Consider the following 86,512-nt stretch of genomic DNA (forward strand, 5'->3'; position numbering starts at 1 on the left):
AAAGCAGCGGTGTTTAAAAGGAACTGCCTTCTTGGTAACCAATAATCTAGATGAACTTAGTAACGTGCCAGGGCTTCAAATAGAAGATTGGAGTTAAGACGACCATTCATCCCCAACGGGTATCAATACCGATGATCAAAACAGCGTTAGCGTTAAGCACCCTATTACTTATCAGCGGGTGCGCTCAAAACAGCAATACCGCCGCATCAGGCGCGCCAGGCTCAGGTACATCAACCGAGCAAAGCGAGCCCCACCACCCGATGACCGATCAATGGGTCGGCCGATGGATTGGCGTTGAAGGATTATTCCTGGAAATCAGTAAGGACGAACCTGCAGGCCCGGGCCATTATCTCCTTCACATGCGCTACGGCCTGGATGCCGATCAAATCGGCACTTTCGAAGGACAGGCCACCGCCGAAGGCATTCGCTTCAACCGCGGGGACGGCCCACAGCTGCTTCGGGCAGGCGACGGCGAAGCCACCGGCATGAAGTGGCTATTGGAAAAGGAAGACTGCCTGGTAGTCGCAACAGGTGAAGGCTATTGCCGCGATTGATCTGCCTGGCGATCTTTCAAAGGGCGGCGGGATGAAACCGTCTATTCGCCCGCCAGTTCTGAAAAGTGGCCCGCTTTATCCAGGGTGTATTCGCCAAAATCCCGCGCCAGGTAAAGCGAGCCCGAATAGGCGCGCTGGGCCTCGTCTCTGATGTCTTCAATGGAAGGCGACGTATGGGGGTTGAGCTGGTAACGGGGACTAAAGTGCGTCAGCACCAGATTGGGCAGCTGTACAGAATCGGCAAATGCGGCGATAAGCTTGGCGTAGCTATGCCCTACATCACCGGCCTTCTGGGCCATCTCTTCGGTGTAGGTGGCTTCATGCACCAGCACCTGTGCCCCCGTGCACGCATCAAACAACAAGTCAGGCTGGTCATTGTCCCCAGCGATCACCACTTTCCTCGGCTTGTGTTTGAAGATCAGGTAGTCATGGCTTTTTAACAGCTCACCCTCAAACTCAACATCAAATCCTTTCTTCAACTGCCCCCACAACGGCCCTCTCGGAATGCCCTTTTGCGCTAGCTTATCCACATCCAAGGCAGCATCGACCTTTGTCTCCGTAAACACATAAGCATAGGAAGGCGCCCGGTGTGAAAGCCTAAACGTGGTAACCGCGATGCTTTCAAACTCAACGCTTGGCAGCTCGTCCGAGTCGATAAACTCCAGGGCAAAGGGTAAACATAGCTGCGTGGCCTCACAGGTGGCCTCCAACCACGCCTTGATGCCTGCGGGTGCCACAATGGTAAGCGGCGCTTTTCGTCCGCCCATTCCCGCACTCGCCAGTATGCCCGGCAGCCCATAACAGTGGTCGCCGTGCACATGGGTAATCAGGATGGCTTTCAGTGAGTGGAACGACAACTTGGTATGCAAAACCTGATGCTGGGTGCCCTCACCACAATCGATCAGGTACCAGCCCTTTCCCTTGCTCTCTCGCACAGCGACGCCGGAGACGTTTCTGGTTTTGGTGGGTACGCCGGCGGAGGTGCCGAGGAAGAGTAAGTTCATAGTTTGATCATGATCTCGGTTATGCACTCGCTTTTACGATGATGACTAGACACACATTAATGCCGTTTTAGACCTACCTAGATTAGCCAAGCTTGGATGGCGCCAATATTCATCGGCAGCTTGAACCGTAGAGGCAAGGATGTGTTCCCCGACAAAGTCATGCCGCTGTTAAGGGTGGAGAGGGCCGCCTTAAATTTGAAGTCACTGATCTAACGCACCCTGAAACATTTCTCTATAGGCTGTCGGAGTCGTTGATAGTTGATGACGAAAGTGATGCCGTAAAGTCGCAGTCGACCCAAACCCAGAAGCCCTGGCTATCTGCTCGATAGTCATCGTGGAGCTTTCAAGAAGACATCGAGCCTTTTCCAGACGCTCTGTAAGAAGCCATTTCGCAGGAGTGGTGCCTGTCGCAGCCTCAAAACGCCGTAGAAAGGTTCGAGAACTCATTCCTACAATGCTAGCCATACTTGCTACAGTGTAATTGCCATCAATCTCCTCTCGTATATGGTCAAGAAGTGGTCCAATCCGAGAACTTTCATATAAAGAAGGTACTGCGCGCTCAATGAACTGAGCCTGTCCGCCATCTCGGTGCGGAGGGACCACCAAACGCCTAGCGACCATATTGGCTGCCTGCATACCATGATCACGACGTACTAAATGCAGGCAGAGATCAATACCCGCGGCACTACCAGCCGACGTCATTACATCACCTTCATCGATATAAAGAACATCTGGCTCGACTGCAATCTCAGGGTAACGCTGACTTAAAGTATCTGTGTAGCGCCAGTGCGTTGTGGCTCGCCGACCGTTGAGCAGTCCCGCTTCGGCCAAGACAAAGACTCCCGAGCATATCGATAGCACACGAGCACCATTAGCATGCGCCTTGCATATTGCCTTTATTAGAGTCGCTGGAACAGGCTCCGTAGCACCACGCCAGCCGGGGATAATGATAGTCCCAGCCTGCTCGATGGTTTCCACTCCGGCATCGACGACAACACGCATTCCACCTATTGCTCGCATCTCGCCTGGGTCAATACCGGCTATTTCAAATTGATACCAGTTTTCCCCCATCTCAGGCCGTGGCAAGCCGAATACTTCTACTGCCACACCAAGCTCAAACGTACATAGACCGTCGTAGGCGATGGCGACGACAAGAGGGTTGGCAAGCTTTCGTGCATGATCTGATTTTGGCATGATTTTGAGCATACATGGCAAAACTGCCACCTACCAGGCTCACCACAACTCTCATAGGCTATTGGTTAACCCAACCAATGGAGAAACCTATGAGCTTCGTCACCGACATCCCTGCCGCGCCTTCGGAAACAGCAATAGAGCACTTTCATCGGCGACTGTCTGTTGAAACAGACTGTGCAGACGTGGCAGTAGCACTCAAAAGCTCAAAGCAAGACTTCGTGCTTTTACATGTTGTAGGGGCACTCCAAGACTACGAGCACCGCCACATCCCAGGTGCCATCCACTTTCCGCACCGAAAGATAACAGCCGAAAGCATGATGGAATGGCCGAAAGACACGCTATTCGTCACCTACTGTGCAGGCCCGCATTGCAATGGTGCCGACCAAGCAGCACTCAAGCTGGCCCGGCTAGGTAGACCTGTGAAGATAATGATTGGTGGCATAACAGGGTGGGAAGATGAAGGTCTTCCCTTCGCATCTGGGAAAGAGTCAGGGTTTATCCGATGAGTCTCGTACCCAGTGTCCCTCAAGTTACAGTCCGACCATTTGAGCGTTGCGATGTCACTGATGTTCTGAGCTTGATGCGAGAACTTGCAGTATATGAGCGGTACATTGATCAATTCCGGGTAACAGAGTCCGACATTATCGAAAACGGCCTCAGTGCCTCTCCTCGCTTTGGGATATTCGTAGCCGAAATGGACGGCGATATCATTGGTATCGCCGTCCACTATGAAATTCCTTGGACTTACGATCTCAAGCCAGTACTGGTTCTTAAAGAGTTGTTTGTTTCAAAGCATGCACGCACCCTAGGCGCAGGGAGAGCACTCCTGACTAAAATAGAGAAACACGCCTTGGAAATTGATGCTTCGCGTATTGTGTGGACGGTTCTAAAAGATAACGTCGCAGCCAAACAGTTTTATGAGAAGGCCGGAGGACAGAAAGATGCTGCGTGGGAACTTTGGGAATTGGTACATTCAATAAAAGCAGAGTGATTCCGGAGACGTTTCTGGTTTTGGTGGGTACGCCAACGGATGTTCCGAGAAAGAGTAGATTCATCGTTTGTTCGTAATCTCTCTAGCGCTCAGGAGTAGCTTTCGTTAAGCGGCTTCAAAATCCAAAGGGCGAAGCGCATCCAAATTGACCGTACTGCGAGCCATCCACAGATCATATCTGTCCTGCATCACCAGCCAACTTTCAGAGGTGCGCCCGAGCACCCTGGATGGCCGCAGAGTCATTTCCGGGCTAATGCCACTAATCACTTTGAGCAACCGCGACAACGTAGAGGGTGAAACGCCCAGACTGGAAGCAAACTACCGGGAACTGATGCCGAAAGACTCAAGGTAAATCTCCCGAATGAATTCACCAAGATGCGTCGGAGCATGCATCGTCATTAGTTTAAAAACCTTAGCGAAGTGGAAGATTTGGCACCTGATGCATAGCTTGGTTATGTAGCTGAAAACAAGTGGACTTCATGCTCATCTATGTTATCGGGTACTGGCTGCCAGGCGCGCGCCCAAGGTGACGAACAAGGCGCCAAGACCGCGATCCATCCATAAGCCAACTCGCCGATTGTGTCTCAAGAAAACGCCTAGTTTTGACCCCAGCATCACTAAAGGTGGCTCTATGCAAGCCGCGACAACAATGATCAGACTTCCATGCAACAGCAACTGAGCACCGGGTGGGCCAGCTCCTTCCACAACGAACTGAGGCAGGAAAGCTAGGAAAAATACAGCCACTTTCGGGTTAAGGGCAGACACCAGCGCTCCTTGCCAATAGATTGAATGCATTCGTTGCTGGCTGACGCTCCCGCTGGGCTCGAAAGAGTCACCACGCGATAGGAGCATTTTGATACCCAGCCATATTAAATATGCGGCGCCGACCCACTTAACAATAGAAAATGCCAGGGCAGATGTGGCAAGGATTGCGGAAAGCCCCACCGCCGCCATCACGACATGCAACGCTGCCCCGGTCCAAATACCAAACATCGCAGCGAATCCATGCTGACGTCCATTACGCAATGTTTGCCCCAAAATGAAAGCAATATCTGGGCCTGGGGAAAGGTTTAGCAGGACCGCCGCACCAAGAAATGTCACCCAGTGAATTATTGTGTAATCAAACATTTTGACACTCCTATGTCCTTAACTAAGACCAGCTCTATCGTGCTACTGATTACATCGACTGGGTCGCTTAATGATCAAGTTTCTTTACGCTAGCACTTCCGTTTCTGGTGTCCAGTACCACCACGCCCTCTGATTCAGCATCCATCTGGGCAAGCAGCTCGCCACGACCACTCCAGGCGGCCGATTGCCCGACGCTGATAAAGTCGTCGCTAGGTCCAACACAGTTCGCCATGATCACAAGCATATTATGTTTGCTTGCGACCGCTGGATAATGCGTCATTGCCTTGGCGATACCGTCCACCGGTTTGGCAACACTGGCTAAATACATATCCGCAGACAAGGTTGCTGCGCTATCAGCATGATTCATTTGAAGTGACTCGTAGCAGATAGCAGGCACAAGCCTAGAGCCCTCTCTTTCCAATACAAGCTGCTTACCGCCCGCCACAAAATAAGGAAGCTCATCGGCGTGCAGCTTTTGTTTCGCGTATAGGCGGCGAGAATCACCAGGCGAGAGCCACACCATGCCGATACACACACCAGAGCCCATGGAGATTGGCATGCCAACGCCGATCAGCATGTTAGTTTTGTCGCTGTGTTTCTGAAACACATCAAGCCGCTGGTCCGCTATATCCAGGGAAAGAGAATCCGCGAGCCGGGGCTCGAACCCCGTGAGCGACAACTCAGGGAAAAATACCACATCGGCCTGCTGCGAAACGGCAAGCTCGATGAGCTCAAGATGCTTAGCAACGTTGGCTGCCAAATCACCGGCTACGGGTCGCAACTGAGCGGCACACACCTTCATAAAAGGACCCCTGACCAATTGCTACCGTTCATCCTACGTCTCAGGTGCTTCTCATGAGCCTGCCTTACGTGAAGTATAACCCGTTGCACTCATGAACAATAAGTCATCTGTAGATTCTGACTCGATAACAAAGAAGCCAAGGCTTGAATATAAAGAACGCGCCGCATGGTTGTCTCGATAGACGCGCAGCGTCACCGTCGACGCGCCAGTTGATTGCCTAGCCTTTGTTATCAGCTTTTCGCAAGCAGGCGGCCTGCGCCCTTCTCTCTTGCCTCAGGCGAAATAATAATCCTGCCGATATGAACAGCACCCTGCTTTCCTGGCCAGAACTGGCCAAAACCAACGCAGTTGTTATCGATATCTGATAAACAATAGTTAGAGCATCCCTCTATGGCGAGTAGCTCAGGCAAGTTTTCTGCAATAAAGGGAAATGGCAGGGATGGACCAGCCCAGCGAGAACAGGCCTTCTCATCACTGATCCAAGTCGCAATAGCATCATAATCGGTTTTTCCGGGTGTTCGCAGAGTTGTTTTCATATGTCTAACGCTGTTCAATATGCGCGGCTGTGAAATGGAGGCGAAGCCACAATGGAGTATACGTCGCCGTGACTGACCTTGTTATGCTTTGAAACCAGGTGGAATGTCCCAAAGTTGCACCTCGATATAAAGTTCAAAGTCAGTTTCCCAATATCGCTCATAAGGAACCACATGATCGTTGCCAGGAACACCAAACCGCTCCACTAGTTCGCTCAGCTCGCTAAGCAAAAACACTTGATTGAAGTAAGGCTTATCGCCTCGGGATAACGCAACAAAGCTATCCGGATAGGTCAAGGACGTTGTTCCAGGATCAAGCTCCAATAGAGGTATTTTCAGCTCACTTTGGTCAGCGTTCAAATCACGAAACCAAGGAGATTCTCCAAGTACGAGATAATAGGGATGACGACGGCGCGGCTTACCACCTCGCGCAACGAAAAGTTCACGCAGCCGTGCTTCAACCTTGCTGCGAACTTCAATGTATTTCCTGCCATAGCGCCGTCGATAGCCGGGGTCACGCTGATGACGCGTCAGAAGATCTAAGAAGATTGGATCTTCTGAGCCCGCTGGAAGCTCGGAGAGACTCCGAAATGGGCCAATCTCAGGTAAATAGTAGTGAGTAGCAAATTCTGGGAGTCTCATCTCTATATCACACCTGACAGTGATTCTGCGCGCCACTGCAAAACTTCAATCAATGCGCCTCGCGTTTATTGAAGTTTTACAGCCAATAACAAGCGGGTTCTCTTGAGGGTTTTATTAAGGTTTGTAGCGTGACAAAGCAATGCCGCAAGCGATCAGGCCTGAAGAAACAAACCGCCATACGCCGAAGCCCTCTTTCAGAATGATGGTAGAAATCAGCGCCGCGAAAAGTACGCTGGTTTCTCGTAGAGCCGAGACCATGCCGAGTGGGGCGTAGGCCATAGCCCAGATAACGATCCAATACGCACCAACCTGCATTCCCCCACCGACAACAGCGGGAGCCAAATTGCTAGATATAACTCTTTTTATCTCTTTGGCTTTCCAAGTCATGGCAATAGCAAACGTCAGCAAGCCGTTGCCGAGGGTCAATAAAACCGCAAAGCCGAGCACTGAGCCAGCTTGTCGTGCGCCGAGGCCACCCACCAAAGTGTAAGAAGCAATAAAGGCCCCCGTGCCGAGAGCCAGGATGATGGCGCGGGGGTTCCTGGTAATACCGGTGCCTGTATCTAACGCTAACGACATCACACCAACCCCGAGAAACAGCACACCAAGTAACGGGAGAAACCCCAACATTTCGTCAGCGAATGCAGCTGCACCAAGGGTAACAAGTAAGGGCGCCGATCCACGAGCGATGGGATAGACCTGACCGAAATCGCCATAGTGGTAAGCCATAGGCAAACAAAAGTGATATGCCGTATGAATCAAGATTGCGAAGCCAAGAAGCGGCCAACTGGCAGGGTCGGGGATCACCACGAAAGGCAAGGCAAGAGCAGAAACCAGGCTGCCCAATAGGTGATTACCGCCATGACGGCAATCCTGTCGCCACTCACTTTAACTATCGCATTCCAGGCAGCGTGTTGTCGATCTTGCCATGGTTCACCTCATCGTAGCGTATTATATTCTTGAGGAGTCCATAGTTACTGGACAAGATCATTACCACTCGAAACTCGTATGCCATACCCAAATTTCCATTAACTATTACCAATTTTCCTTGTCGCGGATATCATTTAACTCTGATATATTGAAGCAACCTATTGAAAGAACATAACAGCCTAACCTTTCACCCTGCAGCTTTTATTTCCTTGATTTTCAAACACCTAACTACTGTCTCATTTTTAAACTTTGTTCTTTCATTCAACAAAGCCAATCTTTCAAGCAGCGGAGAATCATCACTATAAATCAATTGACTTATATTAAATTCCAGAAGTCCAATAGTCGTATGAAACTCGGACAAAGCCTCGGCAATATCCACAGCGTCTTCAAACTCCTGGTTGTTCTCAATAGAATTTAGCAGTTCTAGCACTTTACAAAAACACAGCTCTACATTTGAAACTATCGATTTAACAAGATCAATATACTCTTTTGAATGTCTTTTGTTAGCATTTTTCGAAGAATAAAAACCAAAAATAACGTCTCTCATCGCACCGTTCGGAAAATCTATATACTTTGATTCATCAGTATAAACATTAACCTTAACCTCACTAGACTTAGATTTGCATAAGATGCTATCAAACTGCCTGCTTACTGGCTCATCTAACTTTGAGTTATAAATATCAATGAGCTTTATCAGTTGCTCTCTACGATTATGAGCCTTCAGCACATCCAGTTGGTCTTGATGATTCTCATTACTCTTTCTAATACTAAGGTATATAAAAATAATAGAAACTAAACTAAAAAGAGGAGAAAGAACACCACCTACAAATGAACCGAAAGCTCCCTAGCCTGAATTATTCAAACTAACACTACCACCATTATATACTCCTAAAACCAACCACCAAATCAATAATGGGATAAAGTATACAATAACGACTATGACCGTAAGCTTTTTCATACCACCTTATATAAATGTAACAGAGATTCTTTTTCTATCTAAACTAACCCTACTCCATTGTATACTATGCAGGAAAAAAATTTGGCGTCATTACCACACTTCATTTGCTTACCCGAGTTTCCTTACCAATCACTACCCCACACACCCCATCTCCCCACCAAACCACTGCTGCTTGAGCCCCCGCTGCTTTTCCAACAACAGCGTTAGATAGTCACGCAATGGATGAGCGGCTGGCAGCGCGGCGAGATGTTTGCGAAGCCTACGTTGGTAGGAAAACTGTTCAGCAGGCACATGCAGCGGCGTGGCGTTTTGGGTGAGCCATTCGATGTTAGGCAGGAGCAAATGAGTAGCACCGCTGCCGAGCGCTAGCGTGACGCCTTTAACATCGAAGTCGCCCGCGTAAATATGTGGCCGATGGGTTTTGCGCCAGGCCTCAGCCAATAAGGCAAAACCGCCGCCGTAGTGGCTATCGCCGCGGTAAACGATTAGCGGGTTTGCGTAGCCGCTTAGCGCGGGTAATTCCGGCGAGAACTCGTAGAAGCTGTCCAGGTTTTCGACCTGAATTAGGGCACTAAAGGCGCTCAGTTTTAGCCCCAGCACATCTATATCGCGAATAGCGCGTGGTTCGCTGGCGAGCCCGGTTGTTGGCTGCGGCGGAAAGCTGACGAGTACCCGCCGCGCACGGGGGCTTTCGCGGGTTGCCTTGTCTTCTTCCACGCCCTCTTTCGCTTGGGCGCTGCTGCTCAGGCCGCTGAGCGAGCGGCCTAGCGGTGCTATGCGGGCGCTCTCTAGAACGTCGTTTATCTGCGCCAGCAAGGCGGCGTCAAAGCGCAGCGCTTTACTGTTGATTCGCGTGGCCAGGTCAATGTCGTGCTGATGGCACCAGGCCACTACGTCGTCTACCCACTGGCGGCGCGGCTTCTCCACCGTGGGCTGGCGGAGAAGTTCGCGGGCGACGCCGTTAAGGCCATTGCGTGCACGGCTGGGTAGGTTCATACGGCCAGTTGCAGTTCTACATCGTGGATCAGGCGCAGGTGATTGAATTGGCTGGCCTGGCTCTCCTGCTGTTTGAGTCGAAAGGCTTTCTGATCGCTGCGCGGCAGGCCCTGGTATTCGGAAATCACCTGGAAGAGCCAAATTTCATCTGGCCATTCCAGCGGGCTTTCGCGCAGGTACTCAAGGGCACTGACCGGCTCCGCCTGGGGCTGGTCGATCACGCTCATATAGAAGTGTTCCACATCCTGCTTGAGCGCCTGCTGGCGTGCGGCGGCGAGGCTGCTTTCTTGCGCTTGGGCCGGGGCCGCAGCTTCAACGGTTTGGGTGGTGTGGCGCGGCTGGGGTAGCTGGTGCAGCAGTTCGGCGAGCAAGCGGCTATCCAGGTTGCGATCCAGCGCCGGGGCGGCGGCAGCGCTGAGCGGTGCGGCTTGATTGACCAGCACGGGCACCTCGCTGCGCCTTGCGTAGTTGCCCGGCACAAAACCGGGGTGTTCGCGCATAAAGGCGGCCATGCCGCTAATCAGGCGGCTGCGCGCCTGCTGTTTACGAAAGCGTGCCATCAGTTCGATCAAGCGCCGCTGCACTTCGCGCAAACCGGTGTAGTGGTTACTTAACTGCTGTTGAAGCTGGCTGATCAACAGTTTGCGCAGGCTGCCGTCGCTGCCCACCAGCTCGATCAGCTCGTCGAAGTCAATCAGCGCCAGGCCGTCCAGCAGCCTCGCGATCTGCTTCTGGGCGCGGTCGTTCTCGCGGATCTTGTCGTTGAGCTGGCTGACGAAACCAAAATCGCTATTCAGCCGCTGCCATAGGCTGTCGATGGCATCGGCAAAGCGCCCGTTCAGGTCGTCGACCTCCTGGCGCAGGCGCATCAACTGCTGCTCCAGCCGCCAGTGCTCGCCACGGCTGCGCGCCTCCCGGTAGCTGTGTACCAGGGCGCGAATCAGTTCCAGGGTTTCCGCTACATCGGCATTCACATGGCGGCGGGTCTCGTCGGCGAGCATTTCGGCGATCAGTTCACGCACCTTGGGCGCCAGCTTTACGCCGCTCTGCTCGTCCGGTCGCCATAGAATGCGCGCCGCCAGCAGCTTGCGCAGCGCGCTGTCGCTGAGCGATTCCAGCGGCACTTCATCCCGGGTGTAGGCCTGCATCAGCACATCGGCGTGCTTGCCGAGCAGCGCCAGCCGTTCGCTGCCGGTTTTGAGCAGGCGGCTTTCCAGGGCGTGTTCTCCGTTAGACCCCATGCTCACAACAGGGCCTCCTGGGAACCAGAGCCTTCTTCGCTGCCCTCTTCGATGGGCAGGTTCTCTTCATCGCGAATAAAGCGCACCAGATCCACCAGGTAGTCGATCTTGCCGGTGACCACGAACACCTGCCGCTCTGAATGGGGCTGAAGCAGGTAGCCGTGCTCTTTGAGGCGCTTGAATACCTGCTTTACCTGGGCATCGAGCTGGTCGCTTTGCGAGCCAAAAAAGCTGTCGGTGGCCAGGCGCTCCAGGCGTTCGCGCAGGCTTTGGTTATCTTCGCACTTGGCGCTGAACTCGGCGGGTTTGAGCACGTCGCCGGGGGCGGCCAAGGTATCCCGGCCCAGCGCCTCTTGTACCAGTTGCAGCCACTCCAACAGCGGCAGCAGGCTATTGAGCGTATCGCCGAGCTGGCGGGAGAGCTGATCCCGAGCATTATCATTGAGCTGACGCCAGGCCAGAAAATAGACGCTGCCATCTTCGTTGCTGGCCAGGCGGCGGTTAAGCGGCCGCAGGTAGGTATCGATCTCTTCCCGGGTCTCTTCATTGGTGAGATGACGATAGCCGCTCTCATCGCTGATCGGGCAGACAAACTCCCCGGCCAGCAGGCGCTCTAGCAGTGGGCCATGTTCGATCATACCGTCACCTCCTGCTGACGTTCCTGGAGCCGTTCGGCCAGGCGGCTTAGCCGTGGCTCGATGCGTTTTAACACCCGCTTATTGGGGTTGGCGTCATCGCGATCAATCAGGTAGCGGTTGGCGAACAATAGCAACACATCGGACTCGGGGTTGGGAAACGCGCCGACGATATGAATGCGGTTGCTGTCGCAGGCGTCGAACAGTTTTTCGACGTTGTGATACGCCAGGGTGCCGATCTCATCAATAGGCCAGTGGATGGCGATTTCTGCATCGCCGCGCAGCAGGCGGGTAAAGGCGAGTAGGAACTTGCACAGAATCAGGTATGCCATGCCGTGGCTGGACGATTCCAATAGTTGGCGGTCGTTCTTGATCACCAGATCGGTGCCGCCTTCGTTCAGGTGCAACTCCAAGCGCAGCAGGCTTTCAAAGCTGTACTGCTGGTCGCTGCGCAGCAAATCGACCACGTCCGCCAGGGCGTTGAGGTAGTCGTCGCTGGGTAGCGTCTGGCCGGATTCGCGCCACTCTTTATAACGCTGGGCGAACAGTTTCAGCGGCTCCCAGAAGCCGAGTTCATCAATGGTGGACTGGATGCGTACTTCGGCCTTGGTGATGCCTTCCAGGCGCAGATCGTCGGCGACCTCTTCAGAGAGCCTACGGCTTTGGGCGCTGATACGCCGGTTCAGGTCGCGGAACACGGTGAAGAACTTATCCAGGTCGTCGCTCAGGTTGCGCCCTTCCTGAATCAACTGCTGCTGTTGATCTTCGAGCAGTTTGAGCATGTCGCGCAGTAGCGGCAGTTGTAGGCGCGGGTTGTCGCTTTGCAACTTGCTGCGCTCGCTCTCCAGCGCTTCGGCGAATCCGCTGCTGGCGTCCTTGATCAGTTGGCTTTCGACCTCCAGGCAGCCACGGCGTAGCTGCTCGATGAGCTGGTGGCGATTGCCCAATGCCTGGCGGGCGCGCTCGATGCGCTCGTCCACATCGCCCAGCGGCGTACCGGGCGCTTGGCCGTCGGGTTCGATGGCCAAGGTTTCCAGCTGCGTAAGTAGCGGCTTCAAGGCTTCAAGGCAGGCGTATTCGCTCTCCCGCTGGGTTTTCAGCGTGCTGACCGTGCTTTGGTGGGTTTTGCGCGCGGCCTGAAAATCGTTTTTCAGGTGTTCTTTATCGCGCTGCAGCTGCTGTTCGGCCTGCTCCAGCTCGGCCTCCTGAGCGACCAACTGCGGCTTGTGCTGGCCCCACTCGACGCGCATAAAGCGGGTGTATTCGGTGAGTTCATCCTGGCGGGCGGCAGTGACGCGGATGCGTTCATCCTGGCTTGCCAGCCGCTCCTTGGTATCTTTTAGCTTGGCGGGGTCAACACCCTGCTCGGCCAGCTCCTGGCTAAAGGCCTCTTCCAGTTCCGCGCGCTGACGCTTGTGTTCGGCATTGGCGTCGCTCAACTGCTGCTTATACTGGCGCAGTTGGGCATCCAGGCTATCCACCTGGCTCTGGCCGTCGGCCTTGAGCTCCAGCAGTTGGCTTTGATGGGTCTCGCTAAGGGCGGCGAGCGCCTGCTGTTTCTCTTCGCGCAGCTCCTTTTGCGTCTGCTCCTGGCTGGCTAACGCGGTTTGATGGGCAGTGCGCCGCTCCTGCTGGCGCTTGGTGTGGCGCTCCTGCTGCTGGCGGCGGGCTTCCAGTGCAAACTCGACTTCCTGCTCGGCGCGCTTGTGGGCCATACGGCCCTGATCCTGGGCTTCATCGGCCTGCTGCACTCGCTCGTTATGCTGCCTGAGCGCTTTCTCGGCGGCCTGGCTCTCTGACTGCACCCGGCGTTTATCGCTATCGGCTTCTTCGATGGCGGCCAGTAGGCTGGCTTCATCCTGGGCGTAATCCGGCAAGGCAATGGCGGAAAGATCCAGCGCCAGCCCGAACAGATCATCGCTCGCGCCTTCTGCCAATTGCGGGGCGAGGTCACGCCGCTCCAGCAGCTCCGGGGCAATTACTTTGCCTAGCTGCTGCTCCCAGCCGGGGCGATGGTAGCGCAGGAAGTGGCGCAGGCTGCCCTGCTCCGGGTCGCGCTGCTGATAGAGCGCAAAGCAGCGCTGCTCGGCGCGCTCAAGCTGCTGGCGAAGTTGCACCAGCTGCTGTTCGGCACTGTCGCGCTCGCGTTTGCGGCTTTCAAACTCGCGGCGCAGGCCATCCAGGGTGGCGGCCGAGGCGTTGCGCTCCTGCTGGGCCTGATCCAGGCGCGCCTGGGCAAGTTCCGCCTCGGAAGCCTCTTCGGCGGTCTGGGTCGAGAGTGAGAGCTGCGCTTTTAGCTCGGCTAGCTGCTCGACACCGAGTTCCAGCTGCGCCTGATACTCGCCCTCAAGGCGCTGGCGCTCCTGCTGATAGCGTTCATTGAGCTGCTGCTCGGACTCCCACTGCTGCTCCCGGCGCAGGGCTTTCTCTTCGACCAGGGCGTCGATCAGTTCCTGGGATTCACGGGTCTGGCGGGCCAGCGCCTCAGATAATTCGCGCAGCCGCCCATCCAGGCGAGCCTGGCTCTCTTTTACCGCGTCCTGCATCACGTTCAGGTGGGTGCGCAGCTGGTCGCGTTGCTCCCGCCACTGGTGCAACGCGTTGATGTCGCGCTCCAGGGCGGGCATGTCCGCCTCGGCGTATTGCTCGTACTGGGTTTGCAGGTCGTTGAGGCGGCGCTGGGTCTGCTGCAAATCGCTGACTACTTCGCTGTGGCGGTCGTTCAGCTTATCCCGCGCCTCACTATAGTCGCTCTCCCGCTGCTGGAATTCGCGCTGATGGCGGGCAAGCTCGGCATCCACATCGGCCATGCGGCGCTCTGTTTGCTGGCGGTCGTCTTCCAGCTGGGGCTTCAGTTGCCACAGCGTGGCATCCAGGTCGGCGAGTTCACGATCAATACCTGCGAGCCGGGCGAGGGAGGCCTGCAGCGGTTCCAGGCGCATGGATTGGCGCATCTGGGCAATCCACTCTCGCGCCTTGGTGTTGCGAATCCGGGTCACTGGGAGTTCAACGCCATCCTCTTCGAAAATCGCCGCCAGCATGGTTTTGAGGGTATCCATCTTGCCCTCTTTGGCATGCACCGCAGAAACCAGCTTTTCGATATGGCGGATGCGCCGCTCAGGTTTCACCAAGCTGAACTGGGACGCGATCTGGCGCAGCTTGAGGCCGTCGCGGCTGTTGCCGTGCAGCTGGGTAAAGTCGTTCTGGATCACCGAGCGGAATTCTGAGGTAGCGCCCAGCTTGGGCGACACCGGCGTGCCGCTTCGCCGAAGGCCGCTGGCCCACTGGGTGTAGTCCAGCGCCGCCACGCCCGCGTCGCTTTCCACCAGATAATCTTCCGGCTGGTAGGGCGCGCCGACAAAGCGGTACTCCACCCCGCCCTCGGCCTTGCGGGTCAGTACCGCCTGGCAGATATTGCCCGCTTCGCGGCGGTACTCGTACACCAGGTAGCTGTTGCGGTGGGGCAGGTAGAACGCGTCGAACTTCATGCGCGTCTTGGGCACGACCTTGTTGGGTAATTCGCCGTAAAACACCGGCACCAGGCGCTGTAGCGTGGTTTTACCGGAGGCGTTGGTGCCGCAAATATTGGTGTGACCGTCCACACTCAGTTCGACCACGCCTTCCAGGTGGCCGTGAATCATCACGATGCGTAGCAGGTGGGCCATGCCGTGTCCTTTCGATGACTATTTCAATGGCTATCCGGATCGTTTTGCTGATCGCTGAAAGCAGCCATTTTGCCAGACACCTTGATGGCTTGTCTTACTCATTACCTATTGGTTAGCAGCCCCTCAAAGAAACTCACCGCATTGGCCTCCAACCCCTCCAGGTAGTAGCCGCCTTCCTGCACCACCAGCGTGGGAGTATTCAGACCCGCTACCCTGCGGCCAAGCTCAGCAAACCCCGCTGTAGAAACGGCGACCTTGGCTTGAAACACTCAAAGAAGTGTATTTTTTGCCACCACAGCCATCGTGACAAGGATTTTCATGGTAACAACCATTCCACTGAGCTGAGCGTGAATTGTGATTACTTGATGACGCCACGCTCCCGGAGCGCATCGCAACGAGACTTGTCGATGCCCAACTGTTCGAGGACTTCATTGGTGTGCTGAGCGTAGAGCGGGGCCGGTCGACGAATCTGCGCAGGAGTCCGCGAAAGCTTACCGGGAAAACCTATTGTCTTCATCGTGCCGATGACTGGGTGCTCCATCTCTTGGATCATGCCACGCTCTAGATAGTGAGGATCCTCCATGGCCTGGGCAAAGTTATTAATCGGACCCGCCGGTACTCCAGCCTTATCGCAAGCCTCAAGCCATACATGCTTGTCACGCGTCACGAAGATCTCTTCTAGTATCGTTTCCAAAGCTTCAACGTTCTGACCGCGCTGATAATTGGTGGCAAAACGTGGTTCCTCGATCAGATCCGGTCGATAAACCACCTCATGGCACAGACGCTCCCAAGTGCGCTGATTGGCACAGCCCAGCATGATGTAACCATCTTTGACCTTGATTGCCTGATACGGAGCCGATACTCGATGACGCCAGCCAGTCGGCTCGGGGATAGTACCCTCGGCGAAGTACGCGGCCGCCTCCCAGGTAAACCAGGGTAGCCCACATTCGGCGATGGAGACATCAACCAACTGCCCTTCTCCGGTATTCATCTTGTGGATATAGGCTGCCAGAATCGAGTAGGTCGCGGTGATGCCGGCACCGATATCGTAGACGGCTATGCCGGTCTTCAATGGACGACGCCCCGGCTCCCCCGTCATGGACATCAGTCCCGACATACCTTGAGCCACGAGGTCGAAACCGCCCTTGTGGCTGTAGGGCCCAGTCTGACCATAACCGGAAATGGAGCAGTAGATGATGCCCGGATTGAATGCCTTGATGGTCTCGTAATCGACCTTGAGTGACTTGGCGACACCAGGACGATAGTTTTCGACAATGACGTCAGCGGTCTCGGCCAGACGATAGAACAGCTCGCGTCCCTCCTCCTCCTTCAGGTTCAACGAGATGCTCTTCTTGTTACGGTTGATCTGAGCGAAACAGGTGGACTCTTCATTAATATAAGGTCCCATTTGCCTACTATCATCACCGCCGTTTTTCTCGACCTTGATGACCTCAGCCCCCATGTCACCTAGCACCATGGTGCAGTAAGGGCCGGCCATGATCTGGGAAATATCCAGAACTTTCATGTTAGTCAAGGGAAGCATGCTTCAATACCTCTTAATTCAATAGGGGAGTTATCTACCGCGCCAAGTGTGCGACGTCTTATTGATAAACGCCTCGACAGCGCCATGAAAATCCTGACTCGTATAACAAAGTGCTATAAGGTCCTCATCCTGCCCATCTTCAGGAGAGTGATACTTCTGGAAGCGTCTAATGGCCTCCTTGGAAGCACGAATCGTCAAGGGGGCGAAGCTCTGAAGTTTTTCGATGACCCCTCTGACTTCGCTTTCAATGTCCTTATGGTCGATAACAGCAGTCACCAGACCTGCCTGCTTCGCCTCATCAGCCTTTATGATACTGGCCAGCATCAAGACCTCCTTGGCTCTTGCAGGCCCGGCCAGATCTACTAGCCGAGACACATTATTCATCGAGACGCAGTTACCAATCGTCTTGGCAATAGGAACGCCGAACTTGAGGTCTGGCGTGCAGTAGCGAAAATCGCAAGCCATGGCGATGGCCGCGCCACCCCCGATACAGTACCCCTCGATCAGAGCAATCGTGGGCTTTGAAAGCGACTCCAGGGTTGCCATTACCCTATCGATACGTCTCTCGTAATCCAGGGCATCCTGTGCCTGGGAAAAAGAACTGAACTGCTTAATATCAGTACCCGCCACAAAAGCTTCACCACCAGTCCCACGCAGTACCACGACATCGATATCGGGGTCTTCATTTAATTCGAGGCAGAGACGCTCGAGCGAGTCATACATGCCCCAGGTCATGGCATTACGAACCTGGGGGCGGTTGAAAGACAGCCAGGCAACGCGTCCTTCTCTTTCGTACAACAGCTCATCCGTCGAACTCATCACCCACACTCCTTATTTTTGTTTCTCTGTTACTTGATTGCTGGATGACAATTACTCAACTCAGAGACTTATCGTATCCACCTAAATATAATAATGAACTCATAATTCATTTTTTCAATATCGACTTTTGTCTAGAGTTACGTGAATACGTAAAGACAATTTCCTATATCCCAAAGAATTATGAATAAAAAAACACAGCCACCTTACGACGGGCGTTCAAGCACTCGACGGCGTGACAAAACATATCGAAGACACGTCTAGTAGTGGCCCGTGACGTGGTCATCATCGACGAAGAGGGAATAAACAAAGAGATGTGTAACTGACTTAAAGGGACATGATCGAAGAGACGAAAATGGAGCAGGCTTTGCCAGCACCTTCGCCATATATACAAAGCGGAAAATTTGCCCCTCCCTTGGTGAGGCCTTGTTGCCTCACCAAGGAAATACATCAAGCTGTAGCAATGAGACTGCGCCCAGGTGCTACTTTGCCAGCTGCCGCTTCTTTACCAATGCCCTGACCAGTTTTGCTATCAAAGGATATAAGAAAAACAGCAGGGTAATGGACAAAAGAGTTGTCGCAATCGGGCTGCCAAAGAAGATCGACGGATCACCACGCGAAATATCCAGTGCCTGTCGCAGGCTTGTTTCCAGCCTGGGCGTCAATACAAATGCCAATAACAGGGGCGCTACCGGATACTTGGCGACATTCATGAAAAAGGCGATCACGCCAGCCCCCAGCATAAACCACACATCGAACATACTATTGTTGACGCTATAGGAACCCACTACACAGACCACAGCAATGACCGGTATCATGAATGCTGGAGGAACGCGTAACAGCTTAACAAGGAAAGGGATAATGGCGAGTGCTGCGAGTACCGCCATGACATTACCCAGGTACATGGATGAAATCAGCCCCCAGACGAAATCAGGGCTATTTTGGAACAGCATCGGGCCTGGCTGCACTCCCCACATCATCAAACCGCCCAGCAGCACGGCGGCTGTCCCAGAGCCCGGAATACCCAAGGAAAGTAGGGGAGCGAAAGAGCCTGCGGCAGCCGCATTGTTTCCTGCTTCGGAAGCTGCAACCCCTTCGATTCTACCCGTTCCCATCTCAGCACCGTGCCGACCGACTTTCTTTTCAAGCACGTAAGCCAAGAAAGACCCGGTCGTGGCCCCTGCGCCTGGCAGGATACCCACCAGATTACCTAGCACGCCCGAGCGAAGGGAAGTGGGAATGATGCTGCGCAATTCACTACGGTCCAATAAGCTTTCGCGAAGAGATAGCTTTGTCATCAAACCGGCGGCATCTACTCTGTTGACCATCATTTCCAGAACCTGACTGAAGCCAAACATGCCGATGACCAATGGAATAAAGGAAATTCCATTCAGCAAATACATCGAATCAAAAGTAAATCTTGGCTGACCAAAAGCCAAACCAATACCTACCATCGAAAGCATGATGCCTATGAACGTGGAAACCAGGCCCTTCTTGGGACTATCTCCCAACAACCAGCCAATGGAGCACAGCGCAAGAATTACCAAGGCGGCGACTTCCGCCGGACCAAACAATAACCCGATTTTTGCCAACGCTGCTCCCATGAACGTCAGCATGACAATCCCAATGGTCCCACCAATAAAAGAGGAAATGTTAGCTGTAAATAGTGCCTTACCTGCCTGCCCCTTTTTCGAAAGCGGATAACCATCCAGGGCCGTTACGACAGCCGGTGCATCACCAGGTATATTGAGCATGATGGCACTGTAGGACCCCCCATACATGCAACCGTAATATACGGCACCCAGCATAATAATGCCGGTGATAGGGTCCATCTGAAACGTCAGTGGCAACAACAAGGCAACGCCAGTTACGGAGCCAAGGCCCGGAATCGCTCCGATCACGATACCTAAGCCTGCCCCGACAAGAGCAGCGAGTATGTTTGAGAAGGTCAGCGACGTCGCGAAACCCGACATCAGGGATTGAAGGATATCCATGTGAGACTTACCTTATTATTGTAACATTTCAAGGAACATGCCTTGAGGAAAGGGAACCTTCAGCCATAGGCCAAACAGTAAATACAGCGCCACCCCTGCGCCAATACCAGTAAAAATCGATTGCTTCCAGGACTTCTTCTCGACTAGAAGAATCCACAATAAGATAAAGAGTGACATGGAAAGAACCATGCCGAGCAAAGGAGTACACAGTATCGCCAAGGCCATTGCAGCCGCTGGCCATAGGCTTCTCCCTCCAATAGGTTTTGCACTAACGGGAGAGAAAAAGAATTCATAAATGCCAAGTGCAGCAGCACCGATACCTGCTACCGCTGCAAAAAAGCCGCCTCCAGGACCATTATTCACCCAGATGCCGTACTTGAAAATGCCAAATGCTGCCCAACAAAGTCCCATTATCACGATTCCGATGGTGACTAAAGCCGGCAGCCAGGAAAGGCTCTCTCTCTCAGAAGATTGCTCTACTTCCATACTCATTTCTCTCCCAACTTCCATGAAAGCCTAAAGTACCCAAGAGCTTTAACAGAATGCATGAACGTCATGGGTGGCCACAGGCAGCCAAAACCGCCTATAGCCACCAAAGACATTACTCGATGATACCGACCTCCTTGAACTTCTCCGCATAGCGGGCCTTCTCTTCACTATAGAACTCGGCGCTCTCCTCGGCTCCCATGAAGGTGCCGATCAGATTGTTCTTCTCGATATAATCAGACTTCCATTGCTCACTCTCGGACGCCTTCTTCAGAACGTCCTCCCAATAAGCTACCGCTTCATCCGACATATCAGGAGGGCCCGCATAGCCACGGAAAATCATTAGTTGGATATCAGGGTAACCAAGTTCAGCAAAGGTCGGAACATCATCGTAAGGTGCTTCGAGCCTCTCATCAGAAAGCGCTGCAAGACTGCGCACCTGACTCGGATCCATACGCGATCCAAGCTTATATACAGCAGCATCGATATGGCCACCCAGCAAGGCAGACGTCACTTCACCCGTGCCACCGAAGGGTACGTACTGGAAATCCGTGCCCAGGCTAGAATTGATCATGGCGAAAGCAAGATGATCCTCGCCTCCACGGCCAGCACCGCCAATTGCGATGCTATCAGAGTCTTCTTCTGCCTTTTTGATGAGGTCGTCGAGGCTTTCGACATCGCTATCGGCGGCAACGCCCAGAAGGAGCGTATCAAGCGCGAGCGTGCCGAGGGGGGTCAAGTCTTCCAGCTGAACATTGGCGTCATTGGTCACCATACTCATCATCTGCCCTCCATTGAAGGTCATGATGGTGTGGTTGTCGTCGCCCTTGTTATAGGTATAGCTATTACCGACAGCGCCCGAGCCGCCAGGCCGATTGTTGACCAGAATAGTTTCGTCGACAAGATCGCTCTGCCGAAACGTCTCCACCAACATGCGAGCATTGATGTCACTACCGCCACCAGCACTGTAGGGAACAACAAACTCCACGTTACGCTCGGGTTCCCAAGCGTTCGCACTACCGCTGATAAGAGTGATACCAACCGCACCTGACAGCGCGACCTTACTAAGCTGTTTCACTATGATCATGTTTTCACCCAAATTATTGTTGTGGCTTTTCCGTTATATTTCACGACTGAAGCAAACTTAATCGTCATACGCATCCATCATGTGGATGAGTTCAAAGTACGACAGCTTGCTCAAAGTCCGCCTCGGCTTGCAGAGAAAAACCTGCACCTCGCATACCTTATACTACCTAGGCTGTAGTGATTTTGAACTCATAATTCATTTTTTCAACGTAGACCTTAGTCGATGCTCTCCCTGTATCTCGCAATGCACCCTTGACTTAAATCGAAAATTACAAATAAATCGTTTTAACAATTACTTTCAAAGCCTTGAAAAGAAGCTTCAGGACTTCCCAACTGAGGCTCTAATCTGCTTTCCAGAGTTCGCTCAAGCATATCCAATACAAAAGTCTAATACATAGTTTTGAATTCATAATGCACATTTAAAAAACTACCAAGCTCTGGGAACAGGTCGATTCCCTTATTGACTGCATGGCTGAGTTTTTATCTGAATTTTTTTATATTCTCCTATAGGAAAACAAAATGAAGCTGAACGATTCTGCTCTATTCCGGCAGCATTGCTACATTGACGGACGTTGGACAAATGCCGAAACACGGAGTGTCATCGAAGTCACCAACCCAGCCACCAATGAACGCTTGGGGACAGTCCCCAAGCTAAGCAAGGACGAGGTTAGCGCGGCTATCGATGCCGCCGATCGCGCCTTCCCCTTATGGAAAGCCAAAACAGCCAAGCAGCGCTCCTCGATATTGCGAAAGTGGTTCGATCTGTGCATGGAGCACCAGGAGGATCTGGCGCAGATACTGACACTCGAACAGGGCAAGCCACTCCAGGAGGCCAGGGGAGAAATCGCCTACGGCGCCTCCTTCATCGAATGGTTCGGTGAAGAAGCCAAGCGGGTCTATGGCGACGTCATCCCGGCCCATGCCAATGATCGTCGCATCGTCGTCACCAAGGAGCCCGTCGGTGTGGTGGCCGCCATTACTCCCTGGAACTTCCCCAACGCCATGATCACACGCAAAGCCGCTGCGGCCATGGCAGCGGGGTGCAGCGTGGTCGTCAAGCCAGCCTCCAGCACACCCTATTCGGCCTTGGCGCTGGCCGAACTCGCCGAGCGGGCCGGAGTTCCTCAGGGTGTATTGAATGTGGTGACGGGGAGTGCGAGTGTTGTGGGCGGCGAGCTGACCGCCAACCCGCGGGTACGCAAGCTCTCTTTCACCGGCTCTACCGAGGTCGGCAAGATACTGCTCGGCGAGTGTGCGAAAACCGTCAAAAAGGTCTCAATGGAACTGGGCGGCAATGCGCCTTTCATCATTTTTGAGGATGCTGACCTTGACCAAGCAGTTGCAGGAGTAATGGCGTCCAAGTTTCGCAATACCGGACAGACCTGCGTTTGCGCGAACCGGATTTTCGTTCACGACAAGGTCTACGACGACTTTGCCGTCCGGCTGGCCAGTGCCGTCAGTGCACAAAAAGTCGGCAATGGCCTCGAGGAGGGAGTAGCGCTTGGCCCCTTGATCAACCCGGCTGCCGTCAAAAAAGTGGAGCAACATATCGAGGATGCGAAGGCCAAGGGGGCTAGCGTTTACCTGGGCGGGCAACGCCACGCGTTGCAGGGGAATTTCTTCCAGCCGACGATCCTGACTAATGTCTCATCCGATTCCCTGCTCATGCACGACGAAACCTTCGGCCCGGTGGCCCCGCTGTTACGATTCAGCGATGAAAACGATGTGATTCGCCAAGCCAATGACACCTCGCTGGGATTGGCCAGCTACTTCTATACCCGTGATGTGGGGCGCGTCTGGCGCGTCGCGGAAGCCTTGGAATGTGGCATCGTGGGCATCAACGAAGGCATCATCTCCAGCGAGCTGGCCCCTTTCGGCGGGGTCAAGGAGTCCGGTATTGGCCGCGAGGGTTCCAAGTACGGCATCGATGACTATATCGAAATCAAATATCTCTGCATGGGTGGTCTTTGAATCCCGACCGGCCAAACGACAAAGGACATCACATATGAGCAGCAAGCAACAACGGGTCGGCATGATCGGCGTCGGTTTAATGGGCCATGGAATTGCCAGCAGCCTTCAACGCCATGACTGGCCTCTGAGCTTCCTGGAACATCCCGGCAACCAACCGGTCGAGGATCTGATCGCCAAGGGTGCGACCGCCTATCCCACTGGGGCGGCTCTCGCTTCCCACTCCGACGTCATCATCCTCTGTGTTACCGGCACGCCCCAGGTGGAAGAAGTTTTGTTCAGTGACGGTGGCGTTCTGGAGGGCCTTCACTCGGGTACCGTTGTCATCGATTGTTCGACCGCGATACCCAGCTCCACCCTGCGGATCGCCGAGGCCGTGGAAGCAGCGGGAGGCCGTTTCCTGGATGCCCCGATGACTCGCACACCCAAGGAAGCCGCCGAGGGCCGGCTCAACCTGATCGTCGGAGGCGACCATGAGCTCTTCGAAACCCAACTCCCCCTGCTACAAAGTTATGCTGAAAATATCACTCATGCCGGATCGGTTGGCTCGGGTCATAAATTGAAGTTGCTGCATAACTTCGTCTCAGTCGGCTTTTCCACGGTACTGGCGGAGGCGGCGGCCTGTGCGGAACAAGGCAGCATCGAAGCAGAGGTTTTGGTCGACGTACTGGCACATGGTGGTGGCGCAGGCACCGTATTGGAGCGGCTGCGCCCGTATATTCTTTCGCGGGATGACAGCGGGTTCCGCTTCAGTATCGCCAACGCGCACAAGGATCTAGGCTACTACCTAACCATGGCGAACGATACCGGTGCAACAAAGAGCGCGGCTGCAGGAATTTACCAAGTACTAGACGACGCAGAGTCCTCGGGTCATGCTCACTCGACGATACCCGAGCTTGTCAGCATTCTGACCGACCAGGCACGAAAATGAGTCCGGTGCCGGTAAGCGTTATCCATAACGTACGTCAACGAATAGTAGCCAACTGGACTTGCTGCCTCAACTCGACAATCAATTCGGCTGTTGCCGGAGAGAGAGGTTCATGCTTGAGGGTAATGATGCCGTAGTAATCCAGGGGTTTGCCGACGGTAATGGATAACGTGACGTACTGACCGCTGGCCAGCGGCCGGTGTAATACCGAGCGAGGCAATATGGCCAGCATGTCGGAGGCCAGTAGCAACTGCAGAATGGACTGTGTCGAGGTGGTTTCGATGGTGTTCACAGGTGAAGGTATCCCTTCGTCAGCCAAGGCTTCTTCGAATATGCCTCGCATGGGGCTGGCCAACGGATGCAAAATCCAAGGCCAGCCGCTCAGTCCATCTAGTGTCACACCATCGACAGTGGCGAGAGGATGTTCCCGACGAGCGACGACTCGCAGTGGTTCCTCAAGGAGTGGCTCGAAGTCGAAAAGATTGTGTTGGCTGACATGTGTCAAGCGGCCGATGACCAGATCAAGCCGCTTGCACTCGAGCGCTAGGAGCAGTCGATCGCTGCTCTGTTCGTCAATACTCACCGATAGCCTTGGTCGCCGCTCTTTAAGGGCGGCGATAGCGGCGGGCAGAATTTCGGGAGCTGCTGCAGGAATCGCGCCGATCACAAGATGACCGTACCCCCCTTCGCGCAAGACCTGAACGTCATCGACCAGTCGTTGAACGTCGTTCAGAAGGCGTTCCGCATGCCTTACCACAACTTTACCGAGGTCGGTCGTAACCATGGCGCGAGGCTGACGCTCGAAGATCAAAAATCCGAAGTAGGTCTCCAGGTCGCGCAACATCTTACTCGCCGCTGGTTGACTTAGATTCATCTGTCTAGCGGCCGCGTGCATGTTACGGCTCTGCTCGAGATTCACCAGCAATTGTAGATGCTTGAAACGTAACCAGCTGTTAAGGCTGGCGGACATCAGCTTATCCATCATGTCTCCTTCACCATCGCATGTATCCAAAGCAAGCTCATATCGATACAACATATGATAACTAGAAGTAATCGCTACTAGTCAATTTTTGATTGGCAGGTTATTGAACGGCAAGGCTAAGCTGAAGCGAGTCATGCCAACAAATACACAAGGGCCCATTGCCGATGACCATGATTACCCATCTGGACGTTCAGGACATTCGATTTCCCACCTCTCGATCCTTGGATGGCTCTGATGCCATGAATGCTGCGCCGGACTATTCGGCCACCTATGTGACCTTGCATACCGACACCAGCGACGGGCTTGTGGGGAACGGACTCACTTTCACGATTGGGCGTGGTAACGAGATTTGTGTCAAAGCGGTTCAATCGCTCGCCTATCTGATCGAGGGTCGCAATCTCGAGGCCATCACCTCCGACATGGGAACCTTCTGGCGACATCTGACCAGCGGCGATAGCCAACTTCGTTGGACCGGGCCAGAAAAAGGCGCCATTCATTTGGCCACCGCGGCCATCGTCAATGCCATATGGGATCTTTGGGCCAAATCAGAGCAGAAACCGGTATGGAAACTACTCGTCGACATGTCCCCAGAACAGCTCGTTAACTGCCTCGACTTCCGCTTCGTCACCGATGCCCTGACACCTCAGGAGGCATTAGCCATTCTCCGGCGCAAGGTTAGCGGCAAGGCAAGCCGGGAACAGAAAATGTGTGAGCAAGGCTATCCCGCTTATACCACTTCGGCTGGCTGGCTCGGCTACTCCGTTGACAAAGTGCGTCGTCTCGCTCGCGAAGCCCTGGCGGAAGGTTGGACACACTTCAAGCAGAAAGTGGGCGGCGATCTCAACGAAGACTGCCAGCGTGCCCAAATTCTCAGGGAGGAGATCGGCTGGGACCGTACCCTGATGATGGACGCCAATCAGATGTGGGATGTCGATGAAGCCATCGCCAACATGCGTCAGCTGGCCGAATTCGACCCTTTGTGGATCGAGGAGCCCACCAGCCCCGACGATATACTGGGGCATGCCGCAATACGTCAACGCCTCGGTTCGATCGGTGTCGCTACAGGTGAGCACTGTCATAACCGGGTCATGTTCAAGCAACTGCTACAGGCTGAAGCCATCGACTACTGCCAACTCGATGCCGCCCGCCTGGGAGGACTCAACGAGGTCATCATCGTGCTATTAATGGCCGCCAAGTTTGGCGTGCCGGTCTGCCCGCATGCTGGCGGTGTCGGCCTCTGCGAGTATGTCCAACATATTTCGATGTTCGACTACATCGCCGTTTCGGGCTCGCTGGATGGCCGTATCCTGGAATACGTCGACCACCTGCACGAGCATTTCGAAAACCCGGTGTTGATACGTAATGGTCGCTATCAGGTCCCCATGGCGCCCGGCTACAGTATCACCATGCACCCGGAGTCGCTGTCTCGCCATGTTTACCCTGACGGTCAGGCATGGAAGGAAAAGTGAACACAACCACTGAGGAGATTCGTAACATGCCCCAAGTACAACCCTGTATCGCCCTGACCCTCGGCGACCCAGCTGGCATCGGGCCCGAACTGGTGGCCAGACTGCTGGGGGACCACGATGCGACGGGCCAAGCCAGCATCGTGGTCGTAGGTGACCGCTGGCTATGGGAGGAAGGTCAACGTGTGGCTGGCATCCGCCATGAACTCCCTGAAATCGCAAGCCTTGCAGAGGCGCGCGGCCAGACAGGCCCAGTGCTGTTACCGACATCGACCATCAAGCCGAAAGATGTTGAATACGCCCAGGTCAGTGGCCTGTGCGGCACCTCGGTACTCAAAGTGCTGGCGCAGTGCATGGACGGCGCCAGTGATGGACATGTCGATGCGATCTGCTTTGCCCCGCTCAACAAGCTCTCCATGAAACAGGGCGGGCTGAAACACGAGGATGAGCTCCACTTCTTCGTCGACCATCTAAAGGTCAAGACCCCCGTCTGCGAATTCAACACCCTGGGCAACCTTTGGACATCGCGCATCTCCTCACATATCCCGCTTGCTGAGGCGGCGTCGCATGTGACGCCTGAACGCATCCTCAGCGCCACCCGGTTGATTCATGATGCGTTGGTAGCCGCTGGCATAGAGCAGCCCCGTATCGGGGTAGCGGCGCTAAACCCTCACGCTGGAGAGGGGGGAACCTGCGGCCGTGAAGAGATAGACATCATTGCACCGGCAATCGACACATGCCGCGACGAGGGCTTCGCAGCCCAGGGCCCCTTCCCCGCCGACACTATCTTTCGGCGCGCCCGGGATGGAGAATTCGATGGCATAGTGACCATGTATCACGACCAGGGGCAAATCGCCTTGAAGCTGATGGGCTTCGAACGCGGCGTCACTGTTCAGGGTGGACTGCCGATCCCTATTACTACCCCGGCCCATGGCACCGCCTTTGATATCGCAGGACAAGGAAAAGCCAACGTCGAAGCTATACGCCACGCCTTCGATATCGCCTGCCGAATGGGGTTAAATTTTATAAGTCGATGATCAGAAGTCATCGACGAAAGTACAACTCTCAAAAATGAATTATGAGTGCATAATAAATTTTAACAGATAGGGTAACTCATAGGCAACTTGAGGTAATAGCAAGAAGCCAAGCTTAAAAAAGCAACAATAAAATTAGCCTGAACTACACGAAAACAAAAAAGAGAGGTACAACATGTTTCTCAAGAAAAAGCTCACACTAACAATTGCCACTTTAGCCATTAGCGTTACAACTTTGTCGGTTTCAGCCGAAACATTACGCTATGCCCATGTTGGTGCAGAAGGAGATTCGCAGACACGCTATGCGTCCGAAGCGGCAGCCTCAATTGAGGAAGCAACCGACGGTGAGATCACGTTTAGCCTGTTCCCGTCAAGCCAGCTTGGGGGTGTTGCCGAAATGGTCGATGGTGTGTCACTTGGATCGATATCAATGGCACATCACGAATTTGCCTCGCTCGCCCAAACCGTTCCCGACATTGCCGTATTCAACGCGCCTTTCATTTATCGTGATGCAGAGCATGCCCTGAAAGCTACAGACCCTCACTCTCCTGTCATCAGTGAAATGAACGAAAAGCTCGTTGAAGAAGGTGATATGCGTATTATTGGCCGCATGTACCGAGGGGCTCGACATATTACCGCCAACTTCCCCGTTTACTCTCCCGCTGATCTGGAAGGCAAGCCTTTCCGTGCGGTACCACTTGATATATGGATTTCAATGGTCAATGGGTTTGGCGCTGATCCGACACCGGTCGAAGTCTCAGAACTTCCGACTTCATTAATGACGGGGCTTGTAGTTGGCCAGGAAAATCCTCTGACCATGCTTATGTCCAATAGCCTCTATGAAGTGCAGTCCCATGTCTCAATGACGGGGCACATGCACTCCATATTAGCCGTTTTCATCAACGAAGACACATGGCAATCCTTGGACGAAGGCCATCAAGAGACCATTACACGTATACTAGAAGAAAAAGCTCAAGAATCCCTCCAGTGGGCACAAGAGCGGGAAGCTAGCCTAGTCGAAGAATTAAAGGAAAAGGGTATGACCTTCGTCACCGAAGAGAACGGGCTTGAGTTGGAAGCCTTCCGTGAGCAGGTCTTGGCACAAATAAACGAGGACTACCCTAACTTTCAACCCTATATCGAACAAATAGCGGAAATAGAGTAATAGTTTGGCAGCGAGGAATACAGTAGTCCTCGCTGCCCTTACTTACTACCACATAGGGTCGCCAGCATGAGAACCGGAAAAAGGCTGTTAGAAGTTTTCTGCTTAGCTTTGCTAGCAGGCATGATACTTGTCCCTTTTATGCAGGTTATAACTCGCTCCGTATTTGGGTTTTCTATTCCAGGAGCGGGAGAACTCACTAGATTCTTGCTCATTTGTCTGGTGTTCTCTTCTTACCCACTTGCAATCTCAAGTGGTGAAAACATCGAAATGGCGGAGCTTCGCGAGACATTGCCTAGCACGATAAAAATATGGCTATACAAGATTATCGCTCTGTTATCCATCATTACGTGTCTTTTCATTGCATATGCTGCATTCATCACAGTACAAGCAAATTTGAATAAAGCTACGCCTGTTCTCAAAATTCCCTATTGGATCTTCTTCAGCACTACTTTCCTGGGTTTCGCTGGAGCTGCTTTCATGCATTTCCACCAGGGATTCAAGTCCCCTCGCCCTAATCCCGGCATCGGTTTATAGGATAAAAAAATGGGCTTTATGATACTGGCTTTGTTCTTAGTGTTTTTCCTACTCGGCTTCCCTGTGGTTTATGCCATCCTCATTCCTTCGGTGATGTATGTTCTTATTGAAGGGTTTCCAATCGGGCTTCTCGGCCAGCGCATCACTTATTCTCTCGACAGCTTTCCATTGGTTGCCGTACCAATCTTCATCTTTGTCGGGAATTTAATGAATCAGTCTGGTATTACAGACAGAATCTTCCATTTTGCTAACACCCTGGTTGGGAGGGCACCTGGCGGATTGGCACAGGTCAATATTTTCTCAAGCTTGATATTCTCAGGTATGTCAGGCGCGTCTCTTGCCGATGTAGGTGGGTTAGGCAAAATAGAGATCGAAGCCATGAAGAAAAGGGGGTATGGCGCTCCCTTCTCGGCGGCGGTCACTGCCTCATCAGCCGTCGTAGGCCCGATATTCCCCCCTAGCATTCCGCTGATAGTTTATGGATCGGTCACGAGCGTCTCCATTGTGCAGCTCCTTCTCGCTGGTATCGTTCCTGCATTGATCTGCACGGCGCTGTTAATGATCACAGCAGCAATTTTGGCGATCAAACACGACATGCCTCGCGCTCCTAGACTTCCCACGGCCAGCGAACTGTATAAGTCATTCATCCCTGCCTTGCCCGCACTTCTGGCACCGGCGTTAATGATCTCAGGGATGTTATTGGGTTTGTTTACGCCCACGGAAGCAGCAGCTGTCACAGCGGCCTATGTGCTGGTGGTTAGCTCGATTTTTTACCGGGAGCTGACCTGGCCACACTTGATAAACTCAATGATGGCCACACTAAAGACAACGAGCGCGATACTGATCATCGTGGCCGCGGCCTCCATGTTTGGTTGGATCTTATCTGTTGAGCAGATTCCACAGCAGTTCGCTGCCTTCATATTGCAGATATCCCAAGATCCATTAATGCTCTTGCTCATCGCGAATCTGATATTCTTCATTGCAGGTATTTTTCTCGACTCGACCACTGCAACCCTGTTAATCGTGCCCATTGTGGCGCCACCCATGGTGCTTGCAGGAGTTGACCCGGTACACCTGGGCATTGTCGCCATTTTCAATCTGATGATTGGGCTACTGACCCCACCCATGGGCCTTTCTTTATTCCTCGTATCATCGATTGCTCAAGTCTCGCTGCGCCAGCTTTTGAAAGCACTTATTCCTTTCTATATCCCGCTGCTTATCACACTGGCAATTATTACATTCGCAACAGACCTAGTGCTTTGGCTACCGGGCTTCTTGCGCTAAAGAGCGTGGCCTAAACCAATCAGCGACTGTACTGGTATGAAGGAGTAGTAAAATGACTAGCAAATCAACTATCGGTTTCATCGGACTCGGCAAGATGGGTGCCGGTTTCACCGCGCGCCTCATCGAAAGTGGTTATTCAGTTATCGGCTATGATATCGACGACACCTGCTGCCAGGCCGCCAAGGCCAAGGGTGTTGAGATTGCCGAGTCGCCGGCCAAGGTCGCCGAGCGCGCCGACATTATTCAGGTGTGCGTGATCTCCACCAAAGCCGTGGAGGCGGTCATCCTCGGCGAGGGCGGTATCGCCGAGGTCATCCCAGGTGAAGGCAAGACCATGGTTGACCACTCCACGACGGAACTCGAGACCACCAAACGCCTGGCAAAAACCTTGCTGGAACGTAACGGCATGCAATTTGTAGACGCCCCGGTTTCTGGAGGCCCCGGCGCTGCCACCGAGGGGCGCCTGGCCATCATGGCCGGCGGTGGGCAAGCCGCTATCAACGCCATCGAGCCATTGATGAGCGCCCTTGGAAAATTCACCCGTATGGGCGAGGTCGGCGCTGGGCAAGCCACCAAGTTGATCAACCAGGCGCTGGTACTCTCCAACTACTGTGTGATCGCCGAAGCCTGCAACCTTGGTAACCGGTTCGGTATCGATGTTAGTAAGATCCCCGAGGCCCTTTCCTCGGGCTATGCCGGCGGCAACCTGCTCAACGATCTCTTGCCCCGCATGGTGGAGAACGACTTCGAGCCGCGTGGCTACGCCCGGCAGATTCTCAAGGACTTGCATATGCTGCAGGACGCCGCCAACGCCTTAAATGTTTCCATGCCCATGGCGGGCACCGCCAACTCCCTCTTCAGCATGCTGGTTTCACAGGGCAAGGGAGAGCTGGATGGCGCCGCCATCGTATCGCTGCTGGAAGGTGCAACGCCGGAGAGCTCGTCATGACGCCACTTCCCATCATCGATGCGCACCAGCACTTCTGGGACCTCGAACGTAACTACCTGCCATGGCTCTGCGATGATCCGATGATTCCGTTTCGCTATGGCGATTACAGCGCCATCCGGCGCAACTACTTGCCCGAGGATTACAGACGCGACACGACAAATTATCGTGTGGTGGGGTCGGTCTTCATCGAGACCGAGTGGGATGCCAAAACGCCCGTTCAGGAAACCCGCTGGGCCCATGAACTAGCCGAAAGGGAGGGGCTGCCCAGTGTAATGGTTGCCCAGGCACGCCTCGACCAACCGGATATCGAGGATGTATTGGCGGCGCACTGCGCCTACTCACGGGTGCGCGGGATTCGCCATAAGCCCCGCGCCGCTCCATCGCCCAACGCAGTGGAGACCGGCGCCCCAGGTTCCATGGGTGATCCGGTTTGGCGTCGCGGTTTCGCTCGGCTAGCCGCCCATGACCTCTCTTTCGACCTACAGAGTCCATGGTGGCACTTCCGTGAAGCAGCCGACCTCGCCGCTGCCCATCCCGATACGACGATCATCATTAATCATACCGGTTTACCTGCAGATCGAAGCGAAGAAGGGCTCCAGGGTTGGCGTAAGGCTATGGCTCAAGTGGCTCACCATCCCAATGTAAAAGTAAAAATTTCAGGAATTGGAGTGCAGGGAGCAACTTGGACAGAAGAGGCTAACCGTCGAATCGTACTTGAGACCATCGAGCTCTTCGGCGTGGAGCGTTGCATGTTCGCTAGTAATTTCCCTGTAGATAGTTTGGTTGCAACATTTGAAACTATCTTTTCAGGTTTTCTTAAGATCACAAACGAACTAACCAATACCGAGCAACGCCAGCTCTTCCATGATACTGCACAAAGAGTTTATCGTATTGCACCTGAAAGCCTGTGCCAAACTAGCGCTACTACATACTTAACATAAGCATAATAGTATCTGGGCTGGCTTTTTCACTGACCGTACACCCTGTTAGTCGAGACTTCTTAACTACTCAGCCATCTCATCAAGAGCCGACACCTCTAATTTATCACGTAAGTGGCGGCGCAATACCTGGCCTAAATTAGCGCCATCACGTGCTCGGAGCGCTACGATCATCGCTTCATGCTCCGCTACCGCTTTGGACCAATAGTCATTGCTGAGCTCAGCGGTGAAGCGTACACGGTGCACTCGATGATTGAGGTTTTTATAAACATCAATAAGTATATCATTCTGAGAAGCTAGTACGATGGCCTCATGTATCTGCTGATTAGTCAGTAGATACTCCTTCATATTTCCACTCTTATAGTAAGCCAGCATCTGATAATGAAGCACTTCAATATTCGTAAGCTCATCCTCAGAAATCCTCGCACAGGCCAGCTCTCCCGAAAGAGACTCTAGGCTCTGCATAACTTCAAAGGTATTCTTAAGAGTGGTTTTAGTCAATTTAACGACTCTAGCTCCACGATTTGTCAAAAGTTCAACAAAACCTTCATGAGCTAGAACTTTCAAAGCTTCTCTGAGGGGGGTTCGTGATACACCAAACTGCTCACATAGCTGCTTTTCAGGAACACGACTACCAGGTGTTAACTTCCCTTGAGTGATCATGACACGAATTCGCTCGGCGACCTCACCGTGCAGTGTATTCTGCCTAATTTTATCCATGATCGATATTCTCTAAACCTAGGCTTGTACTGGTGTACAGGCATTTATTGACATAGTAGATTAAATTTTAACACAAAAATAATTATGAATTCATTCATTACCTTAGTCAAGCTAGTCAGTATATAGCTAGTTATTATGGGCATTATTCTATTAAGACATAGTCCAAACGCTTGGCAAAACTGGTTGTTTAATACAACGCAGCGGGCGCCTGAATGCCGCTCTTACGGATTTCACTCTATCGTTTAGCCTTTTTAAGGAAGACTAAGTATCCGAACTCATATTTTCCGCTATTTTTATATCCCAATCCGTTGACTCAGGAAAATGCACATGATTTTTTGATTGTACCTTCCTTATACGACGTGGACTTTAAAAAGTTGATAACCACCTAAACCAGCCTTACGGCATCAGGCCGACCCACTAAGTCATCATGGCCATGCCATGTCCTTTCAATGACTATCTCAATGACTATCCGAATCGTCTTGCTGATCGCTGAAAGTGGCTATATTGCCAGACACCTTGATGGCTTGTCTTACTCATTACGCCTTGCCAAGCAGCCCCTCAAAAAAACTCACCGCATTGGCCTCCAGCCCTTCCAAGTAGTAGCCGCCTTCCTGCACCACTAGCGTGGGAGTATTCAGACCCGCTAGCCTGCGGCCAAGCTCAGCAAACCCCGCTGTAGAAACGGCGACCTTGGCTTGGGGGTCACGCTCGTAGATATCAAACCCCAGCGCCAGCACGATGGCGTCAGGTTCGAACAGGCGGATGGCCTGGCAGGCTTGCTCCAGGCGGTCAAAAAACACCGACTCCTGTGATCCATGGGGCATTGGCAGGTTAAGGTTATAACTCAGCCCGGCCCCCTGCCCGCGCTCGTCTTCGAAGCCGGTCACCGCCGGGTAGAAGTTGGTGGTATCGCCGTGGATCGAAATGTACATAACATCATCGCGCTGGTAGAAAATCTCCTGAATGCCCTGGCCGTGGTGCATATCGGGATCTAACACGACGATGCGGGGGTAGCGTGAGGTGAGTCGCTGCGCGGCAATGGCGGCATTATTGAGAAAGCAAAAGCCACCGGCGGAGTCGATGCCCGCGTGGTGGCCCGGCGGGCGCGATAAAGCATAGGCGAATCGCTCCCCGGTTAACAGAGTCTCAGCCCCGGCGACCGCACTCTGCGCCGACCAATAAGCAGACTGCCAGGTATGCTGGCCCAGGGGAGCGCTACCGTCAGCCAAGTAACGCCCGGCTTCCGCCAAGATGCCGCGCAGAGCATTGGGCGAACGCACAAAAATATTGGAGATAACCTCTTCACCCCAATCTTCGCCAAGGGCATGCCAGCGCCGATGGGCACTTTCGAGAAAGCGCAGATAGGCCAACGAGTGCACTGCCCTTAACGGCGCCACGCCATGATCCGCGGGCACTTGAATATCAAACCCTAGCTGCTTGGCGGCGGCCAGCAGGTGCGTGGCGCGTTCAGGCACTTCCTGGGGTGTTCGCATCTTGCCACGGGAGAAGTAGGTTTGCGGCTGATGAAGCAGTTGGTCAGCGTGGAAGAACGTCTTCATCGTCACTATCTCCGGTTTCGCCCACACCCTTGACCACGAAATCGCGGGCAACGCCTATATGGTAGTCAATCGCCTCACGGCAGGCGGCAGGGTTGCCGCTATCCAGCGCGTCAAGCAACTTAAAGTGGCTGGTGGCGATGGTGTCAGGGGCTTCATGAGTTTTGGTAATTAGGGTGATGCAGAGGCGCAGCTCATGGGACAGGTCGTCAAAGGCACGCAGCAGACGCTCGTTGCCTGCGTAGTGCAGCATCAGTCGATGAAACTGCAAATCCTCCTCGATGCGGCGGGTGCCATCGTTCCCGGCTGCCGCTTCACATAGCACCTCAACCTGCTGCTTGAGTGCGCGCTGAGCATCGGCGGTATAGCGTTCTGCCAGGCGTTCGATCCCATGGCGCTCAAGACAGAGCCGCAAATCAAACACGTCTTCGAGTTCAACGGCATTCAACGCGCGAACAAAGAAGCCTCGGCGCGGTTTCGAGATCAATAAACCCCGGCTTTCCAGCAAACGAGCGGCCTCACGCACCGGCGCACGGCTAACGCCCAAGTCGCGGGAAAGCTGCACTTCCGAGAGCCGTTCTCCGGGTAAAAAGTGTTGCTGAATAATCGCTTGGGTTAAATAGTCAGCAACCTGTTCGACCAGATTCTGCTGCTGGATAAAGGCCCTGGGAGCCGCCGTTGGTGAGGCCATCGCATTCACTCATGGGATATGACGTGTTCTTCCCAGTATGACGAAAAAAAGCCACTTGTCGACGAACGATTGCCGACTGTCGACAGTTTTACCAAGTGCTGCTATGGTCAAAACAGATCCCTAACAAACATCACAACAGGGTCTGACACGCCTCGCTCGCCTAACGACTACGTAACCACATTACGTGCTAATAACCGAGGAGCAGGAAACATGAAAAAACCTTTAGCTTTGGCTATTTCCGCTGCAGCACTCGCTTTTACCTCCGCCGCCCTGGCTGATGATCCCAAAGAGGGCGGTGTCGTTAACACCATTATTCAGCCCGAGCCGCCAGGCCTGGTGCTGGGCATGGTTCAGAACGCGCCCACACGTACCGTCTCGGGCAATATCTACGAAGGCCTGTTGCGCTACTCCACCGACCTAGAGCCCATGCCGCAGTTGGCGGAGTCCTGGGAAGTCAGCGAAGATGGCCGCACCTACACCTTCCATTTGCGTGAAGGCGTTACCTGGCACGACGGCGAAGCCTTTACCGCCGATGACGTCGTGTTCTCCGCCGATGTCTTCCACCGCGAGTTGAACCCCAGTGCCCGCGCCGTGCTGCAGCACGTGGAGAGCATCGAAGCCACCGACGACCACACCGTCGTGTTTACCCTGACTCAACCCTTCGGCCCTTTCCTGCTCTCCTTCGAGGCGGGCACTTTCACCATGGTGCCCGAGCACCTCTACGCGGGCACCGACTTCCGCGATAACGAGCATAATGACCACCCCATCGGCACCGGCCCGTTTAAGTTCTCCAACTGGGAGCGCGGCACGGTGATCGAGTTGGTTAAAAACGAAGAGTATTACGAAGAGGGCTTGCCCTACCTGGATGGCGTCAATTGGCACATCATTCCTGACGGCGCTTCCCGTGCGGTGGCGTTCGAAAATGAAACCATTGACGTGCTGCCCAGCGGTACCGTCGAGAACTTCGATATTCCCCGCCTGGCCGAGATGGATAACGTCTGCATGACCGAAGAGGGCCACGAGTACTTCAGCCCCTTTGCCATGCTGTGGATGAACAACCGCGAAGGCCCCACGGCGGATAAACGTTTCCGTCAGGCGGTGATGTACGCCATGGATCGCGAGTTCGCTAAAGATGTATTGTGGAACGGCCTGGGCAATGTGCCGCTCTCCGCCTTTGGCTCCAATGCGCGCTTCCAGAACGACGATCTGGAACCCTACGATCACAACCCCGAACGCGCCCGTGAGCTACTGGATGAAATGGGCTACGACGGGGAAGAGATCACTATTCTGCCGCTGCCCTATGGGGAAACCTGGACGCGCTGGGCCGAAGCCGTACAGCAGAACCTGCGCGAAGTGGGTATTAACGTTGAAACCCAAGCCACCGATGTGGGCGGCTGGAACCAGCGCCTGGGCGATTGGGATTACGATCTCGCCTTTACCTATCTCTACCAGTATGGCGACCCCGCGCTAGGTATTTCACGCACCTACCTTTCCGACAACATTGCCAAGGGTTCGCCCTGGAATAACGTGGAAGGCTACGAAAACGAGCGCGTCGACGAGCTGTTTAACGAGGCCGCCACGGCTTTCCCCGACGAAGAGCGCGAAAAACTTTACCGCGAAGTACAGGAAATCCTCCATGAAGACGTGCCCGTTGGCTGGCTGATGGAGCTGGGCTTCCCGACCCTGTACCGCTGTGATGTGCAGAACCTGGTTACTTCAGGCGTGGGTGTTAACGACGGCTTTAAAGATGCTTGGCTAGATCGCTAGTTTTTTAGCAAATGCCTAAGCCCCACCCAGGCGATGAACGCCGCCTGGGTGTTTCAGCTATGTCTTGAAGGTATTAGTCAGGAAAACTACTTATGGTTTACGCGCGCCTCATTCTGATGCGGCTGTTTAAAGCCGTGATTGTGCTGTTTTTAATCGTTATTTTTAACTTCCTGCTGATTCAGCTGGCCCCCGGTGACCCGGCCGCGATTCTGGCTGGCGAAGCGGGTGCCGCGGATCAGGAATTTCTAAACCAACTGCGCGAGCGCTTTGGGCTCGACCAGCCGATGTATGTGCAGCTGTGGCGCTATGTATCAGGTATCGCCATGCTCGATTTTGGTTACTCCTATCGGTTGGGCGTCCCTGTATTTGACCTGATTATGGATCGCTTACCTGCCACCCTATTGCTGACTGGCACTGCCTTCGTGCTCTCGTTGGTGCTGGGCATCGTGGCAGGCTCCATGGCCGCGGCACGGGTCAAGAAACCCTCTGGCTCACTGATCATGGCGCTGGCGCTGGTGTTCTACGCCACGCCGCTGTTCTGGGTCGCACTGATGTCGGTGGTGGTGTTTTCCGTCTACCTGGGCTGGCTGCCCGCCTACGGTCTCTACACCGTGGGGGCAGGCCATACGGGGTTTGCGCTGGTGCTCGATGTTGCCAAGCACTTGGTGCTCCCAGCGACCACCTTAGCGCTATTTTTTATGGCGATTTACACCCGCATGACGCGCACGTCGATGTTGGATGCCGCGCAGCAGGATTACGTCAAAACCGCCCGCGCCAAAGGCTTAAAGCCCAGCATTATCCAGCGCCGTCATGTGTTGCGTAACGCCCTGCTGCCGATCATCACATTAGCGGGCCTGCAGGCGGGGCAGATGGTCGGTGGTGCGATCCTGACCGAAACCGTGTTTGCCTGGCCCGGCATCGGGCGGCTGATGTTCGAAGCATTGCAGCAGCGCGACTACAACCTGCTGCTGGGCATTTTCTTCTTCTCGGCAGCCTTGGTCATCGTCTTCAATATCATCACCGATTTGGTGTACAGCCTGGCTGATCCACGCATCAAGAAGGGGGCCGCATGAGCTTTTTCGCACGCTTCGCGCAAAACCGTGGCGCCCTCGTCGGCCTGATCATCCTGCTGCTGATTATCACCATGGCCATACTGGCGCCGCTGCTGTTTCCAGAATCGCCATGGCGAATGGTTCAGCGGCCCTTTTTACCCCCGCTCTCGCAAGATGGTTTTCCCCTGGGCACCGACACCATGGGCCGCAATGTGGCCTCAGGCTTGATGCACGGCGCCTGGGTATCGCTGTTGATCGGGCTGGTGTCGACGAGCGTGGCGCTGCTGATTGGCGTTCCCTTGGGGGCGATTGCAGGCTACTACGGCGGCATCATTGATGACGTACTGATGCGCTTTACCGAGTTCTTTCAGACCATCCCCAACTTCGCGCTGGCGATAGTGCTGGTGGCGATTATGCAGCCCAGCATCACCTCCATCGTGCTGGCGATCGCGATTGTCAGCTGGCCACCGGTGGCTCGCTTAGTGCGCGCCGAGTTTATGTCGTTGCGCAACCGCGAGTATGTCGAAGCGGCGCGCTTGGTCGGCCAGTCCAACACCACGATTATTCTGCGCCAAATTCTGCCCAATACGCTCTCGCCGATTATCGTGCTGGCATCGTTGATGGTGGCCACCGCGATTTTGCTGGAGTCGGCGCTGTCGTTTCTCGGTTTGGGCGACCCTAACGTGATGTCCTGGGGTTATATGATTGGCGCTGCGCGCACGGTGATTCGCCAAGCGTGGTGGCTGAGTTTCTTCCCAGGAGTAGCGATTCTGCTCACCGTACTGGCGTTAAACCTGGTGGGTGAAGGGTTAGACGACGCACTGAACCCCAAACTATCACGCGAGCGCTAAGGACTTTATATGCCTATTACAGAGAATCAATCGGCTGACACCGTCCTCAGCATTCGCGATCTGAACATTGCGCTCCCCAAAGGGGCGGATCGCGCCCTGGCGGTGGAGGACGTTAGCTACGAGGTGAAGCGCGGCGAAATCATGTGCGTGGTGGGCGAGTCCGGTTCCGGTAAATCGATGGCCGCCAACGCTGTGATGGGGCTGCTGCCCAAGGGCGTGAACGCCACCCATGGCGAGATACTCTTTGAAGGGCAGGATCTTCTCGCCCTAACGGAAAAGCAGCACCGCGCCCTGCGTGGGCTAAAGATCGGCATGATCTTCCAGGAGCCGATGACCGCCCTAAACCCGCTGATGCGGGTAGGCGCGCAAATTGCCGAAGTGTTCGAGGCCCACGGCCAGTTCAACCCCAAAGAGCGCCAGGCTCGCGCGCTGGAGCTGTTGATCGAAGTGGGTATTCCCCAGCCAGAGAAGGCCATTCGCGCCTACCCGTTCGAGCTTTCCGGCGGCCAGCGCCAGCGGGTCATGATCGCCATGGCGCTGGCGTTGGAGCCCATTTTACTGATTGCCGACGAGCCCACCACGGCGCTGGATGTCACCACGCAAGCGCAGATACTTGAGCTGATCCGCGACCTTCAGCAGCGGCGCGGCATGTCGGTGATGTTTATCACTCACGACTTTGGCGTGGTGGCCGAAATTGCCAATCGCGTCTGCGTCATGCGCCACGGCAAGATCGTCGAGCTGGGTGACGCCAAGTCGGTGCTTGAGAACCCTCAAGACGCCTATACCCAAGCGCTGATTGCAGCGATTCCAAGCAATGCGGTGCCGCCCCACCGTGAAACCAGCCAGGTCGCCCCGCTGCTGGAAATCAAGCAGCTAAATAAGGTCTTTCGCTCCCGAGGCGGTTGGCTTAAACCTGCCCGGGAAGTGCGTGCCCTTGAGGATGTATCGCTCACCTTGGCGCGGGGTGAAACGGTGGGCATCGTAGGCGAATCCGGTTCCGGAAAGTCCACCCTCGGGCGCTGCGTGGTGCGTTTGGAGCACCCCGACAGCGGCGAACTGCTGTTGGATGGGGTGAACCTTTCCCAGCTCAAAGGCGATGCGCTGCGCCGAGAACGCCACCGGGTGCAGATGATATTCCAAGACCCCTACGCCTCGCTCAACCCACGCACCAAAGTGGGCATGGCGATTGCTCAGGGGCCAATTGCCAACGGCACGCCCAAAGCTGCAGCGCTCAAGCAGGCGGGCGAGCTGCTCGACATGGTGGGCTTGGGCGCCAGCGCCGTGGAGCGTTTCCCCCACGAGTTTTCCGGTGGCCAGCGCCAGCGCATCGGTATTGCCCGAGCACTAGCGCTTAATCCCGAACTGATCGTGGCGGATGAGGCCGTTTCAGCCCTGGATGTTTCGATTCAAGCCCAGGTACTGGAACTGCTGGAAGAGTTGAAGCAGCGGCTGTCGCTTTCGCTGCTGTTCATCACCCACGACCTGCGCGTCGCCGCGCATATCTGCGACCGCATAGTGGTCATGCAGCACGGCCGCATCGTCGAGCAAGGTAGCGCCGAGCAGATTTTCCTCGCCCCGCGTGAGGCGTATACCCAGGATCTGCTCAAGGCAATTCCCGGCCGCGAAGCCCCCGTGGCAGCGACAGCGTAATTTGTCGGATAGGAAAGACAAGCTAAGGAAAACACATGCAAATAACCCTGGAGGCGCTGCGCGCCATTGTTGGCCCTGGCCATGTATTGACCGGCGATGATGTGCACAGCCGCCGCGTGGATTGGATGACCGGCGCCCCCTGCCAGGCTGGGGCGATTGTTCGCCCGGCGGATACCGAGCAGCTTTCCAAAGTGATGCGCGCCTGCTATGAGTTGCAGCAGCCGGTGGTCACCCACGGCGGATTAACCGGGTTGGTGCACGGTGCAGAAGCTAGCCCGGATGAGCTGGTGATTTCCCTGGAACGTATGAGCGCGATTGAAGCGATTGACCAGGTGGGCGGCACGCTCACCGTGCAGGCGGGGGCACCGCTGCAGCGGGTTCAGGAAGCTGCGAAAGAGGTCGGCCTGCAGTTCCCGCTGGATCTGGGCGCTCGGGGCAGTTGTACCATTGGCGGCAATATCGCCACCAATGCCGGTGGCGTTCGGGTGATCCGCTACGGCATGATGCGCCAGCAGGTACTCGGCCTGGAAGCGGTCATGGCCGATGGCCGCGTGGTCAGCTCCATGAACCACATGTTGAAAAACAACGCCGGTTTCGATTTAAAACAGCTGTTTATCGGTAGCGAAGGCACCCTGGGAATTGTGACCCGCGCGGTGCTGCGCTTGCAGCCACCTACCCCCAGCGAGCAAACGGCGATGGTGGCCTGCCCCTCGTTTGAGGCACTCACCGGGCTGCTCAGCCATATGGGCAAAGCGCTTGGCGGAGGCCTCGGCGCTTTTGAGGTGATGTGGCAAAACCACTACCGGCTGCTCACTGAAACCCTGGGCCGCCACACCCCGCCGATTGCCACTGAACATCCGTTTTATGTGATCATTGATTCCCTGGGCAGCGACGCCGAGCGCAACGCCAACCAGTTCAGCGAAGCCTTAGAAAGTGCGTTAGAGAGCGAGCTGATTGTCGATGCGGTGATTGCGCAGTCGACTACCCAGCGCGATGGGCTATGGGCGATTCGGGAGGATATTGAGGGGCTGGTCAAAGGCTTGGCGCCGGTGCTTACCTTCGATGTCAGCCTGCCGATTGCCGATATGCAGCGCTACACCAATGCCTTGGAAGCGCAGCTAACCCAGCGCTGGCCCGAGGCGCGTTTGGTGGTCTTTGGCCACCTGGGCGATGGCAATCTGCATATTTCCGTTAGCGTGGGGAGCGCCAAGGTCGAGGTGCGCCGTGAAGTGGAAGCCATGGTCTATCAGCCGCTGGAGGTACTTGGCGGCTCGGTTTCCGCCGAACACGGCATTGGCCTGGAGAAGCGCCCCTGGCTGAGCACCTGCCGCTCCAGCACCGAGATCGAGCTGATGCGGGTCCTCAAGCAAGCGCTCGACCCGCTCAAGCTTTTAAATCGCGGTAAAGTACTTCAATAAACGTTTTAAGTTACTCATTAACACTGTTTTAGGACTTACCATGCCCTGCCAAAGCACGCCCCGTTATCCCGAGCACTTAACTGGCGAAGGCCCGCATAACCCCTTTCCAGGTATCAAAGTATTAGAGCGCCGCATTGGAAAGGAGATCCCCCACCGGCTGGGCTCTAACGAAGGCCTGGATATGCCCCACCGCGCCCTGCGCGAACACTTTGGCGATGCCCTGGCCGAACACGTTTACTGCTACGGCGATGCCGAAGCGCTGGGTGTGCGACAACGCTTGAGCGCACAGCAAGGTATTGCGCTGGAAACGATGCTGGTAGATGCCGGTGCCGATAGTTTAATCGCCCTGGCCCTGCGCACCACCTGCGAGCCGGGGGAAACCGTGGTGAGCACCGCAGGCACCTACCCCACCTTGGGCTATTTTGCCAAAGGCCAGGGCTGCCGCCTGATTGAGCCCAGTTACTATGAAGCGCCGGGCGCGCTGGCCCCCGATCTGGAAGCCCTTATCGCAGCGGCGCATCAGGAAAACGCGCGGCTGGTCTATCTGGCCAACCCGGACAACCCCAGCGGCCACTTACATGGCGACAGCGCCATTCTCAAGCTGCGCGAGGCGTTGCCCGACACCTGCTGGCTGCTGCTGGATGAAGCCTATGGGGATTTTCGTGATGACGCTGGCAGCGAGTTCGCTGCCAAAGCAATACCGGGAGTGATTCGCCTGCGCACGCTTTCCAAAGCCCACGGCTTGGCGGGCCTGCGCGTTGGCTACGCCATCGCCGACCCTGACGTGCTGGCGATGATGATGAAAGTACGTATTCACTACGCGGTATCGTCATTGACCCTAGCCGCCGCCGAAGTGGTACTCGACCACCCTGACGAGGTTCACCAACACGTCGCCGATGTGAAAGCGCGCCGTGAGCAGTTGGCTGAGCACTTTCGCGCACTTGGTGCCGACGTACTCCCCAGCGCCACCAACTTTATCGGCATTCGCCTACCCAGCGCCGGCCTCGCCGCCGAGGTACATCAGCAACTGCTCGCTGAAGGCGTTTTGGTCGCTCGTTTGGCGCATCCAGAGCTTGCCAATGTGATACGTATTACGGCAGTACAAGCAGCGCTGGAGCCGGGGAGATTGGCGACTCTCGAACAGGCTATTACAGAACACGCATGATTAAATGGGTAAATCTGCTCAGTAGGTGCGAGGGCAGGTTGGAGCGAGGGTCTTTCGCCCAGGGCCGGAAAATGTTCCCGACAATTCCGGCATTTCCGCCATCCATGGCGGTCAGATGGCGAAAGCAGCGCCCAGGGATGGGTTCACAGCGCCCTCGCGGAAACCTGCCCTCGCACCGGGGCATGCTGATTACCCGCCACACTAGCCCTAAGGTGTTAACCAATGCCGGAAGTCATCCAACTCACCCCGCACCGCTTGGCGATATAAGCCCTGCAGTTGAGCCGTAACGCTATCAGAGCTGATCGGCTCGTTGACAGGCGGCGCACCCGCTCGGGTGCCGATATGGCGACCATCCAGCTCGCGCAGCGGCAGTATCTCAGCGGCGGTGCCGGTTAAGAACACCTCATCGGCGGTATACAGCTCGTCGCGGGTAATCCGCCGCTCGCGCACCTCAATACCCAGCACTTTTTGCGCCAGCTGAATCACGCTGTCCCGGGTGATGCCTTGAAGGCATGAGGTCACTTCCGGGGTGTGCAGCACGCCGTCGCGGAGCAAGAAGACGTTAGCCGCCGAGGCTTCAGCCACATAGCCCTCCGGGTCGAGCATGATGGTTTCATCGAACCCGGCTTTGATCGCCGTGTTCAGTGCCAGTATCGAGTTGACGTAGTGGCCGTTGGTTTTCGCCCGGCAGAGGCTGATATTGACGTGGTGGCGCGCCCAGGAAGAGGTCAGCGCACGCAAGCCGTGAGTGGCGGACTGGGGCGAGATGTAGGGCCCCAAATCCCAGGCGGCCACCATGACGTGGGTGGTTAATCCTTGAGCACGCAATCCCATTCCTTCCGCGCCGAAAAATACCGTGGGCTTGAGATAGGCGCTGCTCAGGTTGTTTTTCGCCAGGCACTGGCGCTGGGCGTCGATCAGCTCCGCTTCACTAAACGGCAGCGGCATATCCAGCGAATGAGCACTTTCTGCCAAGCGGCGGGTATGTTCCGCAGCACGAAATAGATGCGTGCCGCTGGGACCAGCGTAGGCGCGCACGCCCTCAAAACAGCCCATGCCGTAGTGCAGCGTGTGGGTAAGGATGTGCACCTTGGCCTCACGCCACTCCAGCCACTTGCCATCCTGCCAAATCCAGCCTTCGCGGTCATAAAGCGGTGTCATCGGGTTGTTTGCTCCCACTGTTGGCACCAGCCATCGATCAACGTCTGCTGGTGCGGTTGCAGGGCCTGATAGCCCCAGGCGGCAATTTCATCGTTTTGCGGGTCGGGCACGGCAATGGCGCTGCCTGCCAGGGTTTGGATCACCGCGTGGCCGCAGAGCGGCACATAGCCTTCTGAATAGCCGCCTTCGTGCACAAACACCAGCTTGCCTTCGCAGCATCGATCCGCCAGCGCTTTGAGCTGGGCGGTCATGGTGGCGAACGCTTGGCTATTGAGTAGCATCTTGCCTAGTGGATCCTTGGCGCAGGCGTCGTAACCGCAGGCCACTACGATGAGTTCGGGGTTAAAGGCTTCCAACGCGGGCAGCACCAGTTTTTCCATGGCGTAGGAGTAGGCACCCAGGCCGCAGCCCGGTGGCAGCGGCAGGTTGAGATTAGCGCCTAGGCCTGCACCTTCGCCCTGCTCGTCAAAGCTGCCGGTTTCCAGCGGATAGTTAGCCGCCTGATGGAGTGAAACGGTCAATACATCGGGATCGCCATAAAACGCCGTCTGCTGACCGTTGCCATGGTGAACATCCCAATCGAGTATCGCCACACGGTTAACCTGCCCCAAGGCGCGGGCGCGCATCACCGCCACGGGGATATTACCCAGCAGGCAGAACCCACGGCCCTGGTCGGCTTCGGCATGGTGCCCCGGCGGGCGGCATAGGGCGTAGGCGTGGCTCACCTCACCCTGCGCCACGGCTTCTACAGCGGCGATAGCTAACCCTACAGATTGGGTCGCCGCTGCCCAACTGCCCGGCATATAGGGTGCGCAGTCGCCACCATTGCCGCCCCTGGCTTTATCCCCTGTCTGCAGTTCATCCAGATAACGCGGGGTGTGAAAACGCAGCAGGTCAGTAAGCGAAGCGGCGGCTGGTTTCACCACTTGAAGCTCGTCAATCAGGCCGCTGACTTCAAGGATGTTTTTCAGGCGTCGTTTACTTTCCGGGCTTTCCGAGGCGGCCTGGGGCTGCAAAAACTCACCCGGCGCGGAAAATACCCCAATCGCGCCCAGATCGTGCCAAAAGCAGCGTTCGTGCCAATAAAAACCGGTTCTGCTCATGCCGTAAAACCCTGCATAAAAGCGGTCAGATTGGCGCTTAGATGTTCAGTGGGGTAACCGCCCTCCTGAATAATCACCATGGGTAGCGAGAGCGCCGCCAAGCGTTTGCCTACCTCGACAAATGCCTCGGTTTCCACCGTAAGCCCCGCTAGCGGGTCATCTTTGTGAGCGTCTAACCCGAGCGCTACTACCACGGCATCCGGCTCATAGCGCTGCAGGTGATCAATTAGAATCGCCAAGGCGTCGAGATAAACATCACCGTCACCGCCTAACGGTAGCGGCAGATTAACATTAGCCCCCTCGCCTTCTCCGCTGCCGGTCTCATCAGCGCCGCCCCAAAAGAACGGGTAGAAGTCGCTGGGATCAACGTGGAGTGAGCCTGTCCAGACATCGCCACGATCATAAAAAATATCCTGGGTGCCGTTGCCGTGGTGCAGATCCACATCGATGATCGCCACTTTGGCAAAGCGTTCACGCAGCACGGTCGCCGCCAGCGCTGAATTATTCAGCAGGCAAAAGCCCCCAGCGCGCTCCGGCCCGGCATGGTGACCCGGCGGGCGGCACAGCGCATAGGCCGTTGGAGTGCCATTCAGCACTTCTTCTGCTGCGGCTTCAGCGCTCGCCGCCGAGGCCAGCGCGCCTTGAAAGCTCGTCTCGCTTAGCGGGCAGGCCATATCGTGCAAATGCCAGCCCGCTTGCCCAATCGGGTGGCGCGGGTAGTGGTGGCCACCGCCGCAAGGGTGAATGTTTGGCGCAACCACTTCCGCCGCATTGGGCAGCGCCTGCCAGCGAGCGTAAATGGTGTCCAAAAAAGTGAGGTAACGCGGCGTATGTATCTGTTCCAGGCGCTTGCGCAGCTTAGGCGAATCGACCTCGGCAGGTGTGGACAGGGTCAGCCCTGCCGTTGCCAGCCCCTGGGTAAGCAGCTCAGCGCGCACCGGCCCTTCCGGCGAAGGCACGGGCTGGCCGCGCAGCAGAAAAGTCGGCGGCGCATGCATCGCCTGGTCAGGGTGATAAAAACACTTCATGGGTCGCAGTCCTTAGCTAAATTACAGCAGTGACGGAATCCAGGTAGAGAGCGCCGGAAACGCCGCCAGCAACACAATCACCACCACAAACGACACGTAAAACGGCAGCGAGGCCACGATTGCCCGTTCATAAGGCACCTCGGCTATTCGCGCGGCGGTCATCAGCGTCATCCCCACTGGCGGTGTCACATTGGAGATATTGAGCACCACGATCATCAGGATCGCGAAGTGGAGCGGGTCAAAGCCCAGCTGGATCATTGCTGGCACCAGCACCGGTGCAATGACCACCAGTGCGGGCAGCACATCCATCACCGTGCCAATCACCAAGAGTAGCAGACACACCAGCATCAGTTGCACAAAGGCCGCATCGCTCAAAGTGGTGATCATGCTGGCCGCATCCCTGGCTATCCCTGAGCGGGTAACGAACCAGCCCAATACCGCCGAGGTGGCTAACAGGAAAAAAACCACGCCAGAGAAGCGCACCGTGGTCACCAGCGCATCCCAGATTTTGCGCCAGGTGAGATTACGGTAGAAGACCACGCCAATCACGATGGCGTACACCGCCGCAAAGCCCGAAGCTTCGGTAATCGTGGTGAGACCCGAGAGAATCCCGCCAAGAATAATCAGCGGCACCACCATGGCAGGCAGCGCGACTAACAGTGCAATGATGGCCGCCTTAAAGGGTGTAGGAGCCTGTTTCGGGTAGTTGCGCTTCCAGGCCAGGAAGAAGCTGACGCCCAGCAGTGCCAGCGCCATCAACAGGCCAGGAATAATACCACCGGCAAACAGGTCAATCACCGAAATATCCCGCAGCAGTGTGGCGTACACCACCATCACCACGCTGGGGGGAATAATCGGCCCGATGATGGAAGAACAGGCGGTAACCGCAGCGGCGTATTCGGCATCGTAGCCCTGCTTTTTCATCTCAGGAATCATGATTTTGCCGATGGCGACGGTATCGGTGACCGCCGCGCCGGTGAGTCCCGCAAAGAACACCGAGACTGAGATATTAACGTGGGAGAGTGACCCGCGCACCCGGCCGAACAGCGCATTGTTGAAGGCGATCAGCTTGTGGGTCAGCCCGCCCTGGTTCATCAGCTCAGCGGTGAAAATAAAGTAGGGCACGGCAATCAGCAGAAAGCCGGAGACGCCGGAGAACATGCGGTCGGCAATGATGCCGAGCATGCGCTCTCCCCCAATGGCAAAGCCACCCGCCAGCCCCGACATGGCCATCACTACCGCTACCGGCGCACCGATAAACAGCAGCACGACAAACGCAATAATTGCAGGGGTCATGAGCGGTGTTCCCCGTCAGTGGTGTCGATGAGTTCGCCAATCACGTCCTGCTCATCAATGAAGTGCTCCAGCAGAGCAAAACCATGCACCAGATGCAGCAGCATGAGGATGCCACTGAGAGGCACCACAATAGCGGTCACCTTGCTGGGAATGCGGATTTGATCGGAGACCATGTAGACCTGGGTGGCACTGGTGAAGTAATCCCAGCCGTACCACGTCAGCATCAGTGCAAACAGGCCAATCACCGCCAGGCAGAGCCCGGCAGCCACTTGCACCATCACTCTGGGCAAGCTGCGAACCAGCAGGGTCATGGTGACGTGCTCGCCATAGCGCAGCGAAATCGTCATGGAAAGAAAGCCGATCCAGGGCAGAAACAGCCGCGCCAGCGAGTAAGTCCAGCTAAGCGTGCTGCCGGTGATCAGCTTGTAGAGAAACGCAGTGAACGAGATGCCCAGCATCGCCAGAATACAGCCCACACACACCACGATGGCCACCTGATTGACGAGGTCGCTCACGCGGCGCAAAGGAGTTAAAACGCCCATGGTTTTTCCTCACGCGGGGGCCTCACATCACCCCAGCGTATATCGTTCGCTAACCGTGATTGGCTCTGTTTTTTGGACCCAGCTTTATTGGCCCTGCATTTATTGACCATAAGTGCGGTAGTCGTCTTCTGCCAACTGCTGGCCGACGCGTTCAACTTCGTCAAGCAGCCCCTGGACGCGGGCTTCGTCCATGCCGAAGTCATCGACGATCCACTCCTGCCAAGCGGGACGAGCAATTTCCGCCATCCGCTCACGCTCGGCGTCGGGCATCAGGTAGCACTCTTCAAAGCGCTCACAGGACTCCACCCAGCTCGCAGTGGCCAAGGCACCAGACATACCGTGGCTCAGTTGAATCGCTTCCCGGGCGGAGCTGATCACCGCCTGCTGATGCTCTTCGGGCAGCGACTGGTACCAAGACTCGCTGACCACCCAGGGGGCGCTGTTATACACATGCCCGGTGAGCGTGGTGTAGTCAGTCACCGCATCAAAATTGAAGGTGGTGTTGAGCACCGGCGCATTGAACTGACCATCGGCAAGTCCGGTTTCCAGCGCGGTGATTAGCTCGCCCCAGGGCAGCGGGGTGGCCGAAGCGCCTAGCGAGCGCATGATTGCCACGTGGGCAGGGTTCTCTTCGGTACGAATATTGAGGCCTTCTAAATCCTCGACGGTCTCAATCAAGCGCACGTTATTAGTGAAGGCGACGAAGCCACCGCCATCGTCGAAGGTACCCAGGTAACGCATGTCGGCGGCTTCGACGGTGCCGGACATAAAATCGGCGAACCATTCGCTATCAAAGAAACTCCACGCCTGACGCCAGTTGGTAAACAGGAAAGGCGCCGTGACGACTTGGTAGTCTTCGTAGAAGGATGACATCGCCCCTGCAGACATAATCGTCGACTGCAGCGTTCGCCCGCCCTGCACTTCCGAGCCGTTTTCCACCTCGGAGCCTAGCTGGCCGCCGCCGAAGATCGTGACCTCAATATCCCCGTCAGTTCGCGCCTCCACCAGGTTCTTGAAATGCACCAGTGCCGGATAGATTTCGTTATTGCTCATATCCTCTGGCAACTGCGTAGCGATCACCATTTCATAGGATTGCGCTTGGGCATTGGCGCTGGCAATAGCCAACGGGAGCGCCGCCAGGGCGGCGATAAGCAAGGATTGATTAGCTTTCATAACATGCCTCGTTTTGGTTATTGGCCGGTCTTCGTTATGAGTGGCGTTGCTACCCATCGGGTAGCGATGGTGTTGTTAATACGATTATTATTAAAAAGTCATGACTGTTCCGGTAGCGACTCCCACACTTCAATGGCGGCGGCTAAATCTTCCAGGGAAGCGCCTACCGATTTGAAGAGCGTGATGGCGTCCGGTGCGGAGCGCCCCGATTTAGTCCCTGCCAGCACCTCAGCAAGCTCCGCCTTAATCTGGTCGAACTGGAATTCGCCCTCTTCAATGGCTTGCAGGATGTCGCCCGCCTCGCCTTTGGCACCGGCGTAGGTGTCTACAAATACTTCTGAACGGCGCAGACACAGCGCATCGGTTTCGCGCATCTGTGGTCGAAACGCGCCGATCAGATCCAGGTGAGTGCCGGGCGTTAGCCACTCACCTTTAATCAGCGGCTGATTGGAGAGCGTTACGCAGCTAATGATGTCCGCCTCAGCGACAGCATCCGCCAACTCCTCCACCACATGGGTTTCGAAGCGTTCGGCGTACTCGTCGGCAATCGCAGCCGCTTTGTTGGGATTGCGGCCCCAGATCAGCACGCGTTTGATGGGGCGTACGCTGGCGTGAGCCTCGACCACCATGGGCGCTAACTTGCCCGTACCCACCACCAGTAGCGTTTCTGCGTTTTCATTGGCCAAGGCTTGAGCGGCCAGCGCGGAGGCCGCCGCCGTGCGACGCCGGGTTAGCTCGCTGCCATCGATACACGCCAGCGGCTGGCCGTGCTTGCCCTCGCTGAGCAAGTAAAGCCCAGAGATTGCCGGGATACCGTGGTCGGCGTTTTGCGGAAACACGTTGACCATTTTCACGCCGATGTAACCCGCCGCTTCCCAGGCGGGCATTAGCAGCATGGTGGCTTCACCATCTGGCCGGTGCATCGCATGGTGATGGCGGGGAGGAGACTCCACGCCATTCACGAACGTTGTGTGTAGCCGCTTGATCAAGCCATCCCACGTTAGGTGGCGAGTGACCTCTTGGGCAGAAACAACCCGCATATCAGGCCTCCGGCAGCGCGGCTACCACCATGATTTCCACTTTCCACTCGGGTTTTGCGAGCTGGGCTTCAAGCGCTGCACGCACGGGCGGGCGGCCAGGCACCACCCAGGCATCCCAAGCGGCGTTCATTTGGTCAAACTCCGCCATGCTGGTGACCCAGATTTGCGCTGAAATCAGATGCTCTTTTGAGGTGCCCGCTTGGGCTAGCAGTTGATCGATACGCGCAAGCACCTGCTCGGTTTGGCCGCGCATATCCGCTGTGGCATCAGGAGGAACCTGGCCCGCAAGGTAAACGGTGCCGTTGTGAATCGCCACTTGGCTCATACGTGCATTGCTGTCTTGATAGGTAACGCCCATGGTGTTGCTCCTTGAAAGCGGTGCTGCTGATATAAATGGTTTTGATATAGGGGATTAGTCAAAGACTAAAGCGCTAGCAGGCAAATTACTTGCCCGAAGCTGAGGTAGATTTGCCCGCAAGTCATGCAGGCAAGAAAATTTTATCACTATCGGTTCGGCGAGGGGCTAATGGCCAGATGAGAGCCTAACGATCTGAAGAAGGGGAAAGCTCGAAATAACGTCGATAGGCGCGGGAAAAACTGCCTTGATCGCGAAAGCCAACCAGCATGGCGATATGCCCCAGGCTGAGCGTGCTATGGCGAACCAGTGTGCGGGCATGCTCTAAGCGCCTGCGCTGTACATAGGCCAGCGGCGTCACGCCGGTCAGCTCGCGAAAGCAGGAGTGAAAGTGGCCTGGGCTCAAGGCACACAAAGCAGCTAACTGCTCCACGCGGATCTCATCGGCAAGATGCTGATCCAACCAGGCATCCAAACGCGCAAGATCCAGGCGTTCGCTAATACAGTGTTGGCCCAACTGCCCAACCGCTGTGGAAGAGGTGTCATGCAGATACATGGTCAGCGCGCGTAACAGCAGAATCGCAATTTCGTTCTGTAGCGCGGGGCACTGTTCAAGCTGATTCGCCAGGGCGTGGGTAAGCTGGTTTAACGCGGGGGGTACGCTGAAAAAACGCGGTTTATCGAACAGGCGCTCAATCTCGCTGCCTTTCTCAAGAGAAGCTAACTGGGCAACGGGTATATCCAACACTAAGGTACGATTGCTGCCATCACCCTGGTACTCGTGGTGGCGCGACGAGGGAATCAGACACCCACGGCGAGCGGTAACCCGCTCCCCCTGACCTTCCATCGAAAGCTCCGTAACACCACAAGTGGCCAGAATAAGTTGATGGAAGTCGTGGGTATGGGCCACCTGCTCTTGGGCTAAATTGCGGCTATGCAGCTCAAAATGGGCCATAGTGGGGTACCGTCTGTACGTCGAAGGCTATTTCAGCACTATAAAACGGCTAAGCAACAAAAAGCGAGGGTACAGCCAACTGTGGGCTAACGCTCTTCCGGGTAAGTGCACGGTATTTACTAAGCGCACTGGCTGTCATCCGCCAGTCATGGACTCAAGATAGCTTGTTCGTAAGCTGCCACAAGAGTCAAAACAACATGCCACAGCGCCGACGCCCCTCTCTCAGCTCTCCTCTCAGTGACCAGGAAGTCACGGCCCTAACTCAATTAGCCAACGGCAATGCCCTACACCTACAGCGTGAAGCTGAACGCGAGGCGCAGCTAGCATCAGCTTTGACGCTGTTTCACTCAGCGGCGTCAACGACCGAGACGCCGTTGAGCGGTATGAAGATACTGATGATTTCGGATGCCTACTTCCCCCGCGTTAATGGAGTTTCCACCTCCATCGCCAGTTTTCGCGGCGCCCTTGAGCGTTTGGGTCACTCGGTCACGCTGATCTGCCCCGATTATCCCGTGGGCCAAGTTGACGAACCGGGCGTATTGCGCATTCGCTCGCACCAGGTACCCGGCGATCCGGAGGATCGCATGATGCGCTATCGGGACTTGATCGCCCTGACTCCGCAGCTTGCCGCTGAAGCCTTTGACCTTATTCATGTCCACACCCCCTTTACCGCCCACTATGCCGGTGTAGCGCTGGGTCGTCGGCTCGGGCTTCCGGTGGTTGCGACCTACCACACCCTGTTTGAGGAGTATGTTCACCACTATATCCGTTGGCTTCCACGACGCTGGCTGCGACTTGCCGCGCGTCGTCTTTCAGTGCACCAGTGTCAGCAGCTCGACGCTTTGGTCGCTCCTTCACGGGCCATGCAGGAAGCCCTTACCCGCTACGGAGTGACCACGCCCTCCACGGTCATTCCCACCGGTTTGTCGCTGGAGTCTTTCTGCCACTCTCAGGGAGCCCAGGATGATAGCGATTTTCGTGCTCATTACGATCTGCCCCAAGAAGCACGCTTGCTGCTCTATGTTGGCCGCGCCGCCTTTGAGAAGAACATCGATTTTCTGATCGATATGCTGCCCAAGGTATTAGCCGAACACCCCAACACCCGGCTGATCATTACCGGCGAAGGCCCGGCCCATGACTCGCTTGTCCGGCGCGCCCAGGAAGTTGGCGTGGCAGAATCGGTGCTGTTCCTCGGCTATCTCGACCGCAGCGGCCCGCTGCAAGCCGCCTACCGCGCCGCCGACGTTTTTGTGTTTGCGTCACGCACTGAAACCCAGGGGCTGGTACTGCTGGAAGCGATGGCACTAGGGACGCCGGTGGTCTCCACCGCCATGATGGGCACGCTGGATGTACTAAAAGAAGGAGAGGGCTGCCTAATCGCCGAGGATAACCACGGCAACTTCGCCATCAAGGTCAACCGCCTGCTAAGCGATAACGCCCTGCGCCAACAGCTCGCCGAACGCGCCCAAACCTACGCCGCTAGCTGGCATGAAGATGCCAAAAGTACCGAGCTGGTTGCTCTTTATCGAAAGCTTGCGGCTGAGCGTTTGGATCATGGGAGTTAGTACTAACCAGAACGCCGTTGGCACTTTAGCGATTTTGGTAACTAAAGAGGCATAGCGATGATTACTGAAACACTGAGGGCAGAGCGGCTGCAAAAGGGATCGTGATTACTGGTATGAGTGAAAGGAAAGCCATCAATATTCGTGGCAAGCTTCGAGAACGTCCACACGTACCTATGGTGGCAACCTGTACCTTTTTCTCTACTGGAATTGTTCTAACCGCTTTCAGAGCGGTCAGTATTCGGTGAGGATACGCAATGGAGAGGCTGCCAATTATTCCAAACAATAGCAGCACGTATTAAAACTGCCAAACTCATATAGTTCAAATCCCTATCTTAGAAACAGCAGTAACAAAGAGAGCTATAATTAAAGATATTATAAAACTTCTCTTAACCCTGAACCAAAAGCTACCAAACTTCACCTTATTCCACTCATCATTCAAATAAACCCCCACCTCCACCCTGAATGGAATTAAATATACATCATTTAAATTATCTAAACACTCCTTAATTTCACCAACATCAGCTTCAATATTTTCCACGTTTTCTCCTGCTTTAAGCCTACCACCTAAGAAGTATATTCTAGCAACAATCGAAAGAAACTCATCATTAAAAAACTCAAAGAGTTCATGTACTATTTTTTCAGCTTTAAAATCACCTTTTCTTTCCAAAAGGAGGTCAACTTTTATACTTTTCTCTTCAATATCCCTTAATACTTCAAATCCTATATGCTCTATAAAATTATCATAATAAAATAACAATCTTGAATGATAAGATTCATATTTTTGATCAAGCAAGCAGAGAGAGTTATGAGCAGCGGTTACTTCAGCGATATACGAATGAGCCAAACCTCTTATATCATCACACCACTTAATCCTATACTTATTTAACTCATTCTCTTTATTATTAAAAGAAATCAATATACTTACCAACCCAGCAATAACCCCTGCAACTAAAAAACCTATATCCTTGGCCTCTCCGGTTATGAACTTAGCCATCATAGAAAAAATTAAAAACGTAAAAATAATACTCAAAAAAATTATTAATAATATTTCCCATATCCAGCCATACTGGATGTACTTTGTATCTTTAAATTTTATCCAGTCAATTAAATTATGCATTTCATGCTCTTTATCCACAATGTCTTCCCCCTGAATACCATCTACCCACCACCCTTTGTACTAGTTAGCATCCGCCCCTGTTTGCTTCAATTCGCGGCGAGCCCTCTCTATCTAGGGGCTTCTAAGTGGTTCGCTCACGAAGCTTGCCGGGTTAAGTCATGAAAGTGTACGCCAGTAGCTTTGATGACCGCGGTCATAGTGCGCAAAGTTGGGTTACCCTTAGGCGATAACGCACGATACAGGCTTTCCCTTGATAGCTTGGCCCGTTCAGCAACGACTGCCATTCCACCCTGGGCCTCCACCACATGGCGAAGCGCCATAAGAAAGGCCGTTTCCCCGCCTTCCTCATCCAACTCATCAAAAGCGGTGCGTAGATAATCGACAGCCATATCAGGATCTTCACGAAGCATGGTAATCACAGCATCATCATGGCTTTTCATTTCTTCACCCCCATGTTGTGAGAATGAGCTAGGTGATAGGCAGCCTGTCTCGCACAAATATAGCTGAACAAAAATAGTAGCCTAGAAGCTACAGCACTGCAGCTACAACTAAGCATAGCTAGTCAACGCTATAAAGTGCGCCCCAAAAATTGAGGTGGACAAAAACTGGACAGATTGAAAGATTCAGGAGGGAAAAACACAAATCGCAGACACAAAAAAAAGGCACCTAAGTGCCTGATTTTAAATATGGTGCCGGTAGCCAGACTCGAACTGGCACACCCGTAAAGGCGGCGGATTTTGAATCCGCTGCGTCTACCAATTCCGCCATACCGGCAATGGATGCGCATTATACGTAATAAACGAGGTAGGTCAATCACATTGACTGACTTTATGCAGCCAAAGCGCTATCCTATGCCGCCTGTTTGATCAACGCTAAGAGTTATACGCCATGCAGCGCGCGGATTTTCATTACGAACTACCCGACGAATTAATTGCTCGCTACCCTTCTGAACAGCGTAGCGACTGCCGTTTGCTGTGCGTGGATGGCCAGAACGGCGCGTTGGAGCACCGCCGCTTTCCTGATTTGCTTGAGCTTCTTGAGCCCGGCGACCTGTTGGTGTTTAACGACACTCGCGTGATTCCTGCGCGCCTGCACGGCCATAAGGCCAGTGGCGGCAAAGTCGAGATGTTGCTGGAGCGCCCGCTGGATGCTCACCGTGGCTTGGCTCATATCCGCTCCAGTAAGTCGCCGAAGCCCGGCACCGAGCTGATTTTCGAAGGCGATGTTCACGCCATCGTAGAAGGTCGCCGTGATGCCCTGTTCGAGCTGCGCTTTTTGGGCGATACGCCGATGATTGCGCTGCTTGAAAAGCACGGCCATATGCCGCTGCCACCGTATATTACCCGCGAAGACGAACTCAGCGACCGTGAGCGTTACCAAACCGTGTATGCCCGGCGTGACGGCGCAGTCGCTGCGCCTACAGCAGGTTTGCATTTTGATCAGCCGCTGCTGGACGCCCTTGCTGATAAAGGCATTAACCGTGCTTTTGTGACGCTGCATGTGGGCGCGGGCACTTTTCAGCCGGTGCGTGTCGACAACATCCTTGAACACCATATGCACAGCGAGTGGATTGAGGTCACGGAAGCCACCTGCCAGCAAGTGCGCGAGACCCTGGCAGCAGGCAAGCGGGTGGTGGCAGTGGGCACCACCAGCGTGCGCTGCCTGGAGAGCGCCTGCATGAAAAGTAGCGACGGGCAGATCGCGCCTTATAGTGGCGATACCGACATTTTCATCTACCCCGGTTACCAGTGGCGCTGCGTGGATGCTTTAATTACCAATTTCCACCTACCGGAATCGACGCTGCTGATGCTGGTGTCCTCCTTCGTGGGCTATGACACCATCATGCACGCCTATCAACGGGCAGTGGCCGAGCGCTATGCGTTTTTTAGCTATGGCGATGCCATGCTGTTGACCCGCTAGGTATTGCTGCTGATTGTTGACCCGCTTGCCCTGCACCCGTCGCGCCAAACGAACGAGATTAACGAGTTACTTTATATGCGAAACGAATGCTTTATGCGCTTTGAGCGCTTGGCCGACGATGGCCGTGCGCGCCGTGGCCGCCTTCACTTCCCCCGTGGCACAGTGGAGACCCCGGCGTTTATGCCAGTAGGCACCTACGGCACGGTGAAAGGCATGACGCCCGATTCCGTCAAAGAGATCGGCGCCGAAATCATCCTCGGCAACACCTTTCACCTGTGGCTGCGCCCTGGCACCGAGGTGATTGAAGCCCACGGCGACCTGCACGATTTTGCCCAGTGGGACAAACCGATTCTGACCGACTCCGGCGGTTTTCAGGTATTTTCCCTGGGTGAGACGCGCAAGATCACCGAGCAGGGCGTGCACTTCCGCTCGCCGGTGGATGGCAGCAAAGTCTTTATGGGCCCGGAAGAATCCATGGCGGTTCAGCGTTCGCTGGGCTCCGATGTGGTGATGATCTTTGACGAGTGCACGCCCTACCCGGCCACGTTTGACGAAGCCGAGAAGTCAATGGAGCTGTCGCTGCGCTGGGCCAAACGCTCGCGGGATGCCCATGGCGACTCGCCTTCCGCGCTGTTCGGCATCATTCAGGGCGGCATGCACCCTGAGCTGCGCGAACGCTCGCTCAAAGGGCTGTTAGAGATCGGCTTTGATGGTCTGGCGATTGGCGGCCTCTCGGTGGGCGAGCCTAAAGAAGAGATGATCAAGGTGCTCGACTACCTGCCCACCTGGATGCCGGATGAGAAGCCCCGCTATTTAATGGGTGTCGGCAAACCCGAAGACCTGGTGGAAGGCGTGCGCCGGGGAGTGGATATGTTCGATTGCGTAATGCCCACCCGCAACGCGCGTAATGGCCACCTGTTCACTTCGGAAGGCACGGTCAAAATTCGTAACGCCAAGCACCGTTTTGACACTCGCCCGCTCGATGAAGAGTGCGATTGCCATACTTGCCAGAATTTCTCGCGGGGCTACTTGCACCACTTAGACCGCTGCAATGAAATGCTTGGCTCGATGCTCAACACCATCCACAACTTACGTTACTACCAGCGTGTGATGGCCGATTTGCGCGCGGCAATTGAAGCGGGTACATTGACGACCTTTGTGGAAGGCTTCTATGCACGGCGCGGCTTGCCAGTGCCTCCGCTAAGCCAGCCCTGACGAATTAATCGCCACGCGCCTTGGCGCGTGGTTTAAACTGTTTGGCTATGTTTTAAAAACTATGTTTTCAAAACCATGTTTGCAAAACCAGGCTTTTTAAAAACCAAGCATCTAAAAACCTAAGCTTTTCCAACCCAGGAGTTCTCTGCAATGCTGGATTTCTTCATCTCACCAGCCCATGCCCAAGAAGCCGCCGCTGGCGGTGGTATTGCGCAAATCGTCATGCTGGTCGGTTTCGTGCTGATTTTCTACTTCCTGTTGTGGCGCCCGCAAGCCAAGCGCGCTAAGCAGCACAAGCAGTTGGTCACCAACCTGGACAAAGGCGATGAGATCGTTATTGGCGGCGGTTTGGTAGGTCGTATCACTAAGGTGAGCGACGAATTCCTGACCATCGAGATCTCTGAAGGCACCGAAGTTAACGTGCAGAAGAACGCCGTTGCCGCCGTACTGCCTAAAGGCACCATCAAGTCCATCTAAACCTTGTAATACCCCTGCCGAGCCAGTGCCAGCCACCCCGGCAGGGGTGACATGGTATGAATGATGGTGAACTTTGCTGTGCACGGCGTGTCCGTGCACAGCATTCCGTTTGTAATTGAAGGCAGGGCTTGCATGCTCAACCGTTACCCCCTGTGGAAGTATCTACTGATACTGGTCGTCCTGGTGGTTGGCCTTATCTACTCGCTTCCCAATCTATTCCCCGAAGATCCCGCCATCCAAATTAGCAGCGCCCAAGGCGATTCGCTGGATGAGCGTCAGATAGACCGTGTTGAAACCGCGCTCAGCGAAAACGATATTGCGATCAAAGCGCTCGAAGAAGAGAACGGGCAGTGGCTTATTCGTTTACGCCACGATGACGATCAGCTCTCCGCACGCGACATCGCCGCTGACCTATTGGGCAATGACGCAACGGTAGCCCTCAACCTCGCCGAAGCAACACCCGAATGGCTTCAGGCGTTTTCCGCCTCACCCATGACTCTGGGTCTTGATCTGCGCGGGGGTGTGCACTTCCTCCTCGAAGTGGATATGGAGGCTGCGCTAACTCAGCGCCTGGAAGTCAACGGCAGCGCCATGCGTGAACTGCTACGCGACGAGCGGATTCGCTATCGTAATACCGATATCGAGGAGCGCTCGCTGTCGATCGATTTTGCCAGCACCGAAGACCGCGACACCGCCCGCAGTCTGATCAGCCGTGACTTTCCTGAGTTTGAATACAGCAGTGAAGGCGATGGTCGCGCTTCAACGCTGGTCATGACGCTTAGCGATCAGTCGGTAAACGAAATTCAGGATTACGCGATCAACCAGAACTTGACCACCCTACGCAACCGGGTCAACGAACTGGGCGTGGCCGAGCCTATGGTGCAGCGCCAAGGCCCCAACCAGATCGTGGTGGAGCTGCCGGGCATCCAGGACACCGTGGCAGCTAAGCGTATTGTCGGCGCAACGGCGAACCTGGAGTTCCGCCTGGAAGCGCGCAACGATACGCCGGATAACGAAACGGAAATCCTCACCTTCCGAAATGAGCCTTCGCGCTCTGCCGAGCTAATGCGCGACGTGATCATTACCGGCGATAGCGTCTCCAGTGCCAGCAACAGCTTTGATGAGAATGGTCGCCCGCAGGTCAATATTGATCTGGACGGCACCGGCGGCACGCTGATGAACCGCGCCACGCGCACCAACATTGGCCGCAACATGGCGGTGCTGTTCATCGAGCATAAGAGTGAAGACACCGTTGTGGTCGACCCGGAAACGGGCGAAGAGACCATTGAGCGGGAGCCTTACGTTGAGCGCGGCCTGATCAGTTTGGCCACTATTCAAAGCGCTCTGGGTAACAGCTTCCGGATCACCGGTTTGGATTCACCGACAGAAGCCGCTGAGCTGGCGCTGCTGCTGCGTTCGGGTTCCCTTGCGGCACCCATCTACTTCGTTCAAGAACGCACCATCGGCCCAAGCCTAGGCGCTGAAAACATTGAGCGGGGCCTGCTCTCGGTACAGATTGGCTTGCTGCTGGTCGTGCTGTTTATGCTGGTGCGCTACAAGGTGTTTGGCGTGTTTGCCAATATCGCCCTGGCGCTGAACTTAACGCTGCTGGTCGCGGTGATGTCGATGCTGGGCGCCACGCTGACGCTACCAGGTATTGCCGGTATCGTACTGACACTGGGCATGGCAGTAGATGCCAACGTGCTGATTTTCGAACGAATACGTGAAGAGCTGCGTAACGGCATGTCGGTTCAGCAAGCGATTCAAGCCGGTTATGAACGCGCCTTCACCTCCATCGTCGACGCTAACATCACCACACTGCTGGTGGCCGTTATCCTGTTCTCGATTGGCTCCGGCCCGGTGAAAGGGTTCGCCGTCACGCTCTCTATCGGCATTTTGACGTCGCTGTTCACCGCGCTGATGGTGACTCGCGCCATGGTCAACTTGGCCTATGGCAGCAAACCCGTCAAAAAGCTGTGGATTTAAAGAGCATGGATTTGAAAAACATGAATTTAAACCACGTGCTTAGCCCAGAACTGAAGAGGTGGTAATGAAACCCCTATCACACCTGCGAATCGACTTTATGGGGCGGCGCAACATCGCGTTTGCCGTCTCCGCTGTGTTACTGATCGTGTCGATTGGCGCCATCCTGCTCCAGCAGCTCAACCTAGGGCTGGACTTTACTGGCGGTACGCTGATTGAGGTACGCTACGGCGCTGCGCCCTCCCTGGACGCTATTCGTGTTCTGCTCGAAGAGAGCGGCTTTCAAGATGTCTCGGTGCAAACCTTTGGGGCATCAACCGAAGTATTGATTCGTCTCCAGCAGGCGTTTGACGCTGATGTAGGCGGCGAGGTAGTAAACCTGCTGCGCGCGAGCGGTGATAGCGTTGACCTTGTTCGCTCTGAGTTTGTTGGTTCCCAGGTAGGTGACCAACTGCGCGACCAGAGTGGCCTGGGTCTGCTGGTAGCGCTCGGCGTGGTCATGCTCTATGTAGCCTTCCGCTTTCAGTACAAGTTTGCGATTGGCGCACTGCTGGCACTGCTGCATGATGTGATTATCGTAGTAGGCGTGTTCGCTCTGTTTCAGCTCGATTTCGACCTTACCGTATTGGCGGCCATCCTGGCAGTTATCGGCTACTCGTTGAACGATACCATCGTGGTTTATGATCGCGTCCGCGAAGCCATCCGCACTTCGCGTATCGAAGACATGCCGCAGATCTTCAACGAAGCGATTAACGCCACGCTCTCGCGCACCCTGGCAACATCAGGCACCACCATCTTGGTGCTGCTCGCGCTGCTTCTGCTGGGCGGCGATATGATCGAGAACTTCGCCATTGCGCTGCTGGTCGGCATCGTTGTGGGCACGTTCTCATCTATCTACATTGCTGCGGCGCTGCTGCTACCGCTGAAGCTGTCAAGGGAAGATTTGATTCCCACCAAAAAAGAGCTCGACGAAGAAGAGGAAGAGCTGCCTTAACGGCATACCTCTTTACTCCTCTTATTTAGCTTACAAAAATGCCCCTGCTGGATTTCCCAGCAGGGGCATTTTTTCGTCTTTAAAGCTTTTATCTTTAAAAACTTAACATTGCTGCTTAGAAATGCGGCGTGAGCTGCTTGATCAGCGCCTTGTAGAGACGCGGCCCAGCGGCCATTAGCTGCCCTTCCACTTTCACTGTGGGCTGGCCGTCCGGCGTGCCCATTAAGGCGCCCGCCTCTTTCAGGAACAGCGTGCCTACCAGCATATCCTGCTCTTCCAGGCCGAGCACGAAGGCGCTATCCACTCGCCCAGTGGCCAACTCACACAAATCCAGCAGCCCACAGCCGGTGGCCAGCAGGTTTTCTACCTGTGGGGCAAGCTGCTGTGAAACAGTTAAATAGGCAGGTAAATTGCGCGGGCGCAGCCAAACTTCAGGCAGGCTCATGGCCATACGCGTGCCGCTAATGGCGGTAGGCTTGCTAACGCGCATACGCTTGTCGTTGTGCTGGGCGCCGCGGCCGCGGCTGGCGATATACTCATCGTCGGCGAACGGGCAGATAATCACTGCGTGTTCGGGACGACCTTTGATAAGACACACCACTGAGAGTGCAAAGCCCTTACCGGCAACGGCTAAATTTGAGTAGCCGTGCATCGGTTCAATTTTCCAGACGATATCCGCGCCTTCGCCTTCACCCGAGCGGTGAGGGGTAAAGCGGCCGGTAACACCGTGCTGGGGATAACCGCGCTCCAACTGCTGAACAATCGTCGCTTCGGCCTTGCGCGCCGTTTCGTCGAGCAGGCGGTCAAGGTTAAATTCATCGTGCGCGTTTTCAATACGTTCACGTACGCGTAGGAAGTGTTCAACAGCGCCGCGTGCAGCACGCAGCGTAAATTGGACCATCGGATTCATGATCGGGCCTTGTGACAGTGATGTTAAAGAACGTAATGCTAATCATAGAGCATAAGTAGGCGCAGGTGCCGCCTTTGGCGCGTAATTCTAGCAGACCGCTCTCGGGCATACCACCGACTCATGCTAGACTGCGCGCTTTACGCGATAATAATCACCCTCTTTATTCACCGAGCCTTATCATGCTTGAGCGCATTCGCATTGTTCTAATCGGCACTAGCCATCCTGGCAACATCGGCGGCGTCGCCCGCGCCATGCACAATATGGGCTTGGCAGATTTGGCCCTCGTCGCCCCCCGCTGTGAGGTGATTACCCAGGACAGCATTTCCCGCGCCTCCGGCGCTGATCACCTGCTTCACCAAGCCAAGGTTCACGCCACTCTGGAAGACGCAGTGGCTGACTGCACCCTGGCCGTTGGTGCCAGTGCACGCTCGCGCACCCTGCCCTGGCCGATGCTCTCCCCGCGGGAGTTAGCTGACCGGCTACCCGCCGAGTGCCAGGCTGCTGAGTCCCGTGTGGCGCTGGTATTCGGGCGCGAGGACAGCGGCCTTACCAATGCTGAATTACAGCGCTGCCACGCACATGTGCATATTCCTACCAATGCCGACTTTAGCTCACTAAATTTGGCCGCAGCGGTTCAGGTGCTTGCCTATGAGTGTCGCATGGCGTGGCTAAACCAAGCAGATGGCCAAGCGAATGCAACGTCAACTGCGCCGAATGATGACGATGACCTGGCCACCCACGCCGAACTAGAGCGCTACTTCGAGCACTTAGAACGCACGCTAATTGGCATTGATTTTCACGACCCTGATCAGCCACGACAGTTAATGGCGAGACTGCGCCGCTTGTACCTGCGCGCCCGCCCAGAGCGCATGGAAATGAATATTTTGCGTGGGATTCTGTCAGCTACCGAAAAGGCTGCGAACACCAAGCCACCCAAGCCGTAATTTATTAGGCAGGAAACGCTAAACTTGAAGTTGATGCTGCGTGCCCCAACTTCGCTATTCTGCTAACGTGATTTCTCTATTGATATTCCAAGAACCGGTGATATTCCAAGAATCGGCGATATTCCAAGAATCCGTTCTAATAGTTCAATAGCTAGACGCCGCCTTTATAACGCCAAGGAACACCTCATGTTTCAACATCTACGTGAAGACATCAACAGCGTATTTGACCGCGACCCGGCCGCACGTAACTTTCTTGAGGTGCTGACCAACTACCCTGGCCTGCACGCCCTCCTGCTGCATCGCTGCGGCCACTGGCTGTGGACAAAAAACCTCAAGTGGCTAGCGCGTACACTATCGACGTTTTCACGCTGGCTCACCGGCATTGAAATTCATCCAGGCGCCACGATTGGTCGGCGGTTTTTTATTGATCACGGCATGGGTGTGGTGATTGGCGAAACAGCGCTGGTGGGCGATAACGTAACGCTTTATCAAGGTGTCACCCTAGGGGGCACCAGTTGGAACAAAGGCAAACGCCATCCCACCTTGGGGGATGGCGTGATTGTCGGCGCGGGCGCCAAAATACTGGGGCCCTTTACGGTCGGCGCTGGAGCGAAAATTGGCTCTAATGCCGTGGTCACCAAAGAAGTGCCGCCCGGTGCCACGGTGGTAGGCATTCCCGGCAAAATCGTTAAACGCGCCGACCCCGATGTGGAAGAAGCACTGGATGTCGATCCCGCCCGACGCGAAGCCATCTGCCAAAAATTTGGCTTTGATGCCTACGGCGTCAGCCAGGACATGCCTGACCCCGTAGCCCGTTCGATGCAGGCGATGCTCGACCATATGCACGCCGTGGATGAGCGCATTGAGCGTATGTGCTCTACCCTGCGTAAGCTAGATGACAACTACCGAGACGGCCAGCTACCGGCGCTGCGCGATGAAGATTTTGCCGACATTCTGGACGAGAACGATACCGGCTGCCCCGGCGTTGGCAAACGCTCTGCCACTGCGCCATCAGCCGAGCAAGAAACGCTGCCGCCGCGTAATGGTTGACCAAAGCACTCAGGTTTTCCCATAATGGCAGCACATTTGCCGTTAGTGCGCTGAGCTTTCAGCGTCGAGGGGCTTGCCATGCGCTTGACCACTAAAGGCCGTTACGCCGTTACCGCCATGCTCGATTTAGCCTTGCATGCCCATAACGGCCCGACCAGCCTAAGCGATATCTCCCAGCGTCAAGAGATATCGCTCTCCTATTTAGAGCAGCTTTTTGCTCGCCTGCGCCGTGCAGGTCTGGTCAACAGCGTGCGCGGCCCAGGCGGCGGCTACCTGCTTTCGCAGCCTGCGGACGCGATTAGCGTTTCAAAGGTGATTGACGCGGTAAATGAAAGCGTCGATGCCACCCGTTGCCAGGGACTCTCCGACTGCCAACAGGGCGATACTTGCCTGACGCATCATTTGTGGTGCGAGCTCTCCGTGCAGATACGCCATTTTCTTGACGATATGACCCTGGCACAACTGATGCTGCGTCCTGATGTCATACGTATTGCGTCGCGACAGAAACAGCGTGCCGAGGCAGGCATTCTCGCCTCTTCACCCTGACCCCACGACACGAACCCGACTCCCTTGACCGATCAACCGCTGGAACGTAACGATGACCACACCCACGCTGCCCATTTACCTGGATTACGCCGCCACCGCGCCGGCGGATGCCCGCGTGGTTGAGGTTATGCAACGCTACCTGACGGTTGACCAGCTATTTGCCAACCCGGCTTCGCGCAGCCATATGCTGGGCTGGCAGGCAGAGCAGGTGATTGAGCAGGCGCGCCGCCAGGTGGCCGATGCCATTGGCGCCGACCCGAGAGAGATCGTCTGGACCAGCGGCGCCACCGAAGCAGACAACCTGGCGCTGATTGGTTTTATGCGCGCCAACCGCGAGCGTGGTTTACACTTGGTGACCTCGACGATTGAGCATAAAGCTATCGTTGACACTGCCCATGCGCTGGAGAAAGAGGGCTTTGAGGTTACCTGGCTAACGCCGGGCCATGATGGCCGTATTGAACCCGAACAGCTGCGCGCAGCGATGCGCGATGACACCGCGCTGGTTTCATTGATGGCGGTTAACAACGAACTGGGCACCATCAACGATATCGCGGCTCTAGCGGCCGTTGCCCATGAGTTTGGCGCGGCTTTTCATACCGATGCTGCCCAGGCGGTAGGGCGTATTCCCTTAGACGTAGTGGCTCAGCAGATCGACCTGATGTCACTGTCCGGCCATAAAACCTACGGCCCCAAAGGCGTCGGGGCGCTGTATGTAAAGCGCCACCCGGACATCCGCGTTGAGGCGCTGATTCATGGCGGCGGTCATGAGCGTGGTATGCGCTCTGGCACACTGCCGACACACCAAATTGCGGGCATGGGTGAAGCCTTTGCGCTGATGCAGCAGCAGTACGACGAAGACAACGCCCATATTACGGACTTGCAGCAGCGCTTTCTGCGTGGCCTGGAGGGGCTTGACGGCGTAATCTCGAACACGCCGCTGAGTGACACTGAAAAACGAGCAGTACCCAACATTCTCAATCTGGCATTCGAAGGTGTCGACGGCGAGTCACTGCTGATGGCACTGCGCGATGTAGCAGTCTCCACCGGCTCGGCGTGCAACTCAGCCAGCGTCGACCCGTCCTACGTGCTGCTCGGCATCGGCACACCACGCTCGCTGGCGCTCTCATCGCTGCGTTTTAGCTTCGGGCGTTTTACCACCGAAGCCGACATTGATCATGCGCTAGCGCTCATACGCCATGCGGTGAGCGGTTTACGTACACCGCCCCGTCAAGCGGCTGACTAGCTGACTATTTTTAAGGAGGACGCCTCATGGCAACACTCAATATTACCCCGGCTGCCGCACAACAGATTCGTCACGTGCTCGACGAGCGCGGCCAAGGCCTCGGCTTGCGCGTCTCGGTCAAGCCAAGCGGCTGTTCTGGCTATAGCTACGTGCTCGATTTTGCTGACACCGTCAGCGACGAAGAAGTCCATTTTGAAGCCCACGGTGCCAGCGTCTATGTCGCTCCCGATGCGGTAGAGATGCTTAACGGTAGCGAAGTGGATTACGTCAGCGAAGGGCTGAACCGCTTTTTCCGCTTCAACAACCCTAACGTCAAAGATGAGTGCGGCTGCGGTGAGAGCTTTACCGTCTAAGCATTGCTTGGTCAGCTTCATCGCCGGTATTCATCCCCCGGCTTAAGCGCTATAATCGCGCCCCTGGATACACAAGCGCAGGCAGCCGGGTTACGCCCGCATGCTTTTTTGACACATTAGCGTTTAAAAACGCTAGCTGCCGAAGCGCTATTAACTGAATCATTTTCTGGGCCGCCCTGGCCTTCTAGGGCGGCACTTTTTGCTTAAGCCTTTTTAAGGAGACCATTTACATGGCTACTGAACGCACTCTTTCTATTATCAAGCCTGACGCCGTTGCCAAAAATGCCATCGGTGACATCATTGCTCGCTTCGAAAAAGCAGGCCTAAAAGTCGTCGCTGCCAAAATGGTTCATCTCTCTGAAGAGAAGGCTGGCGGTTTCTACGCAGAGCACAAAGAGCGTCCGTTCTTTAAAGACCTGGTTGGCTTCATGACCTCTGGCCCGGTGGTTGTTCAAGTACTTGAAGGTGAAGGCGCCATCGCTAAAAACCGTGACCTGATGGGTGCGACCAACCCGAAAGAAGCGGCACCCGGCACTATTCGCGCCGATTTTGCGGAAACAATCGACGCCAATGCTGTCCATGGTTCTGATTCTCCGGAAAGCGCTGAGCGCGAAATTAGCTACTTCTTTGGCAACGACGAAATCTGCCCGCGCTAAGCCTTTAAGGTAGCGCCGCCGAATCAACTTTCGTTGCCGGCCATTTTGCGGGGGCTAGTCCCCCGCCCCTTTCTATAACGCTGACCGCCATGACCACCACTGTAGCCCAACACACGCCCGCCCCACATACTGACGCCGCCAGCAAGCCTGCTGAAAAAGCGACGCCTGAGCGTCAAAACCTGCTTGGCATGTCCCGCGAGCAGATGGAAGCCTTCTTTTTGTCAATCGGCGAAAAGAAGTTCCGTGCCGCACAGCTAATGAAGTGGATTCACCAGGAAGGCAGCGATGACTTTGCTGCCATGACGAACCTCTCCAAAGCGCTGCGTGAAAAACTGGCCCGGCTGGCAGAAATTCGTGGCCCAGGGGTGATTTATGAAGGCACTTCCAGCGACGGCACCCGCAAGTGGGTGCTGGAAGTGGAGGACGGCAGCTATGTAGAAACGGTACTGATCCCGGCGGAGAACGGTAAACGCCGCACACTATGCGTTTCCTCCCAGGTCGGCTGCTCGCTGGACTGCAGCTTCTGCTCCACCGGCAAGCAGGGGTTTCAGCGCAACTTAACTGCTGCTGAAATTATCGGCCAGGTATGGGTCGCCCAGCGCAGCGTTGGCCCGCGGCGTGATACGGCGAACCGCCCGGTGACCAACGTAGTGATGATGGGCATGGGCGAGCCGTTGCTCAACTTCGATAATGTTGTGCCTGCCATGAAGCTGATGCTCGACGATAACGGCTATGGCCTGTCCAAGCGCCGCGTGACGCTGTCGACCTCAGGCGTGGTGCCGATGATCGACAAACTCGGCGATGAAATGGACGTTAGCTTGGCGATTTCGCTGCATGCGTCTACGGACGAGTTGCGCAATGAGCTGGTCCCCATCAACCGTAAATACAATATTCGCGCGTTGCTGGATGCTTGCCACCGCTACCTTTCCAAATGTCCGGACAATCGTCAGGTCACCATTGAGTACACGCTGATCAAGGACGTCAACGATCAGCAGGAGCACGCCGAGCAGCTTGCTGCATTGCTTAAAGAGCTGCCGTGTAAGATCAACCTGATCCCGTTTAACCCGTTCCCAAACTCTGGGTACGAAAAACCGTCGCGTAATCAGGTTATGCGCTTCCAGCAGTGGTTGTATGATTTAGGCTACAACGCCACGGTTAGAACAACCCGAGGTGAAGATATTGATGCTGCTTGTGGCCAGCTCGTTGGTCGCGTGAAAGACCGCACCAAACGCAGCGCGCGCTATATCCAGTCAGTACAGCTCGATGCGGACTAGGGGGTGGAGTGTAGAAAACCGGGCTTATCTTGACTTCCGCTTGGCACGGCGCTTTGATGGTCACGGTTTTTATTTAGATTAGCACTGCTGTTTGTATGTATTGCCTTATTCGCAGTTGGACGTTCACCACAAGAGGATTTACATGATCGCTCACCGCAGGCGCCAACACCCATCGCGGGTGCCCATGCTCACCGTGCTTATCGGTAGCTTGTGGCTTGCCGGCTGTGCCTCGTCCAACCACCTTTCACCGCAAGCCACCCCCGCGGCGGCAGAAGCCTATACCCAGCTTGGCGTCGCCTATTTAGAGCGCGATAATCTTCCCCGCGCTCTAAACGCACTGGATCGGGCACTTGAAATTGCCCCACACCATGCAGAAGCGCTGCAAGCACTGGCACTGGTTTATCAACGTCAGGGCGAAAGTGCACTTGCCAACGACTATTTTCAACAGGCGGTGAATGCCGAACCTGACGTCACCCGCGCTCGCAACAACTACGCGGCGTTCTTGTTCAGTCAGGGCCAGTTAAACGCCGCCTGTGAGCAGTTAGAAACCGCATCACAGGATGCCCAGTACGCCAACCGTGCCCAGCTATTTACTAATTTAGGGCAGTGTTACCTGGCGCTGGAAGAATTTGATAAGGCGCGTGCTCGATTGGTGCGCGCTCAAAGTATTGATCCGCGTAGTTCACGCGGCTATTTAATGTTAGCTGAACTCGAATATTCGCAGGGCAATTACTCTCAGGCCTGGGCACCGCTGCAAACCTATTTACAGCTCGCCGAGCCCAACCAAGCAGCGCTAAGAATGGCGGTTGATATCGCTCATTCACGCGGCGAGCATAGCGCCGCCGCCGAATACCAGCGCCTGCTTGGCAACGACTGACTGATTGACGCCCTGATCACCGCTTATTTAATGAAGGATGCTCAGCCATGAGCGATACACAGTCACAAGAAAGCATCATTGATATCCCTAACACTAGCGCCTCTCCTGGCGAACTTCTTGCTCGCCAGCGCGAGCAGCTTGGTATTCCGCTCGCCGATGCAGCCCGGGCACTCAACCTGCGCCCCGCCGTGGTGGGAGGGCTTGAGCAGGATGACTACCAAGAGATTCCCGTCGCCGCTTATCGACGCGGCTACCTGCGCTCTTACGCTAAATACCTGGGCATGGATGACCGGCTGGTGCTGGAGGCTTATCAAGCCCGCAGCGGCGGTAGCGACACCGAACGCAAAGTCACCCCCGTTTCCACGGCGAGGCCGCCCTCCCGTATTGGCGCCTGGCTATTCAAGCTGGTGACGTTGCTGGTAATTGTGGGCCTTATCGCGGTCACCGTGATGTGGTGGCAAAGCCGGGGTGGCAATGAGCCACCAGGCTTTGGCTCAACCTCCACGGAAGAGACCGCTACCGCCCCGGCAGAGCCGACAAGTGAACCTGCTGAGACAACAGAGAGTGCGGGGTCGAGCTTCACCAGTGGCGATGAAAGCGCGACGCTGCCCAGCAATGCCACCAACGTCACGCCTTCACCGACAGCTGCGCAAGAACAAGCGCCCAGCGATCAAGCTGATGTTGACGCGGTTACAGGCCTAGACGAATCCGCACTGGATAGCACCACCGATACGGCCGACACCGCCGACGATAGCAATGAGCCGAGCGAGCCTGAGCAAAGCAGTGTTGAAGAGAACGACACTGATAGCGAACAAACTGCTGCTGCCGAGCAAGCCGCCAATGCCAACGTCCTCGAGCTGACGTTTAACGAGCAATCGTGGACGGAAATTTTTGATGCCACCAACCAGCGCGTCTTCGTTGGCCTGCAAACGCCTGGTACCTCGACAACCGTCGAAGGTGACCCCCCTTTTCGTTTAACCGTAGGTAATGCCACCGGCGTTGAGCTGCGCTACCAAGGCGAGGAAGTTGATCTTCCCGCCCGCGCAGGCGCCAACAATGTTGCCCGATTCACCTTGGGAGAGTGACCCGTCTTATGCACGCCCCTTCTCCGATAAAACGCCGCCATTCCCGCCAGATTCAGGTTGGAAACGTAGCGGTGGGCGGTGATGCCCCCATTGCCGTTCAAAGCATGACCAATACCAACACGCTGGATGTCGCCGCGACCGTGGCCCAGATCCAACAGTTGGAAAAAGCCGGTGCGGATATCGTACGCGTTTCAGTTCCCGATATGGACGCCGCCGAAACCTTTGGTCAGATCAAAAAACTCGTCAATGTACCGCTCGTTGCCGATATCCATTTTGATTACAAAATTGCCCTACGCGTCGCCGAACTCGGCGTGGACTGCTTGCGCATCAACCCAGGCAACATCGGCCGTGAAGACCGAGTCCGCGCGGTGGTTAGCGCGGCCCGCGATAATGGCATTCCGATCCGGATTGGCGTCAACGCAGGGTCGTTGGAAAAAGACCTGCAGAAGAAGTATGGCGAACCCACGCCAGCAGCATTGGTGGAGTCCGCCATGCGCCATATTGATTACCTGGATCGCTTGGACTTCCCCGACTTCAAAGTCAGCGTCAAAGCCTCGGATGTATTTATGGCCGTGGCCGCCTATCGCGACCTTGCCGCGCGCATCGAGCAGCCGCTGCACTTAGGGATTACCGAAGCGGGTGGTCTGCGCTCGGGCACAGTCAAGTCATCGATTGGTCTGGGTATGCTGCTGATGGACGGCATCGGTGACACAATCCGCGTCTCGTTGGCGGCAGACCCGGTGGAAGAGATCAAGGTCGGATTTGATATGCTCCGCAGCCTCAAGCTGCGCTCGAAAGGCATCAACTTTATTGCCTGCCCCAGCTGCTCGCGTCAGAACTTTGACGTTATTAGCACCATGAACCAGCTTGAAGAGCGGCTGGAAGACGTAATGACACCGCTCAACGTCTCGGTGATCGGCTGCGTGGTCAATGGCCCCGGCGAAGCCAAAGAGACCGATATCGGCCTGACCGGCGGTAGCCCCGCCAACCTGGTGTATATCGACGGCAAGCCCGCCAGCAAGCTGCGCAACGATCACTTGGTAGATGACCTGGAGCAGCTGATTCGCGAAAAAGTGCGCGAAAAACAGCAGCAGCAAGACGATATGATTGCCCGCAGCGTTTAACCGCTGGGGCTGGCTGCCAGCCTGGGTGAGCCACGCCTGATGGCAGAATAAGGAGTTTTCTTTGAGCAAGTCCGCCGTTAAAAAAATTCAAGCCATTCGTGGTATGAACGACCTACTGCCCAGCGATAGCCCACGCTGGCAATTTTTTGAAGCTAAAGTACGCCAGCTAATGCTGCGTTACGGCTTTAATGAAATCCGCACGCCTATCGTTGAGCAAACCGCGCTGTTTGCACGCTCTATCGGTGAAGTTACCGATATCGTCGAAAAAGAGATGTACACCTTCGACGATCGCAACAGCGAGAGTTTGACCCTGCGCCCCGAAGGCACCGCCAGCTGCGTGCGCGCGGCCATGGAGCACGGCCTGCTGTATAACCAAACCCAGCGGTTGTGGTACCAGGGGCCGATGTTTCGCTATGAGCGCCCGCAAAAAGGCCGTTATCGCCAGTTCCACCAGATCGGCGTAGAGACTTTCGGTTTTGATGGCCCGGATATCGACGCCGAGGTGATCCTGCTTTCGGCGCGCCTGTGGCAAGAACTCGGGCTAATGGAGCACGTCACCCTGGAGCTAAACTCGCTAGGTTCATCTGAGGCCCGGGCAGCTTACCGAGATACGCTGGTGGCCTACTTTGAGCAGCACCTAGACGCTCTCGATGAAGACTCCAAGCGGCGCTTGACCAGCAACCCGCTGCGTATTCTCGACTCCAAAAACCCGGCCATGGCGGAGATGCTCGACGGCGCGCCACAGTTGATGGATCACCTGGATGCCGAATCCCAGGAACACTTTGAGCAGCTCACCAAGATGCTTGAAGCAGCAGGCATTGGCTATGTAATCAACCCACGCTTAGTGCGCGGGCTCGACTACTACTGCCGCACCGTGTTCGAGTGGACCACGACTGCGCTGGGCAGCCAGGGCACCGTGTGTGCAGGCGGACGCTACGACGGCCTGGTCGAACAGCTGGGCGGCAAGCCTACCCCAGCGGTGGGCTTTGCCATGGGCATTGAGCGGTTGATTCTGCTGCTCGACACCCTGGAACTGATTCCTGAGAACGCCCTTGGCGGCTGCGATGTCTATTTGCTGCCCATGGATGATACCGCCACCACGGCAGCGATCACCCTGGCCGAGCAACTGCGTGGCGAGCTACCGGAACTGCGTCTGCAGCTTCATTGCGGCGGCGGCAGCTTTAAAAGCCGAATCAAAAAAGCCGACAAGAGCGCTGCTACGATAGCCATACTGATCGGTGAAGATGAAATCGCGGCGCAGTCGGCAACGGTCAAGTTTCTGCGCGATGACCGCGAGCAGCAAAGCATTCCTCAAGCCGCATTAGGCCGCACGCTGGGCGAGCTTTTAACGGCTAACGCATAAGTCCTGCAGGCTGCCTGCTTGCATGCGACGGTCTAAACATACGACTTTAGAAGAAAGGAGCCCGCCCGTGGTGGAGCTGAGAAGCGAAGAAGAACAGCTAGACGCCGTCAAGCGCTGGTGGAAAGAGAACGGCATGTCGTTGATTGCAGGCGCTGTCCTGGCGGCGGCCGGGGTGTTCGGCTGGAATGCCTGGCAGAACTATCAGCAAGGCCAAGCTGAAGCGGCCTCCATGCGCTATCAGCAGTTAGTCAATATGACCGCTGGCAACGAGCTTGAAGAAGAGCAACTAGCAAGCGCGCGGGAAATGGTCAGCGAACTGACCGACGAGCATGGCGATACGCTCTACGCCGAACTCGCCCTGCTGCTCGACGCCCGCTTGGCTGTTCAGCAAGGCGACTTGGAAGCAGCACGCACCGCACTGGAAAGCGCAGCCGACTCCTCGCGCCGCTATGTGCAAAGCTTGGCGTGGCTTCGCTTAGCCCGTATCGAGCTTGCCGACGGTAACCCTAAGCAGGCGCATGCGCTGTTAGACGAGCCGATTAGTGATGCGCTAGCGGCACAAAGAGCGAATGTGCGCGGCGATGCGTTCGCCGCCCAAGGCGACACCGAGGCGGCCCGCGATGCCTGGGAAACCGCTCTAGAAGTGTCTCAAACCAAAGACCAGCCGCTTTACGGCGTGCAGTTCAAGCTTGACGATCTCGGCGCTGAGGAGGCGACACAATGACTTTTGGTATCCCAACGAAACAGCTAGTACGCGCTAGCTTAGGCGCGCTGTCGCTGGCACTGCTGGTCGGTTGCGCGAGTAAAGGCGAGCCTGCTTATACCCCCAAAGAGCTGCGTAGTTTCGACGAGACCTCCTCGCTGGAAACTCAGTGGCGGCGCAACGTGGGCGATGGTCTGGGCCATGCCCGTTACCCCATCGCGCCTTCCCGTGAAGGCGACACCGTGTTTGCGGCCGATGTCGAGGGCGTGGTGATGGCGATGGATGCCAATAGCGGCGACGTCGAGTGGGAAATCGACCTTGATACTCCTATTTCCAGCGCGCTAACGGCAATTGCCGGTCAGGTTTATCTGGCCACCGGTAACGGCGAAGTGATTGCGTTGGATCAACGTGACGGCAGCGAAGAATGGCGCTCACGGGTATCCAGCGAAGTGCTTGCCGCGCCCCAGGCCAACCAGCAACTGCTGGTCGTGCAAAGTGTCGATGGCCGTGTGACTGCCTTGGATCGCGCCACTGGTGAAGAGCGCTGGGTATACACCAGTTCGCAGCCGTCACTCACCCTGCGCGGTACCGGCACACCGATGGTCATTGATCCAGTCAGCTTTGTTGGCCTGGCCAATGGCCGCCTGGCCACGCTGGATAACCGCAGTGGCCAGCCGCTATGGGAAATGCAGATTGCCACCCCCCAAGGGCGTAGCGAAGTGGAACGCCTGGTCGACCTTTCCGGCCAGCCGATCATCAGCCCCGATGGCCGCCTGTTTGTGACCAGCTATAACGGCCGTGTGGTGGCGCTGGAAGCAACCCAAGGCGACGTGCTTTGGGAAGCGGATCTCTCCAGCCGCCATACCCCGATTCTGGTCGGCGACTTCCTGTTTGTGGTCACCGATGACAGCCAAGTCGTCGCCCTCGACGCTAACAACGGCCGCGAAATTTGGCGCAACGACGATTTAGAAGATCGTTGGTTGACCGCCCCCGCCTTCGCCGACGGCCGTTTAGTGTTCGGCGATTTTGAAGGTTATCTTCACCTGATCGACGCTCGCGAAGGCGATATCGTGGGTCGCACTCGCGTGCACAGCTCGGGCATCAGCGTACGCCCGGTCACTGAAGGCAGCACCATTCATGTCCAGGCCAACAATGGTCGCCTGGAAACCCTGGAAGTAACTCCATGACACCCGTCATTGCTTTAGTCGGTCGCCCTAATGTGGGCAAATCGACGCTGTTTAACCGCCTAACGCGCTCGCGTGATGCACTGGTGGCCGACTTTCCTGGCCTCACCCGCGACCGCAAGTACGGCAACGGCATGCTGGGCGATAAGGTATATACCGTGATTGATACCGGTGGTATCAGCGGTGATGAAGAAGGTATCGATGCCGCCATGGCAGAGCAGTCGCTTGCTGCCATTGATGAAGCCGATATAGTGCTGTTTATGGTCGACGCTCGCGCCGGCCTTATCGCCGCTGACCAGGCGATTGCCAACCACCTGCGGGTTAACCAGAAAAAAACCTGGCTGGTGGTGAATAAAACCGATGGATTAGAAGAGCATTCGGCAATGGGCGACTTTTGGTCGCTCGGCCTAGGCGACCCCTGGCCAATTGCTGCCGCCCACGGGCGCAACGTTTCCACCCTGATTGATGTGGTACTCGAACCGTTTCCGGAGCGCGATGCCAGCATTCCCGCGGACACCGGTAGCAAAGGCGTTCGCATCGGCGTGATTGGCCGCCCGAACGTGGGTAAATCGACCCTGGTTAATCGCCTGCTCGGTGAAGATCGGGTCGTCGTGTTTGATGAGGCAGGCACTACCCGCGATGCCATCGAGATTCCCTTCGAGCGCCGCGGCAAGCCCTATGTACTGATTGATACCGCAGGTATCCGGCGGCGCAAGAACGTGCGCGAAATTGCCGAGAAATTCTCCATCATCAAGACCCTGGATGCGATCAAAGAGTCCCATGTAGTGATCATGGTTCTGGATGGCTCCAGCGGCTTGGTGGAGCAGGACTTGCACCTGCTTGACTATGTGTTGACCACCGGGCGCGCCCTGGTGCTGGCAGTCAACAAGTGGGACGGCCTGGAGACCGAAGCCAAGGATAAAATGCGCACTGAAGTGAAGCGCCGCCTTGGTTTTGCGGATTACGCCGAGCTGCACTTTATCTCTGCTCTACACGGCACGGCGGTAGGGGATCTCTACCCCTCGATTGATCGCGCCTTTGACGCCGCTAACGCCCACTGGTCGACCAACCGCCTCACTACCCTGCTACAGGACGCGGTAAGCCAAAACCCGCCGCCGATGGTGCACGGTCGACGCATTAAACTGCGTATGGCTCACCAAGGTGGCAGCAATCCGCCGATTATCGTCGTCCACGGCAACCAAACCGAGGCGTTGCCAGAAGCCTATCGTCGCTATTTGACCAACACCTTCCGCAAGGTACTCAAGGTGCGCGGCACGCCGATTCGCTTTGAGTTTCGCTCGGGCAGTAACCCGTTCGATGACATGGCAGGTGCCAGCGACAAAGAGAAAGCTAAAAAGCGCGAGCTTAATCGCACCAAAGAGGCGCGCAAAAGCCGTCGTTAAACGCTTTATTAGCTGCTCTTTGAATTCGCCCGTTTGCACCGTCAAGCGGGCGTTTTGGTTCTAGCCTTAAATAGACGCCTGAACACGCAAATTCTCTTGACAGAAAATGGCTGCAGCCCTCCAATAGCCGCGCTTATTAGCCCGAAGCTAACAAGCTTGCATCAGCACCTTACACTTAGCGTCGTTACCCCACTGCTTACGTCCTACTTAAGGGGACTCTTATGCTCTATATTGCTCGCTACTGGCGCTGGCTGACCTTGTTTGGCGTTGCCAGCCTACTCACGGGCTGTCTCGCCCTCCCCCAAACCGGCCTGTTTGCATTTCGTTTGGCAGTAACCTCACTGGGAGTAGAAGATGTTCGCATTGGCCCTTACAGCATCAATGCGGGCCTGGATGCCAGCGATTTAACCAGCCTGATTGCGTCTAGCCTTGGTGCCGGTAGCCTGCCCGTTCAGGCCACCATTGCCATGGGGCTTGGCTTACCTGCGGGCATGCCACCGGTGGAGATGTCGGGCTTTCGCTGGGCGCTGGATATGCCTGGCATTGACCCTGTGCAGGGTAATTATGAACAGGATGTCACGCTCACTTCCGGCGGCGATGCTAATTTACGCCTACCGGTTGCCTTTGATGTCCTCGCCACCGACACCCAACGCCTGACTCCCATGCTGGAACTTGCCAGCCAGTTGGCATCTCAAGGCGAACTGCCGCCTGGCAGTCAACTGGCCATCACGCCTGGGGACCTACACGGACTGGGTATGAAACTACCGTCAGGATTATTAACGCCGACAATTCGCTTAAACGTAGGTGCCGATGGGCAGCTAGTACCCCAGCGCTGAGGGTTTATGTCTAGGAGCTTGCAGCCAATCGTATGCGGCCTAGCCTTGGTTCAGAGGGGGTAGTCAATTCAGCATCCATGCTCAATCTCTAGGTGGGTTATGATGGGGGATTGATTTACTGCTAACAGCGGTTATCTTGTGTGCAGGAAAACCATTCGTCTATAAGGAAACCGTCTCATGCGCTGGCTTCGCCCTCTCGCTGTTACCGCACTATGTGCGTCTATCGCCGCTTGTACCACCTCGCCCACCGGACGCTCGCAACTGCTGTTGCTCTCTGATGGTGAACTCAATGAGATGGGCCGTCAGGCATTTTCTCAATATCAGCAGGAGCTTCCCAGCGCTGGTCAAGCTAGTCAGCGCTATGTGCAGTGTATTGCTGATGCCATCGTGGCGGAACTCCCCGCTGAACAGCGGCAGCTAGACTGGCAAATCCGCGTATTTGAGTCCGAGCAGCCCAACGCGTTCGCGCTTCCCGGCGGTTATATGGGCGTGAATACCGGCATGCTGGATATTGCCACGACCCAGGATCAGCTTGCTTCCGTTATCGGTCACGAAATTGGTCACGTACTGGCCAACCATGCCAATGAGCGTGCCTCAACCGAGAGCGCCACCTCATTAGGCCTGTCGGTTATTTCCAGCACCTCTGGCATGCAGTCTGCCGGTGGCCAGCAACTCATGGGCGTGCTCGGCATGGGCGCTCAGTACGGCATCGTACTGCCGTTCTCCCGGGCTCATGAGAGCGAAGCTGACGTGATTGGCCTGGATCTCATGGCTCAATCCGGTTTCGATCCCCGTGATAGCGTGACCCTTTGGGAAAATATGCAGGCGGCCACAGGTGGCGGTGCGCCCCCCGAGTGGATGTCGACTCACCCTGGCCAAGGTCAGCGCATTCAAGGGCTGCAGGGCAATATGGATCAAGCACTTGCCCTGTACGAGCAGGCTCGCAGTAATGGTCGTACACCCAACTGCCCGCGTCCTTAACGGCTCTTGAGGTTTAAATGATTAAGCTGGGATTACTGCTACTGGTACTGCCGCTGTTTGTGCTGATGGGCGTGTATTTCTGGGAGCTAAACGACGTACGCGCGTGCCAGCTCGATGGCGGCCATTGGGACTATATCGAGAGTGCCTGTAGAGACACCCCGCAACCTTTTGTCTCCTGGCTGGAGCGCTCGCCGCTGTTAGTCAATGGCAGCATGCTGCTATCGATGGTGGGGCTGGTGATGTGCACAGTGGGTTTGTACGTCAAGCGCGCTAAGTGAAGCGTTATTAGCGGCATCAATAAACAGCGGGGCGGATATATTATCCGCCCCGCTTTTTTTTAGCAGCGTTGGCTGGATGCGGTTATGAATAATTAAGCGATTGGCGCAGCATTTCGCGCACGGACGCGGTTTCAGGGCGCACATTGCGCCACAGAAAGAACGACTCAGCGGCCTGCTCGACCAGCATGCCCAAACCGTCGAGTAGCTTCGCGCCACGCGGGCCTGCCCATTGTAAAAACACCGTCGGCTCGGTCCCGTACATCATGTCGTAGGCCCAGGCATTGGTATTGAACAACGTATCAGGTAACGGCGGCAAATCGCCTGATAGGCTGGCGCTGGTGCCGTTAATCACCACATCGAAAGTACCGTCAAACGTGTCAAAACCACCTCCAGTGACAGGCCCCAGATCAGTAAAATCGCTGGCCAACTGCTCAGCTTTGCCAGCGGTGCGGTTGACCACAACGATTTCACAGGGCTGCTCGGCAAGCAGGGGCTCAAGAATGCCGCGCACGGCGCCACCAGCACCTACCACCAAAATACGCTTGTCTGCTAACGCCACGCGGTGATAGGCCAAATCGCGCACTAGGCCAATGCCATCGGTAGTATCGCCGTAGGTACGGCCATTGCTACCCAGGATCAGCGTATTCACGGCCCCTGCACGACGGGCGCGGTGGCTCAAGATGTCGCACAGCGCGAAGGCATCGCCCTTGAACGGCACGGTAACGTTGGCACCACGCCCGCCCACGTCGATAAACGCCCGCCAGGCACCGGCAAAGCCATCCACCGGTGCTTCTTCAGCGGTGTACTCAAGGGCTTGTTGCGTTTGATGGGCAAACTCAGCGTGGATCTGCGGGGATTTGGAGTGTTTGACCGGGTTGCCAAACACGCAGTAGCGATCGGTCATGAGAGCTCTCCGCTTTTTCCTTGACCTGCATCCTCAGCGAATTCGCCAAGCCAGTCGCGGGGGTATAAGAAATCCTGCAAACGCGCTTCGGGACTGCCGGGCTCTGGCTCAAAGGCGTACTCCCAGCGCACCATTGGCGGCATCGACATCAAAATTGACTCCGTGCGCCCGCCGCTCTGTAAGCCAAACAGCGTGCCGCGATCCCACACCAGGTTGAACTCCACGTAGCGGCCACGGCGGTAAAGCTGGAAGTCGCGCTCCCGCTCGCCCCAGGTGTCATTTTTACGGCGCTCAACGATGGGCAAATAAGCCGCCAAGAAGCTGTCGCCCACCGCACGCTGAACGGCAAAACAGTCGGCAAACTCACCTTCGTTCAGGTCATCGAAAAACAGCCCGCCGACGCCGCGGGTTTCATCGCGGTGCTTGAGGTAGAAGTACTCGTCGCACCAGGCCTTATAGCGCGCATAAACATCGTCGCCAAAGGGGTCGCAGGCGGCTTTTGCCACCCGGTGCCAGTGCACCACGTCTTCCATCACGGGATAAAACGGCGTTAAGTCAAAACCGCCGCCAAACCACCACACCGGCGGCTCGCCGACTTTCTCGGCAATAAAAAAGCGCACGTTGCCATGGGTGGTGGGTACATGGGGGCTTTCCGGGTGCAGCACCCAGGAGACGCCCACCGCGTGGAAGCTGCGACCAGCCAGTTCAGGGCGCGCGGCGGTGGCTGAAGGCGGCAGTTGGGTGCCATAGACATGGGAGAAGTTGACGCCGCCCTTTTCAAATACGCCGCCATGGGTCATCACCCGTGATCGACCACCACCGCCCTCTGCACGCTCCCAGCTATCTTCTTGGAACTGGGCAGCGCCATCGGCTTTCGCCAATCCGGCGCAGAGCCGATCCTGCAGATCAAGAAGGTAGCGTTTAACGTCATCAAGGTGCTCGTGAGCCACGGTAACTCCTGGGGCATTGGTGAGAAGTAATGGGTGAGTGGTGAATAGTGAATAGTGAATAGTGAATAGTGAATGGAGAATAGTTTGAGAGCCGGTTAAGAACGCATGATTTTACCGGTGGCTAGGTCTCTAATGGTGCTGGGTTTGGCATTGCCCCCCAGCTCGCCTTGCACTACATAGGCCACTTCATCAGCAAAGATGTCAGTAATCTCAGCCGCGCTCATCGCGGGCGGTTCCCCCGAACGGTTGGCCGAGGTTGATACCAACGGACCACCAAAGGCTTCGCACAGGGCTTTCATCACCGGGTGGTCGGTCACCCGCAGCGCTACGCGCTCGTGGGCGCCACGCACCAGCCCATGGCTGCGGCCATAATCAGGCACTAGCCAGGTATTGGGCCCCGGCCAGCTTGCCGCAAGAGGAGCATGCATCGCTAATGGGAGCTGGCTCAACCAGGGTTGGAACTGGCCAATATTGGCAGCAACAAGGATGACGCCCTTGGCAGGATCGCGCTCTTTCATGCGCATTAGATGGGCTAAGGCTTCGTCGTTTTCGGGGTCACAGCTGAGCCCCCAAACTGCTTCAGTGGGACAGGCAATCACTCCCCCACTACGCAGCGCGCTAATCGCAGGGGCTAGATCGGTCGCCAAACTCATGCTCTCTCCTCACGGCTAACAGGCCTTTAATGGCTTTATCCTATCATGGCCGCGGCAACCGCACCCAGCCTCCCGCCTGCTGTGCAACCCAGCCTTCTAACTCCAGCATCAGTAGGCGCTGCTGGCAGTCACTGACCGTCACACCGGTGGCGTGCACCAAGAGATCAATAGGCGTCGGCGTGGCCGATAATGACGCTAATAAGGAATCGGGCAAGCTATTGTCAGACAAGCTATCAGATAGCGGTTCTTGCTCAGATAGCTGTTCTCCCGTCGCGGGTGGGATAAACGCCTCCGCCCAGTGGCCAAGATCGGCGATGATATCGTCGACGCTACAGGCAAGGTGCGCACTGCCCTGACGCAGTAGTGTCAAGCAGCCACAGGCCTGTACATTGTGTAGCGAACCGGGCAGCACAAACAGCTCGCGATTTTGCTCTAAAGTAAGCCGTGCACTGACCAGCGAGCCGCTTTTTTCGGTGGCTTCGACCACTAGGGTACCGAGCGAGAGGCCGGTAACGATTCGGTTGCGCCGCGGGAAAAACGCCGGGCGGGCCAGGGTACCTGGCGGATGTTCTGACACCACCAGACCACCGGGTAGACAGCTAAGCTGTTCATGAAGATCACGGTGGGAGGCGGGATAGATCACATCCACGCCGCAGCCGAGCACAGCGATCGTGCGACCACCGGCATTTAGCGCTGCGCGTTGGGCAACGCCATCAACGCCCAAGGCCATACCGCTAACCACGCACCAACCTCGGCGGGCTAGATCGCGAGCAAAGGTTTGGGCGTTATGGGTGCCTTCGCCGGTGGGGCGTCGGGTGCCTACCATGGCAAGTTTGGGGCCCTCCAGGGCGCTAAGATCCCCCTGGGCCCAGAGCACCACGGGCGGGTCGGGCAATTCATTTAACAGTGCAGGCCAAGCGGGGTGATCTCGATGCAGTACGTGGCGACTTGGGCCGCTTCGCTGCCACGCCAGGGTTTGAGCAACCACATTTTGCAGCGGGCTGCGCGTGGGATGCTCAAGCCACAGGCGCAACTCGCTGGCAGCACGGCTCGGCAGTGCTGCCAGCCAGCCTTCCGGCCATTGCGGCTGACGGGCTAATAATTGCGCGATTCGCAGCGCCCCCATACCCGGCAACGCATTGACCACCAGCCACGCCTGGTCGTCCATACTCCTCTCCTATATTTAAACGTCTTTATTTACCGGCCGCTAGTTCGTCGCTGACCCAACCTCATCGCCCAATTCCAGCATCCGGGACGCCTGCGTCACCAAGGCATAGCTGATGCGATCATAGGGCTTGAATACCATCACACTGCCCGCCTCGGTGCTGGGCAGTTGCACTAGCTCCTGGGTACGTGGGTCGTTGATCAGCTCACCCTGCTGATTGGCTCGCAGCACATGACCCGCCTGTAAACCATCCAGGGTGCCGAGGTCCAGCGCAACGATCTGAAAACGGCCAATAAAGCGCACACCACCTGGCACGGCAATAACATGACCTTCAACCGCATTGAGCGGCACGCGGGGCATAAACTCACGGCTCAGCTCAAGCTCCTCCAAGGGCAATACAATATCGTTAACCCGCACTTCCTGATGGGAGCTAACGACGTCAAGCTGCGCAATATCGCCTTCACTGCTGACGTGGCGAGCGATGCCCACGTTGATCAGCTCTATACCCAGCGGCGTGCCATCCATTGCCAGGTAGGGCTCCGACTGCCGATAGATACCCACCTGATCATAGCGTGGCACATCACCACGCACGTATAACCTATCTCCCGCTCCGCTGATCAAGCGGCGATCATCTCCCGCCACTACGTAAGCCAGTTCCTGCAACGCCTCGGCATCATCGACGACGCGGTGTTCGCGCAGAAAGGCTCGCGCTTCCTCCAAGGCGATGGGCTCGTTCGCTTCACGGTGGGGTAAGGTACGCACCTGAGGCGAAAGTTTAATCACTTTCTGATCACGCTCCCAAGCGGTGACATCGATACTCACCAGCACCACTGCACTCAGCAGCAAACCACCTAAAGCCCTCCGGTAGGCGTGTTGTTTTGCCGCCATCCTGCTCTCCCAATAAAATGCATCACTCTTAGATCCATATCGAAGCGCTGCATAAGCGCAGTCATTATGTTGCTGCTGAAACCCAGTGCGTATTGGGCGCCCATGCCCAGAAACGTTGACAGCATGATATAGTGACCCATCATAAAGTACCTAGGTTAGAAGACGCTCGTCACTACCTAGCTTGACTTAATTTAGACTCAGCATAACGGTGATTGTAACGCCATGGCCAAACTTCCTATTCTTGAATTCCCCGATGAGCGCCTGCGCACCAAGGCTGCTCCGGTGGAAACCGTCGACGATGAGGTACGCCAGCTCGTCGACGATATGCTGGAGACCATGTATGACGCCCGTGGTATCGGTCTAGCCGCGACCCAGATCGATGTCCATCGGCGTGTTGTCGTCATGGATATCAGCGACGATAACTCCCAGCCGCTGGTGCTCATCAACCCGCGCTATACACCCATTGGCGATGAAAAAGATCTGCTTTCGGAGGGCTGCCTGTCGATTCCCGAGCACTACGCCGAAGTGCCGCGCTTTCTTAAGGTGCAGCTCAACGCGCTGGATCGTAATGGCGAGGCCTATGAGTTAGAGGCAGAGGGTCTGCTGGCACACTGTATTCAGCACGAGTACGACCACCTTGAGGGCGTGCTGTTTGTTGACTACTTGTCGCCGCTAAAGCGCGACCGTATCCGCAAGAAAATGCAGAAACGCCACAAGCAGATGCAGGACGCCTAACACTTCTCTCATTCAAGCCGGGTAGCCCTCTTTATATGTCACGATTGCGCGTTGTTTTTGCTGGCACGCCTGAATTCGCCGCCTCTAGCCTTGCCGCGCTGCTGGAAAGCCAGCACGAGGTTGTGGCGGTGTATACCCAACCCGATCGCCCTGCTGGTCGCGGCCGTAAGCTAACGCCCAGCCCGGTCAAACAGCTGGCTCTGGAACACAGCCTGCCTGTCTATCAGCCTCAGACGTTAAAGCAACCCGAGGCTCAAGCCGAGCTGGCCGCGCTCAATGCCGACATTATGGTCGTTGTGGCCTATGGACTACTGCTTCCCCAGGCCGTGTTAGACATACCGCGTCTCGGCTGCGTTAACGTTCACGCTTCGCTGCTGCCCCGCTGGCGCGGCGCTGCCCCTATACAGCGGGCGATCGAAGCGGGTGATAGTGTATCGGGTGTAACTATCATGCAGATGGACGCTGGCCTGGACACCGGGGCAATGCTCACGGAAGTGCGCACACCCATTACGGGCCGCACCACCGGCGGCGATTTGCACGACCGCCTCGCGATTCAAGGCGCCAATGCGTTGATCAACACGCTGGATGCCCTGGCCACCGACACCGCGCAGGCCACACCTCAGCCCGAGGAAGGCGTCACCTATGCCGCAAAGCTGAGCAAAGCGGAAGCCGAGCTCGACTTTGCCCAGCCCGCTCAGCAGTTAGCCAGCAAGATTCGCGCCTTTAACCCCTGGCCGGTGGCCTGGTGCGCATTAGGCGATGATCGCCTGCGGCTGCTAATGGCGAACGTAGAAGAGGGCAAGCAATCACCCTGCGAGCCTGGCACGCTACTAGACCACGGCGACGATCACCTGCGGATTGCCTGTGGGGAAAACGGCCGCGAGGTACTTTGTGTGACCAGCGCACAGTTGCCCGGCGGTAAAGCTATGCCCGTGCGAGACTTACTGAATGCGCGCCACGCGCGCCTTGCTACCGGCACCCGCCTTGGTGCTCGTTTTGACACTCGTCTTGGTAAACCAGCGGCTCAGGCCAGCGAAGGAGAAACACCATGAGCCAAAAGCGCTCCCCCCAAGGCGGCAGTGGTCAGGAAGTCCGCGCTGCTGCGGCCCGCGCGCTGGCCCCGGTGCTCAGCGACCAAGGCTCACTGGCGGGGCTGGATGAGCACAGCGTGGTGGCTCGTGACCGCGGACTCCTCAAAGAGCTCTCCTTTGGCACCTGCCGCCGCTTACCACGTCTGGAAGCGTTAGCAGGCGTGTTGCTTAAGCAACCGTTTAAAAAGCGCGATAGCGATGTTCAGGCGCTGCTGCTGCTGGGTATTTATCAGTTACTGTACATGCGTATTCCCGCCCACGCGGCAGTAGGTGAAACCGCGGGCGCTGCGCGCTTGCTGAATAAGGAGTGGGCCACCCGCGTCTTAAATGGCTGTTTGCGGCGCTTGCAGCGCGAATCCGAGGCGCTCCAAGCCCAGGTAGACCGTGATGAGAGCGTTGCGTTAGAGCATCCGCCCTGGCTGCTTAACGCCTTGCGCCAGGCATGGCCAGAGCAGTGGCGGGCGATTGTCGAAGCCAACAACCATTCAGGCCCGATGACGTTGAGAGTGAATCAGCACCACAACGATCGTGAAGCTTACCTGTCGCAGTTGACCGAGCAGGGGTTGAGTGGTCACCTGTGCCCCCACGCCCCAGACGCCATCACGCTGGAAACACCCTGCGATGTCACGACGCTGCCTGGCTTCGTAGAGGGACATGTCAGCGTTCAGGACGAGGCCGCTCAACTGTCGGCGGTACTGCTGGGGCCCGTGCTTGCGCCACGGCCAGGCGCACATGTATTGGATGCTTGCTGCGCCCCCGGTGGCAAAACGGCCCATTTGCTCGAACTGTTCAACATCAACCTTACCGCGATCGATAGCGATAACCAGCGCCTGGCACGGGTGGAAGATACCCTTAGCCGACTAGGCGTAGAGGCCATTCTCCAGCACGCCGATGCGACCGAGCGCGACTGGTGGAGCGGCACGCCGTTTGATGCCATCCTGCTCGACGCCCCTTGCTCTGGCACCGGCGTTATCCGACGTCACCCGGATATCAAGAAGCTGCGGCGCAAAGACGATATCCGGCCGCTGGCCAAGCTTCAACGCCAGCTGTTAGACAACCTTTGGCCGATGCTGCGCGAAGGCGGCACCCTGCTCTACGCCACCTGCTCGGTGCTGCCGGAAGAGAACAGTGAGCAGATTGAAGCGTTTCTCACCCGTACCCCTGACGCCCATGTCACCACGCCTACCGATGTTGCCTGGGGCATTTCCAGCGGCGCGGGTCGCCAGCTGTTTCCGGCCCAGAACAGTCACGATGGCTTTTTTTATGCCAGACTAGAGAAGCGCACTGCCTAAGCGCCCACTGATGCCAGGGCAGTGAATTTATGACAAGGAAGGAGGTACTATGAGTCATCATACTTATAAGCACGTAGAACTGACCGGCTCTTCCGAGAAGGGCATTGAGGAAGCGGTTCAGAACGCCCTGGCCAAGGCGTCTGAAACTATTAACCACATGCGCTGGCTGGAAGTAGTCGATACCCGTGGTCATATTGAAGATGGCCAAGTGGCCCACTGGCAGGTCACGGTTAAAGTTGGCTTTACGCTAGAGTAATCCTCACCTGCTTTTCGACGGCGGCTGGTTTACACTGGCCGCCGTCTTTATTGCAGCGCATGATAGACCGTTGCCTGGCCTTAACGGCATGTTCTTAAAGACATGATTTTAAAAACATAGTCTTAAAAACATAGTCTTAAAAAAAGGCCTTAACGACATCGCGCGCTGGCGCTTTTAATGGAACCGATGCTCAGCAATGAAAATCATCATTCTCGGCGCCGGCCAGGTCGGCGGCACACTGGCTGAACACCTCGCCCGCGAGGAGAACGACATCACCGTCGTTGACACTGACGCCAAAAAACTGCGCGACCTACACACCAAACTCGATATCCGCACCGTCACTGGGGCGGGCTCCTACCCGATTGTGTTGCGTCAGGCTGGCTGCGAAGACGCCGATATGTTAATCGCCGTGACCAACAGCGACGAGATCAATATGATCGCCTGCCAGGTCGCCCACACGCTGTTTCGCACCCCGACCAAAATCGCCCGGGTGCGCGCCACGGCGTACTTGACCCGTAAAGGCCTTTT

At 55.8% G+C, this 86,512-nt stretch carries 86 protein-coding genes and 1 tRNA gene; 46 read left to right on the top strand and 41 right to left on the bottom strand.

Annotated elements, in window-relative coordinates:
- Positions 1-260: 260 nt before the first annotated feature.
- Positions 261-554, top strand: coding sequence for a hypothetical protein (locus tag HZU72_RS14645; RefSeq protein ID WP_235976127.1), 294 nt, complete (start codon positions 261-263; stop codon positions 552-554).
- Between the two features lie 41 nt (positions 555-595).
- On the opposite strand, the gene HZU72_RS14650 is transcribed toward HZU72_RS14645, so the two are convergent.
- Both HZU72_RS14650 and ftrA read right to left on the bottom strand, forming a co-directional pair.
- Positions 596-1,558 carry a ribonuclease Z gene (locus tag HZU72_RS14650; protein WP_180093343.1) on the bottom strand — a complete coding sequence of 321 codons (963 nt, stop codon included), beginning with the start codon at positions 1,556-1,558 and terminating at the stop codon, positions 596-598.
- 201 nt (positions 1,559-1,759) lie between these two features.
- A complete protein-coding gene (ftrA, locus tag HZU72_RS14655; RefSeq protein ID WP_180093345.1) occupies positions 1,760-2,752 on the bottom strand; it encodes a transcriptional regulator FtrA in 993 nt (330 codons plus the stop codon).
- 89 nt (positions 2,753-2,841) lie between these two features.
- On the opposite strand from ftrA, the gene HZU72_RS14660 reads away from it, so the two are divergent.
- Both HZU72_RS14660 and HZU72_RS14665 read left to right on the top strand, forming a co-directional pair.
- Positions 2,842-3,258 (top strand): rhodanese-like domain-containing protein, encoded by a 417-nt coding sequence (locus HZU72_RS14660; RefSeq protein WP_180093347.1) that lies wholly within the window; start codon positions 2,842-2,844, stop codon positions 3,256-3,258.
- Positions 3,255-3,743: a GNAT family N-acetyltransferase gene (locus HZU72_RS14665; RefSeq protein ID WP_180093349.1), complete on the top strand. Its 489-nt coding sequence runs from the start codon at positions 3,255-3,257 to the stop codon at positions 3,741-3,743. Before HZU72_RS14660 ends, HZU72_RS14665 begins: the two co-directional genes overlap by 4 nt.
- Positions 3,744-3,848: 105 nt before the next feature.
- Here HZU72_RS14665 and HZU72_RS23875 read toward each other — a convergent pair whose 3' ends face one another.
- From HZU72_RS23875 to HZU72_RS14750, 17 genes are all read right to left on the bottom strand, one after another.
- Entirely contained in the window at positions 3,849-4,049 is a 201-nt protein-coding gene (locus HZU72_RS23875; protein ID WP_268896413.1) for a HigA family addiction module antitoxin, read from the bottom strand.
- Positions 4,050-4,235: 186 nt separating this feature from the next.
- Entirely contained in the window at positions 4,236-4,871 is a 636-nt protein-coding gene (locus tag HZU72_RS14675) for a LysE family translocator (protein WP_180093351.1), read from the bottom strand.
- Between the two features lie 67 nt (positions 4,872-4,938).
- Positions 4,939-5,673, bottom strand: coding sequence for a carbon-nitrogen hydrolase family protein (locus tag HZU72_RS14680; RefSeq protein ID WP_180093353.1), 735 nt, complete (start codon positions 5,671-5,673; stop codon positions 4,939-4,941).
- Between the two features lie 230 nt (positions 5,674-5,903).
- On the bottom strand, positions 5,904-6,209 hold the full coding sequence (locus HZU72_RS14685; RefSeq protein ID WP_180093355.1) for a GNAT family N-acetyltransferase: 306 nt from the start codon (positions 6,207-6,209) through the stop codon (positions 5,904-5,906).
- Between the two features lie 81 nt (positions 6,210-6,290).
- Positions 6,291-6,848: a hypothetical protein gene (locus tag HZU72_RS14690; protein WP_180093357.1), complete on the bottom strand. Its 558-nt coding sequence runs from the start codon at positions 6,846-6,848 to the stop codon at positions 6,291-6,293.
- Positions 6,849-6,962: 114 nt separating this feature from the next.
- A complete protein-coding gene (locus tag HZU72_RS14695) occupies positions 6,963-7,694 on the bottom strand; it encodes an EamA family transporter (protein WP_208458105.1) in 732 nt (243 codons plus the stop codon).
- Positions 7,695-7,965: 271 nt separating this feature from the next.
- Positions 7,966-8,505: a hypothetical protein gene (locus HZU72_RS14700; RefSeq protein WP_180093359.1), complete on the bottom strand. Its 540-nt coding sequence runs from the start codon at positions 8,503-8,505 to the stop codon at positions 7,966-7,968.
- A 363-nt stretch (positions 8,506-8,868) separates the two neighbouring features.
- Positions 8,869-9,732 carry a DUF7281 domain-containing protein gene (locus HZU72_RS14705; protein WP_180093361.1) on the bottom strand — a complete coding sequence of 288 codons (864 nt, stop codon included), beginning with the start codon at positions 9,730-9,732 and terminating at the stop codon, positions 8,869-8,871.
- Complete coding sequence (locus HZU72_RS14710) at positions 9,729-10,973, bottom strand: hypothetical protein (protein ID WP_180093496.1); 1,245 nt, start codon at positions 10,971-10,973, stop codon at positions 9,729-9,731. The genes HZU72_RS14705 and HZU72_RS14710 overlap by 4 nt, the downstream gene beginning before the upstream one ends.
- Before the next feature lie 2 nt (positions 10,974-10,975).
- A complete protein-coding gene (locus HZU72_RS14715) occupies positions 10,976-11,611 on the bottom strand; it encodes a condensin complex protein MksE (protein WP_022520046.1) in 636 nt (211 codons plus the stop codon).
- Positions 11,608-15,273, bottom strand: coding sequence for an ATP-binding protein (locus HZU72_RS14720; protein ID WP_180093363.1), 3,666 nt, complete (start codon positions 15,271-15,273; stop codon positions 11,608-11,610). Before HZU72_RS14720 ends, HZU72_RS14715 begins: the two co-directional genes overlap by 4 nt.
- A gap of 101 nt (positions 15,274-15,374) precedes the next feature.
- Complete coding sequence (locus tag HZU72_RS14725; protein ID WP_328737334.1) at positions 15,375-15,542, bottom strand: hypothetical protein; 168 nt, start codon at positions 15,540-15,542, stop codon at positions 15,375-15,377.
- An 89-nt stretch (positions 15,543-15,631) separates the two neighbouring features.
- Positions 15,632-16,816, bottom strand: coding sequence for a CaiB/BaiF CoA transferase family protein (locus tag HZU72_RS14730; RefSeq protein ID WP_180093365.1), 1,185 nt, complete (start codon positions 16,814-16,816; stop codon positions 15,632-15,634).
- Positions 16,817-16,846: 30 nt separating this feature from the next.
- Complete coding sequence (locus tag HZU72_RS14735) at positions 16,847-17,635, bottom strand: enoyl-CoA hydratase/isomerase family protein (RefSeq protein WP_180093367.1); 789 nt, start codon at positions 17,633-17,635, stop codon at positions 16,847-16,849.
- 479 nt (positions 17,636-18,114) lie between these two features.
- Positions 18,115-19,626, bottom strand: a complete 1,512-nt coding sequence (locus HZU72_RS14740; protein WP_180093373.1) for a tripartite tricarboxylate transporter permease — start codon at positions 19,624-19,626, stop codon at positions 18,115-18,117.
- 15 nt (positions 19,627-19,641) lie between these two features.
- On the bottom strand, positions 19,642-20,118 hold the full coding sequence (locus tag HZU72_RS14745; RefSeq protein WP_235976129.1) for a tripartite tricarboxylate transporter TctB family protein: 477 nt from the start codon (positions 20,116-20,118) through the stop codon (positions 19,642-19,644).
- Positions 20,119-20,227: 109 nt separating this feature from the next.
- Positions 20,228-21,199: a Bug family tripartite tricarboxylate transporter substrate binding protein gene (locus tag HZU72_RS14750; protein ID WP_180093375.1), complete on the bottom strand. Its 972-nt coding sequence runs from the start codon at positions 21,197-21,199 to the stop codon at positions 20,228-20,230.
- 518 nt (positions 21,200-21,717) lie between these two features.
- On the opposite strand from HZU72_RS14750, the gene HZU72_RS14755 reads away from it, so the two are divergent.
- Both HZU72_RS14755 and HZU72_RS14760 read left to right on the top strand, forming a co-directional pair.
- The gene (locus HZU72_RS14755) at positions 21,718-23,169 is read left to right on the top strand and encodes an NAD-dependent succinate-semialdehyde dehydrogenase (RefSeq protein WP_180093377.1); all 1,452 of its coding nucleotides are present in this window, start codon (positions 21,718-21,720) and stop codon (positions 23,167-23,169) included.
- A 34-nt stretch (positions 23,170-23,203) separates the two neighbouring features.
- The gene (locus HZU72_RS14760) at positions 23,204-24,097 is read left to right on the top strand and encodes an NAD(P)-dependent oxidoreductase (protein ID WP_180093379.1); all 894 of its coding nucleotides are present in this window, start codon (positions 23,204-23,206) and stop codon (positions 24,095-24,097) included.
- A 34-nt stretch (positions 24,098-24,131) separates the two neighbouring features.
- Here HZU72_RS14760 and HZU72_RS14765 read toward each other — a convergent pair whose 3' ends face one another.
- Positions 24,132-25,106, bottom strand: coding sequence for a LysR family transcriptional regulator (locus HZU72_RS14765; RefSeq protein WP_235976130.1), 975 nt, complete (start codon positions 25,104-25,106; stop codon positions 24,132-24,134).
- A gap of 134 nt (positions 25,107-25,240) precedes the next feature.
- Here HZU72_RS14765 and HZU72_RS14770 point away from each other — a divergent pair, with 134 nt between their 5' ends.
- From HZU72_RS14770 to HZU72_RS14800, 7 genes are all read left to right on the top strand, one after another.
- The gene (locus HZU72_RS14770; RefSeq protein ID WP_180093381.1) at positions 25,241-26,545 is read left to right on the top strand and encodes an L-fuconate dehydratase; all 1,305 of its coding nucleotides are present in this window, start codon (positions 25,241-25,243) and stop codon (positions 26,543-26,545) included.
- A gap of 26 nt (positions 26,546-26,571) precedes the next feature.
- The gene (locus tag HZU72_RS14775) at positions 26,572-27,579 is read left to right on the top strand and encodes a 4-hydroxythreonine-4-phosphate dehydrogenase PdxA (RefSeq protein ID WP_180093383.1); all 1,008 of its coding nucleotides are present in this window, start codon (positions 26,572-26,574) and stop codon (positions 27,577-27,579) included.
- 172 nt (positions 27,580-27,751) lie between these two features.
- A complete protein-coding gene (locus tag HZU72_RS14780; RefSeq protein ID WP_180093385.1) occupies positions 27,752-28,741 on the top strand; it encodes a TRAP transporter substrate-binding protein in 990 nt (329 codons plus the stop codon).
- 66 nt (positions 28,742-28,807) lie between these two features.
- A complete protein-coding gene (locus HZU72_RS14785; protein WP_180093386.1) occupies positions 28,808-29,275 on the top strand; it encodes a TRAP transporter small permease in 468 nt (155 codons plus the stop codon).
- 9 nt (positions 29,276-29,284) lie between these two features.
- Positions 29,285-30,559 (top strand): TRAP transporter large permease, encoded by a 1,275-nt coding sequence (locus tag HZU72_RS14790; protein ID WP_180093388.1) that lies wholly within the window; start codon positions 29,285-29,287, stop codon positions 30,557-30,559.
- Positions 30,560-30,611: 52 nt separating this feature from the next.
- Complete coding sequence (locus tag HZU72_RS14795; protein WP_180093390.1) at positions 30,612-31,508, top strand: NAD(P)-dependent oxidoreductase; 897 nt, start codon at positions 30,612-30,614, stop codon at positions 31,506-31,508.
- Positions 31,505-32,449 (top strand): amidohydrolase family protein, encoded by a 945-nt coding sequence (locus HZU72_RS14800; protein WP_180093392.1) that lies wholly within the window; start codon positions 31,505-31,507, stop codon positions 32,447-32,449. Before HZU72_RS14795 ends, HZU72_RS14800 begins: the two co-directional genes overlap by 4 nt.
- A gap of 63 nt (positions 32,450-32,512) precedes the next feature.
- Here HZU72_RS14800 and HZU72_RS14805 read toward each other — a convergent pair whose 3' ends face one another.
- The 3 genes from HZU72_RS14805 to HZU72_RS14815 form a co-directional block, all read right to left on the bottom strand.
- A complete protein-coding gene (locus HZU72_RS14805) occupies positions 32,513-33,166 on the bottom strand; it encodes a GntR family transcriptional regulator (protein ID WP_180093394.1) in 654 nt (217 codons plus the stop codon).
- A gap of 536 nt (positions 33,167-33,702) precedes the next feature.
- Positions 33,703-34,725: a histone deacetylase family protein gene (locus tag HZU72_RS14810; RefSeq protein WP_180093396.1), complete on the bottom strand. Its 1,023-nt coding sequence runs from the start codon at positions 34,723-34,725 to the stop codon at positions 33,703-33,705.
- Complete coding sequence (locus HZU72_RS14815; protein WP_180093398.1) at positions 34,703-35,413, bottom strand: GntR family transcriptional regulator; 711 nt, start codon at positions 35,411-35,413, stop codon at positions 34,703-34,705. The genes HZU72_RS14810 and HZU72_RS14815 overlap by 23 nt, the downstream gene beginning before the upstream one ends.
- A gap of 210 nt (positions 35,414-35,623) precedes the next feature.
- On the opposite strand from HZU72_RS14815, the gene HZU72_RS14820 reads away from it, so the two are divergent.
- From HZU72_RS14820 to HZU72_RS14845, 6 genes are all read left to right on the top strand, one after another.
- A complete protein-coding gene (locus HZU72_RS14820; protein WP_180093400.1) occupies positions 35,624-37,180 on the top strand; it encodes an ABC transporter substrate-binding protein in 1,557 nt (518 codons plus the stop codon).
- 92 nt (positions 37,181-37,272) lie between these two features.
- Entirely contained in the window at positions 37,273-38,253 is a 981-nt protein-coding gene (locus HZU72_RS14825; RefSeq protein ID WP_138801577.1) for an ABC transporter permease, read from the top strand.
- The gene (locus tag HZU72_RS14830) at positions 38,250-39,083 is read left to right on the top strand and encodes an ABC transporter permease (RefSeq protein WP_180093402.1); all 834 of its coding nucleotides are present in this window, start codon (positions 38,250-38,252) and stop codon (positions 39,081-39,083) included. Before HZU72_RS14825 ends, HZU72_RS14830 begins: the two co-directional genes overlap by 4 nt.
- 9 nt (positions 39,084-39,092) lie before the next feature.
- On the top strand, positions 39,093-40,733 hold the full coding sequence (locus HZU72_RS14835) for an ABC transporter ATP-binding protein (protein ID WP_180093404.1): 1,641 nt from the start codon (positions 39,093-39,095) through the stop codon (positions 40,731-40,733).
- A 35-nt stretch (positions 40,734-40,768) separates the two neighbouring features.
- Positions 40,769-42,151 (top strand): FAD-binding oxidoreductase, encoded by a 1,383-nt coding sequence (locus HZU72_RS14840; RefSeq protein WP_180093406.1) that lies wholly within the window; start codon positions 40,769-40,771, stop codon positions 42,149-42,151.
- A gap of 40 nt (positions 42,152-42,191) precedes the next feature.
- Complete coding sequence (locus HZU72_RS14845; RefSeq protein WP_180093408.1) at positions 42,192-43,316, top strand: pyridoxal phosphate-dependent aminotransferase; 1,125 nt, start codon at positions 42,192-42,194, stop codon at positions 43,314-43,316.
- A gap of 207 nt (positions 43,317-43,523) precedes the next feature.
- Here HZU72_RS14845 and HZU72_RS14850 read toward each other — a convergent pair whose 3' ends face one another.
- The 9 genes from HZU72_RS14850 to HZU72_RS14890 all read right to left on the bottom strand — a co-directional run bounded on the left by HZU72_RS14850 (position 43,524) and on the right by HZU72_RS14890 (position 51,969).
- Positions 43,524-44,477: a branched-chain amino acid transaminase gene (locus HZU72_RS14850; protein ID WP_180093410.1), complete on the bottom strand. Its 954-nt coding sequence runs from the start codon at positions 44,475-44,477 to the stop codon at positions 43,524-43,526.
- Positions 44,474-45,580, bottom strand: coding sequence for a histone deacetylase-like amidohydrolase (locus HZU72_RS14855; protein ID WP_180093413.1), 1,107 nt, complete (start codon positions 45,578-45,580; stop codon positions 44,474-44,476). The genes HZU72_RS14850 and HZU72_RS14855 overlap by 4 nt, the downstream gene beginning before the upstream one ends.
- Entirely contained in the window at positions 45,577-46,608 is a 1,032-nt protein-coding gene (locus HZU72_RS14860; RefSeq protein ID WP_180093415.1) for a histone deacetylase family protein, read from the bottom strand. The genes HZU72_RS14855 and HZU72_RS14860 overlap by 4 nt, the downstream gene beginning before the upstream one ends.
- Before the next feature lie 21 nt (positions 46,609-46,629).
- Positions 46,630-47,904, bottom strand: a complete 1,275-nt coding sequence (locus HZU72_RS14865) for a TRAP transporter large permease (protein WP_180093417.1) — start codon at positions 47,902-47,904, stop codon at positions 46,630-46,632.
- Complete coding sequence (locus HZU72_RS14870; RefSeq protein WP_180093419.1) at positions 47,901-48,446, bottom strand: TRAP transporter small permease; 546 nt, start codon at positions 48,444-48,446, stop codon at positions 47,901-47,903. The genes HZU72_RS14865 and HZU72_RS14870 overlap by 4 nt, the downstream gene beginning before the upstream one ends.
- A 99-nt stretch (positions 48,447-48,545) precedes the next feature.
- Positions 48,546-49,619: a TRAP transporter substrate-binding protein DctP gene (gene dctP / locus HZU72_RS14875; protein ID WP_180093421.1), complete on the bottom strand. Its 1,074-nt coding sequence runs from the start codon at positions 49,617-49,619 to the stop codon at positions 48,546-48,548.
- A gap of 98 nt (positions 49,620-49,717) precedes the next feature.
- Positions 49,718-50,659 (bottom strand): bifunctional Delta(1)-pyrroline-2-carboxylate/Delta(1)-piperideine-2-carboxylate reductase, encoded by a 942-nt coding sequence (gene lhpI, locus HZU72_RS14880; RefSeq protein ID WP_180093423.1) that lies wholly within the window; start codon positions 50,657-50,659, stop codon positions 49,718-49,720.
- A gap of 1 nt (position 50,660) precedes the next feature.
- Positions 50,661-51,017, bottom strand: coding sequence for a RidA family protein (locus tag HZU72_RS14885; protein ID WP_008959745.1), 357 nt, complete (start codon positions 51,015-51,017; stop codon positions 50,661-50,663).
- Between the two features lie 184 nt (positions 51,018-51,201).
- Entirely contained in the window at positions 51,202-51,969 is a 768-nt protein-coding gene (locus tag HZU72_RS14890; RefSeq protein ID WP_027957418.1) for a helix-turn-helix transcriptional regulator, read from the bottom strand.
- Between the two features lie 197 nt (positions 51,970-52,166).
- On the opposite strand from HZU72_RS14890, the gene HZU72_RS14895 reads away from it, so the two are divergent.
- Positions 52,167-53,534, top strand: coding sequence for a glycosyltransferase (locus tag HZU72_RS14895; protein WP_180093425.1), 1,368 nt, complete (start codon positions 52,167-52,169; stop codon positions 53,532-53,534).
- A 319-nt stretch (positions 53,535-53,853) separates the two neighbouring features.
- On the opposite strand, the gene HZU72_RS14900 is transcribed toward HZU72_RS14895, so the two are convergent.
- The 3 genes from HZU72_RS14900 to HZU72_RS14910 form a co-directional block, all read right to left on the bottom strand.
- Positions 53,854-54,669 (bottom strand): hypothetical protein, encoded by an 816-nt coding sequence (locus tag HZU72_RS14900; protein ID WP_180093427.1) that lies wholly within the window; start codon positions 54,667-54,669, stop codon positions 53,854-53,856.
- A 116-nt stretch (positions 54,670-54,785) separates the two neighbouring features.
- On the bottom strand, positions 54,786-55,091 hold the full coding sequence (locus HZU72_RS14905; RefSeq protein WP_088700574.1) for an addiction module antidote protein: 306 nt from the start codon (positions 55,089-55,091) through the stop codon (positions 54,786-54,788).
- 247 nt (positions 55,092-55,338) lie between these two features.
- Positions 55,339-55,425, bottom strand: a tRNA-Leu gene (locus HZU72_RS14910).
- A gap of 114 nt (positions 55,426-55,539) precedes the next feature.
- On the opposite strand from HZU72_RS14910, the gene queA reads away from it, so the two are divergent.
- The 5 genes from queA (at position 55,540) to secF (ending at position 61,240) form a co-directional block, all read left to right on the top strand.
- Positions 55,540-56,571, top strand: a complete 1,032-nt coding sequence (queA, locus tag HZU72_RS14915) for a tRNA preQ1(34) S-adenosylmethionine ribosyltransferase-isomerase QueA (RefSeq protein ID WP_180093429.1) — start codon at positions 55,540-55,542, stop codon at positions 56,569-56,571.
- A gap of 93 nt (positions 56,572-56,664) precedes the next feature.
- Positions 56,665-57,786, top strand: coding sequence for a tRNA guanosine(34) transglycosylase Tgt (gene tgt / locus HZU72_RS14920; protein ID WP_208458111.1), 1,122 nt, complete (start codon positions 56,665-56,667; stop codon positions 57,784-57,786).
- Positions 57,787-57,936: 150 nt separating this feature from the next.
- Complete coding sequence (yajC, locus tag HZU72_RS14925) at positions 57,937-58,263, top strand: preprotein translocase subunit YajC (protein WP_007111584.1); 327 nt, start codon at positions 57,937-57,939, stop codon at positions 58,261-58,263.
- A gap of 132 nt (positions 58,264-58,395) precedes the next feature.
- Positions 58,396-60,249, top strand: coding sequence for a protein translocase subunit SecD (gene secD / locus HZU72_RS14930; protein ID WP_180093433.1), 1,854 nt, complete (start codon positions 58,396-58,398; stop codon positions 60,247-60,249).
- 64 nt (positions 60,250-60,313) lie between these two features.
- Positions 60,314-61,240 (top strand): protein translocase subunit SecF, encoded by a 927-nt coding sequence (gene secF / locus HZU72_RS14935; RefSeq protein WP_180093435.1) that lies wholly within the window; start codon positions 60,314-60,316, stop codon positions 61,238-61,240.
- Between the two features lie 115 nt (positions 61,241-61,355).
- Here the strand turns inward: secF and HZU72_RS14940 are convergent, their stop codons facing one another.
- On the bottom strand, positions 61,356-62,150 hold the full coding sequence (locus tag HZU72_RS14940) for an inositol monophosphatase family protein (RefSeq protein ID WP_180093437.1): 795 nt from the start codon (positions 62,148-62,150) through the stop codon (positions 61,356-61,358).
- Positions 62,151-62,329: 179 nt separating this feature from the next.
- Here HZU72_RS14940 and trmJ point away from each other — a divergent pair, with 179 nt between their 5' ends.
- The 17 genes from trmJ to HZU72_RS15025 all read left to right on the top strand — a co-directional run bounded on the left by trmJ (position 62,330) and on the right by HZU72_RS15025 (position 78,050).
- Entirely contained in the window at positions 62,330-63,094 is a 765-nt protein-coding gene (gene trmJ / locus HZU72_RS14945) for a tRNA (cytosine(32)/uridine(32)-2'-O)-methyltransferase TrmJ (protein WP_180093439.1), read from the top strand.
- A gap of 186 nt (positions 63,095-63,280) precedes the next feature.
- Positions 63,281-64,144: a serine O-acetyltransferase gene (gene cysE / locus HZU72_RS14950; RefSeq protein WP_180093441.1), complete on the top strand. Its 864-nt coding sequence runs from the start codon at positions 63,281-63,283 to the stop codon at positions 64,142-64,144.
- A 78-nt stretch (positions 64,145-64,222) separates the two neighbouring features.
- A complete protein-coding gene (iscR, locus tag HZU72_RS14955; RefSeq protein ID WP_022520074.1) occupies positions 64,223-64,690 on the top strand; it encodes a Fe-S cluster assembly transcriptional regulator IscR in 468 nt (155 codons plus the stop codon).
- A gap of 52 nt (positions 64,691-64,742) precedes the next feature.
- Positions 64,743-65,933, top strand: coding sequence for an aminotransferase class V-fold PLP-dependent enzyme (locus HZU72_RS14960; RefSeq protein WP_180093443.1), 1,191 nt, complete (start codon positions 64,743-64,745; stop codon positions 65,931-65,933).
- 26 nt (positions 65,934-65,959) lie between these two features.
- The gene (locus tag HZU72_RS14965; RefSeq protein ID WP_022520076.1) at positions 65,960-66,286 is read left to right on the top strand and encodes a HesB/IscA family protein; all 327 of its coding nucleotides are present in this window, start codon (positions 65,960-65,962) and stop codon (positions 66,284-66,286) included.
- A gap of 230 nt (positions 66,287-66,516) precedes the next feature.
- A complete protein-coding gene (gene ndk, locus HZU72_RS14970) occupies positions 66,517-66,942 on the top strand; it encodes a nucleoside-diphosphate kinase (RefSeq protein WP_022520077.1) in 426 nt (141 codons plus the stop codon).
- 89 nt (positions 66,943-67,031) lie between these two features.
- Positions 67,032-68,216 (top strand): dual-specificity RNA methyltransferase RlmN, encoded by a 1,185-nt coding sequence (gene rlmN / locus HZU72_RS14975; RefSeq protein ID WP_180093445.1) that lies wholly within the window; start codon positions 67,032-67,034, stop codon positions 68,214-68,216.
- 142 nt (positions 68,217-68,358) lie between these two features.
- The gene (gene pilW, locus HZU72_RS14980) at positions 68,359-69,093 is read left to right on the top strand and encodes a type IV pilus biogenesis/stability protein PilW (protein ID WP_180093447.1); all 735 of its coding nucleotides are present in this window, start codon (positions 68,359-68,361) and stop codon (positions 69,091-69,093) included.
- 47 nt (positions 69,094-69,140) lie between these two features.
- Positions 69,141-70,178 (top strand): RodZ domain-containing protein, encoded by a 1,038-nt coding sequence (locus tag HZU72_RS14985; protein WP_180093449.1) that lies wholly within the window; start codon positions 69,141-69,143, stop codon positions 70,176-70,178.
- Positions 70,179-70,186: 8 nt separating this feature from the next.
- Positions 70,187-71,302 carry a flavodoxin-dependent (E)-4-hydroxy-3-methylbut-2-enyl-diphosphate synthase gene (gene ispG, locus HZU72_RS14990; RefSeq protein WP_180093450.1) on the top strand — a complete coding sequence of 372 codons (1,116 nt, stop codon included), beginning with the start codon at positions 70,187-70,189 and terminating at the stop codon, positions 71,300-71,302.
- A 61-nt stretch (positions 71,303-71,363) separates the two neighbouring features.
- Positions 71,364-72,665 (top strand): histidine--tRNA ligase, encoded by a 1,302-nt coding sequence (gene hisS / locus HZU72_RS14995; RefSeq protein WP_180093452.1) that lies wholly within the window; start codon positions 71,364-71,366, stop codon positions 72,663-72,665.
- Between the two features lie 67 nt (positions 72,666-72,732).
- Positions 72,733-73,389 (top strand): YfgM family protein, encoded by a 657-nt coding sequence (locus HZU72_RS15000; protein ID WP_180093454.1) that lies wholly within the window; start codon positions 72,733-72,735, stop codon positions 73,387-73,389.
- Positions 73,386-74,555 carry an outer membrane protein assembly factor BamB gene (bamB, locus tag HZU72_RS15005; protein WP_180093456.1) on the top strand — a complete coding sequence of 390 codons (1,170 nt, stop codon included), beginning with the start codon at positions 73,386-73,388 and terminating at the stop codon, positions 74,553-74,555. The genes HZU72_RS15000 and bamB overlap by 4 nt, the downstream gene beginning before the upstream one ends.
- Positions 74,552-75,955: a ribosome biogenesis GTPase Der gene (der, locus tag HZU72_RS15010; protein WP_022520083.1), complete on the top strand. Its 1,404-nt coding sequence runs from the start codon at positions 74,552-74,554 to the stop codon at positions 75,953-75,955. Before bamB ends, der begins: the two co-directional genes overlap by 4 nt.
- A 221-nt stretch (positions 75,956-76,176) precedes the next feature.
- Positions 76,177-76,791 carry a hypothetical protein gene (locus tag HZU72_RS15015; protein ID WP_180093458.1) on the top strand — a complete coding sequence of 205 codons (615 nt, stop codon included), beginning with the start codon at positions 76,177-76,179 and terminating at the stop codon, positions 76,789-76,791.
- 177 nt (positions 76,792-76,968) lie between these two features.
- Positions 76,969-77,772: a M48 family metallopeptidase gene (locus tag HZU72_RS15020; RefSeq protein WP_180093460.1), complete on the top strand. Its 804-nt coding sequence runs from the start codon at positions 76,969-76,971 to the stop codon at positions 77,770-77,772.
- Between the two features lie 17 nt (positions 77,773-77,789).
- Positions 77,790-78,050 carry a hypothetical protein gene (locus HZU72_RS15025; RefSeq protein ID WP_180093462.1) on the top strand — a complete coding sequence of 87 codons (261 nt, stop codon included), beginning with the start codon at positions 77,790-77,792 and terminating at the stop codon, positions 78,048-78,050.
- A gap of 82 nt (positions 78,051-78,132) precedes the next feature.
- Here the strand turns inward: HZU72_RS15025 and aroE are convergent, their stop codons facing one another.
- The 5 genes from aroE to HZU72_RS15050 form a co-directional block, all read right to left on the bottom strand.
- Positions 78,133-78,954: a shikimate dehydrogenase gene (gene aroE / locus HZU72_RS15030; RefSeq protein ID WP_180093464.1), complete on the bottom strand. Its 822-nt coding sequence runs from the start codon at positions 78,952-78,954 to the stop codon at positions 78,133-78,135.
- Positions 78,951-79,904, bottom strand: coding sequence for an oxygen-dependent coproporphyrinogen oxidase (gene hemF, locus HZU72_RS15035; protein ID WP_180093466.1), 954 nt, complete (start codon positions 79,902-79,904; stop codon positions 78,951-78,953). Before hemF ends, aroE begins: the two co-directional genes overlap by 4 nt.
- Before the next feature lie 95 nt (positions 79,905-79,999).
- Positions 80,000-80,557, bottom strand: a complete 558-nt coding sequence (tsaC, locus tag HZU72_RS15040; protein WP_180093468.1) for an L-threonylcarbamoyladenylate synthase type 1 TsaC — start codon at positions 80,555-80,557, stop codon at positions 80,000-80,002.
- 43 nt (positions 80,558-80,600) lie between these two features.
- On the bottom strand, positions 80,601-81,725 hold the full coding sequence (gene dprA, locus HZU72_RS15045; protein ID WP_180093476.1) for a DNA-processing protein DprA: 1,125 nt from the start codon (positions 81,723-81,725) through the stop codon (positions 80,601-80,603).
- 39 nt (positions 81,726-81,764) lie between these two features.
- Positions 81,765-82,610: a peptidoglycan-binding protein gene (locus HZU72_RS15050; RefSeq protein WP_180093478.1), complete on the bottom strand. Its 846-nt coding sequence runs from the start codon at positions 82,608-82,610 to the stop codon at positions 81,765-81,767.
- Positions 82,611-82,832: 222 nt separating this feature from the next.
- On the opposite strand from HZU72_RS15050, the gene def reads away from it, so the two are divergent.
- The 5 genes from def to HZU72_RS15075 form a co-directional block, all read left to right on the top strand.
- Positions 82,833-83,345, top strand: a complete 513-nt coding sequence (gene def / locus HZU72_RS15055; RefSeq protein ID WP_180093480.1) for a peptide deformylase — start codon at positions 82,833-82,835, stop codon at positions 83,343-83,345.
- A gap of 35 nt (positions 83,346-83,380) precedes the next feature.
- Entirely contained in the window at positions 83,381-84,397 is a 1,017-nt protein-coding gene (gene fmt, locus HZU72_RS15060; protein WP_180093482.1) for a methionyl-tRNA formyltransferase, read from the top strand.
- Positions 84,394-85,728, top strand: a complete 1,335-nt coding sequence (rsmB, locus tag HZU72_RS15065; RefSeq protein ID WP_180093484.1) for a 16S rRNA (cytosine(967)-C(5))-methyltransferase RsmB — start codon at positions 84,394-84,396, stop codon at positions 85,726-85,728. The genes fmt and rsmB overlap by 4 nt, the downstream gene beginning before the upstream one ends.
- Before the next feature lie 49 nt (positions 85,729-85,777).
- Positions 85,778-85,984 carry a dodecin gene (locus HZU72_RS15070; protein ID WP_088700538.1) on the top strand — a complete coding sequence of 69 codons (207 nt, stop codon included), beginning with the start codon at positions 85,778-85,780 and terminating at the stop codon, positions 85,982-85,984.
- 196 nt (positions 85,985-86,180) lie between these two features.
- Positions 86,181-86,512: NAD-binding protein (locus tag HZU72_RS15075; RefSeq protein ID WP_180093486.1), on the top strand; the 332-nt coding region annotated here is incomplete at its 3' end.

Origin of the sequence: Vreelandella sedimenti (assembly GCF_013416325.1) — a bacterium.
In the GTDB taxonomy this organism is placed as follows: domain Bacteria; phylum Pseudomonadota; class Gammaproteobacteria; order Pseudomonadales; family Halomonadaceae; genus Vreelandella; species Vreelandella sedimenti.

Coding starts and splice junctions, on each gene's coding strand:
- HZU72_RS14650 (WP_180093343.1), bottom strand. CDS start 1,558: ATGAACTTACTCTTCCTCGGCACCTCCGCCGGCGTACCCACCAAAACC.
- HZU72_RS14715 (WP_022520046.1), bottom strand. CDS start 11,611: ATGATCGAACATGGCCCACTGCTAGAGCGCCTGCTGGCCGGGGAGTTT.
- HZU72_RS14890 (WP_027957418.1), bottom strand. CDS start 51,969: ATGGCCCATTTTGAGCTGCATAGCCGCAATTTAGCCCAAGAGCAGGTG.
- ispG (WP_180093450.1), top strand. CDS start 70,187: ATGCACGCCCCTTCTCCGATAAAACGCCGCCATTCCCGCCAGATTCAG.
- HZU72_RS14790 (WP_180093388.1), top strand. CDS start 29,285: ATGGGCTTTATGATACTGGCTTTGTTCTTAGTGTTTTTCCTACTCGGC.
- HZU72_RS14850 (WP_180093410.1), bottom strand. CDS start 44,477: ATGACACCGCTTTATGACCGCGAAGGCTGGATTTGGCAGGATGGCAAG.
- HZU72_RS15015 (WP_180093458.1), top strand. CDS start 76,177: ATGCTCTATATTGCTCGCTACTGGCGCTGGCTGACCTTGTTTGGCGTT.
- HZU72_RS14825 (WP_138801577.1), top strand. CDS start 37,273: ATGGTTTACGCGCGCCTCATTCTGATGCGGCTGTTTAAAGCCGTGATT.
- HZU72_RS14800 (WP_180093392.1), top strand. CDS start 31,505: ATGACGCCACTTCCCATCATCGATGCGCACCAGCACTTCTGGGACCTC.
- cysE (WP_180093441.1), top strand. CDS start 63,281: ATGTTTCAACATCTACGTGAAGACATCAACAGCGTATTTGACCGCGAC.
- HZU72_RS15070 (WP_088700538.1), top strand. CDS start 85,778: ATGAGTCATCATACTTATAAGCACGTAGAACTGACCGGCTCTTCCGAG.
- HZU72_RS15025 (WP_180093462.1), top strand. CDS start 77,790: ATGATTAAGCTGGGATTACTGCTACTGGTACTGCCGCTGTTTGTGCTG.
- HZU72_RS14985 (WP_180093449.1), top strand. CDS start 69,141: ATGAGCGATACACAGTCACAAGAAAGCATCATTGATATCCCTAACACT.
- HZU72_RS14815 (WP_180093398.1), bottom strand. CDS start 35,413: ATGGCCTCACCAACGGCGGCTCCCAGGGCCTTTATCCAGCAGCAGAAT.
- HZU72_RS15050 (WP_180093478.1), bottom strand. CDS start 82,610: ATGGCGGCAAAACAACACGCCTACCGGAGGGCTTTAGGTGGTTTGCTG.
- HZU72_RS14665 (WP_180093349.1), top strand. CDS start 3,255: ATGAGTCTCGTACCCAGTGTCCCTCAAGTTACAGTCCGACCATTTGAG.
- HZU72_RS14770 (WP_180093381.1), top strand. CDS start 25,241: ATGACCATGATTACCCATCTGGACGTTCAGGACATTCGATTTCCCACC.
- HZU72_RS14820 (WP_180093400.1), top strand. CDS start 35,624: ATGAAAAAACCTTTAGCTTTGGCTATTTCCGCTGCAGCACTCGCTTTT.
- HZU72_RS14680 (WP_180093353.1), bottom strand. CDS start 5,673: ATGAAGGTGTGTGCCGCTCAGTTGCGACCCGTAGCCGGTGATTTGGCA.
- HZU72_RS14690 (WP_180093357.1), bottom strand. CDS start 6,848: ATGAGACTCCCAGAATTTGCTACTCACTACTATTTACCTGAGATTGGC.
- def (WP_180093480.1), top strand. CDS start 82,833: ATGGCCAAACTTCCTATTCTTGAATTCCCCGATGAGCGCCTGCGCACC.
- yajC (WP_007111584.1), top strand. CDS start 57,937: ATGCTGGATTTCTTCATCTCACCAGCCCATGCCCAAGAAGCCGCCGCT.
- HZU72_RS14720 (WP_180093363.1), bottom strand. CDS start 15,273: ATGGCCCACCTGCTACGCATCGTGATGATTCACGGCCACCTGGAAGGC.
- tsaC (WP_180093468.1), bottom strand. CDS start 80,557: ATGAGTTTGGCGACCGATCTAGCCCCTGCGATTAGCGCGCTGCGTAGT.
- HZU72_RS14855 (WP_180093413.1), bottom strand. CDS start 45,580: ATGAGCAGAACCGGTTTTTATTGGCACGAACGCTGCTTTTGGCACGAT.
- lhpI (WP_180093423.1), bottom strand. CDS start 50,659: ATGCGGGTTGTTTCTGCCCAAGAGGTCACTCGCCACCTAACGTGGGAT.
- HZU72_RS15020 (WP_180093460.1), top strand. CDS start 76,969: ATGCGCTGGCTTCGCCCTCTCGCTGTTACCGCACTATGTGCGTCTATC.
- HZU72_RS14805 (WP_180093394.1), bottom strand. CDS start 33,166: ATGGATAAAATTAGGCAGAATACACTGCACGGTGAGGTCGCCGAGCGA.
- HZU72_RS14885 (WP_008959745.1), bottom strand. CDS start 51,017: ATGGGCGTTACCTATCAAGACAGCAATGCACGTATGAGCCAAGTGGCG.
- der (WP_022520083.1), top strand. CDS start 74,552: ATGACACCCGTCATTGCTTTAGTCGGTCGCCCTAATGTGGGCAAATCG.
- HZU72_RS14940 (WP_180093437.1), bottom strand. CDS start 62,150: ATGAATCCGATGGTCCAATTTACGCTGCGTGCTGCACGCGGCGCTGTT.
- ndk (WP_022520077.1), top strand. CDS start 66,517: ATGGCTACTGAACGCACTCTTTCTATTATCAAGCCTGACGCCGTTGCC.
- queA (WP_180093429.1), top strand. CDS start 55,540: ATGCAGCGCGCGGATTTTCATTACGAACTACCCGACGAATTAATTGCT.
- HZU72_RS14830 (WP_180093402.1), top strand. CDS start 38,250: ATGAGCTTTTTCGCACGCTTCGCGCAAAACCGTGGCGCCCTCGTCGGC.
- HZU72_RS14835 (WP_180093404.1), top strand. CDS start 39,093: ATGCCTATTACAGAGAATCAATCGGCTGACACCGTCCTCAGCATTCGC.
- HZU72_RS14745 (WP_235976129.1), bottom strand. CDS start 20,118: ATGAGTATGGAAGTAGAGCAATCTTCTGAGAGAGAGAGCCTTTCCTGG.
- HZU72_RS14750 (WP_180093375.1), bottom strand. CDS start 21,199: ATGATCATAGTGAAACAGCTTAGTAAGGTCGCGCTGTCAGGTGCGGTT.
- fmt (WP_180093482.1), top strand. CDS start 83,381: ATGTCACGATTGCGCGTTGTTTTTGCTGGCACGCCTGAATTCGCCGCC.
- HZU72_RS14965 (WP_022520076.1), top strand. CDS start 65,960: ATGGCAACACTCAATATTACCCCGGCTGCCGCACAACAGATTCGTCAC.
- tgt (WP_208458111.1), top strand. CDS start 56,665: ATGCGCTTTGAGCGCTTGGCCGACGATGGCCGTGCGCGCCGTGGCCGC.
- rlmN (WP_180093445.1), top strand. CDS start 67,032: ATGACCACCACTGTAGCCCAACACACGCCCGCCCCACATACTGACGCC.
- dctP (WP_180093421.1), bottom strand. CDS start 49,619: ATGAAAGCTAATCAATCCTTGCTTATCGCCGCCCTGGCGGCGCTCCCG.
- HZU72_RS14785 (WP_180093386.1), top strand. CDS start 28,808: ATGAGAACCGGAAAAAGGCTGTTAGAAGTTTTCTGCTTAGCTTTGCTA.
- ftrA (WP_180093345.1), bottom strand. CDS start 2,752: ATGCCAAAATCAGATCATGCACGAAAGCTTGCCAACCCTCTTGTCGTC.
- HZU72_RS14960 (WP_180093443.1), top strand. CDS start 64,743: ATGACCACACCCACGCTGCCCATTTACCTGGATTACGCCGCCACCGCG.
- HZU72_RS14895 (WP_180093425.1), top strand. CDS start 52,167: ATGCCACAGCGCCGACGCCCCTCTCTCAGCTCTCCTCTCAGTGACCAG.
- dprA (WP_180093476.1), bottom strand. CDS start 81,725: ATGGACGACCAGGCGTGGCTGGTGGTCAATGCGTTGCCGGGTATGGGG.
- rsmB (WP_180093484.1), top strand. CDS start 84,394: ATGAGCCAAAAGCGCTCCCCCCAAGGCGGCAGTGGTCAGGAAGTCCGC.
- HZU72_RS14845 (WP_180093408.1), top strand. CDS start 42,192: ATGCCCTGCCAAAGCACGCCCCGTTATCCCGAGCACTTAACTGGCGAA.
- HZU72_RS14795 (WP_180093390.1), top strand. CDS start 30,612: ATGACTAGCAAATCAACTATCGGTTTCATCGGACTCGGCAAGATGGGT.
- secF (WP_180093435.1), top strand. CDS start 60,314: ATGAAACCCCTATCACACCTGCGAATCGACTTTATGGGGCGGCGCAAC.
- HZU72_RS14705 (WP_180093361.1), bottom strand. CDS start 9,732: ATGAACCTACCCAGCCGTGCACGCAATGGCCTTAACGGCGTCGCCCGC.
- HZU72_RS14905 (WP_088700574.1), bottom strand. CDS start 55,091: ATGAAAAGCCATGATGATGCTGTGATTACCATGCTTCGTGAAGATCCT.
- HZU72_RS14865 (WP_180093417.1), bottom strand. CDS start 47,904: ATGACCCCTGCAATTATTGCGTTTGTCGTGCTGCTGTTTATCGGTGCG.
- HZU72_RS14840 (WP_180093406.1), top strand. CDS start 40,769: ATGCAAATAACCCTGGAGGCGCTGCGCGCCATTGTTGGCCCTGGCCAT.
- secD (WP_180093433.1), top strand. CDS start 58,396: ATGCTCAACCGTTACCCCCTGTGGAAGTATCTACTGATACTGGTCGTC.
- pilW (WP_180093447.1), top strand. CDS start 68,359: ATGATCGCTCACCGCAGGCGCCAACACCCATCGCGGGTGCCCATGCTC.
- HZU72_RS14675 (WP_180093351.1), bottom strand. CDS start 4,871: ATGTTTGATTACACAATAATTCACTGGGTGACATTTCTTGGTGCGGCG.
- iscR (WP_022520074.1), top strand. CDS start 64,223: ATGCGCTTGACCACTAAAGGCCGTTACGCCGTTACCGCCATGCTCGAT.
- HZU72_RS14760 (WP_180093379.1), top strand. CDS start 23,204: ATGAGCAGCAAGCAACAACGGGTCGGCATGATCGGCGTCGGTTTAATG.
- bamB (WP_180093456.1), top strand. CDS start 73,386: ATGACTTTTGGTATCCCAACGAAACAGCTAGTACGCGCTAGCTTAGGC.
- aroE (WP_180093464.1), bottom strand. CDS start 78,954: ATGACCGATCGCTACTGCGTGTTTGGCAACCCGGTCAAACACTCCAAA.
- trmJ (WP_180093439.1), top strand. CDS start 62,330: ATGCTTGAGCGCATTCGCATTGTTCTAATCGGCACTAGCCATCCTGGC.
- HZU72_RS14710 (WP_180093496.1), bottom strand. CDS start 10,973: ATGGGGTCTAACGGAGAACACGCCCTGGAAAGCCGCCTGCTCAAAACC.
- HZU72_RS14870 (WP_180093419.1), bottom strand. CDS start 48,446: ATGGGCGTTTTAACTCCTTTGCGCCGCGTGAGCGACCTCGTCAATCAG.
- HZU72_RS14775 (WP_180093383.1), top strand. CDS start 26,572: ATGCCCCAAGTACAACCCTGTATCGCCCTGACCCTCGGCGACCCAGCT.
- HZU72_RS14810 (WP_180093396.1), bottom strand. CDS start 34,725: ATGAAGACGTTCTTCCACGCTGACCAACTGCTTCATCAGCCGCAAACC.
- HZU72_RS14660 (WP_180093347.1), top strand. CDS start 2,842: ATGAGCTTCGTCACCGACATCCCTGCCGCGCCTTCGGAAACAGCAATA.
- HZU72_RS14860 (WP_180093415.1), bottom strand. CDS start 46,608: ATGAAGTGTTTTTATCACCCTGACCAGGCGATGCATGCGCCGCCGACT.
- HZU72_RS14740 (WP_180093373.1), bottom strand. CDS start 19,626: ATGGATATCCTTCAATCCCTGATGTCGGGTTTCGCGACGTCGCTGACC.
- HZU72_RS14645 (WP_235976127.1), top strand. CDS start 261: ATGACCGATCAATGGGTCGGCCGATGGATTGGCGTTGAAGGATTATTC.
- HZU72_RS14735 (WP_180093367.1), bottom strand. CDS start 17,635: ATGAGTTCGACGGATGAGCTGTTGTACGAAAGAGAAGGACGCGTTGCC.
- HZU72_RS14730 (WP_180093365.1), bottom strand. CDS start 16,816: ATGCTTCCCTTGACTAACATGAAAGTTCTGGATATTTCCCAGATCATG.
- HZU72_RS14755 (WP_180093377.1), top strand. CDS start 21,718: ATGAAGCTGAACGATTCTGCTCTATTCCGGCAGCATTGCTACATTGAC.
- HZU72_RS14685 (WP_180093355.1), bottom strand. CDS start 6,209: ATGAAAACAACTCTGCGAACACCCGGAAAAACCGATTATGATGCTATT.
- HZU72_RS14780 (WP_180093385.1), top strand. CDS start 27,752: ATGTTTCTCAAGAAAAAGCTCACACTAACAATTGCCACTTTAGCCATT.